The organism is Chelatococcus sp. CO-6 (assembly GCF_001271345.1).
Lineage (GTDB): Bacteria > Pseudomonadota > Alphaproteobacteria > Rhizobiales > Beijerinckiaceae > Chelatococcus_A > Chelatococcus_A caeni.
In genome coordinates this window covers 562025-676926 of record NZ_CP012399.1, presented here as the reverse complement: position 1 = coordinate 676926, position 114902 = coordinate 562025, and the positions used below count along the sequence as shown (strand labels likewise).

Genomic DNA, 114902 nt, shown 5'->3' with positions numbered 1-114902 from the left:
CCGGCGAAGATGCCGCCGTTCTTCTTCCATTCCGCGATGAGCTTGGGATGGGTCAGCCCGAGCTCGGTATAGGCGAAGGCCGAGGCGAAATCGTCGTCGGAGACGAAGACGAGGTCGTTGACGACGTTGTTCAGCGGCAGTTCGGACGGCGTATAGCCGGGATAGACGACGCCGACCGCGGCCACGCCGTCACGGATGCCCTGCATCGTTGTGCGCGCCGGCACCAGCGAGCCGTTGGAATAGACCTCGAAGGTGATGCCGCCGCCGGTGGCCGCCTTCACGTCCTCGGCGAACTTCTGGTAGGTGAACTCGTTCAGGATGTGCACCGGGGCCATCCAGTTGGTGGCCTGGTAGGTCTCGGCACTGGCCGGCGGGGCGAGCCCGCCCATCAGGGCCCCGACGGCAACGGATGCAAGAAGGCGCTTCATCTGTCTACTCCCTAGAACTGGCGCTTCGTTTTTTGGCGCCTGGTTGGCGGCCGCGGCGCGGCCATCTGCTAGCGGACCATCATGCTCGGCAGCCAGAGGCTGAGCGCCGGGAAGCCGATGAGCAGCGCAAGGGTGATCACGTCGGTCAGGATGAACCATCCGGCGCCGGCGAAGATCGTCCCGAGCGGCACCGTGCCCCCGAGGCTCGAGCGGATGACATAGACGTTCATGCCGACCGGCGGCGTGATGAGGCCGATCTCGAGCAGCTTCACCGTGATGACGGCGAACCAGACGAGGTCGATGCCGAGCGCCGACAGGAGCGGCGCCAGCACCGGCAGGGTCAGCAGCATGATCGAGATGCTCTCGAGAAAGCAGCCGAGCACGAGATAGAGCGCACTGACGAAGACGATGACCGTGACGGCGCTGTAGCCGTCGAAGAAGGTCATCAGCCAGTTCGGCAGGGTCGACAGCGCCACGAAGCGGGCGAACAGCGCCGCCCCGACGACGATGATGAAGATGGTCGAGGTGCCGACCGCCGTGTCGAACAGCGCCTGGCGCATGACCTCGACCGACAGTCGCCGGCGCAGGAGCGCGATCATACAGGCGAGGAAGGCGCCGACCGCCCCCGCCTCGGTCGCCGTGAAGATGCCGGCGAAGATGCCGCCCATGACGCCGGCGATGAGCACGGGCAGGGGCCAGGTGTCGCGCAGCAGCGCCATGCGCTCGGCGCGGCTGTGGTGCTCCACGACGCGCGGCGCCAGCGCGGGATTGCGCCAGGCGCGCCAGGTGATCATGCCGACGAACATCAGCGCCGAGATGACGCCCGGCACGATGCCGGCGACGAAGAGTGTGCTGATGGACACGTCCATCATCAGGCCGAAGACGATGAAGAGGACGCTCGGCGGGATGAGCGAGCCGAGCGTACCGGCCGCCGCCACGCTGCCGGTGGCGAGGGAGGGGGAATAGCCGGCCTTCAGCATCTCCGGCACGGCGATGCGCGAGAAGGCGGCGGCGGTCGCGACGCTCGAGCCGCTCGCCGAGGCGAAGAGGGCGCTCGCCGCGACGGTCGAGGAGGCGAGCCCGCCGGGGATGGGGTTGAGGAAGATGCGCGCCGCGCCGAACAGCCCGTTCGTCAGACCGGCGCGGGAGGCGACATAGCCCATGAGCAGGAACATCGGCACGGCGGAGAGATTCCAGTCGCCGATGAGCTCGTAGGGGATCGCCTTGGCGATGCCGATGGCCGGACGCGTCCCCATCATCGCCGTGATGCCGGCGAAGGCGACGCTGCCCATGGCGACCCCGATCGGCACCCGGAGGCCGATCATGAGGAGCGTGGCGGCGATGCCGATGAAGCCGATGTCGATGCGGTCCATCGCCTTGCCTCACGCGGGCTCGGTGCGCGTGCCGGGATCCCGGCCGAGCATGAGGTCGGCGAGGCGCAGCATGAGCACGATGCACGCGATGGCGAGGCCGAGCGGCAGGAGGAACTTCGCCGGCCAGACCACCACCTTCCAGGTGCCCTCGACGATCTCGCCGATGCGCCAGGCCGCCATCGCCGAGCCCCAGGAGAGCCAGGCCAGCACGCCGTAGAAGGCGATGGTGAGAGCTGTGCCGAGCATGTCCATGGCCCGCCGCCCGGCGGCCGGTGCCATGGTGTAGAAGAGGTCGACCACGATGGGCTGGCTGCGGGCCTCGACCCACGCCAGCGGCAGGAAGACGGCGGCGATCATGTAGTAGTTCGCGACCACCTCGGCCGTGCCGGGGATCGGCGCGCGCAGGAGGTACTTGCCGGCGACGTCGGCGGTGACGTGCAGCATCATCAGCGCCATGGCGAGGGCGGAGAGGACCGCGAGCGTGGTGGTCAGGACGTCGACGAGCCGGCGCATGTCATTGCATCCTGTAGCCGCCGTTGACGTCGATGGTGGCGCCGGTGACGTAGCCGCCGTCGGGGCCGACGAGGAAGGCGACGGCCCCCGCCACGTCCTGCGGCGTGCCGATGCGCTCGAGCGGGATGTTGCGCGCCGCCGTCGCGTCATCCTCCGGCGGCAGCGACAGCCGCAGCATCGGGGCATCGATGAGGCCCGGCGCCACCGCATTGACGGTGATGCCGAGCGCCGCCGCCTCGCGCGCCGCCGCCTTGGTCAGGCCGAGGACGGCCGCCTTGCTCGCGATATAGGCCGAGCTCGAGCGATAGCCGCCGAGCTGGGCGGCGACGGAGGAGAAGGTGACGAAGCGTCCGCCGGGCGCCGGGCGGCGCGTGCGGGCGCGCAGGAAGGCGCGCAGCAGCAGGAAGGTGCCGGTGCTGTTGACGCGCTGCGTCAATTCCCATTCCTGGAGCGAGATCTCGGTGAGCGGCGGCCGCTCGCCGCCTTCGCGCAGGAGGAGGATACCGGCCGCCGCCACGACGACGGCGATCCGGTCACCCGCCGCCTCGACCGTCTCGAACAGGCCCTCGACCATCGTCTCGCTGGTGACGTCGAGCGCGAGACCGCGATGGCCCGCGCCGGGCAGTGCTCCGGCGACCGCCTCGGCGCGCTCCTTGTCCATGTCGGTCGCGATCACCGCAAAGCCGTCGGCGGCCAGCCGCTCCGCCACCGCGCGACCGATCCCGCCGGCAGCCCCCGTGACGAGGGCGAAGGTTGCCATCAGATGCCTCCCCGAGTGCGTTCTTGTCTGTGCGTTGGCCGGAAAAGTGGATCCAATATTGCGCTATGTCAATGATCAAAGTTCAAAACTGCGCGTTATTGGATCCATTTTTTGCCAAGCGGGCTTGTGCGCCGCGCCGGCCGTGCTAGGGTTGAAAGCCATGAGCGATATGTCTTCATCCGCCGACATCACCAGCGTGGACCTCGTCGTCCGCGCCATCCGCGAGAAGATCCTCGAGGGGGAACTGGAGCCGGGCAGCCGGCTGCAGCAGGACCACCTGTCGGAGATGCTCGGGGTGTCGCGCACGCCGCTGCGCACGGCTCTTGCCATGATCGCGCAGCAGGGGCTCATCGAATACGAGGCCAACCGCGGCTATCGCGTGCGCAGCTTCTCGCTGGCCGATGTGCAGGCGGCCTTTGCCGTGCGCGCCGAGCTCGAGGGGCTCGCCTGCCGCTATGCCGCCTGCCGGCGCCTGCCGGATGAGACGCTGGCGCGCTTCGGCGAGCTCGTGGCCGAGGGCGACCGCATCCTCGCCAGCGGCGTGCTCGATCCCGCGCTGCTGCCGGCCTACCGGCGCATGAACGTCGCCTTCCACGAGCTCATCATGGCGGCGGCCGGCAACCCGTGGATCCACAGTTTCGTCCACCAGACGCACAACGTGCCGCTGGCGTCCGACCGTATCTTCCTGTGGGACAATTTCGACATCATCTACCGCTCGCACGACGATCATCACCGCATCGCCGACGCCATCGCCCAAGGCGAGGCCGTGCGCGCCGAGCACCTTATGATCGAGCACGTGACCTTCGCCGGGAAGCTGCTCATGAAGCGGCTCGAGGCCGACCCGCGCGGTGTTTTCGTCTCGCAGCCGCAAAGGCGCGCCAGATCCCGCAACCGATCAGCCAGAAACGGAACAGCCGCATGACCGCCTTCCAGCTTTTCCACTCCACGGCCTCGCCCTATGTGCGCAAGGTGCTCGTCAGCGCGCACGAGAAGGGCGTCGCCGACGCGATCGCGCTGCTGCCTTCCGCGGCAGGGCCGGTGAAGCGCGACGCCACGATCGTCGCCCACAACCCCTCCGGCAAGGTGCCGACGGCCCTCCTGCCGGACGGCTCCGCGCTCTACGACAGCCGCGTCATCTGCGCCTATGTGGACAGCCTCGCCGAGGCGCCGCGCCTCCTGCCGGCCGAGGGGGCGGAGCGGTTCCGCGTTTTGACGCTGGAGGCGCTGGCCGATTCGATGCTCGATGCGGCTCTCCTCTGCCGCTACGAGACGGTGCTGCGCCCCGAAGCGTTGCGCTGGGATGCGTGGTACGCGGGCCAGATGGAGAAGATCGACAGCGGGCTCGCCGAACTGTCGCAGCACTGGCTGCCGCTGCTGGAAGGGCCGATCAATGCCGGCAGCATCGCCGCCGCCTGCGCCCTCGGCTATCTCGACTTCCGCTTCGCCGACAAGGACTGGCGCGGCCCGCATCCCGCGCTCGCCAGATGGTATGCGACCTTCGCCGAGCGCCCCTCGATGCAGGCGACCCGGCCGCACTGACGAGCCCGCGGGCACGATCTCGCGACTGGCCTTCCGGCGAAGGGCGGTCGGGCTCAGAATCGGTCGCGTCGCTCCTCCAGGACCCGCACGGCCCGGCTGACATGTCTCGTGCGGACCGGGGCGGCGGCCGCCGGAGATGAGGGCCGCGCAAGTGACCAGACAGGAGGTTCCGCTCATGAATGACCAGCATTCATCCCCTGATGCCGGCCGTGCGGAGCGGCCCGAGAGCGCCATCCAGCGCGGCTACATGTCGGGCTTCGGCAACGGCTTCGAGACCGAGGCGCTGCCCGGGGCGCTGCCGCTCGGCCGCAACTCCCCGCAGAAATGCGCCTATGGCCTCTATGCCGAGCAGCTCAGCGGCTCCCCCTTCACGGCGCCGCGCACGACGAACGAGCGCTCCTGGCTCTACCGCATCCGGCCGACGGTGGCCCATTGGGGCGAGTTCCGGCAGGTCGACATCGGGCTGTGGCGCACGGCACCGGCGGCCGAGGCGGAAGTGCCGATCGCGCCGATGCGCTGGGATCCGATACCGATCCCGGACGAAGAGATGTCCTTCCTGGAAGGGATCCGCACCATCACCACGGCGGGCGATGCCGGCGCGCAGGCCGGCATGGGCGCGCATGTCTATCTCGTCACCCGCTCGATGGCGGACGAATATTTCTACAACGCCGATGGCGAGATGCTGTTCGTGCCGCAGCAAGGCGAGCTGCGCCTGTGGACCGAGTTCGGCATCATCGACATCGAGCCGGGCGAGATCGCCGTCATCCCGCGCGGCGTGAAGATCCGCGTCGAGCTGCGGGGCGGGCCGGCGCGCGGCTATCTGTGCGAGAACTACGGCGGGGCCTTCTCCTTGCCGGAGCGGGGTCCCATCGGCGCCAACTGCCTCGCCAATCCGCGCGACTTCCTGACGCCGGTCGCCGCCTATGAGGACCGCGAGGCGGCCTCGACGATGTATGTGAAATGGGGCGGCATGCTCTGGGCCGCGGACATCGACCGCTCGCCGCTCGATGTCGTCGCCTGGCACGGCAATTACGCGCCGTACAAATATGACCTGCGCCGCTACTCGCCTGTGGGGCCGGTCCTCTACGACCATGCCGACCCGTCGATCTTCACCGTGCTGACCTCACCGTCGGAGACGCCCGGCACGGCCAATGTCGACTTCGTCATCTTCCCGGATCGCTGGCTCGTCGCCGAGAACACCTTCCGCCCGCCCTGGTACCACATGAACGTGATGAGCGAGTTCATGGGGCTCGTCTACGGCGTCTATGACGCCAAGACCGGCGGCGGCTTCGTGCCCGGCGGCATCTCGCTGCACAACACGATGCTGCCGCACGGGCCCGACGTGGACGCCTTCGAGAGGGCGAGCAACGTCGAGCTGAAGCCGCACAGGCTCGAGGGCACGCTCGCCTTCATGTTCGAGACGCGCTTCCCGCAGAAGGTGAGCGCCTTCGCCGCCGGGACCGAGGCGCTGCAGAAGGACTACCGGGCCTACGGACGCAAGCTGAAGATCCATTTCGATCCGCAGAGACCATGAGCCCCATGCTGAAAAGCCGGGAGGCCGCGGCCGGCGGCCTCCCGATCCCCAACGGCTTCGGCGCGTGCCGTGCCACGATCCTGCCCGCGCCGCCGGAGGCCTGACATGAAGCTCTACACCTATTGGCGATCGACCTCGTCCTATCGCGTCCGCATCGCCCTGGCGCTGAAGAACATTGCGGTGGAGCAGGCCTTCGTCCACCTCGTGCGCGACGGCGGCGAGCAGAACGGGCCGGCCTACAGGGCGATCAACCCGCAGGGGCGCGTGCCGGCGCTCGCGCTCGACGACGGCACGGTGCTCATCCAGTCGCCCGCGATCCTCGAATATCTGGAGGAGGTCCATCCGACGCCGGCGCTGCTGCCGGCCGATCCGGTGGCGCGCGCCAGGGTGAGGGCGGTCGCGGCGATCATCGGCTGCGACATCCATGCCCTGCACAATGTCGGGCCGCTCAACCACCTGAGGAAAGCGCTGGGCTGTTCGGATGCGCAGGTGAGCGACTGGATCGCGACCTGGATGGGCAGGGGGCTCGCGGCGGTCGAGGCTCTCATCGGCGACGAGGGCTTCTGCTTCGGGCCCGAGCCGTCGCTCGCCGACGTCTATCTCATCCCGCAGCTCTATGCCGCCCGGCGGTTCGACGTGCCGCTCGATGCCTGCCCGCGCATCCTGCGTGTCGAGGAACGCGCAGCCGGCCATGCGGCCTTCCGCAGCGCGCATCCATCGGTGCAGCCCGACGCGGAATAGCGCCGGGCGCCGGCCTCAGAACGCAGCCTCGTAGATGGCCAGGATGTCCGCTTCGCTGAGGTCGCGGGGGTTGAAGTCGAGCAGCCGGCGGATGGCGTGGGCCTCGCGCGCCATGGCCGGCAGGTCGTCGCGCGGCACGCCGTGGCCGCAGAGGGACATGTCGAGCCCGAGGTCGGCACAGAACCCGTAGGCCGCCTCGAAGACCACGCCGTCGGGCCGGCCGAGCGCCCGGCACACGGCGGCCGTCTTGTCCGGCACCGCGGCGGCATTGGCCGCGAGCACATGGGGGAAGATCAGCGCATTGGCGATGCCGTGGGGGATCTTGTGCCGGGTGCCGAGCGGATAGGCGATGGCGTGTCCCGCCGTCGTGTTGACCGGCCCGAGGCAGACGCCGCCGTAGAACGCCGCGAGCGCCAGGCCCGTGCGGGCCTCCACGTCCGCGCCGTTCTCCACCGCGCGCCGCAGGTAGCGGCCGACGAGCTCGATGCCCTGCAGCGCATAGGCATCGATGAGCGGATGCGCGCGCTTGCTGGTGAAGGCTTCCACGCAATGGGCGAGGGCGTCGACACCCGTCGCCGCCGTGACGGCGGGAGGCACCGTCAGCGTCAGCGCGGGGTCGATGATGACGAGATCCGCGAGCATGCCGCGGCTCTCGGTCGCCACCTTGTTCATCGTCGCCGGGTCGGTCACGAGCGCGCGGGTGCCGGCCTCGCTGCCCGTGCCGGCGGTCGTCGGGATCTGCACGAGGCCGACCTTGCGGGACGGCGCGCGGTCCGGTCCGCTGATGTCGGCGAAGGCGCGGCCGGAGCCCAGCATGACGGCGACGAGCTTGGCGATGTCCATGGCGCTGCCGCCGCCGAAGCCGATGATGACGTCGGGGCTGCAGCCTTCCGCTGCCGCGAGCGCCGCCTCGAGGTCGGTGATGGCCGGCTCCGGCTGCACGTCGCCGAAGACGGCGGCCTCGTCGAGGCCGAGCATGTCCACGCGCCCCGCATTGAACGCGTCGGCGATCACGAAGGCCCTGCCGCCGCGCTGCGCCACCCACGGCGCCAGCGTGTCGAGCTGGCCCGGGCCGAAGCGAACGGCGGGCGGGCGCAGGATCTCGATGGGACGGTCGAACATGCTCATGTGATGCCTCCCTGCCGGGCCGCAGGACGTGCCCGACGACGCCGAAGAACCGGCCGTGATATCCGCGCAGGCAGAGCCCGGGATTGGTCACGGCGCAGCGGACAAACCGCCGCATACCCGTTGATAGAGGCGCCTGCTTTCACTTGTCAACTTATGACAGAGGCGGCCTCCTCAGCGCCTCGATTGCCGTCGAATTTGTTCAAAAACAAAGACTTAAATGCAGGGCGGTGCGATGGGTCAACCAACTGGCGAATGACCGAGAAATCAGACTGATTGGAAGATTTATCATATAAAACAACGGAGTGGCTCGTGTGAGAGACGGAAACGCATGTGCCGTTGCCTTGCGAAGTTGACAACTTGAGGGATTGCGGCGATGAATCGGGCGGCGCCGAAAGAGCGCGAATGGAGGAAGCATGATCGGACGGCGGGCGGACGTGTGGCTGGGCCTGGTGCTCCTCGCCTTCTGCGGCGTCGCCGGCTGGTGGACGCTGCGCATCCCCTCCGTGGGGACCGGCACGGCGGCTGGCCCGAGCTTCGTTCCCTGGATCATGATCGCCGGCATCGCCATCCTGTCCGTCGCGATGATGCTGCGCGCGCTGCTGCAGGCCGCGCCTGCCGCGGCGGAAGGGCAGGGGGCGACCAGCCGGGCGACGCTGCTGCGGCTCGGCGTCTTCGTGGTGCTCCTTGTCGCCTATGCCGGCCTTTTCCTGAGCGTCGGCTATCTCACCACCACCATCGTCGTCTTCATCGCCGGCATGTTCGTCCTCGGTGAGCGGAACTGGCTTTTCCTCGTCGTCCTGCCCGCGGTGCTGACCGGCGCGATCTACTTCGTCTTCACGCAATTTCTCGGCGTCTGGCTGCCCTAGGGCGCCGCCTGCCGTCGATCATAAGGACATCAAGGAGGAGCCCATGTTGAGACCCGTTTCCGCCATCCTCGGCGCCTGCGCGCTATTGGCCGCCGGCGCCGCTGCCGCGCAGGACTTCCCGGCCCGCCCGGTCCAGGTCATCGTGCCCTATGCGGCCGGCGGCGGCACGGATCTGTCCGCCCGCATCATGGCGGACGTCTTCCAGAAGCACCTCAAGGGCCCGCCGATGGTGATCCGCAATCAGCCGGGCGGCGGCGGCGCCATCGGCACCTCGGCCGCCCTGCATGCGCGGCCGGACGGCTATACGCTCGGCATGGGCGCCCAGGGCCCGCTCGCCCTGCTGCCGCACTACGGCGGCACCGACTACAAGCTCGACGATGTCCAGTTCATCGCCCTGATGGGCCGCAACCTCCAGCTCGTCGTCGCCTGCGCCAAGGCTCCCTTCTCCGATTTCAAGGCGTTCATGGCCTATGCGAAGGCGAACCCGAAGGGCATCCAGGTCGGCAATTCGGGCGCCGGCGGCGCCAATCACATCGCGATGGAGGCCTTCGGCCGTGTCGCCGAGGTGAGCTTCGAGAACGTGCCGTTCGGCGGCGCGTCGGAGGCGATGACGGCCTGCGTCGGCGGCCACGTGCACGCCATGGTGGCGACCCCGGCCGAGGCTTTGCCGCATGCCAAGTCCGGCGCCATCAAGCCGCTCTTCATCATGGAGGAGAAGCGGATCGACACCTTCCCCGACACGCCGACGGCGATCGAGGGCGGGGTCAAGTTCACCTGGTCGTCGTGGAAGGGTGTCATCGGCCCCAAGGGCATGCCGGCCGACGTCGTCGCCAAGCTGCAGGAGGCGCTGAAGGCGACCTTCACGGACGAGGACTTCGTGCGGCGGATGCAGGATCTCGGCGAGTTCGTCGATTACCGCGACGGTGCCGCCTATGAGGAGCTGGCACGCAACGACAGTCAGACGGCCGAGGCCATCATCCGCGACCTCGGCATGTATCAGATGAACAAGTAGGCCGGCCGGGCGGGCGGAACGGTTCCGCCCGCCCGTCTTTCCGTGACCGCGTGCGCGGCGCCGCGCGCCTGAAACGTTCGCGAGCCGATGGACATTCTGCAGCATCTTTCCGCCGTCCTTTCCCTCGAGGTGATGTGGTTCATCGCCCTCGGGACGCTCGGCGGCCTCGTCATAGGCGCCCTGCCGGGGCTGACGGCCACCATGGGCGTCGCCCTGCTCATTCCGCTGACCTTCGGCATGGCGCCCGTCGCCGGGCTCAACATGCTCATCGGCATCTATATCGGCGGCATCTACGGCGGCTGCATCTCGGCCATCCTGCTGCGCACGCCCGGCACGCCGTCCTCCGCCGCGACCGTGCTCGACGGCTATCCGCTGGCGCAGAAGGGCGAGGCCGGCAAGGCGCTGGGGATGGCGACGATCGCCTCCTTCGTCGGCGGCCTGTTCGCCGCCATCGTCCTTGCGACGCTCGCGCCGCAGCTCGCGTCGATCGCGCTCAAGTTCGGCGCGCCGGAATATTTCGCTCTTGCCCTGTTCGGGCTCACGATCATCGCCTCCTTGTCCGGCGACCTCCTGAAGGGGGCGATCGCCGGCCTTCTCGGCGTGCTCATCTCGACGGTCGGAGCCGACCCGATCTCGGGCGTGTCACGCTACACCTTCGGCCTGCCGGGCTTTGCCGCGGGCCTGTCCTTCACCCCGGCGCTGATCGGGCTCTTCGCCTTGTCCGAGGTCTTCGTGCAGCTGGAGAAGATCGTCGGCGACAAGATCGTGACGCTCAAGGTCTCCGGCCGCTGGCCGAACCGCGCCGAGATGCGGGAATCGGTGCCCGCCCTCCTGCGCGGGTCGCTCATCGGCACGGTCATCGGCATCGTGCCCGGCGTCGGCTCCGGCACCGCGTCCTGGATCGCCTACAACGAGGCGCGCCGGGCCTCGAAGACGCCGGAGAAGTTCGGCACGGGCCATGTGCCGGGCGTCGCGGCGACGGAGAGCGCCAACAACGCGGTCTGCGCGGCGGCGCTCATCCCGCTGCTGGCGCTCGGCATCCCCGGCGACGTCGTCACCGCCGTGCTGATGGGCGGGCTGATGATCCAGGGGCTGGCGCCCGGGCCGATGCTGTTCGAGAGCCGGCCGGACATCATCGTTGGCATCTTCGGCGGCACCTTCCTCGCCACCGTCTTCATGTTCATCTTCGGCATGCTGGGCATCGGGCTGTTCTCGCGCATCCTGCTGATCCCGAAGCGGCTCCTGACGATGAGCATCGTGACCTTCTGCTTCATCGGGGCCTTTTCCATCAATCTCAACCCGGTCGACCTCTACACGATGGTGGCCTTCGGGGTGCTCGGCTACGTCATGCAGAAGTTCGGCTTCAGCCAGGCGGCGCTGTGCATCGCCATGATCCTCGGCCCGATGGCGGAGGCCAACCTGCGCCGCGGCCTGCTGCAGACCCGTGACAACGTGCTCGAATTCGTGTCGGGCCCGATCACCATCACCTTCCTCGTTCTCACCGTCCTCTCGCTCCTGTGGCCGCTGCTGCGCGATCTCAGGGCGCGCAGGCGGATGGCGGAACAGCCGAACTGAAGGTTCATCCATGACAGCCAAGGAAAGCTTCGTTGCCCTCGTCACCTGCTTCGACGGGGACGAGAGCCTCAACTATGCGGCCACGCGGGCCCAGGCACACCGGCAGGTCGAAGCCGGCAACAACATCCTGTGCGCCGGGACCAACGGCGACTTCACGGCCCTGACCTTCGCGGAGAAGGTGCGCCTGTGCGCCGAGGTGGTGGACGAGGTCGCCGGGCGCGCCAAGGTCATCGTCAACGCCGGCATGCCGGCGACCTACGAGACCGTGCTCCTCGCGAAGGAATTCGACCGGATCGGCGTCGACGGCATCGCCGTCATCACGCCCTATTTCATCTCCTGCACCCAGGAGGGGCTCATCCGCCATTTCACGGCGGTGGCCGATGCGGTCGCAACGCCGGTCTATCTCTACGACATCCCGGCGCGCACGCAGAACCACATCGAGCCGGAGACGGCCCGCCTGCTCGCCCGTCACGGCAATATCGCCGGCATCAAGGATTCGGGCGGCGCCCAGGAGACGCTCGAGGCCTATCTCGCCGTCTCGCGTGACAGCAACGGGTCCTTCGACGTCTATTCCGGGCCGGACTCGCTCGTCTACTGGGCTTTCAGCAATGGGGCCCGCGGCTGCATCTCCGGTCTCGGCAACGTCATGCCCGAGACGCTCGCGGCCCTCACCCGCGCCTTCAACGCGGGCGACCTTGCCGAGGCCGAGCGCCAGCAGGAGACGTTCACGGCCCTGCGCAAGGACCTCTACGCCCTCGGCTACCCGCCGGCGATGGTCAAGCGCGCGCTCTACCTGATGGACAGGTCCGTCGGCGCCAGCCGGCAGCCGGCCCTCGCGCCCGATCCGGCGCAGGATGCGAAGATCGCCGCCATCCTCGCGGCCCACGGCCTCGCCCCGGAGCACGCATGACCGTCATCGCAACCACCTCTCCCGGCTTCGGCCGGCACGGGCGCGTGCCGGACAAGCTCGCCGAGAACGGCTGGGAACTCGTCCGCTGCATCGACACGAGCCGCCCCGACGGCGGCCTCGGCCAGCACCTGCCGCGCGTCGACTATCTCGTCGTCGGCCTCGTGCCCGTCACGGCGGCGACGCTTAAGGCGGCGCCGCGGCTGAAGGCGGTGCTGAAGCACGGCGTCGGCACCGACAACATCGATATCCCCGCCTGCACCGCCCGCGGCATCCCCGTCCTCAACACGCCCGGCGCCAATGCCAACGCGGTCGCAGAACTCGCGCTCGGCATGATGTTCTCCTTCGCGCGCCGCATTCCCCAGGGCCATGCGAGCGTGATCGCCGGCGGCTGGGACCGCAAGGTCGGCATCGAGATCGCCGGGCGCACGCTCGGCATCGTCGGCCTCGGCAACATCGGCAAGATGCTGGCACTGAAGGCGCTCGCCCTCGGCATGAAGGTGGTCGCGTCGGACCTCTATCCGGACAAGGCCTTCATGGTGGAGCACGGCATCGAACTGATGGACCTCGATGCGCTCCTCGCGGTGAGCGACTTCGTTTCGCTGCACGTCTTCGGCGGCAAGGACAATGCCGCGCTCATCGGGGCCGAACGCCTCGTCCGCATGAAGCCGACGGCGTGCCTCCTCAATCTCGCCCGCGGCGAGGTGGTGGATGCCGACGCGCTCCATGCCGCGCTTGCGGACGGCCGGCTCGGGGGCGCCGCCCTCGACGCCTATGTGTCGGAGCCGCCGGACGTTTCGCATCCGCTCTTCTCGCTGCCGAACGTGATCTTCTCGCCGCATACCGGGGCTGATACCGTCGAGGCGGTGGAGCGCGTCGGCCTGATGAACATCGCCGACATCGAGGCGCTGATGGCCGGCGGCCGTCCCGCCCGCGTCCTCAACCCGGAGGTCTTCGAGCGATGACGAGCGAAGAGGAACATTCCCGCTACGACGCCGCGGCCCTGCGGGAGGTGGCGCAGGCGCTCTTTGCCGCGGCCGGCCTCGAGGAGGAGAAGGCGGTCGCCGTGGCGCGCTATCTCGTCGAGGCCGATCTCATGGGCCACACGACGCACGGCCTCGCGCTCGCCGGCTGGTATCTGCAGGGCATCGAGGACGGCGTGATGGCGAAGGCCGGCGCACCGGAGGTGCTGTCCGACCGCGGAGCGGTCGTCTGCTGGCGCGGACGTCGCCTGCCTGGCGCCTGGCTGACCGCGCAGGCGGTGGAGCTCGCCGCGACGCGGGCCGCCGTCCACGGGGCAGCGACCGTCGTCATCGGCGACAGCCATCACATCGGCTGCCTGGCGGCCTATCTGCCGATCGCGACCGAGCGGGGCATGATGGTGACGGTGGCGAGTTCCTCGCCATCGGGCGCGCAGGTCGCGCCCTTCGGCGGCCTCAAGGGGCTCTACACGCCCGACCCGGTGGCGCACGGCATCCCGACGCCCGGCGATCCCATCCTGATCGACATCTCCGCCTCCATCACCACCGTGAACATGAGCCAACGCCTGATCCGCGAAGGCGGCCGCTTCCCGCACGACTGGCTGATGGATGCCGAGGGCAACCCGACGAACGACCCGACCGTCATCAACCGCGGCGGCACGCTTTTGCCGACGGGCGGCCTCGACCACGGGCAGAAGGGCTATGGCATGGCCCTTCACGCCGAGGCGCTGACGCAAGGGCTCGCCGGCTACGGCCGTGCGGACGCGCCCAAGGGCACGAATGCGGCGGTGACGGTGCAGGTCTACGACCCGGAAGCTTTCGGCGGGCGCGAGGCCTTCCTGCGCCAGACCGGCTGGCTGGCCGACGCCTGCCGCGCCAACCCGCCGCGTCCCGGGGTCGAGCGGGTGCGGCTGCCGGGCGAGGCGGCGCTGAGGCGCAAGCGCGAGGCGCTCGCGCAGGGCGTCGTGCTCCATCCCGGCATCGTGGAGACGCTCGCGCCCTACGCCGAGCGATACGGCGTATCCCTGCCGCCGGCGCTCTGACGGGCGCCGGCCCCTCACATCGACAGGTCGATGAGGCTGCCGCCGAAGAGGCGGTCGCGGGAGTTGACGATGTGTTCGCGCATGACGTCGCGGGCCCGGTCGCCGTCGCGGTCGCGGATGGCCTCATAGATGGCGTTGTGCTCCGCCAGCACCTCCTCGAGGCCCTTCGGCCCGTCGGACATCAGCGACTGGCCGTGCATCTTCATGCCGACATGGATGTGCTGGCGCAGGGCGCGCATGGAGGCTTCGAAATACTGGTTGTTGGACGCGCGCGTCACGGCGAGATGAAAGGCGAAATCCGCATCCTCGCGGTGGATGTGCGAGCCCGTGGCGGCGCTCAGCAGCTTCAGCGCCTCCTCCATCTCCGCAAGGGCGGCGGCGTTGCGCCGCTGGGCGGCGAGGCGCGCCGCATCGGGCTCGATCGTCAGGCGGAACTCGTAGCAGCGCTGGATGTCGGCGATCGTCTCCACGCGGGCGAAACCCAGCGGCGCCTCCTGCTGCGGCGCCCGCACGAAATTGCCCGCGCCCTGGCGCGAATAGATCAGCCCCTCGCTGCGCAGCCGCTCCAGCGCCGCGCGCAGCACGGGACGCGAGACGTCGAATTCCTGCGACAGCTGCTTTTCGGGCGGCAGCTTCTGGTTGGCGGGATAGTCGCCGCTCGATATGCGGCTGAACAGGGAATGATAGACGCGATCGGCAAGCGTTGCCCGCGGCTTCTGACGTTGTTGCTGCACCAGGGCTCCTTGCGCCATCACACGCGATTCCGACCGCCCGATAATAGGTCAAGTTGTCGGCCGGACTCAATCATGGCCACCAGCGAGAGCAGGAGCTCGGACGGGCCGAAGCCGCCGGACTTGGTGACGAGCCGCATGTCCGCCCCGCCGAAGGAGAAGTGCGAGACGGGCACGCCGGCAAGGACCTCGCCCTCGAGCGCGAGGACGCCCACGCCGAGTTCGCCGAGGAGGGCGTCTGCCGTCTCCCCGCCGCAGGCGAAGAGGGTGCGCGGCGCGAAGCTGCTGACCGCCGTGCGCAGGCCTTGCGCGAACCGCTCGCCCGCGGCACCCGGCGAGGCGCCCGGGCCCGGCACCATGCGCACGAGCACCGTGCTTTCACGGGGCAGGACGGCTGGCGGCACGGCACCGTCCGGCGCGTCGATGCAGGGAATACCGCAGGTGTCGAGGAGGACGGCGACCTGCGCCAGCGAGATCGGGTCGCGCGAGCCGACGGCGAGCAGCAGCGGGCCTTCAACGCGCGGGCGGCTTGGCACAGCAGCATTCGGCGCCAGGCGGCGTGCCAGGGCGCCGGCCAGGCCGCGGGCTCCGGCAAGGAGCGCGCGCGGCCCCATGCCGGCAACCGCCGCATCGAGCTCGCCCTCGCTCTCGCAATCGGGCATGACAAGGCGCGCCGGCAGGCCCGCCATCACGTCGGCGAGCGCGATGGGCTTCGCGATGCCCATTCCGCTGAGCTGCCCCGCGCGCACGATGCGGCCCATGTCAGGAATCGCGGGGCAGAACAGGATCTCTTCCGCCCCCGCTGCCTGCAGGACGATCGCCGTCTCCGCGGCGACATGACCCTTGAGGCGGGAATCGACCTTCTTGAAGACGATCGGGGGCAGTTGCGCTCCGAAGGGCGCCAGGGCTGCTGCGACCGACTGCTCGGCCTCTGCGGCCGTGCCCTCGCGCGAGGCGGTGCTGACGGCGACCACGTCCGGCTCGCGCGCAAGCGCCTCCGGCAGGTCGGAGGGCCGGCGCGCAACCACTGTCGACAGGCCGCGGGCGGCAAGGGCGACGGCGGAATCGAGCGCGCCCGTCAGGTCGTCCGCCACCATCAGCACCTGTGTCGACATGGTTCCCGCCCCATCGTTGTGGAACTATATAGGTAAACCTGTCAGGTCGACCTGTCCACGGTCGGACAACAACAGTGACCTTCCGGATGGCATCAATGCCGCAACGGTAGCCTGACCGGCATTGCGTCGGGAGGCGATGGCGCGATATACCACTTAACAAATGCCAGCATGCGCTGCGGCGCCCAACGAAGGAACACCCCGACATGACCTCTTCCTTGCCGCCTATCGCCATCACGATGGGAGACCCTTCGGGCGTCGGTGCCGAGGTCATCGTCAAGGCGCTCGCGGAGCGGGACGCCGAGAGCCGGGCGCGCTTCGTCGTCATCGGCGACCGGGAGACGCTCGAACGCGCGCTTAAGGTCTGCGGCCTGTCGCTCGCGCTCGCCGATTTCGATGGCTCGCCCGTCGCCGACGGCATCGCCCTCGTCCATGTGCCGGTCGCCGGCCTGCCGGGCCGGTTCAGCGTGCTGAGCCCCGCCTGTGGCGAGGCGAGCTACCAGTATATCCGCCGCGCGGTCGAGATGGCGCTGAAGGGCGAGGCCGCGGGCATCGTCACGGCGCCCATCAGCAAGGAGGCGCTCAATGCGGCCGGCCACCACTACGACGGCCACACGGGGCTGCTCGCAGCCCTGACGCAATCGGCCTCGTCCTGGATGCTGCTCGCGTCGGAGCGTCTCAAGGTCATCCATGTCTCGACCCATGTCGCCCTGCGCGACGCCATCGGCCGGGCGACGACCGAGCGGGTGCTCGCCACGATCCGCACCGGCCACGCGCATCTGCGCCGCATGGGCTACGAGCGCCCGCGCATCGCCGTCGCCGGCATGAACCCGCACTGCGGCGAGAACGGCCTGTTCGGCACCGAGGACGACGACGCGCTGCGGCCCGCCGTGGTGGCGGCGAAGGCCGAGGGCATCGATGTCGAGGGCCCGATCTCGGCCGATACGCTCTACTATCGCGCCTATCAGGGCGCCTTCGATCTCGTCGTCGCGCAATACCACGACCAGGGTCACATCCCGATCAAGCTCGTCGCCTTCGACAGCGCCGTGAACGTCTCGCTCGGCCTGCCGATCGACCGCACCTCCGTCGACCACGGCACCGCCTTCGACATCGCCGGCACGGGCAAGGCCAAGCACGTCAACATGCTCGCCGCGCTCGCCTATGCCGAGCGGCTCGCCGCGAGCCGCGACAAGGCCGCCGGCTGACGTTCCCGCCAGCCATGGGCGGCCCTCGAGAGAAGGCCGCCCATGCGATCCGTTACACGGGCTGCGGGCGCGAGCGCCGCCGGCCGAGCCGCAGCAGCGCCGTGAGGGTGAGCGCCGCCATGCCGGCCGAATAGCCGATCAGGGGCCAGGCCGTGTCGCCGCCGAGCGCGATCACGAAGCCGGTGCCGACGAGGCCGGTGATGAGGCTCTGCACGCAGAAATGCAGGGCGACGGCCGTGCCGGCAATGGCGCCGAACTCCTGCAGCGCGCCATTGGCCGTGACGGAGGTGATGAACACGATCCCGACAGCCATGACCCACATGGGCGCGACGAAGGACCAGAATGAAGGGGTGGCCAGAAACTGACCGGGCAGCAGCAGCCCGGCGCCCAGGATGAGCAGCGTGAGGCCGCGCATGGCAGTGCCGGCAGTGCCCCACCGTTTGACGACACGCCCGGCGAGACGCGCGGTACCGATCATGACTACGGCCACGCTCGCGAAGGCGAGGCTGAAGCCGAGCTCGGAGAAGCCGGCGCCGTCGATGAGGACCCGCGGAGCCGCCGAGAAGAACACGAAGAAGGTGCCCATCGCCGTCCCGAAGCCGGCCGTATAGGTCCAGAAGGCCGGGCTCCTCAGCACCGGGCCGAAGGCGGGCCGCTCGCGTTCATGCCGCTGTGGCCGTGTCTCGTGCCAGGCGGGCAGCGCCACGGTCAGCATGGCGATGGCCGGGGCGCCGAGGGCGACGAAGATGGCCGGCCAGCCGAACGTGGTGGCGATGAGCGCCCCGGCGATGGGCCCCAGCGCCGGCACGAAGGCGAGCATGGCGTTCATCAGGCTGTAGACGACGGCGCTCTCCGGCTTCTCGGCATAGACGTCGCGCACCGTGGCGAAGACGGCGACGAGCGCGGCCGACGCCCCGACCGCCTGGAGGACGCGCAGCGACACGAAAAGTGGCGCCGATGTCGTCGCGGCGAGCGCGAAGGACGCGAGCGCGAACAGGACGGCGCCGCCGATCAGTACCGGCCGGCGGCCGAGGTGGTCGGAGAGGGGACCGAAGACGATCTGCCCGACGCCGAGCATGATCATGTAGAGGGTGAGCGTCATCTGGACCACAGCCGGCGTGGTCCCGAGGATGCCGGGCATGGCGGGGATCACCGGCAGATAGATGTCCATTCCCAGCGAGGCGAGAATGTTGAAGGGAGCCAGCAGCATGAGGGCCGCCGGCAGGCCGTAGGCCCACGGCCGTGTGTTTTGACGAGGCATGGCGAAGCGTCCGCGCAAATGGGTGACATTCGGCGGCGGCCTGCGCTGTCTTCTTGTGAAAGGTGAACCGAGCAGACTGCCGCAACAACGAGGCTGGTTGTTGCGGCTCAGCGGTCTGACTGCTTCGATTCCATGGCTCGTGTCCGGGTGATCAGGTGATCGCGGGAGATGCCCTGCTTAGCAGCCATCTCGCACGCGGACAACCGGAGCGTTCTGTCCCCGGGGCCGAGGAACATTTGCCGTCGATGACGGTTCGCTGGCGGACCAATGCGAAGTTCTGCCACGGAGTTCTGCCATGACCGACCCCAAGGACCATCTGCTTTCCTGGCTGAGAGACGCCCACGCCGCCGAGGAGCAGGCGATCACCATGCTCAGCAATCTCGCCGGGCGCATCGAGAACTATCCCGAGCTCAAGGCGCGCATGGAGCAGCATGTCACGGAGACCGAGAGACAGGCGGAGCGTGTGCGGGCGTGTCTGCAGCGGCTCGGCAGCGATACCTCCACCATCAAGGACACCGGCACGAAGCTGTTGGGGCTCGGCCAGGCCCTGAGCGGCGTTTTCACCAGCGACGAGGTGATGAAGGGCGTGCTGGCGAGCTATGCCTTCGAGCATATGGAAATCGCGAGCTACCGGATCCTCATGGCGGCGGCCCGCGAGCTGGGCGATGCCGAGACGGAGCGCGTCTGCGGCGAGATCCTGCAGGAGGAACTCGCCATGGCGAAGTGGCTGGAGAACCATTTCGACAGCATCACGTCCCGGTTCTTCCTGTTGGAGAAGGACCCCTCCGCCACTGCCAAGCACTGAGACGTCCCGATGGGGTGAACAGGCCGCCGCCGCGACCGGCGGCGGCATCGTTGTCGGGTGCGCCCGCTAGCGCACCCTCACGTCCCGTCCGAGCGCTTCTTGTTGTGCTTGCTCTCCTGGTTCATGCCCCTGTGGCTGACCGGAAACTCGCTCTGGCGCGCCTTGTCCTTGCGGTCCCTTGCGGCGATGCCCGGCTCGCGCTCCGGCATGGAGGCGGGGTTGCGCGGATCCGGCATGTCCGGCTTTCGCTCGAATGTGCGGATCTGCTGCTCGTGCGTCTTGCGGCCTTGTCCCATCTTCGGATCGTTCATGTCGTCCTCCGTTTGCTGCGGGCGTCGATCGGGCCTGCCTTCGTCAGCGGCTCCGGTCCGCGCCGGCGTGGTGTGATCGCCGCCCGCCCAGGAGCAGTCCCGCCGCGGCGCCCGCGACGAGCGCCGCGGCAAGAACCGCGGTATAGCGGGCCGTCGGGCTGCGCAGACCCCCGTCGATGCCGCCGGGCTTCCGCGGCGGCGCGAACAGGTTTCCATCGGTCACGGGCACGCGCTCGGCGCGGCGGAAATAGGCCTCAATGATCATGGCGAGCAACCGGGTGCCGAGCTCCGGCGCAAGCGCATGTCCCAGCCGGGCAAGATGCGCGAAGGAGCCGACGACGGTCGTCGGCCGCGGGCGATCCGCGAGGCGGACGACAGCCCGCGCCACCCGGCGTGCATCATAGACGGGCGGCGGCGCCGTCAGCGCCCGGCCGACGTAGTTGGCGCTGTGGCTGAGGCCCGGCGTGTCGATGAAGGACGGATAGACATCGCAGATATGGATGTCCGGATGGCCGCGCAGTTCCCCCCGCAGCGCCGCCGAGAAGCCGCTCAGCCCGTATTTGCTGGCCGAATAGGCCGTCGCGAAGGGAGCGGGGGCGAAGGCGCCGAGCGAGATCATGTTGATGAAGATGCCGTGCCCCTGCCGCAGGAAGATCGGCAGCGCCGCATAGGCATCGTGCATGTGGCCGACGAGGTTGGTCTGGATCACCTGCTGGTGGGCGGCCATCGGCGTCTCGTGGAAGGCGCCGACCGCGCCGACGCCGGCATTGCTGAACCACACGTCGATGCCCCGGCCGATCGCGCGGGCGCGGGCAGCCAGCTCCATGACGGAATCGATGCTTGTCACGTCCGTCGGCACCGCCAGCGCATCGCGCGCCCCGAGCGAGCGGCAGCGCCGGACGATAGGATCGAGCGCATCGCCGTCCCGCGCCGCGAGCACGAGGCGCGCCCCCTGCCGGGCGAAGGCATAGGCGGTCGCCTCGCCGATGCCGCTCGTTGCGCCGGTGATGACGACGGTCCTGGGGGCTTCTTGCCTGCGCATGGCGGTCCTGCCTCTCGGGGGCGGCTCACGGGTGGCGGTTCACGATCCGGGGCGGACGCCGAGATCCTCGGCCTTCGCCTCGAACGCCTCCTTGATGTCCTCGATGGTCGGAAGGTTGAGGGCCCTGAGTTCGCTGTGCACCTTCTTCGCGGCCCGCGAGCTCAGATCGCGGCGGAAATTGACGACGACGTCCCCGGCCGAGCCGTAATTGCGGTAGCGCTCGATCTCCGCCCGCGTTGCGTCCTGCACGTCCTCCAGCTTGCGCCGGTCGGCCGGCGAGCGGCCGTCGGGCCGCGCCCGCATGACGGGCTCGAGCGCGCGGTCGATCACGAAGTCGACGAGCTGCTTTCTGGCGTTCGCTGCCATGATGCGTGCTCCTGCATCTCTCGGTCAGGGCCGGGTGAGCGGGCGGCTGCCGCGTGCGACGTCCTTGTCGATGCCGCCCTGCCGGTTCACGTCATTGGCGACATCGCCCTCGATCGTGTTCTCGCCCTTCATCTCCTCGAGTTCGTCCGGGGTCACCCCGGCGCGATCGGCGCCCTTCGTCCCGCCCATCATGGGGTTGGACTTCAGGTCGCGGTCCGTCGGCTTGCCAGTCTTGGCGTGCTTGCTCATGGCGTTCTCCTCGCGGGTCCTGCCCTCCTGCCGAGGGGGCGCCGCCGCGAGCCGCAGTGGCGCTGAAGCATGCCGCGGCGGCGGTTCGCTCATGCGACCGGAACTGCCTGATCGCCGGACCGTTCCCGAAAAATGCGCCTTTTACGGTGTGTCGGCTGACGCCGGCGCCGGCGTGAGCCCGAGCCGCCGGGCCACCGCGTCGACGTCGAGCTCGGCGGGTGCCTCGCTCAGCAGCCGGCGCATGCCGTGGCCGCGCAGGGCGTTGAGGAAGAACGCAACGTCGGGGTCGCCCGGCGCGCGGCCGACGGGAACTAATAGGTGAGGTGCGACTGGCGCACGCCCGCCGCAACGATCTTCCTGCTTCGGCGATAACATTGGAATTGCAATAAGTTGCATGTGCCGGCATCCGCCGGGGAGGCCTCCGCGCGGCCGGCTGGCGAAATGCCCTATGCCGCGGGGGCTGTGATCGTGAAGAGCTCTTCGTGCCTGTCGAAGCCGCGCAGGGGATGGTGGCCGACAGAGACGATGTTGGTGCAAAGCTGCTCGGGCGTTGCCGCGAGGAAGGCGGACGACAGCAGCACTTTTCGCTCGAGCAGCCGGCACATTGCGGAGATGCGGCTCGCCATGTTGACCGCCGGGCCGATGACCGTGAAGTCGAGGCGATCCTGGCTGCCGATGTTGCCGAAGAAGACATCGCCGAGGTGCAGGCCGACATAGGCCCCCGTCACCGGCAGGCCTTCGGCGACGCGCCTCTGGTTGAGCTCGGCCACGCGACGGCGCAGGAGTGCCTCGGCGTCGAGCGCGGCCCGGCAGGCCTCGCCCGGCTCCTCCGCGGGGAAGATCGCGAGGATGCCGTCGCCCATCAGTTTCAGGACGTCGCCGCCCTTCTCGTGGATCGTCGAGATGGTGGCGTCGGCATAGTCGTTGAGGAAGGGGATGATCTGGTCGGGCGCGGCGGTGTTGGTGATCTGCGTGAAGCTGCGCAGGTCGCTGTACCAGAGGACCGAGCGCACCTGGTCGGCGACCCCGCGCATGATGCGGCCTTCGAGGACCCTGCGGCCGGCATCGCGGCCGAGATAGGTCTCGACCAGGGTGCCGGTGATGCGCAGGAGCGAGGAGCACTTCACGGCAAGGGCGAGCTGCGGCACGAGGCGGCAGAGAAGATCGGCCTCCTCGTCCGCGAAGCCTGCCGGTGCATCGCTCGCCCAGGAGGAATAGAAGCAGTCCATCTCGCCGAGCGAGCCCGCATCGGCGAAGCGGTTGATGCAGGCGACATAGTCCGTGTGCCCCCGTTCGCGCAGTTCCACGAGGACGGGAAAATCCACCGGGTCGCCCTTGGCGAGATTGCGGCGCAGCGTGGTGCTGCCGTTTTCCAGCATGTGGAAGAAGGGGCTGCGGCGCCAGTTCTCCTGGGCATCCGTGTTCGCGGCGAGCCGGCCGTATTCGATCACCTCCCGCTCTTCATCCCGCCACCACGGAAAGACGCGGCCCTCGTGAATGGGGTGCAGCGTGTCGATGATCACCGTCGCCCGCGTGAGCGGCAGGCCGGCGGCGACGAGCCGCTCGCAGAACCCGCGCACGAGATCCGGCTCGGAGGTTCCGACGAGGCCCGCCTCGGTCACCCAGGCGCCGACATCGTTGAAGCGTTGATCGGTCAATGGCCAGATCCTGCTGATGGCATCGTGCAGCGCATGTTCAAGCGAACCGGCGCCATCTTGCCGCCGGGACCCGAACCGCCTGCCAGTTCTAACCGCAAGCTGCCGGGTCTCCTAGCCAGGGGCGACGCGGCGGACGATCACAATCGGTCGCGCGGTCCTCTCACTCCAGAGGCACGGTCGCGCCGCGTTTCAGCGTGCCGAGCGTGACCCTGGTGCGGAAGCGGCGGATGTTGGGGTTCTCGCTGACGAGGCGCTGCATGAGCGCGTCGTAGTCCTCGACGTCACGGGCCGCGACGACGAGCACGAAATCGCTGTCGCCGGTGACGTACCAGGCTTCCTGGATGGCGCCTTCGCGCGCGATCCAGCGCTTGAAGGCGGTGAGCAGCTCCGGTCGCTCGCGCTCGACCTCGATGTCGACGATCATCGTCAAGGGAAAGCCGGCGGCCTTGGCATCGAGCACGGCGACCTCCGCCGTGATGAAGCCGCCGTCGCGCAGCCGCGCCAGACGGCGCTGCACGGCCGAGGGCGAGAGGCCGATGGCCGCCCCGATCTTCTCGGCGGGAAGCCGTGCATTCTCCTGCACGATCTGCAGGAGCTTGCGGTCGATGCGATCGAGATCGTGCGGCATTTAAGTACCGTGTCCAGCGAACATGCGGAAATTTCCGAACCGGAGCCAAACTACGGGGAAATTCCCCGCCTTCGCAGCTTACCCTGAAAGCCGGACATAGAAAGGTCACGGCCCTGATGACAAGCGCTTCCGCCCATTCATCTGCCTCTGCGTTCGCCTCATCGAGGCCCATCGCGCTCGACGAGATCGAGGCGGCGCGCCGCCACATCGATGCATGCTTCCTCGGCACGCCGCTTACGGGCCATGCCGGGCTTGATGCCGCGCTCGGCTGCCGCCTCGCCGTCAAGGTCGAGACGCTCAATCCGGTCCGTTCCTTCAAGGGACGCGGCACGGAGGCCTTCGCCGCGCTGGCTCTCGGTGCAGGCGAGCGCTGCGTCACGGCTTCGGCCGGCAATTTCGGGCAGGGCCTTGCGCGCGCGCTCCTGCGCCGCGGCCACGCCTGCGTGGTCTTCGCGGCGACGACCGCCAATCCGGCGAAGATCGAGACGCTCCGGCAGATGGGAGCCGAGGTCCACCTTGCGGGGGACGATTTCGATGCGGCCAAGGACGCGGCGCGCGCCTATGCGACGGAGCGCGGCCTTCGCTTCGTCGAGGACGGATCCGAGCGGACGATCGCCGCCGGTGCCGGGACGATCGGCGTCGAGCTTGTGCGGAGCCTCGCCGAATTCGACGCCCTCGTCGTTCCGCTCGGCAACGGCGCGCTGCTCGCCGGCGTCGGCGCGGCCGTGCGGGCGCTGGCCCCGCAGGTCGAGATCGTCGCCGTCGTCGCCCATGAGGCGCCCTCCATGAAGCTCTCGCTGGAGACGGGGCGGGTGGTCGAGACGCGATCGGCCGCGACGATCGCGGACGGCATCGCCGTGCGCCGCCCCATCCCGGAGGCGCTCCGCATGCTGGAGGGCTGCTTCGACGCAATCGCGGCCGTCGGCGAGGACGACCTCGAACGCGCCATGCGGCTGACGATGCTGCATCTCGGGCTCGTCGCGGAGCCGGCGGGCGCGGCCGGCCTCGCGGCCGTCATGGCGGGGCGGGAACGGTTCGCCGGCCGGCGGGTCGCGACCATCCTCACCGGCAGCAATGCCGCCCCGCCCCTTCTGTCCCGCCTCTTCGCGGGCGGCAACCCGGTGGCCAGGTGATGCAGCTTCTCTACCAGACGCATTCGCCCTACGCCCGCAAGGTGCTGGTCCTCGCCCATGAGACGGGGCTCCTGCCGCGGCTCGATGTCGTACACCACGAGACCAGCCCCACCCGCCGTAACGACGCGGTGTACCACCTCAATCCGCTCGGCAAGGTGCCGATCCTCATCCTCGACGACGGCACGGCGCTGTTCGATTCCGCCGTCATCTGCGACTATCTTGATGGCCTCCACGACGGCCCGAGGCTCATTCCGACTGAGGGGCCGGCGCGCTGGCAGGCCCTTCGCCTTGCGGCGCTGGCCGGGGGCATTGCAGACGCCGGCATCCTGCTGCGCTGGGAGACGGAACGGCGGCCGCCGGAGCTGCGCTATCCCGCGCTCGCCGAGGGCCAGGCGGGAAAGCTCCGCGCGGCCTATGCCTTCCTCGAGGAGAGCGCCGCCCTCGATGGCCCGACGACCATCGGGCATATCGCGATCGCCACCGCGCTCGACTGGATCGTCTTCCGCGGCCTGCCGGGCTTCGACCGGCACGAACGGCTCCGGGACTGGTATCGCGGCTTCATCGCGCGCCCGTCGATGCAGGCGACGGCCTACACCGGCCGGACGCACGATTAAGGCGGCAGCGAGCGGCCTCAGTCGAGCCCGTGCGCGAGGTCGCGCGGGCTCACCACCTTCTTCTGGTAGAGGAGCACGCCGGCGCCGATCGCGAGGCCGACGAGGTCCGAGATAAGGCCGCCCTTGATCATGGCGAGTGCGCCGATGAGCAGGACAACCCGCACGAGCGGGTGCAGCAGCCCGAAGAACCAGCCCTGCACGGCGGCAGCCAGCATGAAGATGCCGACGGACGCAGTGACGAAGACATGCGCGATCTCGAGCCACTCGCCCTGCATGAGCAGCGCCTGCGAGTAGAAGAACATGAACGGCACCACGAAGGCGGCCAGGCCGATCTTGAAGCTTTCCACCGAGGTGCGCATGGGATCCGACCCCGATAGCGCCGCGCCGGCATAGGCGGCGAGGGCGACCGGCGGCGTGATGGCGGACATGACGGCGAAGTAGAAGACGAAGAAATGCGCCGTCAGCACCGGGATGCCGAGGCTGATGAGGCCCGGCGCCACCACCGCCGCGGCCACCGCATAGGCGGCCGTCGTCGGCATGCCCATGCCGAGCACGATGGCGATGCACATGGCGAAGAACAGGGCGAGCAGCTGGTTCTGCGCCGCGAGCGCCAGGAGGAGGGCGGAGAAGCGCGCGCCGACGCCGGTGAGCGCGATGACGCCGACGATGATGCCGGCGCAGGCGCAGACCGCGACGAGCTGGATCGACATCTTGGCCGCGAGCTCGAAGGCGCGCAGCACGGCCGTGACCCCCATCCGGTACGGCGTCAGCCAGCTGACCACCGCGGCCGCAACCATGGCGAGGGTGCCCGCCCGGATGACCGAATAGCCCGCGAACAGCGCGTAGATGAGGATGATGACCGGGATGAACAGGTAGACCTGCCTCACCAGCTTGGCGAAGACCGGCAGCTCGTCGCGCGGCAGGCCCTTCATGCCGAGCTTCAGCGCCTGCAGGTCGACCATGAAGTAGACCGAGGCGAAATAGAGCACCGAGGGGATGATCGCCGCGACGACGATCTCGGTGTAGGGGATGCCGGTGACCTCGGCCATGATGAAGGCGCCGGCGCCCATGATGGGCGGCATGATCTGCCCGCCCGATGACGCGGCCGCCTCGATGGCGCCGGACGAACGCGCCGGATAGCCGACCCGCTTCATGAGCGGGATAGTGAGCGAGCCGGTGGCGACGACGTTGCCGGCTGACGTGCCGTTGATCATGCCCATGAGGCCGGAGGCGAAGACGGCGACCTTGGCCGGGCCGCCGCGGGCGTGGCCGGCGGCGGCGAAGGCGAAGTTGACGAAGTAGTCGCCGACCTTCGAGGCCTGCAGGAAGGCCGCGAAGGTGATGAAGAGGATGATGTAGGTCGAGGAGACCGCCGTCGTGTCGCCGAGGATGCCCTGGTCCGTGTAGATGTAGGTGAAGAAGCGCGTGGGCGTGTAGCCGCGGTGGGCGAGGAAGCCCGGCAGGTAGGGTCCGGCGAAGGAATAGAGGATGAAGATCGCGGCGATGACGACGAGGGCGAGGCCGGCGAGGCGCCGCGTCGCCTCGAGGATGAGGATGACGCCGACGAGCGCGGCATAGAAGTCCGCCGTCTGGGCAAGGGCCGTGCCGGCGCGCAGGCGCAGCGCCCCGACGTTGAACAGGATGTAGCCGAGCACCGTAACGGCCGCGACGGCGAGCAGCACGTCGGCCCAGTGCAGGCGACCGCGCGCCCGCTCGGGGAAGAACCAGGCGCCCGCAAGCGCCGCCACCATGCCGGCGGTGAGGGGAAGGCCGTAGGTCTCGAAGACGAAGGCCGGCGGGCGCGCCGCGCCGGTCAGCCACCAGCCGCCCCAGGCGAAGGCGATCATGGCGGCGGCATAGCCGATGCCGCCTGCCCCGACGATGAGGAGCGGCCACTCGAGCGGAGCGACACGCAGCGGCCGGCCGGCTTCCGTGGGCGCCGCCGAGATGCCGGCCGCCGAGAACAGGAGGAAGCCGAGGACGAGGCCGCCCGCGACGTGGATGAGGCGATAGGTCCAGGTCTCCAGCGGGTAGAAGTTCATCACCCCGATATGGAAGGCGGTGTAGAGGATGCAGAGCGCGACCATCAGGCCGGCGCCGACACCGCCGGTGAAATCGCGCTGGTTGCCGGCAAGCGGCTCGTCGTCGACGCCATGCGCCAGCACGGCCCCCTCGACACCTTCCCGAGGAAGATCAGCCGGGGACGTCGTTGCGGAAAGGGGCGTCTGGGGGGTGCTGGTCATCGCAAGCCCTCGCCTCGAACATGCGTTGGATCATCGTCCAGCCGCCGGGCGGCCGGCATATGGTAGCCGAACCGGCCTGCCATTGCAGGCGGTGCATCACGTTTCGCCTTGGTGCGCGGCGTGCAGCGCCGGGGCGGCCGACGGAGGGCGTCGGCCCGCCTGCGATACGGGTCTGCGGTCAGCCGGTGCGCGGCCGGACGTGGCGCGGGGAGGAGCGTGCCGCCCCGCGCCGCCAGGGCTCAGCCCTTGAGGTTGTCCGGGATCTGGATGCCCTTTTCCTCGAAGTAGCGCACGGCGCCCGGGTGGTAGGGCAGGAAGCTGTTGCGGTCGACGTGGCCGGGCACGGTCTCGGACGCCGTCGAGTGGATCTGCTTCATGCGATCGTTGTTCTCCATCACGAGCTTCACGATCTCATAGGCCAGGCTCTCGGGCATGTCCTTGTGGGCCACCGCGAAGTTCCACAGGCTCACCGTGTCCTGCGGGTCGGGGAAGCCCTGGTAGAGGCCGCCGGGGATCTGGAACTCGGCGAGCTCGGGCATCTTGTCGAGGATGGCCTTCTGCTGCTCCTTGGTGAAGGAGAAGATGTTGACCGGGTTCTCCGCCGCGATCTGGGCGAAGGCCGAGATCGGCACGCCGGCCGCGAAGGCGAAGGCGTCGATCAGCCCGTCCTTGACCTGGCTGGTGGCGTCGTTGGCGCCGGCATAGCTGATGACCGGCTTGACCTCGAGGACCTCGAAGAAACGCGGCCAGTAGGTGGCGGCGGTGCCGCCGGCCGGGCCCACGGCCACGCGCTTGCCGGCGAGATCCTTGACGTCCTTGATGCCCGACGATTTCAGCGCCACGACCTGGAACGGCGTCTGGTACATGGGGAAGAGGGCGCGCAGGTCCTTGTGCTCGACGCCCGGGGCGAGCTCGCTCTTGCCGGTCCAGGCCTCATAGGCCGGGCCCATGGTGACGAGGCCGATCTGGTGGTCGCCGGTCTGCACGAGCGTGGCGTTCTGCACCGGGCCGCCGGTCACCTCGGCCGAGGCGTTGACGCCCAGCTTCTCGCTGATGAAGTTCGCGAGGCCGTTACCGTAGATGAAGTAGGTGCCGCCCTGGCTGGCGGTGCCGATGGTCAGGCTCTGCGGCCAGCCGGTCTTGTCCTGCGCGACGGCCGGAGCGGCCAGGAAAAGCGCGGCGGCGCCGAGCGCCGCAAGCGTGATCTTGCGCATCGTTTCCTCCCTTGCGAATGCGGGTTGCCGGTGCGGGTTCCCATCCACACTTCGGCTCCGATCGCATCAACACGCAGCCGTGCCTGCGAGACAATCATTCATGGGCGGCAAATGCATCTTTTTGCGTCAAGGCAACGGCAATGGGTGGAAATCGTAACATTTCGCCGGCACTCGTGGGTGGAATTCCACCCGAGCGCCCCCGACGGCCCGGTCAATCCTGGCCGACGGCGGCCTGGCGGGTGAGGCCGTATTTCTGCATCTTCTCGTAGAGCGTCTTGCGCGAGATGCCGAAGCCCTCGTAGACGGGCTTGAGCGCGCCGCCGCTCGCCGCGAGCGCCGAGGCGATGAGGCGCTTCTCGTAATCCGCCACCCGGCTGGCGAGGCTCGCCGGTTCGCCCGGGTCATCATCGGCGCCCTCCTCGTCGGCGACGCCGAGACCGAGGACGAAGCGGTCGGCCGCGTTGCGCAGTTCGCGCACGTTCCCGGGCCAGGCCCGCTGGCTGACGGCGGCGATGACATGGGCCGGCACCTCGATGTCGTCGCGCCTGTAGCGCGCCCGGGCCTCGGCCACGAGCTGCAGGAACAGCAGCGGTATGTCCTCCGGCCGGGCGGCGAGGGCGGGCATGCGCAGGCTGACGACGTTGAGGCAGTAATAGAGGTCGGCGCGGAAGCGCCCCGCCGCCACTTCCTTGTCGAGATCGGACTTGCTGAGGGCGATGAAGCGCACGTCGAGCGGCACCGGCTCGTTGGAGCCGAGGCGGGTGATGACCCGCTCCTGGATGACGCGCAGCAGCTTGGCCTGCAGCTCCAGCGGCATGGAGCCGATCTCGTCGAGCAGGATGGTGCCGCCACGCGCGTGCTCGAACTTGCCGTAGCGCGGCCGCAAGGCGCCGGGGAAGGCGCCCGCCTCGTGGCCGAAAAGCTCGCTCTCCATCAGCGCCGCCGGCATCGCGGCGCAGTTGATGGCGACGACCGGCCGTCCCGCGCGGGCGCTGATGTCGTGCAGGGCGCGGGCGGCGACCTCCTTGCCCGTCCCCGTGTCGCCGACGATCAGCACGTCCGCGTCGGTCGCGGCGATGGCGCGCAACCGGTAGCGCAGGTCGACCATCAGCGCGCTGCGCCCGGGCAGGCGCGTCTCGATGTCGTCCCGCTTGCCCGCCAGCGCCCTGAGGCGGCGGTTCTCGAGAACGAGGGCGCGCCGGTCGAGCGCCCGCCGGGCGATGTCGCCGAGGTTCTGCACCGTGAAGGGCTTCTCGACGAAGTCGTAGGCGCCTTCGCGCATGGCGCGGACCGCGAGCTGCACGTCCGCATGGCCGGTGAGCAGGACGACGGGAATGTCCGGGTCGATCTCGTGGATGCGGTTCATCAGCGACATGCCGTCCATGCCGGGCATGCGGATGTCCGTCATCACGAGGCCGTCGAAGTCGTAGCCGACGCGGCTCAGCACCTCCTCGGCGCTGGCGAAGCCGCGCACGGCAAAGCCGGCGAGTTCCAGCCCCTGGACCGAGGCGATGCGCAGGTCGTCCTCGTCGTCGGCGAGCAGGATCTGCGGCCCGCTCATTCGGCCGCCTCCCGGGGCGCGCTGAGATCCGTCGCCTCGAGCTCGATGGTGAAGACCGCGCCGCTCCCCGGCGCGTTGGCGACGAGGAGATTGCCGCCGAAATCCTGGATGATGTTGTAGGAGATCGACAGGCCGAGGCCGAGGCCCTTGCCGACGCCCTTGGTCGTGAAGAAGGGATCGAAGATGCGCCCGGCGATGGCGTCCGGCACGCCGGGGCCCGGGTCGCTCACGCTGATGAGCACGTGTCCGCCCTGCCGCTCGGCGCGGAGCGTGATGGTGCGCTCTGGCCGGCCCTCCACGGCATCGGCGGCATTGGTGATGAGATTGACCAGCACCTGCTGCAGGCGCACGGCGCCGCCGCGCACCATGAGCGGGCCTTCGCCGAGGTCGATCACGAGCTCGGCCTGAGCGGCCTTGAGCCGCCACGCCACGATCTCGAGCGTGTCGCGCACCACCTCGTGTACGTCGACGGGGCCCAGCTTCTGGTTGGGCTTGCGGGCGAAATTGCGCAGGTGGCGGCTGATGGTGGCGAGCCGGTCCGTAAGGGCGGCGATGCGCGTGACATTCTCGCGTGCATCCGCGATGCGCTCATGGTCGATGAGCACGGCCGTGTTATCGGCATAGGTGCGCAGCGCCGCGAGCGGCTGGTTGAACTCGTGCGACAGCGCCGCCGACATCTGGCCGAGGGCTGCGAGCTTGCCGGCCTGGATGAGGTCGTCCTGCGTCTGGCGCAGCCGCTGCTCCGTGGCGCGGCGCTCGGCCACCTCCGTCTCGAGCCGGCTGTTGACCGCGGCGAGGTCGCGCGTGCGCTCGGCGACCCGCCGCTCCAGCGTCTCGCGGGCCTCCTGCTGCAGGGCCATGCGCTCGGCCATGCGCGCCCGCCGCTGCAGGACGACCGCCGCGACCATGCCGGCAAGGGCGAGGCACAGGAAGATGGCGACGAGCGCGGTGAAGGCCTGGGCCCTGGCCGAGGCCGTGTCGAGCAGCACCTTCACCGTCCATCCGGCCTCCGGCATCGGCTCGGTCAGGACGAGATATTCGCGCGGTTCGCCATTGGCCTCGCCGATCGTCATCAAGGCGTGGCCGGCCTCGCTGCCACGGCTCTCGATGGGCAGCGGATAGAGCCGGGCATCGGCATAGCGGCGCGAGGCATTGGTGCGCGCCAGCCGCTCCGGCGTCAGCGGCTCGAGCCCGGCATAGCGCCACTCGTCGCGACCGGTGAGGAAGATGATGCCCTCGGGATCAGTGACGATGATGACGTGGTCGCTGCCGCGCCAGGACAGTTCGATGACGTCGACGTCGACCTTGAAGACGACGACCCCGCGGATCGCCTCCCCGTCGCGGATGGGCGCGGAATAATAGTAGCCGCGCTTGAGCGAGGTGGTGCCGAGCGCGAAGAAGCGGCCGCGCTCGCCCTTCATCGCATCCTGGAAATAGGGCCGGTAGCTGAAGTTCTCGCCGACGAAGCTCAGCGGCTCGTCGTGGTTGCTGGCTGCGATGGTGACGCCGTCCGGGGCCATGACATAGATGTCGGACGATTCGAGCAGTCCGTTGATTTCCTTGAGATAGCGGTTGGCCGCGGCCCTGAGGCCTGGATCCTCCGGCCGGCGCGCCAGCTCGCGGATGTCGTCATGGTCGGCGATGAGCGAGGGCAGCGGCTCGTAGCGGCGCATGTGGCCGTGGAGGGCGGCGACCGCGAGGCGCAGCGTGGTCTGCCCGCGCGCGGCCGTCTCGGTGAGGTAAATGCGCGTTGCCGCCGTGCCGCCCCAGACGGCGGCGGCACATGCAAGAACGACGAGCACCCCGAGGCGGGCCCATGTGAGCCAGGTTTTCTGCAAGTCGCCGCCTGTCGCAGCCCTTTTCGAGCGCGGCTCCGCGCTCCTCCCTGTCGCACACATCTAGCACAGGCCAGCCGGCGATGACCACTGCCCGGCAGGGCACAGGCACGTGCTCAGGCCCGCAATTCCCTGACCCCGTCGGCGAGAAGACGCGCACCGACGGCGCCAAACACGGCGCCGAAGGCCCCTTCGATGGCCCTGAAGAACCGCTGGTACGCGCGCACCGCAACCCCGGTCGAGAACAGCACCGCATAGGTTCCGTAGACCAGCATGGCCGATGCCGATGCTCCGGCCCCGATGAGGAGGAAATGCGCCGCAGAGAGGCCGGTCGAGGCCAGGAACATGGCGATCGCCACCCACATCAGGGCGGCCTTCGGGTTCGTCATCACCACGGCGAGCCCCAGCCGATAGGCGGCACGGACGCGAAGGGCACCGCCGCCCGCGGCCGGCATCCCTGCCGCCGGCGTGAAGGCACTGCGCAGCGCCTTCACGCCAAGGAAGAGGAGATAGCCGCCGCCGATGAACTTCATCGCGGTGACGGTTTCGGGGAAGGCCTGCAGCAGGGCGCCGACCCCGAAGGCGAACAGGATCGCCCAGACGAAGACCCCCGTCGCAATCCCCGCCGCCGTCGCAAGGCCTGCCCGGCGGCTCGTGCCGAGAGAGGCGGAGGCAACCGCCATCATGTTCGGCCCCGGCGAGACCTGAGCCAGGAAGACGCCCAGGAACACACTCGCTATACCGATCATGCCTCGACCCTCCGCAGATGGCGCGAGCATAGCGGCCGCCGGGAGCGTCCAGCAATCGCCCGTGACGGGCGGAACATTGCACAGCGCCGGCATGTGATATAAGCGTGCCGCCAAGCCATCCACGTCGATTGTCCGTCGCAGCCCGCACCGGACCGGCAGATGGGAACGATCTTGAAAGCGAGGCAGGCGTGGCCGACGACAACGACGAATATGTCTACGACGAGACAACCGGTGAATGGCGCCCGGCGGCGGAGATGGCCGCGGCGGCTGCCGACGCGGCCGCGGTGCGCGATGCCGCCGGCAACATCCTGGCCGACGGCGACTCGGTGACCCTCATCAAGGACCTCAAGGTCAAGGGCGCCAACCAGACCCTGAAGCAGGGCACGGTCATCAAGTCGATCCGCCTCACCGACAATGTCGAGGAGATCGACTGCCGCTACGACGGCATCAAGGGCCTCGTCCTGCGCACCGAATTCGTCCGCAAGCGCGGCTGAGCGCAAGCGGGCGCTGCACGATCGCCCGCTCCACCTTCGCAAAATCCCGATTGGCCCCGGCACAGGCCTCCAATACCGTGGTGGAGCCCGCTGCTCTGCCCGGAAGCCGGCGGCAGCGATCTGGTTTCAGCGTCGTGGGGCTGGCATGAACTTCGAAATCTCCCCGAGGATCGAGGACTACCGCGCGCGCATCGCCGATTTCGTGGCGCGCGAGATCCTGCCGCTGGAGGCCGACTCCCGGTCCTTCGACGAGCATGGCAACATCACGCTCGATCTGCTCGGGCCCCTGCGCGAAAAGGCGAGGGCGGCCGGGCTCTGGTGCCTGCAGCTCAAGGAGGAGACGGGGGGCGCCGGGCTCGGCAAGGTCGGCATGGCGGTCTGCTACGAGGAGATGAACCGCTCCATCTTCGGCCCCGTCGTCTTCAACGCGGCGGCTCCGGACGACGGCAACATGATGCTGCTGGAGGCGGTGGGAACGCCGGAGCAGCAGGAGCGGTGGCTCGCCCCGGTCGCCGCGGGCAAGGTCCGCTCCGCCTTCGCCATGACCGAGCCCCATCCGGGCGGCGGCTCCGACCCGTCGATGATGCTCACGCGCGCCGAAAAACGCGGCGACACCTATGTCGTCACCGGCCGCAAATGGTTCATCACCGGGGCCGGGGAGGCGAGCCATTTCATCCTCGTCGCGCGCACGTCCGACGATCCCCGCCACGGCCTTACCGCCTTTCTCTTCCACAAGGACCAGCCGGGATGGCGCATAGAGCGGCGCATTCCCATCATGGGGCCGGAGGAGCACGGCGGGCATTGCGAGCTCGTGTTCGACGGCCTCGAGATCCCGGCGAGTGACATTCTCCTCGGCGAGGGGCGGGGCATGAAGGTGACGCAGGTGCGGCTCGGTCCGGCGCGCCTGACCCATTGCATGCGCTGGCTCGGCCTCGCCAAGCGCTCAGTCGAGATCGCGCGCGCCTATGCCGGCGAGCGCCACGGCTTCGGCCAGCGGCTGGCGGACCGGGAGAGCATCCAGCTCATGCTCGGCGGGCTCGCCATGCGCATCGAGATCGGCCGGCTCCTCGTCATGCGCGCGGCGTGGGAGCTCGACCGCGGCGGCTTCGCCCGCAAGGAAGTCTCGATGGCCAAGATCCACGTGGCGAACCTCCTCCACGAGGCCGCCGACGTCGCCATCCAGATCAACGGCGCGCGCGGCTATTCCAAGGATACGGTGCTGGAGTGGATCTATCGCTACGCCCGGCAGGCGCGGCTGGTCGACGGCGCCGACGAGGTCCACAAGATGGTTCTGAACCGGTTCCTGAACGAGGAGGGAACGGGCTTCTGGCGCTGGGACGTCGCAGCCCCGCCGATGTGAGGGTGAACGCCCGAGACGATCAGGCAGCAAGGGGCCCATCCAAGAGGCCTCCGCCAGAAAAATGAACGGAGGGAGGACAGCAATCCATGCGTCTTGATGCCCATCTCGCGCCACGGCCGGCGAACCACGTTCCCCTGACGCCGCTCGACCTGCTCGACCGCACGGTCGAGGCCCATCCCGAGCGCCCGGCCGTGGTCTGGCGGGAGCGGACCCTGACCTATCGCGCCTTCGGCCGAATGGTCACGCGCTTCGCGGCCTTTCTCCTCGGCCGCGGCATCGAACCCGGCGACGTGGTCTCCATCATCGCCCCGAACCGGCCGGAGATGCTCGCCGCGCACTACGCCGTGCCGATGATCGGCGCCGTGCTCAACACCATCAACACGCGGCTCGAGCCGGACACCGTCGGCTATATCCTCGAACACGCGCAGTCGCGCCTGCTGATCGCGGACCCTTTCTGCCTGGGCGTGGCACAGACGGCGGCGACGGAGGCGCGCGTGCCTCTCGTCGTCCTCGACGCCGACGGGGAGCCTGCGGGTCCTGATGCCCTCGACCTTTTCGGCGAGGGCGAGGTGTCCGACGACATCGATTACCGGCGCTTCGTGAAGGACGAGTGGCAGCCGATCTGCCTCAACTACACCTCGGGTACGACGGGGCGGCCGAAGGGCGTCGTCTATCACCACCGCGGAGCCTATCTCAACGCCCTCGGCAACGTGCTGGCGCTCGGGCTCGACCAGCGCAGCGTCTATCTCTGGACCCTGCCGATGTTCCACTGCAACGGCTGGTGCCACACCTGGGCCGTAACGGCGGCGGGTGGCCTCCACGTCTGCCTCGATCGCGTCGATCCGGCCCTCATCTTCGCGGCCATCGAGCAGCACGGCGTCACGCATCTCAGCTGCGCGCCGGTGGTGCTCTACATGCTGCTGAACCATCCGGACCGGGAGAAGAAGGACGTCTCCCGCATGGTGCGGGTCGCAACGGGCGGCGCGGCGCCGACGAGCGCGCTCATCGCTCAGATGGAGGCGCTGGGCTTCGACCTCATCCATCTCTACGGACTGACGGAATCCTACGGGCCCGCCACCTTGTGCGAGCTCGACGAGGCGGCGGACCTCGATGTGGAGGCGAAGGCGCAGCTCCTGGCGCGGCAGGGTTTTCGGCACGTCACCGGCAGCAGGGTGCGCGTCGTGGACGGTGAGGGAAGGGATGTCGCCCGCGACGGTACGACGACGGGCGAGATCGTGCTCGCCGGCAACACGCTGATGGCCGGCTATTACCGCGACGAGGCGGCGACCGCGAGCGCCTTCGCGGGCGACGTCTTCCACACGGGCGACCTTGCGGTCGTGCACGGCGACGGCCGCATCGAGATCAGGGACCGCGCCAAGGACGTCATCATCTCGGGCGGCGAGAATATCTCGAGCCTCGAGGTGGAGAACGTGCTGCACCAGCACCCCGCCGTCCTTATCGCCGCCGTGGTGGCGGCCCCCGATCCCAAGTGGGGCGAGGTGCCCTGCGCCTTCATCGAGCTCAAGGGTACAGGCACGGCGACGGCCGAAGAGCTCACGGCCTTCTGCCGGGAGCGGCTCGCAGGCTTCAAGGTGCCGAAGCGCTTCGTCTTCGGCGAAGTCCCGAAGACGGCGACGGGCAAGATCCAGAAGTTCCGGCTCCGCTCCGAGGCGGCTGCGGCCGCAGGCGCCGCCTGATAACGGGAGACCCCGGCGATGACAACGACGGGTCCGGCCCGCACGCCCGATACCGATACCGATTTCGATCCCGCCGCCCTCGGGCGCTTTCTTGCGCAGCGCTTCGGCGGGAGCGCCGATCACTTCAGCTGGAGCAGGATCGGCGGCGGGCAGTCGAACCCCACCTATTTCGTCGACGTCGGCGGCCGCCGCATGGTCCTGCGCAAGCAGCCGAACGGGGAGATCCTGCGCGGGGCGCATGCGATCGACAGGGAATACCGCGTGCTCGACGCGCTCATCGCGACCGACGTGCCGGTGCCGCGACCGATCCTCTACCATGCCGATGCAGGCCTCCTCGGCACGCCCTTCTACCTGATGGAGCGGCTCGAAGGCCGCGTCTTCCACGATTGCTCGCTGCCGGAACTCGCACCCGCAGAAAGGCGCGGCATCTATCTCGGCATGGCCGAGGCGCTGGCGAAGCTGCACGCCATCCGCCCGCAGGATGTCGGCCTTGCCGACTTCGGCCGGCCCGGCAGCTATTTCGAGCGGCAGATCGCGCGCTGGTCGAAGCAGCTCCACGCCTCGCCGGGCGATCCCGTTCCCGCCCTCGCCCGCGTCGAAGCCTGGCTCAGGGAGAACCTGCCCGCGGATGACGGGATGGTCGCGATCGCGCATGGGGATTTCCGCCTCGGCAACCTGCTCTTCCACCCTGAGGAGCCGCGCGTCGTCGGCATTCTCGACTGGGAGCTGTCGACCCTCGGCCATCCCCTTGCCGATCTCGGCTTCTGCTGCATGCCGTGGCACACGGCGCCGGACGAATACGGCGGCATTCTCGGCCTCGACCATGCCGGGCTCGGCATCCCCACCCGGCGGGAGTTCGTCGCCCATTATCAGGCCCATGCGGTGCCGACCGCTCCGCTCGCGCGGTTCCATGTCGCCTTCGCGCTCTTCCGCTTCGCGGTCATCTTCGTCGGCATCGCCGACCGGGCACGGGCAGGCAATGCCGCATCGGCCGATGCGGCAAGGCTCGGGCCGCTGGCGGGCCGCTTCGCCGAGAGGGCGCTCGAGGTCATCGGGACGAGGGATTGGTGAGGGCGCGGGGCGGACGCTCAGCCCAGCTCCAGCGTCGTGATGCCGAAGACGCCGCCAAGGTCGACCGCCGGCGCCGCGCCGCGGTACATGCGCGCGGTCTCGAAGCCCGGCGACAGCCCCGCCGCGGCCAGGAAGGCCGGGAAGCTCCCGGCTGTCTCCGGAACGTCGATATGGATGGGGCCGCCGCAGACGCCGGCGAGCGCCGAGAGCAGCAATCCCGCGGTCCCGCCGTTCCGCGCGAAGAGCGGGCCGATCTTGAAGCCCTCGCGGCAGGGCCGGGCGACGCCGTAGCCGGCGAGACCGTCCTGGCCCATCGCCACGAGGGCGGCATGCGGCGGGCGCAGCCATTGCTCCAGGAAGGCCCGGCGCGGTGCCGGGAAGAAGGCGCCATCGAAGGCGGCCACGGCCTCGACGAGATCGGGCGTCACCGGCCGGACCGCGCCGGACGGGGTGTCGGCCGGCGCGAAGCGCCCGCTGTAGCGGATGGTGCGATAGGCCGCGACGAAGCCCATGCTGCGGTAGTTGGCCTGCTGTGCGGGCACGCCGTCGAGACCGATGGTGCGGCCGGCGAGCCGCGCCATGCCGGCATCCCACACGGCCTTCCCGTGGCCCCTGCCGCGCCGATCCGGCCGGCAGATGTAGAGCCCGATGAAGCCGAACGTCTCCCCGTAGGCGACGGCCGAGATGCCGGCGACCATCTCGCCGTCGGCGAAGGCGCCGAGGAAGCCGTCCGGATCCGCGGCATGGAAGGCGGCGGCATCGGCGAGACCGGGGTTCCAGCCTTCGCCCGCCGCCCAGTCGACCAGCGTCTCGACCTCGGCGAGCGTCAGCAGGCGTATCGTCGGTGTTTGCGGCATCAGGCGACGGCCTTGTCCTCGATCCCGAAGCCGGCGAGGAGGCCAGTGTAGGGCTTCGCGGCAGGCCGAGCATAGGCCCCGCGCTTGCCGGTGGACAAGCCGAGCGTCACGAGCGCCTCGGCCTGCTTGACCGCCGCCCCGACGCCATCGACGACGGGAATGCCGAACTCGCCTTGCAGCGCGGCGGCAAGGTCCGCCATGCCGGCGCAGCCGAGCACGACCGCTTCGGCATGATCCTCCTTGAGGGTGCGGGCGATCTCGCCGCGCAGCGCTGCTACGGCGTCGGATGACGGGTCTTCAAGGTCGAGCACGGGAACGCCGAGCGCCCGGACGCGGGCGCGCGGCTCCATGCCGTAGCGGCGGACGAGCTCGGTGATCGGCACGAGCGAACGCTCCGACATCGTCACCACGCTGAAGCGTCGGGCGAGGAAAGAGGCGAGGCTCAGCGCGGCCTCGCAGAGGCCGATCACGGGGATGGCGGCCATGGCGCGGGCCGCGTCGAGGCCGGTGTCGTCGAAACAGGCGATGACCGCCGCCGCGGCGCCCGCCCGCTCGCCCCGCGCGATCTCGGCGAGGAGGCCCGGCACCGCCAGCGCCTCGTCGTAATAGCCCTCGATGGAGGCGGGGCCCATGGCGGAGGTCACGGCCTCGATGACGGTCGACGGACCGGCGGCGGCGCGCGCGGCCGCCGCGATCGTCTCGGTCATCGAGGCGGTGGTGTTGGGATTGACGACGAGGATATGCATGGGAGGTTCCGTGCGCGGGCTTTCGTTCAGCCCCGCGCCCTGCGCCGGCCGAGCCAGACGATGACGCCGAGCGTGAGCGAGATGACGAGGAAGGAGAAGAGCGTCGTCACCGTACCGAGCGCGTAGAGCACCGGCGTGGTGACGTTAGTCGTCATGCCGTAGATCTCGAGCGGCAGGGTGTTGTAGGTGCCGGCCGTCATCAGCGAGCGGGCGAATTCGTCATAGGACAGCGTGAAGCCGAAGAGGCCGACGCCGACCAGCATCGGCGCGATCATCGGCAGGAGGACATGGCGGAAGGTCTGCCACGGCGAGGCGCCGAGATCGCGCGCCGCCTCCTCGTAGGCCGGCGAGAAGCGGTTGAAGACGGCGAACATGATGAGTACGCCGAAGGGCAGCGTCCAGGTGAGGTGCGCACCGAAGGCCGAGCCGTACCAGGACGGGCGGATGCCGACCTGCTGGAACATCACGCCGATGCCGAGCGAGATGATGATCGACGGCACCACGAGGCTGGCGACCGCGAGGTAGAACAGCGGCGTCGCCCCGACGAACCGGCGCCGGAAGGCGAGGCCGGCGAGCAGCGAGATGACGACGGTCACCACCATCACCATGAGGCCGAGCGTGAAGGAGCGGCGGAAGGAGCCGCCGAAATCGCCCACCGCCTGCTGCTCGGTGAGATTGCGGAACCAGTGCAGCGAGACCCCGTTGAGCGGAAAGGTGAGGCCGCCGCTCGGCCCCTGGAAGGACAGGATCAGGATCGCCGACAGCGGGCCGTAGAGGAAGAGGACGAACAGGGCAAAGAAGGCCGCAAGGATCCAGAAGGTGACGGAGCGTCTTTCGCCGGCCATGTCACAGCTCCTTGCGGATGTCGACGACGCGCAGGATGCCCGCCACCATCAGGAGGACGAGGACGAGCAGCACGACTGCATTGGCCGCCGCCGCCGGATATTGCAGCAGCGACATCTGGTTGCGCATCATCAGCGCGACCGACGCGCTCTGGCCGCCGGACATGACCTGCACGGTGATGAAATCGGCCATCACCAGCGTGACCACGAAGATGGTGCCGATCGCCATCCCCGGCTTGGCGAGCGGCAGGACGACGTTCGACAGCACCTGCCAGCCGTTCGCCCCGGCGTCGCGCGCGGCCTCGATGAGCGCGCGGTCGATGCGCATCAGCGTGTTGAAGATCGGCGTCACCATGAACAGCGTGTAGAGATGCACCATGGCGAGCACGACGGCGAAATCGGAATAGAGCAGCCATTCGACCGGCGTCGAGACGAGCCCCATCTCGATGAGCGTGGCGTTGACGAGCCCGTTCCGCCCCAGCACCGGGATCCAGGAGATCATGCGGATGATGTTGGAGGTCAGGAACGGCACCGTGCAGACAAGGAACAGCACCATCTGCATGGTCGCGGTACGGACGTGGAAGGCGAGGAAATAGGCGACCCAGAAGCCGATGAAGAGCGTCAGCGCCCAGACGATGGCGGCATATTTCAGCGTGTTGAGATAGGTGCGCCACGTCACCCATGAGCCGAGCGTCTCGGCGTAGTTGGTGAGGATGAAGTCCGGATAGAGCCGCGCGAAATCGTAGTCCCAGAAGCTGACCGCCACGATCATCAGGATCGGCGCGAGGAGGAAGACGCCGAGGATGAGCGCGAGCGGCGCCGCCTGCAGGTAGGCGGCGAGGCGGCCGAGCACCGAGACAAGGCGTGCGCCGGCCGGGCGGGCCGGGGAAGCGGCAGGTTGTTCGACGGCGATGGCCATGCGGCCTTTCCTCGGTGGAAACGCTGCTCTGACGGAGGCCCGCGTGGCGGGCCGCCCCCTCCCTGTCAGGGGAGAGGGCGGGAAGGCGCGGGATCAGGCGGCGATGAACTCGTTCCAGCGGCGGACCATGTAGCGGTCCTCGTCCATCACCGAGTTCCAGCAGGCGACCTTGCCCATGCGCTCCTCGAAGGAGCCGCCGTCGCGCACGGCGCCTGCCTTCTCCATCACCTTGCCGTCGGGCGCGAGAATGTCGCCCTTGGCCGGCTTGCCTTCGACCCAGAAGCCCCATTCGTCGTCGGACATGTGCTTCTTCGCGGTCTCCATGGCGGCGGAATAATAGCCCTGGCGGTTGAGATAGGCGCCGACCCAGCCCGACAGGTACCAGTTGATGTATTCGTAGGCCGCGTCGAGCTTGGCGCCGCTGAGGTGCTTGGCGAGGCCGATGCCCCCGCCCCAGGCGCGGTAGCCTTCCTTGAGCGGCTGGTAGACGCAGGGGATGCCGCGCGAGCGCACGGCCGCCACGGCGGGCGACCACATGGACTGGATGATGACCTCGCCCGAGGCCATCAGGTTGACGCTCTCGTCGAAGGACTTCCAGAAGGCGCGGAACTGGCCGGCGCGCTTGGCGGCGATGAGGAAATCGATGGTCTTGTCGATCTCCGCCCGCGTCATGTTGCCCTTGTCGGCATAGGTGAGCTCGCCCGAGGCCTCCATGATCATGGCCGCGTCCATGATGCCGATGGAGGGGATGTTGAGGATCGAGGCCTTGCCACGGAAGGCCGGGTCCATGATGTCGGCCCAGGTGGTGATCGGGCGGCCGACGAGATCGGGCCGGATGCCGAGGGTGTCGGCGTTGTAGATGGTCGGCACCATCGTCAGCCAGCCCGTCGGCGCCTTGGCGAAGGTGGTCGAATCCGGCCCCTCGACGAAGCCGACCGTGTGCGGCGCGGTGCCCTGGGCGATGACGCTGTCCGGCGTCAGCTTGCCGGTGATGAACAGCGGCACGATCTTGTCGAAATAGGTGAGCCGCGACACGTCCATCGGCTGCAGGACGCCGGCCGGGAAGACCTTCTTGGCGATCCAGTATTCGACGTCGGCGATGTCGTAGGAATCGGGCTGGGTGACGGCGCGCTGCGCGGCGGCGTCCGAATCCGTCGCCGTCATCTCCAGCGTGATACCGAGGTCCTCCTTGCACTTCTCGGCGATGGCGTTGAGGTTCGACACGCCGGTGCCGAACTGGCGCAGGGTGATCGGGTTCTGCGCCCAGATGGTCGGAAAGCCCGTGATCGCGCCCGAGCCGGCGGCAAGGCCCGCGGCGGCTGCGCCGGTCTTCAGGAGCGAGCGGCGCGAGATGCCGCCCGATATGCCGCGCTTGTCCTTCGTTGTCCTGGTCATGGCCTCTTCCCCTCTTGTGATTGTTGCTGCTTGATCGTCGCTCGGCTCAGGAATCGAGCCGGCCGAGGACGATCGCGTCCTCGGCACCCCAGGCGAACGGAACCGCCTCGCCCACCGTGACCGGCCTGGCGAAGAAGGCGCCATCGCCGACGATTGCCGTGAAATCCTCGATGCCGGCGCCGCTCGCCGTCAGCTTCACCGAAGCGCCGCGATATTCGACATTGGTGACGATGCCGGTGAAGCCGAGCCCGGGCGCCGGCGCCTCGCCGAGGCGCACGCGGTCGGTGCGCACGGCGATGTCCGCCTGCCCGCCCTCGGGCGGCCGGCCAAGCGCATCGAAGCGGCCGCCACCGGCGACCTCGACCGTGACGGCGCCGTCGCGCACATCGGCCACCCGGCCGGAGATGACGTTGTGGTCGCCCATGAAGCGGGCGACGAAGGCGGTGGCCGGCCGCTCGAAGATCGTGCGCGGATGGGCCGCCTGCTCGATGCGGCCCTCGTTCATCACCACGATGAGGTCGGCGAGCGCCATCGCCTCCTCCTGGCTGTGGGTGACGTGGACGAAGGTGATGCCGAGCTCGTTCTGCAGCTTCTTGAGCTCGGCCCGCACCCTGACCTTCAGGAAGGGATCGAGCGCGGAGAGCGGCTCGTCGAGCAGCAGCGCCTCCGGATCGGTGATCAGCGCACGCGCCAGCGCCACGCGCTGCTGCTGGCCGCCGGAGAGCTGCGCCGGCCGCCGGCCGGCATAGGCATCCATCTGCACCAGCTTCAACATATCGAGCGCCCGCGTGCGGCGCTCCTCCTTCGCCACGCCCTTCATCTTCAGGCTGAAGGCTACGTTGTCGGCGACGTCGAGATGGGGAAAGAGCGCGTAGGACTGGAACATCATCGCCGTGCCGCGCCGTGCCGGCGGCAGGTCGGTGACGACGGTGTTGCCGAGCCGGATATCGCCCGAGGAGATGCGCTCATGGCCGGCGATCATCCTGAGCGTCGTCGACTTGCCGCAGCCCGACGGCCCGAGCAGGCAACAATAGCTCCCCGCCGGGATCTTGAGGCTGATGGCGTGGACGGCGGTCATCGTCCCGTAGACCTTGGATACGGAGGCGATGTCGATCGCGGCGGCCTTGCTCATGCGGCATTCCCCTGTCTGCCGGGGATGAAGCATCCCGCGTGCCAGTTGCCGGGAGTGGACCCAAGGCGCTGGTAGGGCTCAGGTTTTCTGCCGAGCTCGGCGAGCATGGGAGGGCACGGTCATGCGCCTGCACAAATTCCAGGCAATCGTCGCCGATCCGGTGGCAAAATTGTATGCAATCTCGACGCTCATTGCCGGCAATCTCGGCTTTCCTCCGCCGCTTTTCCCGCTAGAAGGGGAGACCCCATGCGGGTGAGACGGGCATGAACCTCATCGATTCGACACCTGCCGACGGGCAGCAGACAGCCGAGGACCGCACGCAGGCGATCCATGACCGGCTGCGCGACGCCATCGTCGACCGCCGGCTGGCGCCCGGCACGAAGCTCTCGGAGAGCGAGGTCGGCGCGCTGTTCGACGTGAGCCGCACGGTGGTGCGCGCGGCGCTGCAGATGCTCGCCTTCGAGGGGCTGGTGCGCATCGAGCGCAACCGCGGCGCCTTCGTCGCCAATCCCTCGCCGGAGGAGGCCCGCCAGGTCTTCGCCTCCCGCCGGCTGATCGAGCCCGGCATCGTCGCCGCCGCGGCCGAGCGGGTGACGGCCGACGACATCGCCCGCCTGCGGGCCCATCTCGCCGCCGAGCGCCGGCACATGCACGAGCGCGGGCCGGACGCGCGGCGCGCCGAGATCAAGGCCTCGGGCGAATTTCACCTGCTGCTCGCCGCCATGGGCGGCAATGCCATCCTGCAGCGCTTCATGGAGGAACTGGTCGCCCGCTCCTCCCTGGTCATCGCGCTCTATGGCCGCTCCGGCGCCTCGAGCTGCGGCCACGACGAGCACGACACCATCGTCGATGCGCTCGAAAGGCGCGATGCGGCGGCCGCGGTCGCGCTCGTCGTCAGCCACATCGACCATATCGAGGCCGATCTCGACCTGCGCGCCCGCACCGGCCCCACGCTGAAGGCGGCGCTGGCGCCGTAGGTCCGGCGGCAGCCGGCCTCACCGCGCCGCGGCAAGCGGGCGGGGCGCCGGCAGCCGGCTCCGGAGGCTCGCGTCGAGCTGTTCGGCGAAGCTCGCGTGGAAGGCCGCGGCCGTGACGATGTCGAGATGGTCGGTGTCCGGCACCAGCGTCACAGCCTCGACGCGGCTGGAATAATCCCGCCAGTCGACGAGCCTGAAGCCCCGCTCGATGGACTTTTCCGCGATCCAGGCACGGATGGGCAGGTCGCTCGGCTCGAGGCGATAGTTGCGGAAGATCATCGCGTTCTCGATGAGCGTCCAGAAGATGTGCTCGCGGCTGCCGATGTCCGGACCGTCGAGCGGCAGGTCCTCGGGGCTGTTCAGCACATAGGCGAGGAAGCGGGTGTAGACCTCCGCGTCCATGCGGGCGATGAGACCCTCCCAGTCGGCGCGCATGCGCGTGCGCGGCAACCAGGCCGCGATGCGCCGCTCGATTCCAGTCCTCTCGTCTTCCGTGAGGCTCACCTCGGCATCGATGGCGAATTCCGCGTCGAGGGCGCAGACGTCGAGCATGCCGACGAAGGTGAGGTCGACCTCGCCCGCGAGCCGCCGCGCCGTCTCATAGGCGAGGATGCCGCCCCACGACCAGCCGAGCAGCGTGCAGGCCCCGCCGCTGGTGCGGCGGATATAGTCGGCATAGCGGCCGGCGAGTTCCTCGACGCTCACCGTGCGCGCCTTGTCCTCGGTCAGCGAGTAGCAGATGAAGGCGGTCGCCGGCTGGTCCGGCCCCAGATGCTCGACGAGCCCGGCATATTCGCGCGTGCTGACGAGGAGGCCCGGGAAGCAGTAGAGCATCGGCCGGCTGCCAGTGCGCCGCATGTGGACGACCGCATGCTCCTCGGCCGTTCCGCTCGCCAGCGCCACGGCGAGCGCCTCGACCGTCTGGTGGTTGAAGAGCTGGGCGATCGTGACGGGCCGGCCGGGCAGGAGCCGCGACAGGCGCGCGAGCACCCTGAGCGCCGAGAGCGAATTGCCGCCGAGCTCGAAGAAGTTCTCGTCGATGCCGACGGCGGCGAGCCCCAGCACCTCGCGCCAGATGCCGGCGATATCCGCCTCGAGCGGCGTGCGCGGCGGGCGGATCGGCACGACATGCGCCTGCGGTTGGGGAAGGGCGTCGCGGTCGAGCTTGCCGTTGGGCATGAACGGCAGCCGGTCGATGATGAGGATGCGCGAGGGCACCATGTAGCCGGGCAGGCGCGCGGCCAGCGTCGCCCGCAGGGCCGCCGGGTCGATCGTCGCGCCGGCCGCCGGTACGACATAGCCGACGAGCATGGTGCCGCCCGGCGCCTCGCGCAAAGCCGCGGCGGCGGCGCTGACGCCGTCGAGCTCGGCAAGCTGCGCCTCCACCTCGCCGAGCTCGATGCGGAAGCCGCGCAGCTTCACCTGCTGGTCGCGTCGGCCGAGATAGTCAATGACGCCGTCGGCGCGCCGGCGCACGACGTCGCCCGTGCGGTACATGCGTCCGCCGCCGCCGGTGAAGGGATCGGGCAGGAAGCGCTCGGCCGTGCCGCCCGGCCGGCCATGATAGCCGCGCGCGAGGCCTTCACCGCCGATGAACAGCTCGCCCGCCTCGCCGTCGGCCACTGGCATGAGATCATCGTCGAGCACATAGGTGCTGCGCGGACCGACACCCTGGCCGATGGGCGCATAGGCCCCCGAAAAGGTCGCGCTCGCCGGCACTTTCCAGGCGAGCGGCGAGATCACCGCTTCTGTCGGACCATAGCCGTTGATGAGGCATTGCGGCTTCAGCGCCCGCTTGACGAGTTCGAAGGTCGCCGGCGACATGCCCTCGCCGCCGAAGGAATAGAGGCGGACCGGCGGGGCTTCGCCCGTTTCAAGCGCCCATTCCGCCACCTGGTGCAGGTAGCGCGGCGGAAAGCCGGCATTGGTGACGCCGTGGCGCGCCATGGCACCAAGCGTCTCGGCCGCGCTCCACAACGCCTGGTCGCGCAGCACGATGGCGCCGCCGAAGGCGAGCGGCACCATCCAGCGCTCGTGCGCGCCGTCGAAGCTGACGGACAGGAAGTGCAATTCGCGCGACTGCGGCGTCATGTCGTAGAGCTCGCCCGTGGCGAGGCAATGGGCGGCGAGCGGCCCGTGCGCCACGGCGACGCCTTTCGGCCGCCCGGTGGAGCCCGAGGTATAGACGAGATAGGCGAGCTGGTCGGGATGGACGGCGATGCCCGGATCGCTGTCGTCGAGCCCCGACAGGGGAAGCCCGTCGCAGGCGACGATGCTCGCGCCGGGCAGGGGCGGCAGCCGCGCAGCGAGGTCGCGGGTCGTCAGCAGGATGCCGACGCCCGCATCGCTCAGCACATGGGCGATGCGCTCGGCCGGATGGTCGGGATCGACCGGCACGAAGGCCCCGCCGGCCTTCAGCACGGCGAGGAAGGCGGCGATCATCTCGGCCGAACGGGGCAGCGCGACCCCGACGCGGTCCTCGGCGGCGAGGCCGAGGCCGAGGGCGAGGAGATGGCGGGCGAGCCGGTTCGCCCGGCTCTCGAGGGCGGCAAAGCTCGTCTCGCCGCTGTTCTGGATGACAGCGGGCGCGTCCGGCCGGGCGCGGGCATGGCCGGCGATGAGGCTGTGCACCGGCGCGCCGGCGCCGTGGCACCCGCCCCAGGCAAGCGTCGCCTGTGCCTCGTCCCCGCCCATGGCGAGGAAGCCGGCGAGCCGGGCCGGGCGCATGTCGCGCCAAATGGTGTCGACATGGGCGAGGCATGCGGCGCGGGGGCCCGAGAAGCCTGCCGTGTGCCAGCCGTCCGGCAGCGCGCGGCCGGCGGGCCAGAGCGAGAACTGTCCCTCGCCGTTCACCACGACGTCGAAAATGGTGCCCTCGTCGTCGATCGCCATGCGCCCGATCCGTCCGTTGTTGTCGCTGCCTTCAAGACGGACGGAGACGGAAAAAATTTCGCGTTTTTCCCCATTTCCGCACCGGCTGCTGGCCGGAACGCTGAAAAAACGCCCTCCGCATTCGTCGTTTCAGCGACATGTGCGGCAGGAGAGGGCCATGGGCATCGCGGAGATGAGACCGGGCGAGACCGTCTACACCTCGTTCAATGCCGGAGACGGACAAAGGCTTGCGGTGCGGGCAACCGGCCAGGGCTTCGCCGTCGAGCGTGACGGCATGGTGCTCGCCACGCTCCTGCCCGGGGGCGAAGGCCGGCGCCTGACGTTGCGGCCGGGTGCTGCGGAGCCCGCGGCGCTGGCGCGCGCCGCCCTCGCCGGGCTCGAAGCCTTCTTCGCCCTGCGTCCGGATCAGGCCACGGCCCGGCTCGATCCGGTGAGCTGGGCGCCCGTCGCCGATGCACTCCTCGGCCGCGGGGCCGCGCTTGCCGGGCCCGGCGGCACGCTGACGGCCCACGCCTCCCTCCTGTGGCAACTGCCCGAGCTGTGGCTGCCGTCCCCAACCGCGCCCTATCCGCAGCATTTCGTGATGACGGGCGGGCGCCGCCATCCGCTGCGGCCGATGAAGCCGACGGGCATGGTCTATGCCCGCTTCATCCCCTGGCTGGGCGGCGTTCTGTCCCTGCGCGCCGCGACGGTGGAGGCCGACGCCGCGCGCCTCAACCGCTGGATGAACGACCCCCGCGTCGCCGCCGTCTGGGCCGAGGAGGGCGATCTCGACAAGCACCGGGCCTATCTCGGCGGGCTCATCGCCGATCCGCACATGCTGCCGCTCATCGGCTCCTTCGACGGCGAGCCCTTCGGCTATTTCGAGGTCTACTGGGCGAAGGAGAACCGCCTCGGCCCCTTCTACGACGCGCAGGACTACGACCGCGGCTGGCACGTGCTGATCGGCGAGGACGGGTTCCGCGGCCGGCCGTGGGTCACGGCCTGGCTGCCGTCGCTGATGCACTACATCTTCCTCGACGACTGCCGCACCGAGCGCATCGTCGGCGAGCCGCGGGCCGACCACCAACAGCAGATCCGCAACCTCGACAAGGCCGGCTTCGCCAAGATCAAGGAATTCGACTTCCCGCACAAACGGGCCTTGCTCGTGATGCTGCTGCGCGAGCGCTTCTTCGGCGACCGGCTCTGGCAGCCGGCGGTGGCGCCCGAGGCAGCGCGGCAGGGCATGCGCGTGCCCGAGCCCGTCGAGGCATGACCGTCACACGACCAGCGGCAGGTGATCCCCATGACCATGCATGACCGGACCTTCGACGTGATCGGCGTCGGCTTCGGCCCCTCGAACCTCGCCCTCGCCATCGCGCTCGACGAGGCGGCCCGCCGCGAGCGGCCGGGCCTCGCCTTCCACTTCGTCGAGAAGCAGCCGCATTTCACCTGGCACGGCGGCATGCTGCTGCCGGACAGCGACATGCAGATCTCCTTTCTCAAGGACCTCGTCTCGCTGCGCGACCCGACGAGCCCCTTCACCTTCGTCAACTACCTGCACGAGAAGGGACGTCTCACCGCCTTCATCAACCGCAAGACGTTCTTCCCGAGCCGTGTCGAGTTCAACGACTACCTGCGCTGGGCGGCATCCTGCTTCGCCGAGCGCTGCAGCTATGGCGAGGAGGTCGTCGCCCTCGAGCCGGCGGCGGAGCGCGACGGCACGGTAACCGCCTTCGCCGTGCGCTCGCGCGCCGCCGACGGCACCGAGCGCCTGCGCCGGGCGCGCAACGTCGTCATCGCCGCCGGCGGCGCGCCGCAGCTTCCCGAGTGCTTCGCGCCATTCGCCGGCGATACGCGCATCATGCATTCCTCGCGCTATCTCGATCGCATCGCGGGGCTGGGCCTTACCGACGCGCCCACCACCCGCATCGCCGTCGTCGGCGGCGGGCAGAGCGCGGCCGAGATCTTCTGCGATCTCGCCGGCCGCTTCGGCAGGGCGGCGATCGATCTTCTCGTGCGCGGGCGGGCCCTGAAGCCGGCCGACGACAGCCCCTTCGTCAACGAGATCTTCGATCCGGAGGGCACCGGCACCTTCTTCGGCCAGCCGCCGGCGGCGCGCCACGCCTTTCTCGACGAGTTCCGCAACACCAACTACGCGGTGGTCGACCACGACCTGATCCAGCGCATCTACGACATGCTCTACGAGCAGCGGGTGGCCGACGGCTCGCGGCTCGCGCTCTCGAGCGGGCGCGCAGTGGTGGCCGCTGCGACCGACCGCGACGGCATCACGCTGACGCTCGCCGACAGCAGGGGCGGGGCGGCCGAGGAGCGGCGCTACGACGCCGTCGTGCTCGCCACCGGCTATCGCCGTGGCCTCGACCGTCGGCTTCTCGCACCGCTCGCGCCGTATCTTGCCGATGCAACGGTGGACCGGGACTATCGCCTGCCGATGGCGGAGGCCTGCGAGGCGGGGCTCTTCATGCAGGGGCAGTCGGAGACGACGCACGGGCTGAGCGATACCCTGCTCTCCGTCGTCGCCGTGCGGTCCCGCGAGATCGCGACGGCGATCGTCGAGCGGCTGCCGCCTCCACCTCTCCCGGCGGAGCAGTTCATGCGGCCCGTGCGCCTGGCGGCTTCCTCGTGACCGCCGCGGCGACAAGAACAGCGGCCGAGCCGGATGTCGAGGCGCTCGTCTCGGCGCATCTTGCCATGCTCGCCGGCAGCTATCTCACCGAGGTCATCGCAGGGCCGGGCCGCGCCCGCTACGCCTTTTCGGCCGGCATCCCGGACGTGACCATGAACTTCGCCGTCGGCCTCGGCACCGGCGGCATCGGCTGGCTTGAGGAGACGGCCCGAGCGCGTGGGCGCGCCCCGGCCTTCCTGGCCGAGGGGGAGGCGGCGCTCGGCTGGCTCCCCGGCGCCCGCGCCTATGCGGCGCGCTGGATGGTGGCCGAAGCCGCGCCCGTCGCACGGGACGACCTCGCTCTCGCCGGGCTTGCCTTGCGCCTGACCGACGGCCCTGCGCCGGATGCCTCCTTCCTCGCCGTCTTCGGCGCCTGTCACGACGGCGGGCCGATCGATGCGCATGTCGCGCGCTATTATGTGCCGGTGCTCGCCGCCGCGCAGCCGGTGGCCGGCGTCGCGACGCGCCACGCGGTCGTGTTCGACGGGCAGGATCCCGTCGCCTGCGCCACGCTGCATGTCGCCGGTCCGCTCGCCGGGCTCTACAATGTCGGCACGCGGCACACGCGCCAGCGCGGCGGCATCGGCCTCAAGCTCACGCGGCGCCTCATCGCCGAGGCGGCCCGGCTCGGCGCAAGCCACGTCTTCCTGCAATGCGCGGCAGGCACGCATCTCGAGCGGCTCTACGGGCGGGCGGGCTTCCGCACCACGTTCTCACCTCTGCTCGTTTGCCGGGAAGGCGCGCGGGATGACCATTGATGAACCGTCCGCCACTGGCCCGGCGCTTTCCGCCGTCATGGCCGGGCTTGTCCCGGCCATCCACGCCTCAGGCGTCGCCTGCCGCTGCAAGCCGTGGATGCCCGCGACGCGCGCGGGCATGACGGTAGGAGCCCGTTGCGCCTCACCGCAGCGCGGACGCTCCATGACACCCCGTCGGCGCCGAGAACAGGAAGGCGCAGACGGCGTCTCTGCCACTGGCCCAGCCCTTTCCGCCGTCATGGCCGGGCTTGTCCCGGCCATCCACGCCTCTAGCGTTGCCTCGAGCTGCAAGGCGTGGATGCCCGCGACGAGCGCGGGCATGACGGAGGGGGGCGTTGCGCTTCACCACCATGCGGGCGCGTTGCCCGGGCAGGGCGACCGAAAGACGGGCGCGGCAGAACGGGCAGGACGCAACCGATGAGGCCGCGGATGCGCCTCTTCCTCTCCGCGCCGCTCGATCTCGGCGCGCCGGACCTGCGGCGCCTCATCGTGCGCCTGGCGCTGCCGGCCGTGGCGGGGCTGTCCATCAACGCCCTGCATCACCTCGCCAATGCCGCCTTCCTCGGCATGCTGGGGGCGGAGGCGGTGGCGGCGGTGAGCTTCGTCTTTCCGCTCGCCATCCTGCTCGCAGCGCTCGGCGAGGGCATCGGCGTCGGCACGGCGGCGCTCGTCTCGCGCCTTCTCGGCGCCGGGCGAGAGGAAGCGGCCGGCCGCGCGGCGACCGCGGCCATGGTGGTGGCGCTCGTGACCGGCCTCGGCGCCGGCGGGCTCGTGCTCCTGTTTCTCGATCCGATCCTCCATGCCTTCGGCACGACGCCGGGAGCCTTCGGCGCGGCGCGGGCCTATGCGCTCATCCTCGCCCTCGGCACGGTGCTGACGCTGACGCAGATCCTCGCCGACTTCATCGCCATCGCCGAGGGCAACACGCGCTTCAGCATGTGGACGCTCGTCGGCTGCTTTGCCGTCAATATCGCGCTCGATCCCCTCTTCATCTTCGTCTTCGGCTGGGGCGTGCCCGGCGCGGCGGCGGCGACGCTCGTGGCGCAGCTCCTCGTCATGGCCGTCTGGGCCGTCTATTTCGCCGGCGGCTACGGGCGGGTGCGGCTGCGCCTTGGCCTGTTGCGCGGCCGGCTCGGCGCGCTCTGGCGGGAGATGCTGCGCCCGGTCCTCGCCGTCGGCGCGCCGGCGGGGCTCGCCAGCGTCGTCTCGGCCGCCGCCTTCACGCTCGTCTACCGCACGGCCGGGCCCTATGGCGAGGCGAGCGTCGCCGGCCTCGGCATCGCCCTCAGGCTGCTCGCGGCGGGGGTGCTGCCCGTCGCCGGTTTCTGCATCGGTGCCCAGGCGGTGCTCGGCTATGCGCTCGGCGACGGCGACACGGCGCGCGTGCGCGCGGCGCTCGGCTTCATGCTGCGCGTCACCGGCGTCTTCGCGCTCGTCCATGCCGTGGTCATGATCACCTTCGCCGATGCCGTCGTATCGGTGTTCTCGGCGGATGCGGCGGTGCGCGCGGTGGCGGCGCGGGCGCTCGTCGCCGTCCATCTCTTCTTCGCCCTCTTCGGCCTGCAGATGGTGCTCGTCGTGCTGCTGCGGGCGAGCGGGCGGGCGCGGCTCGCGGCCCTCGTGACGCTGGCGCCGCAGGGCTATCTGCTGGTGCCGCTCGTTCTCGTGCTGCCGCGCGTCTGGGGGCTCGACGGGCTCATCGCCGCGCCGGCCGTCGCCGCAGGCTTTGCCGGCTTTGCCGCTGCCGTGCTGCTGGCGCGCGAGATGCGCGCCCTCGGCCGCGCCGCGCGGCCGGCGCTCAGCGCCTTCGCAGCAGCCAGATGAGGCAGGGCGTGCCGACGAGCGTCGCCATCAGCCCGGCGGGGATGGCGCTCGTCGGTGACACGAGCCGGCCGAGCCAGTCGGCCATGGCCATGACCGTGCCGCCGAGAAGCGCGGCGCCGAGCGCCTGCGGCAGGCCCTGCGCGAGCCCGGCGAGCCGCGCCAGATGCGGCGCCATGAGCCCGACGAAGCTGAGAGGGCCGACGACGAGCGTCGCGGTGGCCGTCGCGACCGCCGAAAAGAGAAGAACGGCGAGGCGGCTTGCGCCGAGCGGCAGCCCGAGCGTGCGGATTGTGGCCGTGCCGAGGGGCAGGATGTCGAGCCAGCGCGCCATCGGCGGCAACAGGGCGATGAGCGCCACGGCGACGCCCGCGGTGACGAGCGCATCGCCCGCGCCCACTCGATAGGTCGAGCCAACGAGCCAGGCGAGCAGCATCTGGGCGCGTGGATCGCCCGCGGCCATCAGCGCGACGACGAGGGCGTCGAAGAAGGCACCGAGGGCGATGCCGGCGATCAGCACCCGCTCGGGTGAGAAACTGCTGCCGCGGGCGAGCGACAGGATGGCGAAAAGGGCGAGGAAGGCGCCGGCCGCGCCCGCCGCGAGGCTCTCGGACCGGCCGGCCGCCGGCACGAGGATGAGCAGGAGCACGAGGCCGAGCGCCGCGCCGGTCGAGATGCCGAGCACCTCCGGGCTCGCCATCGGGTTGCCGGTGAGGCGCTGCATCAGCACGCCGGCCGCCGCGAGCATGGCGCCGGCGGCGAAGGCAGCCGCAATGCGCGGCAGGCGCCACGGCAGCAGAGCCGACAGGTTATCCGGCCCGGCGACGGCGATCCCGTCCGGCCCGCGGCCGATGACGAGCGTTGCCGCAATGACAACGAGCGCGAGGAGAGCGAAGAACCCGACGCTGCGCCACGGCCGCCGGCTACGGCGGGCTGCGGGCAGAGCGGCGCTGCGCGGCGGCGTGGCCGTCATCGCGAGACGCCGCAGCAGGACGAGGAGGAGCGGCGCCCCGAGGAGGGCCGTCACGGCCCCGGTCGGCACCATCTCGCCGAAGGGCCCGGCCCAGCGCTGCAGGAGTTGGTCGGTCAGCCACAGGAGGGCGGCACCGGTGAGCGGTGCCCAGAGAAGGCGCTGCCGCAGCGTCCGCGCGCCCATGAGGCCGGCGAGCGTCGGGGCGGCGAGATCGACGAAGCCGATGACGCCGACGGCGCTGACGACGGAAGCGGCGAGCGCCACGGCCAGCCCCAGCAGGACGAGGCGGGCGCCGCCGAGCGCGAGCCCCAGGCTGCGCGCCTGCCCGTCGTCGAGGCCGGCGAGCGTCAGCGGGCGCACCATCAGCGCGACGAGCAGCGCAACGGCGGCGAGCCGCGGGGCGAGGAACCACACGGTGCCCCAGCCCTGCTGGCTGAGCGAGCCGCCGCCCCAGAGGAAAAGGGCGGTGAGATAATGCTCGTTGAACAGGACGAGCGCCGCTGCCGCCGTGCCGGCGGCAAGGCTCACCGCCATGCCGGCGATGACCACGGCGAGCGGCGACAGCGCCCGGCCCCAGGCGATGGAAAGGACGAGGAGGAGCGCGGCCGCGGCGCCGCCGAAGGCGACGATCTCGCTTCCTTCCGTCAGCACTCCCGGCAGCCACAGCCCGGCAACGGCGAGGGCAAGACGAGCTCCGGCCGCGACCCCGAGCGTCGTGGAGGAGGCGAGGGGATTGCGCAGCACCTGCTGGAACACGGCGCCCGCGAGACCCAGCGCCGCTCCGGCGAGGATGCTGACGACGAGCCGGGGCAGAAAGCTCTCCCGCGCCACGAGCTGGCGCATGTCTGCGAGGTCCGGAGCGGTCAAAGCGGTAAGCCACAGCTCCGGCGGCAGCCGTGCCGCAAGCGCATCGACGCTGAGGAGTGCCGCGACGGCGACCATGGCCGCGACGCCCCAGGCCGGGTGGAGGCGCGCGCGCGACAAGTCCCTCTCCCCGCAATGGAGCTCGGGCTTGCCCGAGCTCCTATTCGTCTCGCGCAAGTCGGGTGAACCCGACTTGCCTTCGGGGCGAGGGTCGGGGTGAGGGGGAAGACGCATCCGCCGATGCGGCGCCGTCGCCTCCGGTCCAGGCCCTTGCCCTTCATCCTGCCCTCTCCCCGCAGGCGGGGAGAGGGTTCCTGCGGCCGGCGTCGATCTTTCCGGCTCGGCGGCCGCATGCTCACGAGCGCGCTCAGCCATGACCGTTCTCCCCCGTGAGCGCATCGGTGAGGAGGGTGCAGAAGCGCATGGCGGCGGGCAGGGTGCCGAACATCAGGACGGGCGGCAGGCGCAGCACACGGCCGTCCCGCGCCATGGGCAGGTTGTTCCACAGGGGGCTGTCGCGGAAGGTGCGCGCCGTCTCGCGCGGCAGGGGCTCCAGGAGCACGAGCCGCGCCTCGGGCATTTCGGCGAGGGCCTCGAGGCCGACCGTGGCGAAACCCCAGGCGTTCGTCGGCCCCTGCCAGGCATTGGCGAGGCCGATGCGCGCGAGCACGGCATCGAAGAGGCCGTGACGGGCATAGATGCGCACATGCCGCCCGTCGAGGAAGGAGGCGACGATGACAGGCCGCGCGTCAGCGGAAGTCGTGAGCCGCGCCCGGGCCGACGCCATCGTTTCCTCGGCGCGGAGGGTGAGCGCCTCGGCCTCCGCCGTCCGGCCCGTGACGGCGCCTAGGCGACGGGTGGCCGCCTGCGCGACGGTATAGGGCGTGCCTTCCGGGCCGTAGATGGGCAGGGACAGCACGGGAGCGATGCGCTCGAGCAGGGGGCGGACCGTCTCGTGCTCGGCGATGGCGAGGATGAGGTCGGGCGCCAGCTGCTGCAGGATCTCGAGGTTGGGCTCGACCCTGAGGCCGACGTCCGCCGTCCCCGGCGGCAGCGCCGGGGAAACGACCCAGTCGGCATAGGTGCGCGTCTCGGGCACGCCGACGGGCGGCGCGCCGATCGCGATCAGCGTCTCGGCCAGCCCCCAGTCGAGCGCGACGATGCGCCGGGCGGGGATCGGCGCCGCCGCCGGCAGGAGCGCCAGGCCGGCGAGCGCCGCGAGGACCTGCCGCCGCCTCACCAGCGATAGCGCAGCGAGGCGATGACGCTGCGGCCCGGGCCGTAGACGCAGGAAAGGTCGCCGCCGTTGCAGATGACGTAGGTCTTGTCGAACAGGTTCTTGGCGTTGACCGCGAAGCGCCAGTTGTCCCGCTCGTAGTGCACGGCGGCGTCGACGAGCGTGAAGGCCTGGTTCTGGAAGGTATTGGCGTTGTCGGCGTAGCTAGCGCCGACATAGCGCACGCCGCCGCCGAGCCCGAGGCCCTTCAGCACGCCCTCCTGCAACGTGTAGTCGAGCCACAGCGAGGCCATGTGACGCGGGGTGACCGCCGGCGTGTTGCCGACGAGGGCCGCGTCGGTGTCCTTGCTGATCTCGGCGTCCGTATAGGTATAGCTGGCGACGAGATCGAGCCCGTCCATGAGGCTCGCCAGCGCCTCCACCTCGAGGCCGCGCGTGTGGATCTCGCCGGTCTGGACGCTGAAGAAGGGATTGAGCGGGTCCGTGGTCAGCACGTTCTGCTGCTTGAGGTCGAAGAGTGCGAGGGTGACCATCGAGCGCATGCCGGGCGGCTGGTACTTCAGGCCGACCTCGAACTGCTCGCCGGTCGTCGGCTTGTAGGCGGCGCCGAGCCGGTCGGTCCCGACGACGGGCTCGAAGGAGGTGGCATAGGCGGCATAGGGCACGAGGCCGAAGTCGAACTCGTAGCCGAGGCCGACGCGCCAGGTGAGCTCGTTGTCGTCCTGCGTGCGCGAGGAATTGGCGATGTAGTTGTTCAGCTTGCTGGTGGCCCAGTCCTGCCGCAGGCCGGCCGTGAGGATGAAGCCGCCGAACTTGATCTGGTCCTGGGCATAGAGGCCGAGCTGCGACAGCGTCTGCTCGTTGTTCTGGTAGATCGGGGGCAGCGCCACCGCCTGGCCGTAGCTGGGCTGGAACAGGTCGATCGGCGGCACGCCCGGATCATAGGTGCTGTCGGAATAGCCCTGCACCGAACGCGCGGAGAGATTGAGGTAATCGAGGCCGAAGAGCAGGGTGTGCTGCAGGGGCCCGGTCTCGAACTTGCCCTCGACCTGGTTGTCGACCGTGAAGGAGCGCAGCTTGCCGTCGACGGTGAAGGCGGCGCGGTCGAGCGTGCGCAGGTCGGCGCGCAGGCCGGCGCCGTAGAGCACGTTCTGGTCCGCCTCGAGATGACCCCAGCGCAGGTTCTGCCGCACCGTCCAGGCTTCGTTGAAGCGGTGCTCGAAGGCGTAGCCCAGCGAATAGGCGGTGCGGTCGACGCGGTCGAAGTTCGGGTCGCCGATGAAGAAGCTGCGCGCGATGCGGCCGTTGGGATTGGCGAAGCGCGTGCCGAGCGCCGGCAAGGTGCCGTAGGCGGAGGCCTCGTCGTGCTGGTAGCTGCCGAAGAGGGTGAGCGAGGTGTCGGCGCTCGGCCGCCAGGTCAGCGCCGGGGCGATGAAGCGCCGGTCGTTGCGCGTGTAGTCGACCTGCGTCTCGGAATCGCGCAGGAGGCCGGTGACGCGGTAGGACCAGATGCCGTCCTTGTCGATGGGGCCGCCGAGGTCGGCGTTGATCTGCTTGTTCGCGTAGCTGCCGCCGGAGACTTCCACCTCGTGGAAGGGGGTCGACGGCGGGCGCTTGGTGACGAGGTTGACGATGCCGCCCGGGGATGCCGCGCCGTAGAGCACGGAGGAGGGCCCCCGCAGCACATCGATGCGCTCGACACCGTAAGGGTCGTAGGCCCAACTCATCATGCCCACCGTCGGCATGCGCATGCCGTCGCGGTAGGCGCCCACGGAAGTGATCTCGAAGCCGCGCACCTTGAACTGGTCGAAGCGCGGGTCGAGGCCCCACGGCTGGGCGAGGACGCCGGGCGTGTAGCGCAGCGCTTCCGGCAGCGTCTCCGCCTTCTGCGCCTCGATGCGGTCGCGGGTGATGACGGAGATGGACTGCGGCACCTCGATGATGGGCGTATCGGTCTTGGCGCCCGTGCCGGTGCGTGTAGCGACATAGCCGTCGACCGGGCCGTAGGCCGTCTCGGCGCTGCCTTCGATATTGATGGTGTCGAGCAGGATGGAGCCGTCGGCGGTCGGCGCCGCACCACTGGCGGCACCGCGCGCCACAGTCACCGTGCCGCCGGCGATGCGGAAGCTCGCGCCGGTGTCGGCGAGCAGGCGGCGCAACGCGGCCTCGGCGCTCATGGTGCCGCGCACGGCCGGCGCGTTGAAGCCGGCCACGGCATCGGCCGCGGCGCTCACCTGCAGGCCCGCCTGGCGGCCGAAGGCGGCGAGGGCGCGTGACAGCGGCTGCGCCGGTATGTCGAACGCGCGTGCGGCGCCCGCCTGGCGCGCGTTGCTCGTCTGCCCGGCGGGTGCAGCCGTCTGCGCCATTGCCGGACCGGCGATGATCAGCGCCATCGCCGTCGCGGCAAGCCATGCCCCCTGTCCGCGCGGCCGCGCAACGCCCCGCACCTCGGCACCCGATACCCTACGCCCCATCGATCGTCTTCCTTCGCTTGCGGCCACGCCGCCGTTATTCCGCCGGCGATCGCACCAGCCCCGTGGGTCATGACGAATGGGAGCGAAGGATTTTTCAGAAGGGACGCTTTTTTCGGCAGCTTTCAGCGGCCGCCGACGAGCACGAGATAGGGCGTGATCCGGTGCACGGAGCCGCCGTAGGGCCGCACGGCGGCGCCGAGCGCCTCGACGGGCCGCGACAGGTCGTAGATGCCGGTGACGCGCTGCTCGGCGAGCGTGCCGTCGAGCGTCAGGATCAGCCCGCGGTGGTGATCGGCGAGCCTCGCCACAACATCGGCGATCATCTCGTTGTCGGCGACAAGGCGCCGCTCGCGCCAGCCGGCAACGTCCCCCGGCTCGCGCTGGCGCCGCCGTTCGCTGCCGGACGCGCGGTCGACGGCAACCTCCTCGCCAGCCGCGATCTCGCTCGCGCCACCCGGCCGGTCGAGGCGCACGCGGCCTTCGGCGACGGCAGCGCTCAGCCAGCGTGGGCCGATCTCCACCGAGAAGGCGGTGCCGACGGCCGTCACGTGAACATCCTCGGCCGCCACGACGAAGGGCCGGGCGGCATCCGGGCGCACGTCGAAGAAGGCGGCGCCGGCCAAGAGGCGGATGTGTCGCTCCTGCCCCGAGAAATCGACGTCGACGGCGCTGCGGGCGTCGAGGACGAGGCGGGAGCCGTCCGGCAGCGCGACATCCCGGATCTCGGCCGTACCGGTGGCGTAGTCCGCATCGCTCCGGCTCAGGAGCTCGTGGCCGGCGACGAGGAGGAATCCGGCGACGATCGCGGCTGCGACTGCGGCCGCCCAGCGCGGGACCGCGCGGCGGCGTGGTTGCGGGCGCTGGCCCGCGGGTGCGGCGGCGACAATCCCTTGCCGCGGGTTCGGTCTCGGGACCGCGCTGTCGAGGGGCGTCTCGCGCAAGCCGGCGAGCGCGCCGGTGAGCTGCCACGTGCGCTCGGCCCGGCGCCAGGCGCGGGCATTCTCGTCGCTCTCGGCGATCCAGGCATCGCGTGCCCGGCGCAGCGCCTGATCGGCGGGGGCATTCTCGATGGCAAGGAGCCAGTCGAGCGCCTCGTTGAGAACCGGATCTTCCCCCTTGTCGCGCGCTCCCGCCATGTCCCGTCGCTTCCTGCGGCGCCCGGCCGTCCCGGCCCTGCTTATCTCCTTAGAGACGTTCCGAGGAGGGGATTTTTTCAGGCGAAGGCCGGATTTCGCTAATCGTCGTCGCCGAGCCGGCGGGCACAATGGGCGAGCGCGTCGCGCACGAGGCGATGGGCCCCGGCGACGGAGATGCCGAGCCTGTCGGCGATGACCTGCAGCGTCAGGCCGTCGAAGCGATGCATGGTGAAGGCGCGCTGCGTCGTCTCGGGCAGTTCCGCCAGCGCTTCGGCGAGCAAGCGCAGTTCGTCGCGGTAGAGCACCTCGTCCTCGGGCGAGGGCGTGTCGGCCACGAGCGGCTCGGCGGTGCCGGCGTCCTCCCGCACCTCGGCGCCGAGGCGCCGCACCCAGTCCACGGCGAGGTTGCGCACGATGCGATAGAGATAGGCCACGGGCTGCAACACCTTTTCGTCCCGTGCGACCTGGACGAAGCGCAAATAGGCCTCCTGCACCACATCCTCCGCCCGCGCCCGGCAGCCGACGATCGGCGCGGCATAGTTGATGAGCGCCGGGCGGTGCGTGAGATAGAGGACGAGTGTGTCGGAATCGGGCCGCATGCCGCTTTTCGCCACCTCTTGCAAGTAGTGGCCCGTGTATAAACATGGTGCGCAGCGCGCTCAACGGAAATTTATTGGAACGGTTCTATGGAGTGACCTCGGTGGATTGAGTTAAAACAGTTATAAACTGCGATGGGGAATTTCTTCACGATAGCGGCCGTGGCCGCCGCGGGTTCAACCCCGTCGCATTCCCCGGCCGGATCACACCCGCTGCCGCAGCTGTTCGAGAAAGCCGGTCAGCGCCTCCTCGGGATCGGCTCCTTCCTGGCTGAGGAAGGTTATCCCCCAGCGCGCCAGCACCGCTTCCTCCACCTCGTCGCGGTGCGGCATGAAGACGAAGGATGGCGGCCGGTCGTCCTCATAGCCGGAGCGATGCCATGTCTGCCACAAGCGGTGCAGCAGCAGCCGGATGTTCATGTCGGTGAGGCTGTAGCCGATGAAGAGCACGGTCCTGCCGAGCGCATCGGACCGGAACTTCACGTCGAGGGGAGAATCGAACGACAGCCGCTCGTAATAGTCGGTTTCCGTCAGCACCAGCGAAGCGTCGTCGTCGAAATCACCATGGTACTTGACGATCTGCGTGGCGGCGTTCGCGGCCGTGCTGACGTCGCGGGCATTGGCGATCTTCACGTAGGGGCGGCCATGGGCTTCGTAGGCGACCTCGAGATTGCGATCGTAATTCGTCGTGTAGATGATGGGGAAGTCGAGTTCCACCAGCACGCGGTGCAGGCGCGAGCGGCGAACCTGCTCGGCCGTGACGCGCCAGTTGCGGTCCATCCAGCTGCGCAGCGGACCGATGCTGCCCTGCTTCAGCCGGTAATATTCGGCGAGCGTCTGGTAGCGGTCGCGTGACTGACCCGGTTCCTCCTCGTCGAGGCCGAGTTCCGCGCGCATGTGGCGGATCAGGGCGTCCCAGGAGGGCAGCCCGAGGCTCATCGACACGCCGGCGCCGACGAAGAGGATCGCGTTGCGGCGCCGGATGGCATCGGCCAGACGCTCGATCGGATCCTCCGCGGCCGACGAGCAGCGCTGACGATCGGGAGCCATTACGCGACCTCGTCAATGCTTCGCCCGGCGCGGCCGGGGGGCCGCCGCTGTCCCTCGGTCATCTCCGGACGGCCCGGGAGGCCTTGGCTCGGAGCGCTCAGATTGCTGCTTCCGGCGCCGCAACTCGCGCTCGATCACGTCGCGCGAACCCTCCGGCGGATCGGCCTGCGGCGTCCTTGTCTCGTCTGCCATCTCGTGCCTCCGGTCCGGCTGGCGGGGGTGAGTTGTTCGAACCGCCGGGACGGAATGATGTTCCCGCGAGCCCTTCTGCGCATCGCTATGCCCTTTTGTCTCCAGTTGGGGATTGTGTCCTGTTCCGGTGCTCGCTAGCCTCCCCAAGCTCTGCACGGCGCGAACCCCTCGGATCGGGGCCTGACACGCGTAAGCAGTCAATGCACATCAAGAAGAACCGCGCGCTCATCGCAGGCTCGTCCTGAACGATGGAGTATCACCATGGCTGTTATCGTTGGAACGCTTGGAAACGACAACGGCATCGACAATCCTATTCTCATCGGGACAGCTTTGGCCGATACGATCAGCGGCCTCTCCGGTGATGATGTCCTGTTGGGCCTCGCTGGCGACGACATCCTGAACGGCGGCCCGGGCGATGACCTGCTCGACGGCGGCGACGGCAACGACACGCTCAACGGCGGTGCCGGCAATGACGTGATCGATGGCGGCGCCGGTGACGACATCGCCTTCGGAGGCGCCGGCGACGACTGGATCGACGGTGGCGACGGCAACGATGTTCTCAGCGGCGGGGCAGGCGCGGATACGATCTTCGGCGGCGCGGGCACCGACACGCTGAACGGCGGCGCCGGCGACGACTGGCTGGACGGCGGCGATGACAACGACGTCCTCAACGGCGGTGCCGGCAACGATACGCTGTGGGGCGGGGCCGGTGACGACACACTGAATGGCGGTGCTGGCGACGACGTCATGGATGGCGGCGACGGCAACGACCTGCTGAACGGCGGGCTCGGTGACGACACGCTCAGCGGCGGCGCCGGTGACGACACGCTCAATGGCGGCAACGACAACGACACGCTGGACGGCGGCGACGGCAATGACGTGCTCAACGGCGGCAACGGTGACGACACGCTCGACGGTGGCGCCGGGGACGACACGCTGGACGGTGGAGCCGGCAATGACGCCCTCAGCGGCGGCGACGGCAACGACACCATGAACGGCGGCGACGGCAGCGATCTCATGGATGGCGGCGCCGGTAACGACACCATGTTCGGGGATGCCGGTGACGACGTGATGGACGGCGGCGACGGCGACGACACGATGAGTGGCGGCGACGGTGATGACGAGCTCAACGGCGGGGCCGGTGTCGACGTACTCAATGGCGATGCGGGTGACGACACGCTCATCGGCGGTGACGGCGCCGACACGATAAACGGCGGCGACGGGGCGGATGACCTCGCCGGCGGCGCGGGCAACGACGAGCTCTACGGCGAGGCCGGCGACGACACCCTCGACGGCGGCAACGGCGCCGACTTCCTCGACGGCGGTGAAGGCGACGACACGCTGACCGGCGGAGCCGGGACCGACACCTTCAGCTTCGGCGACGATACCGACACCGGGTTCGGCGACGACGAGGTGACGGACATGAGCTTCGCCGATGGGGATGAAGTGGTCGTCGACGCTCCGGACGATTTCGACCCGGAGACCGTGGTCGTCACCGACGACGGCACCAACACGACGCTCGACTTCGGCTTCGGTAGCATCCAGCTCGATGGCGTGACCGGGGGTGCCACGCCCTATACCTCGATCGCCGACATCAACGACGATGCGGGCTACACCGCCATATCGATCGTCTGACCGGCGGCGGCCAACGGCCACGAGGAGCGGCGGCTCGCGCTGCCGCTCCTTTTTTGCTGCCAGGCCGCTGCGGGATCATTTCCCGCCGGCGACGCGTGGACGCTTTTTCATCCCCAATTGGGGATTTTTATCCGAGGCGCTCTTCCGTAACCTCGGCAGGTATCAAGACGGCGGTGGACGGGGCGGCGGAGGGTGTTTTTCTCCGAAACCCCGGAGGGGTGGCCGGTACGCAGAGCGCGGCGGCGGTGGGGCTGTCGGTCGCGAAGGACGTCTATGCTGTCCGCTGTCGGAGGGCGCATGCCGCGAGTATCGGCAAGGCTGGCGACTGGCAAGGACCGCCCGGAGAGCCTGGTGTCGCTGCTCGGCGCGATACCGGGCCGCGGCGTCTTCGTCTGGGTTGTCGTCTTCAGCGTCGCGATCAACACGCTCCTTCTGATCCTGCCCCTCTTCGCGATCCTGGTCTTCGACAGGGTGCTCACCAGCGGCAGCATCGAGACGCTCGTCGCCCTGACGGCGCTCGCCTTCGGCGCCCTGGGCTTCGGCGCGGCCTTCGACGTGCTGCGCGACCGCCTTCTCGGTCGCCTGGCGGTGCGGTTCGAGCAGCATGTCGCCCCGCTCGTGCTGAAGGCCTCCATCGCCGATCCGGCGCGGAGAACCGAGGGCGGCATCCACGACATCGTGCGGGTGCGCGAGCTCAGGGGCCTCCTGTCGAGCGGCACGATCCCGATGCTGATCGATGCCCCCTTCCTGCCCGGGTTCATCGTCGTGCTCTACCTGATCCACCCCTACTATGGTCACATCGCGCTCGGCGGCGCCGCGATCCTCGCGGTCCTCGCGGTCGTCAGCCAGCGCATCGCACGGGCGGAAAGGGAGGGCGCCGCCGCCGCGGCAGGCCGGGCGCAAGGCACCCTCGACGGCATGATCCGGCATGCGCATCTCATCCGGGTGATGGGCTGGAGGACCGGGGCGGTCCGCGAATTCCTCCGCCTCAACGACGAGGCGCTGGCGCCGGTCGTCAGGGCGAGCGAGCGGGTCGCGGCCGTCGCCTCCATCGCCCGCATGCTCAGGATGGCGCTGCAGGTCGCCGCCATTGCCGTCGGCGCATGGCTCGTGCTGCAGAACGAGGCGCTGCCCGGCAGCATGATCGCCTCCTCGATCATCATCAGCCGCACGCTCGCCCCGATGGAACATCTGGTGGCGGCCTGGCGGCCCCTGATGGCGGCGCGCGATGCCTGGACGCATGTCCGGGCCGCCATCGCCGCCGTTCTCGCCGAGCGGCGCAAGACCCTGCTGCCGCCCCCCTCCGGGGCAATCGACGTGCAGGGCCTCGTCTTCCGCACCGGCGAGGCCCGGCGCCCGATCCTCGCCGGCGTCACCTTCGCCTGCCCGCCGGCGAGCGTCGTCGTCGTCATCGGGCCGACGGGGGCGGGCAAGTCCACGCTGCTGCGCATGATCGCGGGTCTCGCCCGGCCGACGACCGGCATCATCCGGCTCGACGGGGCCTCGCTCGACAACTGGGACGCGGACCAGCTCGGGCGATATGTCGGATACCTGCCCCAGGAGGCCGAGCTGATGGGCGGCACGGTCGCCGAGGCGATCGCCGGCTTCGACGAGAATGCGACGGATGACGACGTGGTCAGGGCGGCCCTGCTCGCCAACGCCCACGACATGATCCTGTCCCTGCCGCGCGGCTACCAGACCGAGATCGGCCGCGACGGCAGCAAGCTGTCCGGCGGCCAGCGCCAGCGCATCGGGCTGGCGCGGGCGTTCTTCGGCGACAGGCGCCTCGTCCTGCTCGACGAACCCAACTCGAACCTCGACCACGATGGCGAGGAGGCGCTCTGCGACGCGATCCGGGAGGCCAGGATCCGCGGCGCCACCGTGCTCGTCGCCTCGCACCGGCCGCGGCTGCTGACCGTTGCCGACTTCATCCTGTTCCTGCGCGACGGCGCCCAGGTCGCCTTCGGCGTGCCGGGCGAGGTGATGCCGCGGTCCATGGCGAGACCCGCTTCCGTCCGGCCCATGAAGCCGGCGCACAGCGGGGTCGGTCCGTGATCGCCGGGAGGAAGCGCTGATGCATCCGGAGCGCGACGGTTCCGACGGACGATGGACGCCGACGCTGGTCGGCGAGAGACGGCCGACGCTGGCAGGCGAGGTCGTGGGCATCCGGCCGGCGGTCGCCCTCGACCAGCCCCGCTCGGAGACACGTCGCCTCGTCGCCTGGGGCTGCGTGCTGTGCATCCTGCTGTTCGGCGGCTTCGGCGCCTGGAGTGCCACCGTGCCCCTGAGCAGCGCCGTCATCGCCCCCGGCGTCGTCAAGGTTCTGTCGAAACGGCGTCCGGTGCAGCACCTGCAGGGCGGCATCGTCAAGGAGGTCCTCGTGCACGAGGGCGACCAGGTGGAGCGCGGCCAGCTCGTCGCAAGGCTCGACACGACGCAGATCGAGGCCAATCTCGGCGTGCTCGAGACCAAGCTCTTCGCCGATCTGGCGATGGAGGCCCGGCTCGCGGCCGAGGGGGCGGGCGCGGGCATGATTTCCTTCCCCGAGGAGCTCAACGCCGCGGCCGCGCGCCCCGAGGCGCAGGCGGCCATCCAGGCCCAGCTCGCCGAGTTCGCGGCGCGGGCGGCTTCGCTCGAGGGGCAGCGCAAGGTGCTCGACGAGCAGGTGCGCCAGCTCGAGGACGCGATCCGCGGCCTCGAGACGAGTTCGGACGGGCTGCGGCAGCAGCTCGATTATCTGCGGGACGAGATCAAGGATTCGGAGGTGCTGCTCGCCAAGGGCCTCGCCAGGAAACCGCGCGTCCTGGCCCTGAGGCGCGCCGAGGTGGAAGCTTCGACACAGATCCAGGCGAATGCCGCGTCGATCGCCCAGTCCAGGAGCAAGATCGCCGAGGTGAACGAGAGGCGCCGCCAGCTGCTCTACGACTGGCTTGAGAACATCGCCAAGCAGCGTCACATTGTGCGGGAGGAGATCGCCGATGTGAGGCACCGCATTGCGGCCGCGCGCGACATGCTCGTTCAAAGCGAACTCAGGGCGCCCGAGAGTGGCATCGTCGTCGGTCTCAACACCAGGGACCTGAACGCGACGCTCGGTCCGCGCGAGACGCTTCTCGACATCGTGCCGGTGGCCGACCGCCTCAGCGTCGAGGGCGAGGTGCGCCCGGCCGACCGCGACGAGGTGAGCGTGGGGCAGCACGCCCGCATCCGCATCCTCGCCTTCAACTCCCGGCGTGCGCCGATGCTCACCGGGGCGGTGACGACCGTATCGGCCGACGCGCTGCTCGAGCCGAAGTCGGGCATCCTGTTCTACAAGGTGGAGGTGGAGCTCCACGCCGGCCCCGATGCCACGCCCTATCTCGGCCAGCTGCAGCCGGGCATGCCGGTCGAGGTGTTCATCGAGACGGGGCAGAGGACGTTCGTGGACTATCTTCTGACACCGCTGATGCTGCGCGTCGAGCGCGCTTTCAGGGAAAGTTGAACGGTTCTTTGGGGGGCCCAGGTAGCGTCGGAGGGCGCCCATGCGCGAAGCAGCGAATGAATCCGGAGGCCAGAACGGAAGCGATTTCATCCTCTACAGGGCCGAATTGCTCCTCGACGAGACGTCCGGGGCCCGTCGGACAGGCCGTCAGCCGCTGTCGAGCGAGATCGTTCGGATGACACGCGCCTCGGCCGAGGTCTTCGGCCGGGCCATTCTCGATCTGCTCGGTTGCGAGCGCTGCTGCGTGGCCATGGTGGCCCGGGCGGCGGGTTTCGTGATCGACGTGGTCGAACTCGGACCGGCCGCCGGCAATCCCGCCGCCGTCGAGGCCATGACGCAGCTCGCCCTCGGGGAAGACCCCGACGGCGCCGCGATCCGCCTCGTCGGCCCGGAGAATGCCCCGGCGGTCGCTGCCCTCGGCCGCCCTCCCGCCGGCCAGCTGCGGGGGCTCGCGGGAAGCGTGCGGGCGGAAGACGGCATCGATCTCGTCTTTCTCGCCGGCTGGCATCCGGCGCCACTCTCGTCGCTCGAACTCGACCGCATCGCCCGCGCCGTGCGCGCCATCTGGACGGCTGCGCGACATGCGCCGCCGAGCAGGCAAGAGGGCAGCGTGGGTGCCTTCCTCAACGAACTGATCTTCCCGGCCTTCATCGTCGACGGGGGCTTGCGCCTCCTCAAGACCAACGACGCCGGACGGGACTATCTGCTCAAGGGCGGCCCGCTGCAGCTCAGCGCCGGGGTGCTCACCGGCGCGAACGACTCGGTGACGCGGCAGCTGCAGCAGGCGCTCGGCGAGGCCGCGGCGGCGCAGCCCGAGCGCATGCCGCCGACGATGGTCGTTCCCCTGTCGACCGAGCGGGGCGCTTTCGCCTTCGCCTGGATCGGCCCGGCTTGGATGGAGGACGAGGCTGACCGCTTCCTGCTCGTCGTTCCCCAGGTCGATCCAGCCGCAGGCGCCAAGCGCATCGCATCGGCCTTCGGTCTCAAATGGGCGGAGGAGCGGATCGTGGCCTGCGTGCTGTGCGGCCAGCCGCCTTCGCGGATGGGCAGCGTCCTCGGCCTCACCGAGGCGACCGTCAGAACCTACACGAAACGCATCATGCTCAAGCTCGGCATCAATCGACAGGTCGAGTTCTTTCTGCTCTACATCCTCACCATGTCGCCCTTCAGGCGGGGAGCCCGGGAACCTGCCCGCGCCCCGGAAGGAAGCCTTTCCGCGACCGGAGGCACAGGCGATGAGCGACCGCACGACGCGTAACCCGCGGACCCTCGTCGCGGCGGCGCTGCTGGTTTTCGGGTGGACGGCCGGTGCCGTCGCCGCCGACCGCCCTGTCTTCCAGCTGCCCATCGCCTGCGACATCGGCCGCGACTGCTTCATCCAGACCTATGTCGATGCCGACCCATCTCCCTCCGCCCGTGACTACATGTGCGGCACCCGCGCGCAGGACGGTCACAACGGCACCGATTTCCGCCTGCCGAGCATGGCCGCGCAGCGCGCCGGCGTTGACGTGCTCGCCGCTGCCGACGGACGCGTCCTGCGGCAGCGCGACGGCATGGCCGACGTGCTGGTCGCGGGCAGCGACCATTCGGCCGTGCAGAACACGGAATGCGGCAACGGCCTCGTCATCGACCACGGCGGGGGGTGGGAGACGCAATATTGCCACCTCGCCAAGGGGAGCCTGCGGCTGAAGCCGGGCGAGATGGTGAAGGCGGGGCAGCCGGTCGGGCGCGTCGGCCTTTCCGGCCTCAGCCAGTATCCGCACGTCCATTTCACGGTGCGCCATGGCGGCCGGATCATCGATCCCTTCGCCCACGATGCCCCGCCCGGTTCCTGCGGCGCGGGCGCGAGCCTGTGGGCGCCGGCACTGCAGCCGGGCCTCGCCTATCGACCGCGCGCGATCATCAACCACGGATTTGCCTCGAGCCCGGTGACGATGCAGATGGTCGAGGAAGCCGGCGCCGGGCAGGCCCCGGACGGCGCCGATGCCGCCGCGCTCGTGGCCTATATCCGCGCGATCGGCCTTCAGGCCGGCGACATCCAGCTTCTGACCGTCAAGGACCCATCCGGGCGCGTCATCGCCGAAAACCGGGCGAAGCCGATGGAGCGCAACCAGGCGCAGACGCTGCTCTATTCCGGCAGGAAACGGCCCCAGGACGGGTGGCGGCCGGGGCTCTACCAGGCGAGCTACCGCGTGACGCGCGACGGCGCCGTGGTGCTTGAGCAGGATTTTTCAGTGGAGCTGCGCGAGCAGCCCTGAAACCTGCCGGCGATGCCCGGCCGCGGCCGGCGAGCGTCAGGACATCTTGTTCTTGAGCATGAAGCGCAGGATCAGCTCGACCACGTGCCGGCGCATGGTCTCCTGGCCTTCGGAACCGTAGAGCCGGCCGCCGAAGATCCGCGAGAAGGTCGCGCGGTTGGACACATTGAAGAAGCTGAGCGCGCTGATCTGCCAGTGCAGCTCCAGCGGCTCGACGTCATCGCGGAACAGCCCGGCCTCGCGCCCGCGACGGCAGATCGTCTCGAGCTTCTCGATGGCGCCGGCGTTCAGGCGCCCGATGAGGTCCGAGCGCTCGAGATAGGCGCCGTGATGGATGTTCTCGATCATCACCAGCCGGATGAAGTCGGGGTTGCGGCTGTGGTGGTCGAAGGTGAACTCGACGAGCCGCGTAAGCGCCTCGACCGGCGGCAGATGGTCGAGATCGAGCTTGCGCTCCCCTTCACGGACCTTCCGGTAGGCCTCCTCCAGCACGCGGCGGTAGAGACCCTCCTTGTCGCCGAAATAGTAGTAGATCATGCGCTTGGAGGTGCGGGTCTTGGCGGCGATCTCGTCGATGCGCGCGCCTGACAGGCCGTTGTCGGCAAATTCCGACATGGCGACCGCGAGGATGTTCGACTGCACGCCGGCGGGGTCCTGCTTCCAGCCGCCGCGGCCGATGGCCTTCTCCGTGTCCACTCCTGGCTCGTCCATCGCTTAAATCGCCCCCGCGTCCGCTCCGTCCTACTATATGAATTATCCGGATTGTTCAAAGTGCTTGCCAGAATTAACCAGGTGGTTCAAAGTCGGTCCCATGGACATGGAGCGCTGGACGGACAGCGCTCCGGCAGGGGAGGCGATCGTCTTGGACGGAACGGCAATCACGGCCGAAGCCCCGGCGGCACGGGAGCGATCCCGCCGCGGCGTACTGGTGGGTCTGCTCGGCCGCGGCATCCAGCTGTCCCGGACGCCGGCCATGCACGAGGCCGAGGGGCGCGAGCAGGGGCTCGCCTATGTCTATCGCCTGCTCGACACCGAGTTGATGGGCGATCCCGCTCCGCCGATCGCCGAGATCATCCGCTTCGCCGAGTTCTTCGGCTTCTCCGGCTTCAACGTCACCTTTCCCTACAAGCAGGAGATCTTGCCGCTGCTCGACGAGCTGTCGCAGGCGGCGCGCCAGGTCGGCGCGGTCAACACCGTCGTGTTCAGGGACGGGCGGCGCTTCGGGCACAACACGGATGTCTGGGGCTTCCGCGAGAGCTTCCGCGCGGGCATGGCCGGCGCCGCATGCGATCACGTGCTGCTGCTCGGAGCGGGAGGAGCCGGCGCGGCCGTGGCGCATGCGCTGCTCGACTGCGGCGTCAGCCGGCTCGCCATTGCCGACGTCGAACCAGACAGGGCGGGGGCGCTCGTCCGCAACCTCGCCGCCAGTTTCGGCGCCGGCCGCGCGGAGATCGTCGACGACGTGCGCAAGGCCGCGAAGGCGGCGCAGGGGATCGTCAATGCCACTCCGGTCGGCATGGCGAAACTGCCGGGCATGCCGATTGCGGCCGACTGCATCGAGGCGCGCCACTGGGTCGCCGACGTCGTCTATTTCCCGCTCGAGACGGAGCTGCTGCGCGAGGCGCGCCGCAAGGGCTGCCGGACGCTCTCGGGCGAAGGCATGGCGGTCTTCCAAGCCGTGCGTGCCTTCGAGCTGTTCACGGGCATCGCGCCCGACGCCAACCGGATGAAGGCCGCCTTCGCGGCATTCACGCACGAGCCTGCCGGATAGCAGGCCAGTTTCGAGAAGAAAGAACAGGGAGGAATTCAAATGAAATTACATGCCACACGCCGCCAGTTCCTCGTCGGGAGCAGCATTCTCGCAGCCTCCTCGGCCGTCCCGGCGCTCGCGCAGGACAAGCCGAAGCTGCGCTTCTCGGCCGTCTTTTCCGAGCAGGACATCCGCGCCGAGATGATGAAGAAGTTCGCCGACGCGATTGCCGGCGACTTCAACTTCGAGGGCTATTACGGCGGCAACCTGTTCAAGCAGGGCACCGAGCTCGTGGCGCTGCAGCGTGGCAACCTCGAGATGGGCAATATCGCGCCTCAGGACATCTCCAACCAGATCCCCGCCTGGTCGATCCTGACCGCCGGCTACCTCTTCCGCGACGCCGCGCATCTCAAGGCCTTCTTCGCCAGCGATGCCGGCGCCGAGATGAAGAAGATGACCGAGGACCAGCTCGGCGTGAAGGTGCTGGGCCCGACCTATTTCGGCGTGCGCCAGGTCGGCCTCAGGGTCGACAAGGAGATCAAGACGCCGGCCGACATGGCGGGCATCAAGCTGCGCATGCCCGGCGGCGACGCCTGGCAGTTCCTGGGCCGCGCGCTCGGCGCCAACCCGACGCCGATGGCCTATGCCGAGGTCTATACGGGCCTGCAGACCGGCGCCATCGACGGCCAGGACAATCCGCTGCCGAACGTGGAGAACATGAAGTTCTACGAGGTGATGAAGCAGATCGTGCTGACCTCACACCTCGTCGGCTTCGATCTCCTGACCGTGTCCAAGAAGGTCTGGGACGGGATGGATGCCGACAGGCAGGCGCGCTTCCAGGCGGCGGCGGACGCGGCGATCGACTTCTCGACCGAGAAGCACCTCGCCCGCGAAACCGAGCTCGCCGAACGGTTCAAGGCGGCCGGGCTGAAGATCTACGAGCCCGACGTCGAGGCCTTCCGCAGCCATGTGCAGCAGCAGTATCTTGCGTCGGACCTCGCGGCGAGCTGGCCCGCGGGCATGGTCGACAAGATCAACGCCCTCTGAGAACGTCACGCGGCGTACCGCCGCCCGCGAGGGCCGGCGGTACGTCCACGGGAGACAAGCCGATGCGGCACGGTGCGCGGCTCCTGGCGGGCTGGCTCTATCGACGCGGCGAGAACCTCGTCGTCGTCATGATCGGCGTGATGTTCGCCGCCTTTCTGCTCCAGGTGATCTTTCGCTATCTCCTGCAATGGCCGACCGGCTGGAGCAACGAACTCACCGTGGTCCTCTGGATCTGGGTCGTCCTGTTCGGGGCCGCCTTCGTGGTGCGCGAGGAGGAGGAGATCCGGTTCGACCTCATCTACGGCGCGGTCCGCCCCCGCGTGCGCCGCGTGATGACGGTGATCGCGGCGGCCGCGCTCCTCGTGCTCTACGGCGGCTCGCTTCCCGCCGTCTACGACTACGTGACCTTCATGAAGGTGCAGAAGACCGCCTATCTGAAGATCCGTTTCGACTGGCTGTTCTCGATCTATGTCATCTTCGTCGTCGCCGTCCTCGCCCGCTACCTGTGGCTCGGCTGGCATGCTCTCACGGGTCGGGAGCCGGACGAAACCGATCCCGCCAAGGCGAGCCCCACCACATGATCGTCATCGACCCGTTCTGGCTGGCGCTGGTCTCCATCTGCGCGCTGGCACTCATCGGCCTGCCGATCGGCCACGCGATGATCGCATCCTCGATCCTCTATCTGTGGCTCGCCGGGCTCGACATGGGCACCGCGGCAGAGCAGATCCTCAACGGCCTCTATACCGGATACCTCCTGCTCGCCGTGCCCATGTTCATCCTCGCCGCCGAGATCATGAACGCGGGGACGATGACGCAGCGGCTGCTCCATTTCTGCAATGCCGTCGTCGGCCGCTTCCGCGGCGGCCTCGCACAGGTCAACGTGTTGCAGTCCCTCATCTTTGCGGGCATGTCCGGCTCGGCGATCGCCGATGCGGCCGGCACGGGCAAGATGATGCAGCAGCTCATGACGAAGGACGGCAGGTATCCTGCGAGCTATGCCGCCGCGCTGACGGCGGCCACGGCCGTGATCGCGCCGATCATCCCGCCCTCCATTCCGCTCGTCATCTACGCGCTCGTCTCGGACGCCTCGGTCGGCTTCCTGTTCCTCGCGGGGATCACGCCGGGGGTGATGCTGGCGCTCGCCCAGATGTCGATCGTGGCCATCGATGCCCGCCGCAAGAACTTCCCCGTGGAAAAACCCGTTCCGCTGCGCCTGCTGCCGGGCCTCACCCTGCGGGCCCTGCCGGCACTCATGCTGCCGGTGGTCCTGCTCGTCGGCATCAGGGGCGGCGTGATGACGCCGACAGAGGCGGCTGCCGTGGCGGCGGGCTATGCGCTCCTCATCTCCATCGTCATCTACCGGAGCGTCACGCCCGGGCAGCTCTATCGCGCGCTCCTCAGCAGCGGGCGCACCACCGCCTCGATCGGCATGCTGCTGGCCGGCGCGATGGTGTTCAACTACGTCGTCACCGTCGAGAACATCCCGCAATCGCTGTCTGCCCTGCTGCTCGGCTGGAATCTCACGCCGACGCAGTTCCTCCTCCTCGTCAACGTGCTCCTCCTCCTCCTGGGCTGCGTGCTCGAGGGCACCACGATCCTGCTCGTCATCGTGCCGGTGCTGATCCCCACGGCGCGGGCCCTCGGCATCGACATGGTGCATTTCGGCGTGGTGGTCGTCCTCAACATCATGCTCGGGCTGATCACGCCGCCCTACGGGCTGCTGCTCTTCATCATGACCCGCATCGCCGAGGTGCCGCTGCGCGACATCGTCCTCAACGTCCTGCCTTTCCTGTTCGCCATGCTCGGCGCGCTCGCCATCGTCACGCTGGTGCCGGGCACCGTTCTGTGGCTGCCGCGCCTGCTCGGATACGGGGGATGACCATGAAGCCGATCTTCGTTCTCAACGGGCCCAACCTCAACCGGCTCGGCACGCGCGAGCCGCACGTCTACGGCACGACGACACTGGCCGAGGTCGAGGCGATGTGCCGGCAGGCGGCCGGCGACACGCCCGTGCGCTTCCACCAGACGAATGCCGAGTACCAGCTCGTCGACTGGGTGCACGAGGCGATCGACGAGGGCGCGGGCATCCTCATCAATCCGGCGGGGCTGAGCTTCCGCTCCATTCCGCTGCTCGACGCCCTGAAGATGTTCCCCGGGCCGATCGTCGAAATCCACATCTCGAACATCCATCGGCGCGAGGAGATCTATCACCACTCGCTGGTGTCCAGGGCCGCCACGGCCGTCATCGCCGGGCTCGGCCCGCGCGGCTACGTCCACGGCATCCGTGCCCTGATCGAGATGATCGATGGAGGATCGCCATGAAGACATCCATCGCCACGGTCTCGATCAGCGGCGACCTGCGCGAGAAGCTGGCGGCGATCGCCGCGGCCGGGTTCGACGGGGTCGAGATCTTCGAGCAGGACTTTCTCGCCTTCGACGGCACCCCGGCGGAGGTCGGCCGCATGGTGCGCGACCACGGGCTCGAGATCACGCTCTTTCAGCCCTTCCGCGACTTCGAGGGCCTGCCCGAGCCGCAGCGCAGCCGCGCCTTCGACCGGGCCGAGCGCAAGTTCGACCTGATGCAGGAGCTCGGCACGGATCTGATGCTCGTCTGCTCCAATGTCTCGCCGGCCGCGCTTGGCGGCATCGACCGGGCCGCCGCCGATTTCCGCGAGCTCGGCGAGCGGGCGGGCAAGCGCGGCCTGCGCGTCGGCTACGAGGCGCTCGCCTGGGGGCGCCACATCAGCGACCACCGCGACGCGTGGGAGATCGTGCGCCGCGTGGACCACCCGGCGATCGGCCTCATCCTCGATTCCTTCCACACGCTCGCCCGCGGGATCGACGCCGACACCATCCGCGCCATTCCCGGCGACCGCATCTTCATCGTGCAGCTCGCCGACGCGCCGAAGATGACGATGGACCTGCTCTCCTGGAGCCGGCACTACCGCAACATGCCCGGCCAGGGCGACCTCCCGGTCGTCGATTTCATGCGCGCGGTAGCGGCGACGGGCTATGTCGGGCCGCTCTCGCTGGAGATCTTCAACGACCAGTTCCGCGGCGGCTCGCCCCGGTCGATCGCGGTCGACGGCCGGCGCTCGCTCGTCAACCTCATGGACCAAGTGCGCCGGTCCGAGCCGGCCATCGCGATCGACGTGCCGGCGATGCCGAAGCCGGTGCAGGTGGAAGGCGTCGCCTTCGTCGAATTCGCGGCGAACGAAGAGGAAGCGGGCGCCCTCGGTTCCCTGCTCATGACGATGGGTTTTGCCCCGCACGCCAGGCACCGCAACAAGGAGGTCGTGCTGTGGCGGCAGGGCACGGCCGCCGATGGCATCAACATCGTCATCAACACCGAGCACGAGGGCTTTGCCCACTCGTCCTACCTGGTGCACGGCACCAACGCCTATGCCTTCGGCATCAAGGTGGGGGACGCCGAGGCCACGGTGGCCCGCGCCCGTGCGCTCGGCGCGGAGCCCTTCGAGCAGAAGCACGGGCCCGGCGAACTGGCGATCCCGGCCATCCGGGGTGTCGGCGGCGGCGTCATCTACTTCATCGACGGCCGCACCACCCACGTCTGGGACATCGAGTTCGAGCCGCTGCCGCAGGCTGCACAGGCGGGGCAGGCGGCGGGACTCGTCGGGATCGATCACGTCGCCCAGACGATGAACTACGAGGAGATGCTGACCTGGATCCTCTTCTACACGGCGATCTTCCGCATGGAGAAATCGCCGATGGTGGACGTGGTCGATCCGGGCGGCCTCGTGCGCAGCCAGGTGGTGGAGAGCGCCGACGGGGCCGTCCGGCTCACGCTCAACGGCGCCGAGAACCACAAGACCCTCGCCGGTCACTTCATCGCCGAGAGCTTCGGCTCATCCGTGCAACACCTCGCCTTCCGCACGAACGACATTTTCGCGACCGCGGCGGCGATGGCGGGACGCGGCTTCCGCACGCTGGAGATCTCGCCCAACTACTACGACGATCTCGCGGCCCGCTTCGGCATCCAGCCGGAGCTGCTCGACCAGCTGCGCACCCACAACATTCTCTACGACCGCGACGACGGTGGAGAATATTTCCAGGTCTACAGCACCAACTACAGCGAGGGCTTCTTCTTCGAGATCGTCGAGCGCCGCGGCGGCTATCGTGGCTACGGCGCCGCCAACGCACCATTCCGCATCGCGGCGCAGAAGCGCCAGCTCCGGCCGACGGGGCTGCCCAGAAGCTGAAGCGCCGCAAGCGGCGCATCCTGCGTCAGACGACGTAAAGTGCGCGGCGGCCGGGGGCGAACCTCGCGCAGGCGCAAGCGTCCTCCTCGCCTGCAAACCTGCGCGATCTTGCGGCCCGCCCTCCGCCATAACAAACTTGGCGGGGCCGAAAGGCCGCTCTGCCGGAGGAACGCAAGCCCAGAAAGGCGGATGACGTCGCATGATCACGAAGGATCCGCTGCCGAACTGGTCCGAGCCTGCAGCCTATGCGGCGTGGGGCAGGGAATGGATGCCGCCGCTCGAATGCGCCTGGCTTTCATGGATCGCCCACAATGTTCATCCCGACGAAGTCGTCGCCGTGGGCCGGCTCCTGTTCCCCCGCTTTGTCGAGTTCAACGGCGGCGTTTTCCTGGAGATGAAGTTCAAGGAAGCCTCCTTCTTCGAATGGATGGCCAAGCTGAAGCGCCTGCCGGACGTCGAAAGAATTCTCAATCACGTTCACATCCATGATCTGTTTTCAAACTCCACGGACGCGCCCGAAGAATCATACATGGCCGTCGCCGAATTGCTCGCGGCGACGTGGAGACAGGCACTGGGCACATGTTTTCCTGACCAGAGCTTTGTGGTGGAGGTCTCCGCGGATCCCGACGGTGATCCGGTCGTCACCTTTGCGCAATCCGGCCAGACGGCTTCCACATAGGAGCGTTGCGGGCGGGGGCTCCAGGAGCCGGAACCGAACGGGCCGGCCGAAGTTGGTGCGGGTGCAGGCCGACGCCCATCCCCACGACCGGCCGCACTCCCGGCAGAAACTGGAGGCGATGGAGCTTGCCGAGGGTTCGACGATCTCATCGCCGAAGAGCGGGCGGAGCAAAGGCCAAGCGAATGAGCATCGGCGAGCCAGCGGCAGGCGGCGCGTGGTGGCAGGCGGCCGTCATCTACCAGATCTACCCGCGTTCGTTCCAGGACACGAACGAGGACGGCATCGGCGATATTCCCGGCATCATCAGCCGGCTCGATCATCTCGTGGAGCTCGGGGTCGACGCCATCTGGCTGTCGCCGATCTTCCCTTCGCCCATGGCCGATTTCGGCTACGACATCTCGGATTATGCGGCCATTCACCCGCTGTTCGGCGACCTCGGCGATTTCGACCTTCTGCTCGCGGAGGCGCATGCACGGGGCCTGAAGGTGCTGCTCGACCTGGTGCCCAACCACACCTCCGACCGGCATCCCTGGTTTCGGGAAAGCCGTTCGTCACGTCGCAGCGACAAGCGTGACTGGTATATCTGGCGTGATCCGGCGGCGCGGGGCGGGCCGCCCAACAACTGGCTCTCCGAGTTCGGCGGCAGTGCCTGGGCGTATGACGAGCCGACCGGCCAGTATTATTACCATGCATTTCTCGCCGCACAGCCCGACCTCAACTGGCGCAATCCGCAGGTCCGGGCGGCGATCTACGAGGTGATGCGCTTCTGGATGCAGCGTGGCGTCGACGGCTTTCGTGTCGACGTCATCTGGCACCTGATGAAGGACGACCGCTTCAGGGACAACCCGCTCAACCCGGATCACCGGGAAGGGGACCCCGAGCCGCATCGGCTGGTGCCGCTCTATACGACCGACCTGCCCGAGGTGCACCAGGTCATCGAGGAAATGCGCTCGGTGGTGGAGGAATTCGAGGACCGGCTGCTGATCGGCGAAATCTACCTCCCGCTCGAAAAGCTGGTCGCCTACTACGGCCGCGATCTGCGCGGCGTCCATCTGCCGTTCAATTTCTCGCTCCTTCTCGTCAATTGGCATGCTCCGACGATCGCGCGCCTGATCGAGGACTATGAAGCGCTGCTGCCGCGCGGCGGCTGGCCCAACTGGGTGCTCGGCAACCATGATCGCCCGCGCGTCGCAGGCCGGGTCGGCGAGGACCAGGCGCGCATAGCGGCCATGCTGCTCCTGACCCTGAGGGGAACCCCGACCATCTATTACGGCGACGAGCTCGGCATGCCGCAGGTTCCAATCCCGCCGGAGCGCGTCCACGATCCGGTGGAACGGAACATGCCCGGCAAGGGTCTCGGCCGCGACGGCGCGCGCACGCCGATGCAGTGGGACGGAGGGCGCTTCGCCGGCTTTTCCGAGGTGGAGCCCTGGCTGCCGCTGGCGGCGGACCACGCAAGCCGCAATGTCGCGCACATGCGCGAGGACGCCGGGTCGATCCTCAACCTCCACCGGAGGCTCATCGCCCTGCGCCGGCGGCATCCGGCGCTGACGACCGGCAGCTATCATCCGGTTCACGCGAGGGACGATCTGCTCCTTTTTGCCCGGCGGAGCGGCGGGGAACGGCTCCTCGTGGCGCTCAATCTCGGGCGGGATCCCGTATCGCTTGGTTTCCGCGAGCCGCTGCGCGGGACGGTGATCTTGTCCTGCTTCGCCGATCGGGACGGTGAGGCCGTCCGAGGGTCTATCGACCTTGCCGGCGACGACGGCCTCGTGATCGAACTCGAGCCCGAAAGCGCCATGCCGGCTGCATCCTTCTGAGCCGGCGGAACTTCGTGCGGCCACCGGCGTTCGTCAGCATGAGCATGGGGCTCCAAGGGCGGCACGCATCATGTCCTCCGCTATCCGCGCGGTCGAGCAACCGGAATGGTGGAAGCGGCATGCGATCTACCAGATCTATCCGCTCTCGTTTCAGGACAGCGACGGTGACGGGATCGGGGATCTCGCCGGCCTTGCCACCCGCGTCGATTATCTCGCCTGGCTCGGCGTCCACGCCGTCTGGCTGTCGCCGGTCTACCGCTCGCCGATGCTCGATTTCGGCTACGACATCTCGGATTACACCGACATCGACCCGGTCTTCGGCTCCCTCGACCAGTTCGACCAGCTGCTCGAGGCGTTGCATCGCCGCGACATCAGGCTGATCCTCGATGTGGTGCCCAACCACACGTCCGATCGCCATGCCTGGTTTCGCGAGAGCCGCTCGTCCCGCCACAACCCGAAACGGGACTGGTATGTATGGAGCGATCCCCGACCGGACGGAGGACCTCCGAACAACTGGCTGAGCCGCTTCGGCGGCAGCGCCTGGGAATGGGATCCACAGACGGGACAATATTACTATCACGCCTTCCTGCGGGAGCAGCCGGATCTCAACTGGCACAATCCGCAGGTGCGGGCGGCGTTTGCCGACGTTTTGCGGTTCTGGCTGAAGCGAGGGGTCGACGGTTTCCGCATCGACGCCAGCGCGGTGCTGGCCGAGGATCCTCTCCTTCGCGACGATCCGCCTAATCCCGAATTCGACGACAAGATGCCGCCGCCGGAGAAGTTCAGGCGCGTGTTCACGGACGCGCGGCCGGAGACGATGCGGTATCTCGAAGAGATGCGGGCGGTGGTGGACGAATTCCCCGATCGGGTCGTTCTCGGCGAGGTGCAGGGCGGCACGGGCCGCATCGGCCAGTTCTATGCGGGTGAGCGACCGCGGTTTCACCTGCCGCTCAACTTTCTGCTGCTGGACACGCAGTGGGACGCCGCCTCGCTCAGTGGCGGCATCGACCAATATCTCAACGCCGTCCCCGAGGGCGCCTGGCCCGTGTGGATCCTGGGCAGCCACGACAAGCCGCGGATCGCGTCGCTGGTCGGCGAAGACCGCGTCCGGCTCGCCGCCATGCTCCTCTTCACGCTGCCGGGGACGCCGATCCTCTTCGCCGGCGATGAAATCGGCACGCCGAACCTGGACATGTCGGGGCGGGAACCCCGCGACCCCTTCGAGAAGCGGGTCCCCGGCTATGGCCTCAACCGCGACAAGTCGCGCAGCCCCATGCGCTGGAACGCCGAGCCGGGCGCCGGCTTCACGCAGGGCATCCCCTGGCTGCCCGTCGGGGACGGGCTCGAGGAGCACAACGTGGCGAAGCAGCGGGACGACGAGCACTCCCTGCTGTCTCTCTACCGCCGTCTCATTGCGCTGCGCCAGAGCGATCCGGCCCTGCTCGAGGGGTCCTACGAACCCATGCGCTGCCAGGACGAGGTCCTGATGTTCAGGCGCTGCCATAAGGCACGGCAGCTGTTCGTCGCTCTCAACCTGGCGGGCGAAGAGAGAGAGGTCCGGCAGGAGATCTCCGGCACCATCCTGGTCTCGACCCACCTCGACCGGTGCGAGGCGATCGTAGCGGGCTTTCATCTGCGCCCCGGCGAAGGGATCGTGCTGGCCGTCGCCGAGCAGGGGCAGTGACACCGCCTTGTGCGAGCCGCGGCGTTCACGAGCCGCGAGCCGCGCCGCGTCGCATGGCCGCTGCCATCACGGCCGGATCCGGCGAAGGAAAAGCGTCGCGAGCGGCGGCAGTGTCAGCGACAGGTGGTAGGGCCGGCTCTGCGCCGCACCTTCCCGGGCCTCCACGGCGCCGAGGTTGCCCATGCCCGAGCCGCCGTAGGCGCTGGCATCGGTGTTGATGATCTCGCGGTAGATCCCCGGCCGCGGCACGCCGACGGCATAGCCCTCCCGCGGCACCGGCGTGAGGTTGCAGACGACGATCACGATGTCCTCGGCGTCGCTCCCCTGGCGCAGGAAGGCGAGGACGCTGTTGGCGGCATCGTCCGAGACGATCCACTCGAACCCCTCCGGCTCGCAGTCGCGCTCGTGCAGCGCCGGCACGGTGCGATGCGCGCCATTGAGATCGCGCACGAGGCGCTGCACGCCGGCGTGGAAGGGATCCCTGGTCAAGTGCCAGTCGAGGCTGGTGTCGTGATCCCACTCGCGCTCCTGCGCGAACTCGCCGCCCATGAACAGCAGCTTCTTGCCCGGATGCCCCCACATGAAGCCGTAGTAGGCCCGCAGGTTGGCGAAGCGCTGCCAGCGGTCGCCCGGCATGCGGCCGAGGAGCGAGCCCTTGCCGTGCACGACCTCGTCGTGACTGAGCGGCAGGATGTAGTTTTCCGAAAAGGCGTAGAGCATCCCGAAGGTCAGGTCGTGATGGTGGAAGCGGCGGTGCACGGGGTCGTACTGCATGTAGCGCAGCGTGTCGTGCATCCAGCCCATGTTCCATTTGAACCCGAAGCCGAGGCCGCCGTGGTCGGGCGGTCGCGATACGCCGGGCCAGGCGGTCGATTCCTCGGCGATGGTGACGATGCCCGGCGCCGCCGTGTAGGCGGCGTGGTTCATCTGGCGCAGGAAGGCGATGGCTTCGAGGTTCTCGTTGCCGCCGTAGCGGTTGGGCACCCATTCGCCCGTCTGCCGGCTGTAGTCGAGATAGAGCATGGAGGCCACGGCATCGACGCGCAGCCCATCGAGATGGTAGCGCTCCAGCCAGAAACGGGCGCTTGCCGTGAGGAATGTCCGGACTTCGTCGCGACCGTAGTTGTAGATGTAGGTGCCCCAGTCGAGGTGGAAGCCCTGGCGCGGATCGGCATGTTCGTAGAGCTCGGTGCCGTCGAAATCGGCGAGACCGTGCGGATCGTTGGGGAAATGGCCCGGCACCCAATCGAGGATGAGGCCTATGCCATTCGCGTGCGCCGCGGCGACGAAATCGGCGAAGTCTTCCGGCGTGCCGAAGCGGCGCGTGGGCGCGAACAGCGACACGGGCTGGTAGCCCCACGAGCCGTCGAAGGGATATTCGGTGATCGGCAGCAGCTCGATATGGGTGAAGCCGAGATCGCGCACGTAGGGCAGGAGGCGCTCGGACAACTCGCGATAGGTGAGATAGCGGTTGCCCTCCTCGGGCACGCGCGCCCAGGAGCCGAGATGGCATTCGTAGATCGCCATGGGCCGGCGGCGCGGATCGCCCGCCTGCCCGCGCTCATCGAGCCACGCGTCGTCACCGGCGGGCCGGCGCAGGGGCCCGTGCAGCACCGAGGCGGTCGCCGGCGGCGCTTCCGCGGCCAGGGCGAGCGGGTCGGCCTTGAAGTGAAGATTGCCGTGCGCGTCCCTGATCTCGTACTTGTAGCGCATGCCGGGCGACAGGCCGGGAACGAACAGTTCCCACACGCCCACGTCGTGCCGCAGCCGCATGGGGTGGCAGCGGCCGTCCCAGTCGTTGAAATCGGCGATGACGCTGACACGCCGGGCATTCGGCGCCCAGACGGCGAAGCGGAAGCCGTCGATCTCGCCGAGCCGCGTCGGCCTCGCCCCGAGAATATCGGGATACGCCGCCGTGTCGCCCGTCTTGAGAGCCGCGATCTCGTCGTCCGTGATCGCCGCGAAGAACGCATAGGGGTCGTGCCGCACCTCGGTCCCGGCCGCCCGCTCCACCTGCAGGCGGTAGTCGGGCCTGTCGGCCTGGCCAAGGCGCGCGACGAAAAGCCCGGCCGTATGGACGCGGACCATCGGCGCGAGCACCGTCTCGCCGTCGGCGCCGAGAAGCCGGGCTGCGTCGGCTTCCGGCAGCATCGCGCGCACCTCCCATGTGCCGACCGAGACCCGGTGCGGCCCGAGCACCGCGAACGGGTCGCCGTGATCGGCACCGACAAGTGCCGTGATCTCGGCCTGCGAGAGGGTCGTCGGGACGACTTTCTGCGTTGCCCCCGGCTTGTTCTCTGTGGGTCTCATGTCCCCACTCCTTGGCGCAACAGGTCGAGGACGCCGCGCACCGGCGTGCCGATCCACGCCGGACGGTGCGCCGCCTCGTAGCAGATCTCGTAGAAGGCCTTGGCGAGAAGGAAGAGGCGCAGCAGCCCGAGGCGCCGTTCCTCCTCGGCGATCCACAGGGGATGGCCGGCCGCCGCAGCGGCATAGGCCTCGAGGAACACGTCCTGCGTCAGCCGGCGCTTGTGCTCCGCCACGTCCGCGATGCGCCGATCCGCATCGGGGAAACGCTGGCGGACCTCCTCGGCGGCCGTGTCCGCGAGATAGGCGAACGACCGCAGCATGCCGGCCACGTCGCGCAGGGGCGAGGTCTTGGCACGCCGCTCGTCGGCCGGCCGCGCGGGCTCGCCCTCGAAGTCGACGATCACGACGTCGTTCTCCGAGATGAGCACCTGGCCGAGATGGAAATCACCGTGCACGCGCATGCACAGCCCGGCCGGCCGGATGCGGGCGCTGCGCTGCAGCAGTGCTTCCGCCTGGCCGCGGCGGGCGAGCAGGTCCGCGATCGCTTCCCGCGCCCGTTCGGGGGCCTGCGAACGGAGTTCCTGCAGGGCGCTGAAAGCCCGTCCTGCCAGCGCGAGCGCGTCGTCGGCGACGGCCGCAACGTCTTCGGCCGCCAGCGGCGCGGTGCGGAAGGCGGGATCCTCCGTCGGCGTGGCGAGGGCAAGGTGCAGTTCGGCGGTGCGGCGCCCGAGCAGGTCGAGGTAGCCCCGCAGGTCGCGGGCCGAGATCCCGGCCGCGATCGCTTCGGGATGGCCGTTCAGCGGCTTGTTGAGGGCGACATGCTCGAGGTCCCGCTTCAGGGCTTCCAGCGACCAGGACCAGGCATCGCCCTGGTTGGCGACGAAGAGCTGCAGGACGGCGAGCGCCGTCGGTGTGCCGTCCTGTTCGACATATTCCAGCGTGCCGAGGAGCCCGGGCGTATTGCGGTAGCCGACCTCGGTCAGAAAGCGCCCCACTTCGAGCTCGGGATGAATGCCCGGCTGCAGCTGCCGATAGAACTTCATGACCAGCTTGTCGTCGAGCGCGATGGACGTGTTCGATTGCTCGAGCCCGAGGCGCCGGGGCGTGAGCTGGTCCTCAGGGGGAAGGCGCGCGAGGAACTCCGCCAGCTGCGGCATGGGCGTGAAGCGCATTTCCCCCTTTCTGGCCGGGATCCGTTCGCCCCGTTCGATGGCGGCGAGCATGGCGGCCGGGAATTCCGCCGTGGCCGTCGCGTCGACGAGCAGTCCGACGCGGGCGCCCCGCCGCACGCGCGCGAGCGCATAGGGCATGAGCGGCTCCGCCTCGTGATCCTCGATCGAGAGCGGTGCGAAATAGCGTTTGGGCGGCTGACCGCGCCCACTCGTCGACAGGAGGGCGAGCGGGAAGGCCTCGCGCCCCGTGCCGTCCTGCAGGATGGCCATGTCGTCGAGGGAGACGTGCGGCCGCCCGCCGACCGACGCGAACCAGCGCTGGCCCGCGAGGAAGGGCGGCGCGATGTTGGTCTCGAAGGCGCTGCACTCGCGCCCGTCGAAGAGGGAGGCCGCCGCGCCGCGCATGACGAGCGTGAACAATTCGTGCATCGGCCGCGGCCCGAAGCGCGCCTCCTCCGCCGGCACGGTCACGATCTTGAACCAGAAGAAGCTGTGCGCCGGCAGCGTCAGGAGATAGGGCAGCTCGCCGAAGGGTGGAAACTGCTCGCCGGTCGTCATCTCGCAGGGCGCGTAGCCGACGAATTCCGACAACTCCAGCTCCACCGCCTGCGGTGCGCGCGAGAGATTGGCGACGCACAAGATGCGCTCGTCGTCGAGCTCGCGCAGATAGGCGAGCACGCGGCGATTGGCCGGGAACAGGAAGCGCAGCGAACCGCGCCCGAAGGCCTGGGAGGTGCGGCGCACCGACAGAAGGGTCCTGAGCCAGTGCAGCAGGCTCGGGAGGCTGCGGTACTGGGCCTCCACATTGACGGCGGTGAAGCCGTAGATCGGGTCCTGGATCGGCGGAAGGAACAGCCTCGCCGGATCGGCGCGGCTGAAGCCGCCGTTGCGGTCGGGTGACCATTGCATCGGCGTGCGCACCCCGTCGCGGTCGCCGAGATAGATGTTGTCACCCATGCCGATCTCGTCGCCATAGTAGATGACCGGCGTGCCCGGCATCGACAGCAGGAGGCTGTTCAGGAGCTCGATCTTGCGCCGGTCGTTGCCGAGAAGGGGCGCGAGCCGGCGCCGGATGCCGAGATTGATGCGTGCCTGCCTGTCGGAGGCGTAGAACGACCAGAGATAGTCACGCTCCTGGTCGGTGACCATCTCGAGCGTCAGCTCGTCGTGATTGCGCAGGAAGATGGCCCATTGGGCGCCCTCGGGGATCTCGGGCGTCTGGCGCACGATGTCGGTGATGGGATGACGATCCTCCTGCGCCACGCCCATGTACATGCGCGGCATGAGCGGGAAGTGAAAGGCCATGTGGCATTCGTCGCCCTCACCGAAATAGGGGGCGGTGTCCTCCGGCCACTGGTTCGCCTCGGCGAGCAGCATGCGGCCGGGGAATTCGGCATCGAGCGCGGCGCGGATGCGCTTGAGGACGGCGTGGGTCTCCGGCAGGTTCTCGCAGTTCGTTCCCTCGCGCTCGATGAGATAGGGAATGGCGTCGAGCCTGAGGCCGTCGACACCCGTGCGCAGCCAGAAGCGCATGATGTCGATGACCGCCTCGACCACCCGGGGATTGTCGAAGTTGAGATCCGGCTGGTGGCTGAAGAAGCGGTGCCAGTAATAGGCCTTCGCGACCGGATCCCACGACCAGTTCGACGGCTCCGTGTCGAGAAAGATGATGCGGGCGTCGCGATATTTCCGGTCGGTGTCGGACCAGACATAGAAATCGCGCCAGGCCGAGCCGGGCCGCGCCCGCCGCGCCCGCTGGAACCACGGATGCTGGTCCGAGGTGTGGTTGATGACGAGTTCGGTGATGACCCTGAGCTCGCGCTCGTGCGCCTCGCGCACGAAGCGGCGGAAGTCGCGCATGGTGCCATAGGCCGGGTTGATGCCGCGATAGTCGGCGATGTCGTAGCCGTCGTCGCGCAGCGGGGAGGGATAGAACGGCAGCAGCCAGATGGCGGTGACGCCGAGATCCTTGATGTAGTCCAGCTTCTGGATGGCCCCTTCGAAGTCGCCGATGCCGTCGTTGTTGGCGTCGAAGAACGACTTGATGTGCAGCTGGTAGATGATGGCGTCGCGGTACCAGTACGGATCGCTGCGGTCGATCATGGCCGTGCCTCCGCGGGTGGCACGAGGCGCCAGACGACGACCGGGTTGTGGGCCGGATCGAGCGCGATGCGGTGCACCTTGCCGTGCAGCGTGAAGCGGCCGCCGAAGATGAGGTCCTCCGCGTCGATTGCGGCGTCGTCCGGCAGGCCGAACTCCCACAGCGGCACCTCGTAGTCGCATTCCTGCCGGTTGTGCGGATCGAGGTTGGCCAGCACCATGACCGCGTTGTCCCGGGCGGGAGTGATGCGGGCGTAGGCCAGCACCTGGTCGTTCCAGGCGTTGAGGACGAGGATGTTGCGAAAATCCTGCAGCGCGCGGTTGTCGCGCCGGGCGAGGTTGAGCTTGCGGATGTGGTCGCGGATGTTGCCCGGCGCATCCCAGTCGCGCGCCCTGAGCTCGTATTTCTCGGAATCGAGATATTCCTCACGCCCGGGCAGCGGCGCCGCCTCGCACAGCTCGAAGCCGGAATAGAGGCCCCAGCTGCTCGACAGAGTGGCGGCGAGCGTCGCCCGGACGACGAAGCCCGGGCGCCCGCTGCTCTGCAGGTAGTAGGGATTGATGTCGGGCGTGTTGACGAAGAAGTTCGGCCGGTAGCATTCGGCCATGTCGCCGCTCGTCAGCTCGCGCATATAGGTCGTGAGCTCGGCCTTGGTGTTGCGCCAGGTGAAGTAGGTGTAGGACTGCTGAAAGCCGACCTTGGCCAGCGCCCGCATCATCTTCGGCCGGGTGAAGGCCTCGGAGAGGAAGATCACGTCCGGATGCCGGCCGTTCACCTCGGCGATGAACCATCGCCAGAAGGGCAGCGGCTTGGTGTGCGGATTGTCGACGCGGAAGATGGTGACGCCCTGCTCGACCCAGAACAGCACCACGTCGCGCAGCGCCTGCCAGAGGGAGATCTGGCCGTGGCCGTAGAAGTCGACGTTGACGATGTCCTCGTACTTCTTGGGCGGGTTCTCGGCATGTTTGAGCGAACCGTCCGGCCGCCAGTCGAACCATTCGGGATGTTGCTTGATCCACGGATGGTCGGGCGAGCACTGGATGGCGAAGTCGAGCGCGATCTCGAGGCCGTGGTCGCGCGCGGCAGCGACGAGGCGCCGGAAATCCGCGATCGTGCCCAGTTGCGGATGCACGGCATCGTGCCCGCCCTCGGGCGAGCCGATGGCATAGACGCTGCCGACATCGTCCGGCGCAGCCGTGAGGCTGTTGTTGCGGCCCTTACGGTTGGTGGTGCCGATGGGATGGATCGGCGGGAAGTAGAGGACGTCGAAGCCGAGGTCGCGCACATAGGGCAGGCGGGCGATGACGTCGTCGAAGGTGCCGTGGCGCTGGCCGTCGTTGGCGGCGGAACGCGGAAAGAGCTCGTACCAGGCTGAGAAGCGCGCCTTCGGCCTTTCGACGACGACCGTCCGCTCGCCGGCAAAGCGCGTAAGGTCGAGCCGCTCACCCCAGCGGCCGATGAGCTCGGCATTGGCGGGATCGAGCAGCATGGCAAGATGCTGGTCGGCGTGGGCGGCCTGCACCGCCGTCAGCAGCTGCGACAGGTCCACCGCCTCGGGCCCTTGCGCAAGACCGACGGCCGCCCTTGCGATTTCGACGCCCTCGATGGTCTCCAGCGTCAGGTCGCGCCCCGCGGCCTGCTTGACCTTGACCTCCTTGAGCCAGCTCGCGAAGGGATCGCGCCAGGCCTCGATGGTGAAGACGTAGCGGCCTGTCTCGGTGACGGTGAAGGAGCCGCTCCAGCGGTCGTTGTCGCGCGGGCGCATCGGTGCATGGCGCCAGCCCTCCTCGTCCGCCTTGCGATAGAGCAGGGCGGCAGCGATGACGTCATGGCCGTCACAGAAGATGTCGGCAAAGACCTCGACCGTGTCGCCGATGATGCGCTTGACCGGCGTGGCGCCGCAGTCGACCTCCGGCCATACGTGCTCGATGGCGATACGGTCGGCCGCCGGCGGCCAGGGGAACGGGGTCTCATCCGCCATCTCGCGTCTCCAGGAGCACTGCAACCGGCAAACGAGCGAAGAGTTCCCGCAAGGCTCCGCGCTGCGCCCGGCGCCCCGTCAGCACGTCCGTCCAGGTGCCGGGCGGCAGGTCCACGGCGGTGTCGTGCCAGATCTCCGCAGGCGGCAGCAGGCCTTCATCCTCGTCGAGGAGAGCCGCGAAAAGGCGGCCGACCACCACGACGAGCCGCGCCCCTTCCGCGCCACGCATGAAGGCGAGCCCGTGCCTTTCACGCGCGCCGCTGACGGCGAGGGGGCGATAGTCCCCCTGGGCGAAGAGTGCCGGATGGGCGGCCCGCAGCTGCAGAAGGCGGGCGAGCAGCGCCTGCTTGACGGCGCCGCTGCGCCAGTCGCGCAGCAGGTCGGCGGGACCGGCGCGCGCGGCGACGTCGAGCGCCGCCCGACGCGCCGCATAGTCGACGGCACGGCGGTTGTCGGGATCCACCAGCGACAGATCCCAGAATTCGCAGCCCTGGTAGATGTCCGGGACGCCCGGCACGGTGCACTTCAGCACCGTCCGCGAGAGGCTTGCCGCCGCTCCGAGCCGGGCGAGGCGCCGGGCGAGGGGGGCGAACGCGTCGAGGAAGGGCGAGCCCGGCACGATGAGCCCCGCGAGAAGCTGTTTCGCCGCCGCCTCGTAGCCGGTGTTGACGTTGAGCCAGCTCGAATGGCGCTTGGCCTCGCGCAGCGCCTTCTCCGCATAGGCCTGGAGGCGGGCGAGAAAGTCCGTGCAATCCGCCGCACCGGCGTCGTCCAGCATGGCGATGGGCCAGGCGCCGAGGATCGTCTGCAGCAGGAGATATTGATCGTTCGCATCCGGCGCCGGCCGGTCGTCGATCTCCGTCAGCAGCGGCCGCACGACGCGCCGCCAGCGCTGCCAGGCGCGCGACCATTGTGCCGGCATTTCCGACAGGGCGGCGATGCGCAGGCGGGTGTCCTCGCCGCGCTTGGTATCATGCGTCGCCGTGGCGGTGAGCGCATGCGGCCAGTCGGCCGCCCGCGTGGCCATGGCGCCGTGGAAGGCCTGGCGCGGAACGCCGAAGCGGCCGGGATCGCTACCGACCTCGTTGAGCGGGACGAGCCGCACCCAGCGATAGAACAGGGTGTCTTCCAGGCTCTTGGCCATCACGGGGCCGGTGAGCTGCTGAAAGCGCGTGCGCAGATCCGCCTCGGTTTCCGCGCCACCGGCAAGCAGGCGCGCGGCGATGAAGTCGTGGGCCGAACCGTCGGGCAGCCGCGTCCTGCCCTTGGCGGCCGCGACGGTGGCGGCGATGATGCGCCGATCCTCCGGCGACACCGCCTGCCCGTCGAGATAGGTGCGATAGACCGGCAGCGCGGCGACGATCTCCGTCAAGGCCCGCCGCAGCGTGTTGAGCGAGAAGTCCCGCGTGTGCCGGTCGGCATCGGCAACGTCCTTCAGCCGCGCGGCGAGCGCGTCGCGTTCTCCGGCGAAGAGCGTGTCGAGGATCATCGCCTTGACCGTGCGCAGGTCCTCCTCGACATCTCCCGCGATGCCGGCGGCACGGCGGTAGATCCCGTCCATCGACCGTTCACGTGCGCTGTCCACGAAGACGCCGTCCAGCAGGCCGAGCACGTCGTAGCCGGTGGTGCCGGCGATGGGCCAGCGGCGCAGCTCCTCGCCGGGCTCGAGGATCTTCTCGGCGACGATATAGACCTCCGGTCCGACCTTCCGGCGAAGGGCCGCCAGATAGCCGGCGGGATCGGCGAGGCCGTCGATGTGGTCGATCCGCAGGCCCGCAACGACGCCGTCCCGTACGAGACGGGCGATCAGGGCGTGGGTGCGCTCGAAGACCGCCGGCTCCTCGACGCGCAATCCCGCAAGGTCACCGATGTCGAAGAACCGGCGGTAGTTGATGGCATCGGCGCCGACGCGCCAATGCACCAGCCGGAAGTGCTGCGCCTCGAGCAGCCGGTGCAGGCACGCGGGCTCGCCATTCACGGCCTCGACCCGGGCGGCGATGGCCGCTGCCACTTTCGCGTCCCGGGCGATGGCGGCGATGTCGGCCTTGACCTCCTGCGCCAGCTCCAGCGCGTGGGTCCCGTCCGTGGCCGCGAGGCTCCGGAGCGTGTCGACGGCCGCCGCGAGGGCAGGGTGCCCGCCGAGGACCGGGTCGAGGATCATCGGATAGGTCGGCGGCGAGAGCGGGAAACGATGCTCCCAGTACCAGACGCTGAAACACCCCTCGGCCGCCTCGAAGGCGAGCTTCAGCTCGCCCTTGTCGAGGGCTTCCCCGTAAGGCGAACCGAGGGAGGCGACGACGAGCTTGCCGTCTGCCCCGGGCCGGCGCCAGTCGATGTCGAAGGCCTGGGCCGCCGGCGACCGGGGCCCCCATTCGAGCACCGACAGCCAGTCGCGGTTGTCGGCGCCGCCGATGCCCATGTGGTTCGGCACGATGTCGAGGATGAGGCCGAGGCCGTGCTTGGCGAGCGCCCCGCCGAGCCGTCGCAGGCCTTCCTCGCCGCCGAGCTCCGCGCTGACCGCCGCGTGGTCGACGATGTCGTAGCCGTGGGTGGAGCCGGCCCGGGCCTGGTGGATCGGCGAGGCATAGGCGTGGCTGATGCCCAGTTCCGACAGGTAGGGCACGATCGCGCCGGCACCGTCGAAGGTGAAGTCCCGGTTGAACTGCAGGCGGTATGTCGCGCGCGGAACGGCGGAACGGCGCGGCACGGCGGCGGGAGACCGCCCTTCCTCCGCGATCGCCGCTGCCGTGCGCGCGAGCGTCCCGCCTGCGGCAAACAGCGCTTCGTTCGTCATCGACAGGCGCCGCCGCCAGTTCGGATATTCGTCGACCGTGCCGGGAAGGTTGGCCTGGTCCATCTCGCCCGCCATGTCCTCGAGCTGTACGGCGACGAGGGCGCTCGCCGTACGCGCCAGAAAGCGCGTCGCCGCCTCGAGCGGCGGGGCCTGCGATGGCTCCGGGGGTGCGAGCCCTTCCTCGGCGAGCGCGGCGGCGAGGGCGGCGCGGTCGCGCGCCCGCCTGCGCCGCTCGTCCTGGGCGCGGCGGCGGCTGAAGATGCCGAGCCTTTCGCGCGCATCGACATCGGCGGCCGCCCACCAGCCGCGGAAGGTCGGCAGATCGTGCGTGCTCATCGCCGCGAGCGCCGAGGAGGGATAGTTCCGGGGCGAGCGGAAGCCGCCGTCCCCCGTGCGCTCGAAGGGCAGGAGCCGATAGCTCAACAGGCCGGAGGCGATGATGGCGTCGGAAAAACCTTCGGGCGCCGTGCCGAGGTCCTCGGCGATGACGAGGCAGCGGGCCCGATGGCTCTCGATGCGCAGCACCGCGAGCAGCGCATCGAAGGGATAGGTGACATAGGCGCCGTCGGCAGCCGTTGCGCCGGCCGGGATGACGAACAGGCGCTGCAGCTGGAAGGCATGGTCGATGCGGATGGCGCCGGCATGGCGCAGGTTGGCGGCGACGAGGGCGCGAAAGGCGGCAAAGCCGTCCATGGCCATCGTCAAGGGGTTCGGCGGCGGCAAGCCCCAGTTCTGCCCCTGAGGGCCGAGCAGGTCGGGCGGGGCGCCGGTCGTGAGGCCCTGCGCGAAGGCGGCGGGCTGGGCCCAGACCTCGGAGCCGGCCCCGTCCGGCCCCACCGCAAGGTCGCGATAAAGGCCGACGGGCATGGCCCGCGCCCGCTCCGCCGCCGCGGCGAGCTGCCTGTCCGCCTCATACTGAAGCCAGGCGTGGAAACGCACACGCTCGGCCTGCGCCGCGGCAAAATCACGGACCTCCCGTGCGTGGCAGTCGCGGAACGGCGCCGGCCAGTCGCCGCTCCAGCGGCATCCCTGGTCGCGGAAATGCTCCGACAGCGCCTCGAAGATCGCATGCAGCGTCAGCGGCTGCCCGCGCTTCTCGACGAATTGCGCGAAGGCGGGATCGTCCCCGCCGCGGCGCTCTCGCCACAGGCTCTCCAGCACGGCGGAGCGATGCCGCCAGGCGGCTTCGTAGTCCACCAGAAGGCTGTCAGCGGAGGGCCCGGCGCCAGGCGCTGGCGGCGTCCGGCCGTCGACCGCCGCCGGGTCGATGTAGAGCGGATCGAGGAACAGGCGCGACGATGGCGAATAGGGCGAGATCTTGCTCCGGTCCGACGGAAAGAGCGCATGCAGCGGGCTGAGGCCAACGAAAGCAGCGCCGAGATCCGCTGCCCGGGCAGCGACATCGCCGATGTCGCTCAGGTCTCCTATGTCCTCCCCGGGGGGCGAGCGCAGGCCGTAGACCTGGGCCGTGATGCCCCAGAGCCGCTCGCCCCGCTCCAGGGCCTCCGGCTGCCAGCACCGTGGGGGCGCAACGAGGAGCCAGGTAGCGGCATCTTCAGGCGCGTCGGCAAGTTGCAGGCGATAATAGCCGGCGCCCAGCGGCGGCAGGGCCAGCGCCGCGCCCGCCTCCGTCACGACGACGTCGACGGTCCTGTCGATCGCGGCGCCGCCCTCGTCGGTGATCCGCACCCTGCGCCTGCCCGGCTGGGACGGACCCTGCCAGGGCAGGTGGCTCGGCTCCTTGGCGCGAGCGACGAAATAGGGCGGCAGGGATAGCCGCTTCTGCGCCTCCATGACCTCCAGGCTGTCGGCATCAAGGCCGAATGCGGCGAGGATCGCCCGGCGCGTCGCGATGGAGGGGCGGCGCAGGCGCCCGAACCCGTCGACATGGCGCGGCGCGATGCCGACCGCATCGGCCACCTTGGCGAGGCGGGCGTCGAGCCCGGCGACACGACGCGCCGTCATGGCCGGGGGCTGGCGAAAAAAGCCGCGCACCAGGCCGGCAGGATGCACTCGTCTCCTTCCAGCCGGGCAGGTTCGCTCATGGAGATCGCGGTGGATTGGTCAACGCCCGAGAGCGTCAGCGGCGCGTCGCCCACATTGAGGATGAAGCGCAAGGTGCCGGCCTCGAAATGCCAGGAGACGTCCAGGCAATAGGGCGTCGGTAGATCCCAGCGGGCGTCGCGAAAGCCGGAACGCAGCAGGGGCAGCACGTGCGCCTCGCGCAAGGCGAGAAGGCGCCGCACCTGCCCGAGGATGGGCGCATGCGGCGGGTGCTCCCGCTCGTTCCAGTCGATGCGGGAGCGGACGAACGTGTCTTGCGCATTCGGATCGGGGATGGTCTCGGCGCGCGCCGGATCGGAGAAGCCGGCGCCTTCCGCGAATTCACGCCGCCGCCCCTCGCGCACCGCCCGGGCGATATCCGGCTCCTCCGCATAGTCGACGAAATAGAGGAAGGGGCTCGTGCTGGCCCATTCCTCGCCCATGAACAGCATCGGCACCTGGGGTGACAGCAGCAGCGCGGCCCGTGCGGCGGCGAGGCGCTGCTCCGGCACGAGTGTCGTCAGCCGCTCGCCGAAGGCACGGTTGCCGATCTGGTCGTGGTTCTGCAGGAAGGCCACGAAGGCAACCGGCGGCAGATGGCGCGACGGCTCGCCGCGTGGCGCGCCCTTGCGGAAGCGCGAGGGTTCGCCCTGGTAGACGAAGCCCTCGACCAGGGCCCGGCCGAGGGCCCGAAGCGGGGCGTCGCCATAATCCGCGTAGTAGCCCGAGCTTTCGCCGGTGAGCACGACATGCCAGGCATGGTGCAGGTCGTCGTCCCATTGGGCCGTGTAGCGCCGCGCCACTCCCCCCGAGCGCTCGAGATAACGGGCTTCGTTGGCATCGTTCTCGAGCACCAGATGCACGTGCCGGTCCGGGAAGCTCTCCCGCACCGCCCTGGCGATGTCGTCGAGAATGTGCGGGTCGCTGTCGTCGGCGATGGCATGGACGGCATCGAGCCGCAGGCCGTCGAGATGGAACTCCTCAAGCCAGTAGAGCGCGTTGTGGATGAAGAAATCGCGCACCGGCGCGTTGCCGCCCTCGAAGTCGATGGCCTGGCCCCAGGGCGTCGCATGGCGGTCCGTGAAGAACGGCGCGGCATAGGCGTGGAGATAGTTCCCCGAAGGACCGAAGTGGTTGTAGACGACGTCGAGCAGCACCATGAGCCCGAGGCTGTGCGCAGTTTCGACGAGGCGCTTCAGGTCGTCCGGCGTGCCATAGGCATGATGCGGCGCAAACGGCAGGACGCCGTCATAGCCCCAGTTGCGCAGGCCCGGACATTGCGCGACCGGCATCAGCTCGACGGCGGTGATGCCGAGGCCGGCAAGGTCCGGCAGCTGGCCGGCGAGCGCCGCGAAGGTCCCGTCGGGCGTCGCCGTGCCGACGTGCGCCTCGTAGAGGACAGCCTCTTCCCACGGCCGCCCGCGCCAGCCGCCATCGCGCCAGTCGAAGGCCTGCGGGTCGACGACGAGGCTGGAGCCGTGAACGCCGTCCGGCTGGCGGCGCGAGGCCGGATCGGGCACGACCAGCGTGCCATCGATGAAATAGCGGTAGCGGGTGCCGGCCCGCGCCTCCGGCACGAGCAGGCGGCGCCAGCCGTCGCCCGCCTCCGGCAGGTCGACGCGCCGACCCTGGAGATCGAGCGCGACGGAGCGGGCCGTCGGCGCCCAGAGCGAGAAGGTCGTGCCCTCGTCGGAGAGCTCAGTGCCGAAGGGCATCGGGTGCCGGCGGCGCATCCTCGTCCTCCTCCGCGGGCGCGTGTTGAAACAGCAGCAGCGAGCGGGCGCCGAGCACGAGTGGATCCGCGGGCGTCAGGGGGGCTGCGTCGGCGGCCGGGCTCCCGTCCGGCGTGGCGCTGTCGAGGACCGGGATCCAGCGCCCGTCCCCGAACTCCTCCGGCAGGCTGAAGGAAACCTCCTCCGGCGCGGCGTTGAGCAGCAGGAGGAAGCGGACCGCGTCCGGCGCATCGTTGCCGAACTGCACGCCGAGCGTGCGGCGAAGATCCTCGTCCCAGTCGCTCTCCGTCATCTCCCGGCCTTCCGGGGCCAGCCAGTAGACGTCCTTGAGCCCGTTCGTGGCGCGGCCCGAGTAGAAATTGCGCCGCCGGAAGGCTTCGAAGCGCTTTCGCAGCGCGATCGTGCGGCGCATGAAGTCGATCATGGCCCGGTCGCCGCCGTCGTCATCCCAGGCGAGCCAGCTCGTCTCGTTGTCCTGGGCATAGGCATTGTTGTTGCCGTTCTGCGTGCGCGACAGCTCGTCGCCCATGAGCAGCATGGGCGTGCCCTGCGAGAGCAGCACCGTCGCAATCATGTTGCGCTTCTGGCGCGCGCGCAGGGCGATGATGTCCGGATCGTCGCTGGGGCCCTCGACGCCGCAGTTCCAGGACAGGTTGTGGCTGTGCCCGTCCTGATTGTTCTCGCCGTTGGCCCCATTGTGCCGCCGGTCGTAGCTGACAAGGTCCTGCAGGGTGAAGCCGTCGTGCGAGCAGACGTAGTTGATGGACGCCCAGGGGTGTCGTCCGGACGGCCGAAAGCACAGGGCCGAGCCGGCCAGCGCATCGCCGAGCGCCGGGAGCTTGCCGGGGTCGCCCCGCCAGAAGCTGCGGACGGTATCGCGGAAACGGTCGTTCCATTCGCTGAACCCGGGCGGAAAGCCGCCGAGGCGGTAGCCCTCGTGGCCGACGTCCCATGGTTCCGCGATGAGCTTGACCTTGCTCAGCGTCGGATCCTGCCGGATGGCCTGCAGGAAGCCGGCATGGTCGGAAACGTCGTAGGGATCGCGCAGGAGGGTCGCGGCGAGATCGAAGCGGAAGCCGTCGACATGGTACGAATTGACCCAGTGCCGCAGCGAATCCATGACGAGCTGCAGGACGCGCGGGTGGCTGAGGTTGAGGCTGTTGCCGGTACCGGTGGCGTCCCAGCAGTGTCGCCGGTCGTGCGGTGACAGCTTGTAGTAGACGGCGTTGTCGATGCCGCGCAGCGACAGGGTCGGCCCGAGCTCGTTGCCTTCGGCCGTATGGTTGTAGACGACGTCGAGGATGACCTCGATACCCGCATCGTGGAGGGCATGGATCGCCGCGCGCAGGCCGTCGGTGCCGGCGCTGCCGTGATAGCGCGGCTCGGGCGCGAAATAGGCGAGGGTGGAATAGCCCCAGTAGTTGCGCAGGCCCTTTTCCGTGACGAAACGATCGTCGACGAAGGCCTGGATCGGCATCAGCTCGACCGTGGTGATGCCCAGGCGGACGAGATGCTCGAGAATCAATGGATGCCCCAGCGCCTCATAGGTGCCGCGCAGCGGCTGGGGAAGCTCCGTGCGCAGCTGGGTGAGCCCCTTGACGTGGGCCTCGTAGATCACCGTGTCCTTCCACCGGGTGCCCGGCGGCGCATCCGCCCCCCAGTGGTGGGCGGGGTTTCCAACCACGGCCTTCGGCATCAGGCGGGCACTGTCGCGCCGGTCGAAGGTGAGGTCGGCACGGGCGGAACCGAAGCGATAGCCGAAGAGCGCGTCGTGCCAGCGCACGCGGCCGGACAGCTGGCGCGCATAGGGGTCGATCAGCAGCTTGTTCGGGTTGAAGCGATGGCCGTTGTGCGGTTCGTAGGGCCCATGGACGCGATAGCCGTAGAGCTGGCCCGGATAGACCCCCTCGAGATAGCCGTGCCAGACCTGCTCGGTGAGGCAGGGCAGGGGGATGCGATGAATCTCGCGCAGGCCCGTCGCCTCGAAGAGGCACAGCTCGACCTTGCTGGCGTGGGCGGAAAAAAGGGCGAAGTTGACGCCCTTCCCATCCCAGGTGGCGCCCAGCGGAAAGGGGGAGCCGTCGTCGATGGCGAACATTATCCAGCCCCAGTTGCCGACGTTGCTGCATCAGCTCTGCCGTCGGCGCCCCTTGGGCTTGCCGATGGAGGAGAGCGGTTCCGCCTTCGCGCGCCGCCGGCCGGGCGGCGCGGGCGGCGGGAGATCACCGGTCTCGCCGGCAGATCCAGCGGCTTCCGCCGGTGTCTCGCCCGATCGCGCGCTGCCGGCCGGGTCGGGCGCGAGGGCTCCGCCGGTCTCCTCCTCCTCGCCCGCGCTGCCCTCGCTGGCGATGATCTGCCGGGCCATCTCCCAGTGACGCTCCTCCTGGCCGGTCGGGCATCCTTCCTCCTGCCAGATCTGATAGGCGCGCCTGCGGATCCGTTCTTCTAGGCTGGCCATGGTTCAGGGCTCCCGCACGGTGCTGTCCGGAAGCTCCGAACCGGAGCGGCGTTTTTTTGTTCCGTGTTCGTCCGCCGCATCCGCTGCCGCGTGACAGCGCGAGCGGCAGCAGCGCGCCGACCGGACCGGCGGACCCGGACACCCTGCCGGAACGAAATGCCGGGCTGGGCGTTTCTTTCCAGCCGAAGAGGCGAAAAGCTGCACGGGAAAGGACCACGCTCGCGAATGACAGCGTACAGGCGGGGCCATGAAAGCCGACACGGCAGCGTGCAGCCGGAAACCGTATAAATATGAATATTATGATCGTATAGTCTGAATTATTATTTCTGTTTACTGATCGAGGCCATAAATCCGGGGCTGGCGGCGACAAGGAATAAAGTGACATGCTTCGCCGGACCCTGTTTCTGATCATCATGGCCAGCGCCCTCATCATGGGCGCAGGAACCTCCTTCGCGCAGCAGGAGCGCTTCGCGCTCGTCATCGGCCAGGCCGACTATCCGAGCGGCAGCTTGCCGACCACCCTCAACGACGCCGGCCTCGTGGCCCAGACCCTGCGGACGGCGGGGTTTGACGTATCGGGCGGAGCCGACCTTGGAGGCGACGATCTGCGCCATGCCGTACGCGAGTTCCTGGGCAAGGTCCAAGGCGCCGGCCGGGATGCGACTGTCGTCGTCTATCTGGCGGGCCAGGCGTTGCAGATCGAGGGGGAGAACTATTTCCTACCGATCGACGCCCGGCTGGACAACGACAGCGATGTTCCGCTGGAAGGCTTCAGGATTTCGGACATGCTCCGGTCGCTGGCCGGAACGCCGGTCGGCATCAACATCGTCATCCTTGACGCCGCGCGCGACTATCCGAAGCTGGGTGGGCAGCCGATCGCGCCGGGCCTCGCCATCATGGATGCCCCGCAGGGATTCGCCATCGCGTTCTCGGCGGCGCCGAACACGGTCGCGCCGGAAGAGCAGGGGCCCTATGGCCCATATGCCACGGCGCTCGCCGAGATGATGCAGCAGCCGGGACTGCCGCTCGAGGTGCTTTTCGACCGCGTGCGCCTGCGCGTGCACGAGGCGACCGCGGGCCGGCAGACCCCCTGGGACAGCCTCAATCTCGGCGGCGCCGACTTCTTCTTCTTCGAGCCCGAGCCTGGGTCCGCGCCCGTGGCCGGCCCGCCGCCGCGCCGCTCGATCGAGCAGCTGCCGGCTCCGGAAGCCTATGTCTATGCGATCGAGGAAGACACCATTCCGGTCTACCAGGAGTTCCTGCGCGTCTATCCGCAGGATCCGATGGCCCGGCGCGTGCGGGTCATCCTCGCCGAGCGGCGCGAAGCGCTGATCTGGCGCCGCACCCTCGTCATGGATTCGCCGGAAGCATACTGGACCTACCTGCGCCGCTATCCGCGCGGCCCGCATGCCGAGGACAGCCGCCGCCGCCTCTCGAGGCTGTCGGTCGCGCTCGAGCCGCCGCGCCAGTTCGACATCATCGAATACGACGACCTGCCGCCGCGGCTGCCGGACGAGTTCGAGGATTATGCCGAGATCTACGAGATCCGCGACCTGCCGCCGCCGCCACCGCCCCCCGTCGCCATCCTGCCGCCGCGGCCGGCCGAATTCGAGCGCCTGCCGCCGCCTCCGCCACCGCCGACAGCCGGCTTCCTGCCGATCCCCACCGACCTGCCCGTGCCGAGCGCAGCGCGGCGGCGGCCGGAAGGCGTTTTCCGTCCGGCGCTGGATCCGCAGAGGGTCATCGACGTTCAGGCGCCGCAAACCGCGCCCTCGCCGGCAGCGCCCGAAGGCGCGCGCCCGGGCACCGATCAGCCACCGCCCCCGACCGCGCCTGCCCCGCAGCGCACGGCGCCGCAGGGCGACCGGGCGCCGCAGCCGGCCGACGATGCCCGGCCCGGCTCACCCGCGCCCGCTCAGCCGGGCGAGGCGCCCCGCCAGCGCCGCGCACCGGGTGAACCGCCCGTGCCAGACCGGGACGCGGCGCCGCCCGCATCCGCCCCCGGCCGCCTGCGCGACCAGGAAAGGGCTCCTGCCGATCAGGTCCGGCCGCGGCGAGAGCGGACACCTCGACCGGCAGATCGCGAAGCCCCGCGGCAGCGCCGCGCCCCGGGCGAACTGCCCGTGCCCGGAGAAGGCGCGGCGCCATCGGCGCCAGCGCCGGCGCCCGGCCGGCTTCGCGACCGGCGGACAGCCCCGAGCGACGAGGTCCGGCCGCAGCGGAGAACCCGGCCCGCCGAGCGCGAAGCCCCGCGGCAGCGCCGCACACCGGGTGAGCCTTCGACGCCGAGGCGCGACGCCGCACCGCCGGAGCGTCCGCCCGCCGCGCGCCTTCCCGGCCGCCAGACGGCGCCGGACGAGGTCCGGCCGCGGCAACCGGCAAGGCAGGCGCCGGCCGACGCCAGGCCCCGGCGCGAGCCCAGGCCTCCGGCAGCCGCTCCCCCTCCTGCACGCATGCAGCAGCCGTCCGTCCGCGAGGCGCCGCCGCGAAGCGAAAGGCCGAGGCCGGCGCGGCCGGAACGCCCGTCCGGGTTCGAGGGGGGCGCCCCGGCAATGCCCGGAGCGCGGCCGGGCAGGGCGGAACAGCCCCGCGCGCCCGCCGCCATGCCGCGGCCCGAACGGCCCGCGCCGGAACAGCCCCGCATGCAGGCCCCCCGTCAGCAGCCGTCCGGTCCACCGGCGGAGCGCGGCCCGCGCGGGCCTGGCCGGCGCGGCTGCCCAGAAGGCGCAGACTGCCCGCAGCCATAGATGCGTGGTGAATGGACGACCGGTCCAGTGATCATCGCCTGCGGGCCACGATGTAGGGGCGCCGGTCCTTGCCTCTGCTGGCGTGGGTCTCCCGGGCAAGAATGTCGAACCCCGCGCCGTTGATCAGCCGTTCCAACGCGGATGTGTTGAACGAACTGACATGTGGCGCTTGTCCGACAGCGCGCATCGCGGGCAGCAGGAGCAGCCGGATCAGCGGATTCATGTCTCCGAGGCAAGGGGTCTTCGAGATGAACAGGCCCGCGGGCTTCAGCAGCGTGTGAATGCCCCGCAGGGTGCCCGGCACGTCACGCACCAGGTGCAGGTAGTTGAAACCCAGGACGACGTCGAACCGGCTTTCGTCGCGGACCAGCTCCTCGGCCGTCGCCGTGCGAAACGAGAGCGCCGGGACCGGCTCCGCCGCCAGCTTCTCTTCGGCGATCGCGATCATGCCGCGGGAAATGTCCGTCGCGAGATAGCTCTGGACGCCACCTGCAAGTCGCAGTGCCGTCGTCCCCGTGCCGCAACCCAGTTCCAGCACGTCATCGGCGGGCCGCAGACGGGCGCGCGTGCGGTCGAGGGTGCGCTCGTACCCATCCCGATCCGCGATGGCGGAGCGGGCATATCTGCGGGAAGACCTGTCCCAGAAGCGGGCGTCGCTGGCGGTGCTCATAATGCCGTTCTCCCTGGGCAGGAAAGCTTGCCCTGATATGCGGCGGGTTAGACATGGGCCGGCCCCGCTCCGCAACACCGGCAGTTTCTCCATCTGCACCGCGTCCGGCAACGGGGCAGATCCGCGCCACCTGAGCGGCACCTTGGCAACGCTGGCCTGCCCAGCAACCGACGATCTCCTCGGCAACCATCCCGCGACGCCACTCATCGGCAGGTCTTGCCGCCGTGCGTCCCGAGCCGGGAACTTTATGCGCCGCGATCGCGTCCTTGCCTTCCGATCGGCCGGTCGCCGCACCTGCGCAGCGGCGCGGAAAGGGGCCCGTGCCGGCAAGGAAGGAGAAGTCCCATGAGAGAGAGCATCATCAGGAGCCTCTTCATCGCCACGGCAATGGGATTGGCGCTGCCGGTCCCTGTATCCGCCCAGGACGACGCTTTGCCGGCCGGGTTCACCGCCGAACCGCTCATCAAGACGGGAGTGACCCGCGACGAGGAGCCGATCGTCTATCCGACGGGGAAGCCGGAGATCATCTCGGTCATCGGCACGCTGGACAAGGACGGGCGCACCGCCCTCCACGAGCATCCGGTGCCGGTCTACGTCTACGTGATGGATGGCGAGATCGAGCTGAAATCCGAAGGCGGCAACCCGCAGCGGTACAAGGCCGGCGAAGCCTTCATCGAGGCGCAGAACCGCAAGCACCAGGCTTTCAACGTCGCTGACGGTCCGAGCAAGATCCTCGTCGTCTTTGTCGGCGAGGAAGGCAAGCCGACCACCGTGACCGCAACCAAGTAACGCCAAGGCGGTGACGCAATGGACCTCCGGCACGGCTGGAGGTCCTGCCCGCGCAATCGGGCCGGCGCCGCCCCCGACAAGGCCAGGGTGTTCAGGGAAGCGGCACGTCTCCTGAAATCGGGCGGGCGGCTTGCTCTGTCGGACATCGTCGACGAAGAGCAGCTGCCCGAGAGCATCGTCTGCAATTCGACGCTCCGGGCGGCTTGCATCGGGGGCGCGGCGCAGCAGGACGGCTACCGCTCTCTCATCGAGACCGCCGGGCTGCGGGTCAAAGCCGTGGAAGACAACCCGGCCTACGCGTTCATTTTCGACAACGCGAAGGGGGCGAGCCGGAAATACGGCGTCAAGAGCGTTTCGCTCCTGGCGGTGAAGGCCTGATCGGGCCGCGAGACGAAACGGCCTCGCCGACCGGCGAGGCCCTCGTTGCGAGCCGCCGTGCAGGCTGGCAGAATGCGACATGGGCGAAGACCCTGATCGCGCATTCTTCCGTGCCGAAATCGAGAGGCTGATGGACAGCCTTTACGGCACGGCGTTGCGCCTGACGCGCAATCCCGCCGATGCCGAGGATCTGGTCGCCGAGACGGTCATGAAGGCGTGGGCGCATTTCGGCCAGCTCGCCGACCGCCGCTGCTTTCATAAATGGCTGCTTCGCATCCTGGCCAACACCTTCGTCTCGAGCCGGCGCCACATGCGGCCGGAGACCGAGGCACTCAACATCGACGACGAGGAGTCCTGCTTCTCGCTGTTCGAGAAGATGCATCAGCCCTTCCTGCTCTGGTGGAGCAATCCGGAACAGGAACTGATCCGCAAGATGCTCCGCAAGGACATCGAGGCGGCCATCGATGCCATCCCCACGGCATTCCGGACCGTGCTGATCCTGGTCGAGATCAACGGCCAGTCCTACGCGGAGGCGGCCGAGACGCTGGGCCTGCCGATCGGGACGGTGCGCTCGCGGCTCAGCCGGGCACGCTGCCTCCTGCAGCGGGCGCTGTGGGAACAGGCCCGGGATGCGGGATTGAACACCGCGAAATCGAAGGTTTCCGATGCCTGAGAGCAAGAACATACGCTGCGAAGAAGTCGTGGAACACCTTCTGACCTTTCTCGACGGAGAAGAGGTCGGAGAAGGGCGGCGAAGTCTCATTGAACAGCATCTGGAGGAATGCCGGAGTTGCTGCTCGCGAGCGGATTTCGAGCTTGCCCTGCGCCACCGCGTGCGCGAGGTGGCGGCGAAGCGACCGACAGCCATCCTGCGGAACAGGATCCGTCAGCTTATCGACCAGTTCTAGGGGAGCTCGGAGGAGGAACGCATGGTTGCGGTGCTGGGCTTCAACAGGGAGCAGATCCTGGGTGCAGTGCGCAACATGTACACGGACGTGGCGCTGCGGCCGGAAAGGGTCTTCCATTTCCCGACCGGACGGGCTGCCTGCCTCTTCGTCGGCTATCCCGAATCCTGGCTCGACGCCCTGCCGCCGACGGCGGTGGAGTCCTTCGCCGGCGTGGGCTTCCCGTTCCACGCCGACGTGATCCGTCGGGGAGATCGCATTCTCGACATCGGCTCGGGCTCGGGCACGGACGTGCTGAGCGCCGCCCGGCTCGCAGGCCCCGCGGGCAAGGTCTATGCCCTCGACATGACCCCTGCCATGCTCGACAAGCTGCGGGGCAACCTCGAGCGCACCGGGACTGAAAACGTCGTCGTCCTGGAGGGCAACGCCGAGGCGATTCCGCTTCCCGACGCCAGCATCGACGTGGTCACCAGCAACGGCGTGCTGAACCTGGTGCCGGACAAGCCGCGCGCCTTCGCCGAGATATTCCGCGTGCTGCGTCCGGGCGGCTCGGTCCAGATCGCCGACATCGTCGTGGCCAAGCCGGTCAGCGAGACCTCGCGCGCCAATCCGAAGCTCTGGGCCGAATGCGTCGTCGGCGCCTCGATCGAGGACGATTACCTCGACATGTTCCACGCCGCCGGCTTCGCGGACGCATGCGTCCTGCGCGGCTTCGACTACTTTGCCGCCAGCTCCAGCCCCGACACGCGCCGCGTCGCCGGTGCACTCGGCGCCAGGGCAGTCGAGATCCGGATGTCGAAGCCGGATCGTGCCATCCCGCGCCCGATCGGCCGGACCTGAGAAGGAACCGAGCAGGTTCGACCGCCGGAGCAGGGCGCTTCCCGGAATTTCGACGGGCCTCTTGCGCCGGCCCGGAGACGCGACGAGGGGGCCGGCATGGCCGATCCCCCTCGCTCGATGGTTCGTGAACGCGACGCCCTGCAGGCGTCAGGCGCCTTGCGCCAACGGCAGGACGTTGACGGCGCGCCCGGCTGCCGCGAGCGCATTGGCGACGGCCGGGCCGATCGGCGGCACCCCGGGCTCGCCGGCGCCCGTCGGCGGGGCGGTCGAGGGAACGATGTGCACCTCGACGCGCGGCATCTCGGAAAAGCGCAGCACCTCGTAGGTGTCGAAATTGCCCTGGTCGACCTCGCCCTCGGTCAGGGTGATCTGCGAATGCAGGACCGCCCCGAGGCCGAAGCCGATGCCGCCCTCCATCTGGGCGCGGATCTGGTCGGGGTTGATGGCAATGCCGCAGTCGACCGCGCAGACGACGCGCTCGACCCGGAAGCCGCCCTTGTCGTCTACCGCGATCTCCGCCACCTCCGCGACGACGGTCGAGAAGGATTCGTGCACCGCGACACCGCGGAAGCGGCCTTGAGTCAGGGGCTCGCTCCAGCCCGCCTTCTCGGCCGCGAGATCGAGGACGCGCAGGTGGCGGGGATGGTCCTTCAGCAGCGCGCGGCGATACTCGACCGGATCACGCTCCGCTGCCCTGGCCAGCGCGTCGATCATGGTCTCCATGGTATAGGCCGTATGCGTATGGCCGACCGAGCGCCACCACAGCACGGGTACGCCGTTCGACGTCGTCGTCAGCTCCGCCGTGAAGTTGGGAATGGCGTAGGGGGTACCCGACACGCCCTCGACGGAGGTCACATCGACGCCATCCTTGATCAAGGCGGCGAAAGGCGTGTTCGCCACGATGGACTGGCCGACGATGCGGTGCTGCCAGGCGAGCGGATTGCCGTCCGCGTCGATGGCCGCCCTGACCGCATGAAGGTACATCGGCCGGTAGCGGCCACCCGCCATGTCGTCCTCGCGCGTCCACAGCACCTTGACCGGGGCCCGCCAGCCGATCGCCTTGGCGCATTCGACGGCCTCGACGATGACGTCGGCATCGGGCGTCGCACGCCGGCCGAAGCCGCCGCCCGTCATCATGACGTGAAGGCGCACGTTCTCCGGCGATACGCCGGCGATCTCGGCGGCCATGGCCTGGTAGAGGTCCGGCATCTGGTGGCCGCCCCAGACCTCCAGCACGTCGCCATCCCGGCGGGCGACCGCATCGAGCGGCTCCAGCGCGGCATGGGCGAGATAGGGGAACTCGTAGGTCGCCTCGACCACCCTCGCGGCGCCGGCGAAAGCCGCCCCGGCATCGCCGCGGCGATCGGCGACGGCGGTCGGCGGTTCTGTGGCGAGGCGCTTGTACTCGGCCATCAGCTCGGCCGAGCCGCGGCCTTCCGCAGCCTCGAGGTTCCACTCCACGGTAAGGGCCTCGCGCCCCTTCATGGCGGCCCAGGTGTGCTCCGCGATGACGGCGACGCCGCGGGAGATCTGAACCACGTCGACGACGCCCTTGACGGCCTTCGCCGCCGTCGCGTCGAAGGAGCGGACCGTGCCACCGAAGCGGGGAGGGTGCGCCACCACGGCCGTCAGCATGCCGGGCAGCCTGACGTCGATGGTATAGGCCTGCCGGCCGGTCGACTTGTCGGCGCTGTCGACACGGCGGAACGTCTCGCTGCCGATCAGCGTCCAGTCCTTCGGGTCCTTGAGCGCCACCTCGCCGGGCACCGGCAAGCGGGCGGCGCTCTCTGCCAGTTCGCCGAAGGTGGCGCGACGCCCCGAGGCGTGGGAGATGACGCCGCCCTCGACCGTGATCTCGCCGGCCGGCACGCCCCATTGGTCTGCCGCGGCTGCGACGAGCATGGCACGCGCAGTGGCGCCGGCGCGCCGGTAGCGCTCGAAGGAGGATGTCATGGCCGTCGATCCGCCGGTGCCCTGCATGGCCCCGCCCCAGGCGAGATTGCCGTAGAGCTTCGGATTGCCGGCGGCGCCGTCGACGCGGATCTGGGCAGGGGCGGCGCCGAGTTCCTCGGCCACCAGGGTGGCGACGCCGGAATAGGCCCCCTGGCCCATTTCCAGATGCGCCGACAGCACGGTGACGGTGTTGTCCGGGGCGATGCGCAGATAGGCGGAAAAGGGGGCTTCGCCTGCAGCCGCCGCCGGCTGCGCAGCGGCCCGCACGGCCGGCAGACCGAGCGTGAGACCGGCGCCCGCGGCGCCGGACAGGACGAGGAAGCGGCGGCGGCTCAGCGCCGGAGAAGGAACGGGAGGAGCGAAGAAACGCATCGGGTCAGCCCTCCAGGGTGCGGGCAGCTTCGTGGATGCCGGCGCGGATGCGCTGGTAGGTGGCGCAACGGCACAGGTTGCCGTCCATGGCAGCGTCGATGTCCGCGTCGCTCGGCTTCGGCGTCTCCGTCAGCAGCGCCACGGCGGCCATGACCTGTCCCGACTGGCAATAGCCGCACTGAGGCACGTCGAGTGCCGTCCAGGCCGTGATCACCGCGTCGGCGACCTTGTTGCCGCCGAGGCCTTCGATGGTCACGACCTTCTGCCCCTCGACGGCACTCACCGGCGTCACGCAGGAGCGGATGGGCTGGCCGTCGACATGTACCGTACAGGCGCCGCACTGGGCTGCGCCGCAACCGAACTTCGTGCCCGTCAGCCCGATGACGTCGCGCAGCACCCACAGCAGCGGCATCTCGGGATCGGCATCGATCGTGAATTCGCGGTCATTCACTGTCAGTTTCATGCAACCGCTCCTTGCGGGCCGTTCAAGCGGAAAAGCCACCGGCGGGACGGCGGGAGCCCCGGAGAGGCGGGCAAATGTCCCTGGTGGTGCGGCAGGCGGCCGAGGTCGCGCCTGCCGGTGAGGTTTAGATTTAGAGCGAATACAAGCGACGATTAGATGCGGTTTCCCGATAAGGCTTATGAACCGGCTTCATGAATGAGAGCGGCAGCCCTGTAGAGGAGCAGGGCGCCTGACGGCCCGTGTCGCCGCAATTGCCCTTGGGAAGAGCGGGAGCGGCGCCTGCTATGCGCGATAGCGGAGCGCTTCCACCAGCAACGCGAAGGCTGCCGAGGGCTGCCGCCGCGAGGGATAATAGAGATGATAGCCGGCGAACGGCGGGCACCAGTCCTCCAGCACCCGCACGAGGCGCCCGTCCGCCAGATGGGCGGTGACCTGATCCTCCATGACGATGGCGAGCCCGAAGCCGGCGAGGGCGGCGCGCACGATCATGTTGCCATTGTTGAAGGTCAGCTGCCCGTCGACGCGGACGCGCAGCTCGCGGCCGTCCTTCTCCAGCTCCCAGGCATAGAGACCGCCGCCGGTCGAGAAGCGCATGTTGATGCAGCGGTGCTCGGCCAGCTCGTGCGGCATGCAGGGAACCGGATGCCTGGCGAAATAGGCGGGCGAGCCGACGACGGCCAGGCGCAGATCCGGGCCGATCCGCACCGCCACCATGTCCTTGGCAAGCGCCTCGCCGAGCCTGACCCCGGCGTCGAAGCGCTCGCTCACGATGTCGGTCAAGCGGGAATCGATGCTGAGTTCGACGTTAATGTCCGGATAATTGGGGAGGAGCCTTTCGAGGCCAGGCCACAGGATGGTCTCCGCCGCATGTTCGGAGGCCGTGATGCGGATGGTCCCCGCCGGCTTCTCCCGCAATTCGCCGAGCAGGGTGAGCTGGGTCGCGATGCTGTCGAGGGCCGGCCGCAACGTGCCGAGCAGCCGCTCGCCCGCCTCGGTCGGCGCGACATTTCGCGTGGTGCGGGTCAGCAGCCGCACGCCGAGGCGCGCCTCCAGCCGCCGGATCGTGTGGCTCAGCGATGACTGCGACGTGCCGAGCCTGGCCGCGGCCCGCGTGAAGCTGTGCTCCTCGGCCACGGCGAGAAAAACATTGAGGTCGACGAGATCCTCACGGCGCATTCATGAACTCCGAACATGACTGAGGGCAATTTCTGACAGTCGATCCGCATGATGTAGGTCATGAGAATGCGTCGGCGGCAGGCCACGGGCCGGCGCGACAGTCACCATCGTCGCAACACCCGTGCTGGCGTCATCTAGGAGCTGCGGCGCGCTTTGCCAGTGGCGGCGAGCCAGTTATGGGCCGCGGCGCGGTCGCCTGCGGAATCCGGCGGCGATTGTCCGCTCCGCCGGTGCGGGGATTCGGCCGGCAATTTCGCCGCTACGTTGCTGCCGTGACGATGGGATAGAGGGACGCGAGCAGCAGCAGTGCCATGGCGATATTGAAGACACGCCGAGAGGCAGGATTACTCAGAAATCCTCGCAATATGGTTCCGAATGCCGCCCAGGCGCTGACGCAGGGAGCATTGATCACCATGAACAGGGCCGCCACCGTCACGACGTTCAGCAGGAAACCGTCCTGAGGCGTATAGGTCGCAACGGCCCCGACGGCCATGATCCACGCCTTGGGATTGACCCACTGGAAAGCCGCTGCCTGCAGGAAGCTGAGCGGCCTGGCGTCCGAACCATCCGCGCTCGTCGCCGCTGAGCCGCCGATGCGCCAGGCGAGGTAGATGAGGTAAGCCGCGCCGCCGTAGCGAAGCGCATCGTGCAGGATCGGGAAGGCGAGGAACACGCTTCCCATCCCCAGCCCGACCGCCAGCACCATGGCCGTGAAGCCAATGCTGATGCCGAAGATCATCGGCACCGTCGGGCCAAACCCGTGGTTGGCTCCTGATGCGAGCAACATCGTGTTGTTGGGCCCGGGCGTGATGGAGGTCACAAAGGCATAGGCGGTGAAGGCGAGAAGAAGATCTGAAGTCACAAGGGGAGCCAAAGAGACTGACGGGTGCTCGGCGGCACTATAGAAACGTGACGCTTTCCGATAAATCGATAAAGCGTCACGTGACACTTTTCTGGACCCTCGATGCGCCTTGCCTCTCCCTGGACGCCCCGCCTGACCGAAACGAAGGGGCCGCCCTGCCAACGCCTGGTGGCCGCGCTCGCGGAAGATATTGCCTCAGGGGCCCTGCCCGGCGGCGCCCGCTTGCCGCCGCATCGCGATCTCGCCTATCGCCTCGGGATCGGCCTCGGCACCGTCACCAAAGCCTATGGCATTCTGGAACGGCGCGGTCTGGTGCATAGCGTCCGCGGGCGGGGAATGTTCGTCACCGGACTGCCGCCCAGGCCGGCGGGCATCATCGACCTGAGCATCAATACCCCGCCGCAGGTGCTGAGCGATCGCCTCCTGGCGGCGACGCTCACCAGGCTCGCCAGGCGCCTCGACGCCGGAACCTTCGGCGCCTATGCGTCCGCCGCCGGCAGCCACGCACACCGGGCCCGGATGACGCACTGGCTGGGCCTGCAACGGCTGGAGGTCACGCCGGATCGTGTCCTGCTCTGCAATGGTGCGCAGCACGCCCTGGCCGTCGCCTTCGCCGTGGCCTGCCCACGAGACGCCGCCATCCTGACCGAATCCATCACCTATCCGGGAGCGATCGCACTGGCGCGGCAGAATGGTCACGCCCTGACCGGCCTTGCGATGGACGATCAAGGCCTGTTGCCGGAGGCGCTGGAGCGGGCCGTGCGGTCCCGCGCCGCCGAAATGTCCGCACGCGTTCTTTACGTCACGCCGACCCTGCAGAACCCGACCGCCGCGACGATGGGGCTCGCCCGGCGGCAGGACATCGTTCGACTGTGCCGGGCTCATGACGTCCTCATCATCGAGGATGACGTCTATTCCATCTTCGCGCCGCCGGACCTGCCGCCGCTGGCGACGCTCGCTCCCGAACGCACGCTCTATGTGGGCGGCCTGTCGAAGACGCTGAGCCCCGGCCTGCGGATCGGGGTGCTGGCCGTCCCCGAGGCACTGGTCGGCAGCGCCTTGTCCGCCCTGCAAGCCACATCCTCCATGGCCTCGCCGGTAACCAGCATGATGATGGAAGAATGGCTGACGGACGGGACCGCGGGCTCGGTTGCGGCGTCGATTTGCCTGGAGGCGCGGAAGCGCTGCGATCTTGCCCGCACCTTGCTGCCCTCCGGCCGGGTGTCGGCTTCGGCGGCAGGATTTCATCTCTGGCTGCCCATGCCGGTGACCGAGGCCGAAAATGTGGCGCGACGGGCGGCGGAGAGGGGCGTGATCGTGCCGTCTCCAACCATGTTTCTCGTCGATCCGGACGCCACGCAGTCCGGTGTTCGGCTCAGCCTCGGAGGACCGCCGATCGGCGCGTTGGAGCGGGCGTTGCCCCTTGTCGGACAGCTTCTCGCCCCGGCGACGTGCAGGAGCAGTCCGGGTTCGCCAGACTTTGATCCGATCAGGGATCGGGGACACGCCCGTGCGCTCGCCGAAAATCGCATAAGCCTTCTTATGGAACCAGGCGGCAGCAGCAGTCGAATCACCTCATAGAGGCGTGCCGGTCCTGGTTTCCTGTCGATCTCCGCCAGTGGACCCGCTTTCCCGCGGAACAGTCTGTTGACCCGCCACGGCTGCCGCGATCCGCCGCTGCGGCCGGGCGATCGCGGTTCTCTCCATGCGCTCACTTCAGTGTTTCGCCGATAGCGCTAGCCCGAAGCACGCAGGTTCAGCATGCAAGGAAGGCTGATCGTCCGTCAGCCTGTTCCCCATCATCACGAACAACAGGAACACTCGTGCCGGGACCAACCACGTTCAACCCGATCCTGACCGCAACGAGAGCGGCCACCGATCGTCACAACGAGTGGATGGAGAAGCACCCGCGGCTGCAGCGCCGCAGCAAGGCGGCGCATTTGCCCACCCCTGGCGCGCCGCGCACGGGGGCCTTTCTGGCCCTGATGGCCCTGCTCGCGCATGCGCATGAAGCTGATGCAGCCATCGCTGCCTCCCTCCGCCGGCCGCACGCGCCGCAGCGACCTCAAGCAACAGGAACGGGAAACGGACGGCCGCCGGCCGCCGACGCCGTGGCGTCGAGCAGTGCTGCATCCGGCCATTCTGTGCAGCCCGGCTTCGCCAAGGCTCCTCCGGGCGCAGACCGCGCATCGTCTGACAGGCCGGTCGACATCTCGCACGCCGATCGGCCTTCCCAGCGTGTGCTGCGACAGACCCCGCCGGGCGCTCATCACCATCGGACGGGTGTCGTCAAGAAGGGGCACGACACCGGGACGATTGCGCTTGCCGAGACAGGCCATGCAAACGGAATGAAGCGCGCGGACAACGGGCTCCATGGCGACCTGCCGGTCCGGCACGGCGGCGTCCTCGCGGCACGCATCCTGGCGGCGAAGCGTCTGTTGGGGAAACAAGCCGCGGACCACGAGGACGAAGCCTTTCTCGAGCTCGCCAATATCGCGCATCGCAAGGCAGCCGAGCATCCCGACGATCAGGCTGCCCGGAACCTGTCGCTCGCCCTCCTCGCGGAAGAATGCGCCATCTGGAGCGAGCAAAATGGCGGCAGGCTCATCCACGTGCCGGCGGAGACGCGTATCGCCGCGTTCCAGGAAGCGTGGTCGTTCACCCTCGAAGCCTCTCCCCCACCCGTTTTCAAGACACGGGAACAGCTGGCCGAAGACTATGTCGCCGCCAACGAGGCCGAGCTCACGGCGCGATACAGGCAAGAGCTTCTCGGGCTCGTCGCGAAGTCCCTCGCCCCGCTCGTCAGAAATGCCGACAGCCCTCGGTCGGCACTCGACCCGAAGTTACCGTTCATCGAGGTCGACATTTCACGACCGAAACTCGTCGAACGATACAAGGAGGAGCCGGAAGTCGTCCGAGCCTACTATTCCCAATTCCATGCATACATCAAAGAGAACCTCGCGCGTTTCACCGCGGCGAAAGCCCTGTCTCTTGCCACCGATGCGGGGCTTGGCAGGCTGACGCTCGAGTACAGACCCGAAAAGGCGTGGATCATCTCGCGCGCCGACCGGGTCATCCGAAGACATCACCTCCTGCAGGTGCCAAATATCGTGCCCCGCGTGCACGCCTCGCATACGACCTCCCTCCTCCCCAAGGGCGCCAGCGCCGCCATCGTCGTGCGCATGCCGCGGGGCGAGTTTGGCCTCATAGGCCCCGACGGGTCCTTCAAACGTCTCGAGGGGCCGGTCGTGGGCGCCAACGGGCAGCTCCTGAAATCCGCCGTCCTGCGGGCCTTCGGCATCGGCTTCGGACGGGACAGGCACACCAGCGAGAGGTCGGGGAGATGCCTTCCGACCGATGGCGTGCCCTGCCACATGTCGGACTTCATCGTGAAAAGCGAGCGGGTCGACGCTTCCCGGGGCACCGCCTCGCTGAAGCAGATCATGGAGGGACAGGTCAGAAAGGCCGCCCTCGCGTCCTTCGACGCCTGGAAACAGCAGAACTACAGTCCTTCGGCCCTGGAATCCGCGCTGAGAGCGATCGTTCCATTCTACGAGGCCACTCATAAAGTCCGCAACGACCCCGGATATCGGCTCAATCTCGGAGACGTTGCCTGGGATCTGGCGACCCTCGGCGTCACGGTCGCAACGATCGGCGCCTCCGCCTTGAGCGTCAGCGCCATCCGGTCCGGCATCGCTGCGGCCAGGGCGATGCAGGGCGCCAGTGCCGTCGCCCGGGCCTCCGCGGTCATCCGCTCGGCCATGGAAGGCTTCAAGACCAGTTCGTTCCTGCTGATGGCCGGCCGCGAACTGACCGATTTCGTCGTTCCGGTGTTCTCGGCCCGGGACCTCGTCATGGCAACGGCGCGCGGTGGCAAGGCCCTCGCCTCCCGCAGCCTGGCCGCTGCCATGCGTCAGCTGGACGCCGTCGTGGCCAAGGCCAGCGACCCGGCGGGCCTGCTCGATCGGCTCTACGAGAGCCTCTACAAGGTGCATCATTTCAGCTGGGCGCATTCGCCGGCGGAAATCAAGGCGATCATCGACAAGGGAGCGGCCCGCCCCATCCCGGGCACCCTTTACCGGGGCCAGTCGGTCACGGGCGCGCAGGACTTTCTCAAGAGCCCGTGGACGATCGACAGCCCCGCCGCCAGGGACGACTATCTCGCCGCCATCATCCGGCATTCCTCCCGCACCGGCGGCAGCCGGGGCGAGGTGCTGTCGCTGAGCGCAGACGAAGCCGTCGCGAAGCGTTTCGCACGCGGAAGGCAGAACGGGCGTGTCCTTGCGATCGATACCACCGCGGCGCCGAGCCAGTTTCGGACGATAGAGCACATCATCAAACATGACGGACCGCGACTTGTCGCGGACGGGAAGATTACCGCCGCCACGCTGGCGGGCGCCATCAAGCATGCCGGGCGACAGGAGGAAAAGGAAATCTTCTTCATGCTCGGAAGCATTCCGGATCGAATGGTTAGGTTCATCTGATAGCCATCTGCACAAGATCATCGCACCGCCTTCGCCCCACCAAATCTCTTGCGCAGTTGACCAGCTGCCTTGCCGTATCATTGACGAACGGAGCCTCCGATGCCGCAACAGATGAGCTTCAATCCCCTCCTGAGCACAACGAGAGCGGCCATCGATCGTCACAATGAATGGATGGAGAAGCACCCACGGCCGCAGCGCCGCAGCAAGTCGGCGCCGCGGTCGTCGACCGGCGATCAGCGCACGGGCGTCGCGCTGATCGGGATGGTCGTGCTGGCGCAACTCAGCGAGACGAGCGCGGCCATCTCGGGCGGGGGGCGCGGGTTGGACGGGCGTGGCGGCCATGCCGGGGAGCCGGGCCCGCCCCGGCCGAGCGACGGCGCACCCGCCGGCAAGGCGCCCGGCGCCTCGCGTGGATTCAACGAAACCGCTCTGGCGCCCGGTGCCGCCGGCCTCTCGACAAGCAGAAATGCGGCTGCCATGTCCGCCGCAAGCACCTCTCCCATCGGCAGCCTGCGGGCGCGGGAGGCCCCGCCCCCACAGCGTCATCAGGCCCAGCGGGCGGGCGTGCCGTGACGCGTTCGCAGAGCCGCCCCGCCCGCACCGTTAGGGCCCCGCGGGCAGCCGCCGCCGAGCCGGTGCGCGCAGGCGTACAGTTCAAGTCCTTCGCGGAGATCAGAAACGAAATATTGTCCGCCATGCCGTTGGACCGAAGGGTGAAGTTCGAGCTTCCCTTCAACGGCAAAATAGCTGGAGGTCGCGCCCTCCTGCTCGAGAAGGCCGCGAAGAAGCTGTTTCACAAGCAGTTTGACGAATACATCAGGACAAAAGTGCCCGCCATATCGTCAGTTCTCGCCCAGCGCTACGCAGGTGCAGCCGGAATAACTGACGCACATATGAACCACATTCCAAATAGTATATGGCAAATAAACAAGATTTCGCAGTATCATTTCGGACCGCTCATGCTCCACCGGAACGTCGACCTGACGCGGCACATGAACATGCCCGCATATATCGTCGATGCGCCGAACGGCAAGTTCCTGTTCGTCTCGCCGGACGGGAAGCCGAGTATCGTGGGCGGGCAGCTCGCATGGAGACAGAGCAACAGGGCCCTGCTTCGGCTCCTTGCCGTCAAGCCGGGGGATTTTCACCTGGGCCGAAGCTATCTGCGGCGCGATGTGGAGGCGAGAGCCAACACGCAGAGACAGGCGATCAGGCAGCTCGTCGAGGAGAAGATCACGGGGGCTATCGTTCGCCACATCCGGGAGCTGGAGCAGAAGAGCGAGCCCAGCGAGTGGAAGGCGAAGCTCGAGGTGGTGGAGGAAATACTGGAAGGAGCCGCCCTGGCTGCGACCCTCCTGGCCGCCCCGGTCCTGATGCCGGAGGGCCTGGCGGCAGACGCGGTGATCGAAGCGGCGGAGGCGATGGAGGCCGAAGGAGCCCTGGCGGAGGGCGCGGGCGCTTCCGCCATCGCGTCGGAGGTGGACATGGCGGAGGCAGGCGCCCCCGAGATCATCGGAGGCGATGCCGCGCAGGTGCCAGAGGAGGCGGGAGAACTGACGGAAACGGAGACGCTGCTCCGCTGCCGCAGGGGCAATGGCTGCGCCAAGACGAGCGCGGTGGCGGCCCCCGATCCCGCACACATCCTGAACGGCGCTTATGCGGATGTCGCCGCGCGGCACGGCCTGACGACGGAGGCCGTTTCAAATATCATCGACAGCGAAGCCGCGGAGACCATCCCCAAATTCCTTTACAGGGGGCAGTCCGGCAGCACCATTCGCTGCTCGGCGACCGTCGCCAAGGGTGACCTCGACGACTATCTCGTCGCCCTCCTGAAACACACGTGAAACGCCGAGGGCGGCGAAGGGGCGTCGTTGTCCATGCACCGGTGGGTCGCCAACGAATTCGCGAACGCGCGGCCGGGAGGAAGAGTTCTCCGGATCGAGACCCGGTTTGACCGGGCCAATTTCCGCACCGCTGCAGACCTCATCAAGAACGAGGGGCCGCGTCTGGTCGCGGAGGGAAAGCTGGAGAAGGCGATACTGGCGGAAGCCATAGATCACCTGATCATATCGGCAAGAACCGGCATGCCCGAAAAGGAAGTGTTCTATGTCGGCGGCACCATCCCGGAGGAATGGGTTCACGCCGCAGGTGTTCCCGTCTGAGGCCCCCATCGCGCCCGGCATGACCGGCGCGCAAGAGGAACAAAAGCTCAGAAGGTGAAGACGCCGCGCGCGCCGAGATCGTCGTCGAGATGCACGATCTCGGCGACGGCACCGCGGCGCAGCCGTCCGCGCCGCGTGTCGCCGATGAGCTCGGCCGGATAGAGGCAGGCCATGCGCAGCGCCTCCTCCGTGCCGAGGCCGAGGTCCCGCGCCGCATAGCGCACCGCGCTCGCCATGTCGATGTCGGCTCCGGCCAGGGTGCCGTCCGCGAGCGTGAGCCGGCCGCCGCGGCGATAGACCGTGCGCCCGCCCAGTGTGAAGCTGTCGCCGCTCCAGCCGACCGAGGCCATCGCATCGGTGACGAGATAGAGCCGTCCCGGCCCGCGCTTGGCCGCCAGCGCCACGCGCAGGCTCTCCGGATGCACATGGTGGCCGTCGGCGATGATCCCACAGAACACGGCGCCGGCGGCCAGGGCGGCGCCGACCATGCCCGGGTCGCGGTTGCCCAGCTGGCTCATGGCATTGAAGAGATGGGTGACCGCGCGCGCGCCGGCATCGATGGCCGCCCGCGCCGCGTCATAGCCGGCATCGGTGTGGCCGAGGCTCACGATGACGCCGGCATCGGCCAGGCGACGGATGAGCCGCGGCGGCGCCTGTTCGACCGCCACGGTCAC

At 69.1% G+C, this 114902-nt stretch carries 95 protein-coding genes and 1 pseudogene (2 of these 96 running past the window's edge); 49 read left to right on the top strand and 47 right to left on the bottom strand.

Annotated features, from left to right (window positions below; translation table 11 throughout):
- From AL346_RS23595 to AL346_RS23580, 4 genes are all read right to left on the bottom strand, one after another.
- Positions 1-428, bottom strand: the 5' portion of a protein-coding gene (locus AL346_RS23595) for a C4-dicarboxylate TRAP transporter substrate-binding protein (protein WP_019402657.1). Its footprint begins 700 nt before the window's first position; the window shows 428 of its 1128 coding nt (coding positions 1-428); it begins with the start codon at positions 426-428; its stop codon lies beyond the left edge, outside the window.
- A 68-nt stretch (positions 429-496) separates the two neighbouring features.
- A complete protein-coding gene (locus AL346_RS23590) occupies positions 497-1801 on the bottom strand; it encodes a TRAP transporter large permease (RefSeq protein WP_019402658.1) in 1305 nt (434 codons plus the stop codon).
- A gap of 9 nt (positions 1802-1810) precedes the next feature.
- On the bottom strand, positions 1811-2314 hold the full coding sequence (locus AL346_RS23585) for a TRAP transporter small permease subunit (protein ID WP_019402659.1): 504 nt from the start codon (positions 2312-2314) through the stop codon (positions 1811-1813).
- Position 2315: 1 nt separating this feature from the next.
- Positions 2316-3074, bottom strand: a complete 759-nt coding sequence (locus AL346_RS23580; protein ID WP_019402660.1) for an SDR family NAD(P)-dependent oxidoreductase — start codon at positions 3072-3074, stop codon at positions 2316-2318.
- A gap of 160 nt (positions 3075-3234) precedes the next feature.
- On the opposite strand from AL346_RS23580, the gene AL346_RS23575 reads away from it, so the two are divergent.
- From AL346_RS23575 to maiA, 4 genes are all read left to right on the top strand, one after another.
- Complete coding sequence (locus AL346_RS23575) at positions 3235-3996, top strand: GntR family transcriptional regulator (RefSeq protein WP_019402661.1); 762 nt, start codon at positions 3235-3237, stop codon at positions 3994-3996.
- A complete protein-coding gene (locus AL346_RS23570) occupies positions 3993-4613 on the top strand; it encodes a glutathione S-transferase (protein WP_019402662.1) in 621 nt (206 codons plus the stop codon). The genes AL346_RS23575 and AL346_RS23570 overlap by 4 nt, the downstream gene beginning before the upstream one ends.
- A 175-nt stretch (positions 4614-4788) precedes the next feature.
- Positions 4789-6147, top strand: a complete 1359-nt coding sequence (gene hmgA, locus AL346_RS23565; protein WP_019402663.1) for a homogentisate 1,2-dioxygenase — start codon at positions 4789-4791, stop codon at positions 6145-6147.
- Between the two features lie 105 nt (positions 6148-6252).
- A complete protein-coding gene (gene maiA / locus AL346_RS23560; protein ID WP_019402665.1) occupies positions 6253-6888 on the top strand; it encodes a maleylacetoacetate isomerase in 636 nt (211 codons plus the stop codon).
- Positions 6889-6903: 15 nt separating this feature from the next.
- On the opposite strand, the gene AL346_RS23555 is transcribed toward maiA, so the two are convergent.
- Positions 6904-8016, bottom strand: coding sequence for an iron-containing alcohol dehydrogenase (locus AL346_RS23555; protein ID WP_019402666.1), 1113 nt, complete (start codon positions 8014-8016; stop codon positions 6904-6906).
- A gap of 413 nt (positions 8017-8429) precedes the next feature.
- Here AL346_RS23555 and AL346_RS23550 point away from each other — a divergent pair, with 413 nt between their 5' ends.
- The 6 genes from AL346_RS23550 (at position 8430) to AL346_RS23525 (ending at position 14399) form a co-directional block, all read left to right on the top strand.
- Positions 8430-8882, top strand: coding sequence for a tripartite tricarboxylate transporter TctB family protein (locus AL346_RS23550; protein ID WP_019402667.1), 453 nt, complete (start codon positions 8430-8432; stop codon positions 8880-8882).
- Between the two features lie 43 nt (positions 8883-8925).
- Positions 8926-9894 carry a tripartite tricarboxylate transporter substrate binding protein gene (locus AL346_RS23545; RefSeq protein ID WP_019402668.1) on the top strand — a complete coding sequence of 323 codons (969 nt, stop codon included), beginning with the start codon at positions 8926-8928 and terminating at the stop codon, positions 9892-9894.
- Positions 9895-9981: 87 nt separating this feature from the next.
- Positions 9982-11469 carry a tripartite tricarboxylate transporter permease gene (locus AL346_RS23540; RefSeq protein WP_019402669.1) on the top strand — a complete coding sequence of 496 codons (1488 nt, stop codon included), beginning with the start codon at positions 9982-9984 and terminating at the stop codon, positions 11467-11469.
- 10 nt (positions 11470-11479) lie between these two features.
- Positions 11480-12379: a dihydrodipicolinate synthase family protein gene (locus AL346_RS23535; protein WP_019402670.1), complete on the top strand. Its 900-nt coding sequence runs from the start codon at positions 11480-11482 to the stop codon at positions 12377-12379.
- A complete protein-coding gene (locus AL346_RS23530; protein WP_019402671.1) occupies positions 12376-13341 on the top strand; it encodes a phosphoglycerate dehydrogenase in 966 nt (321 codons plus the stop codon). The genes AL346_RS23535 and AL346_RS23530 overlap by 4 nt, the downstream gene beginning before the upstream one ends.
- Positions 13338-14399, top strand: coding sequence for an Ldh family oxidoreductase (locus AL346_RS23525; RefSeq protein WP_019402672.1), 1062 nt, complete (start codon positions 13338-13340; stop codon positions 14397-14399). The genes AL346_RS23530 and AL346_RS23525 overlap by 4 nt, the downstream gene beginning before the upstream one ends.
- Positions 14400-14413: 14 nt before the next feature.
- Here AL346_RS23525 and AL346_RS23520 read toward each other — a convergent pair whose 3' ends face one another.
- Positions 14414-15151, bottom strand: coding sequence for a FadR/GntR family transcriptional regulator (locus AL346_RS23520; RefSeq protein ID WP_040404659.1), 738 nt, complete (start codon positions 15149-15151; stop codon positions 14414-14416).
- Complete coding sequence (locus tag AL346_RS23515; protein WP_019402674.1) at positions 15151-16245, bottom strand: four-carbon acid sugar kinase family protein; 1095 nt, start codon at positions 16243-16245, stop codon at positions 15151-15153. Before AL346_RS23515 ends, AL346_RS23520 begins: the two co-directional genes overlap by 1 nt.
- 203 nt (positions 16246-16448) lie before the next feature.
- Here AL346_RS23515 and pdxA point away from each other — a divergent pair, with 203 nt between their 5' ends.
- Positions 16449-17447, top strand: a complete 999-nt coding sequence (gene pdxA / locus AL346_RS23510; RefSeq protein ID WP_019402675.1) for a 4-hydroxythreonine-4-phosphate dehydrogenase PdxA — start codon at positions 16449-16451, stop codon at positions 17445-17447.
- Positions 17448-17499: 52 nt separating this feature from the next.
- Here pdxA and cml read toward each other — a convergent pair whose 3' ends face one another.
- Positions 17500-18708 carry a CmlA/FloR family chloramphenicol efflux MFS transporter gene (gene cml, locus AL346_RS23505; RefSeq protein ID WP_026015221.1) on the bottom strand — a complete coding sequence of 403 codons (1209 nt, stop codon included), beginning with the start codon at positions 18706-18708 and terminating at the stop codon, positions 17500-17502.
- A gap of 295 nt (positions 18709-19003) precedes the next feature.
- On the opposite strand from cml, the gene AL346_RS23500 reads away from it, so the two are divergent.
- Entirely contained in the window at positions 19004-19513 is a 510-nt protein-coding gene (locus tag AL346_RS23500) for a ferritin-like domain-containing protein (RefSeq protein ID WP_019402678.1), read from the top strand.
- 77 nt (positions 19514-19590) lie between these two features.
- On the opposite strand, the gene AL346_RS23495 is transcribed toward AL346_RS23500, so the two are convergent.
- The 7 genes from AL346_RS23495 to AL346_RS23470 form a co-directional block, all read right to left on the bottom strand.
- A complete protein-coding gene (locus AL346_RS23495) occupies positions 19591-19824 on the bottom strand; it encodes a hypothetical protein (protein WP_053194209.1) in 234 nt (77 codons plus the stop codon).
- Positions 19825-19867: 43 nt separating this feature from the next.
- A complete protein-coding gene (locus AL346_RS23490) occupies positions 19868-20866 on the bottom strand; it encodes an SDR family oxidoreductase (protein WP_019402680.1) in 999 nt (332 codons plus the stop codon).
- A gap of 39 nt (positions 20867-20905) precedes the next feature.
- The gene (locus AL346_RS23485; RefSeq protein WP_053194207.1) at positions 20906-21232 is read right to left on the bottom strand and encodes a hypothetical protein; all 327 of its coding nucleotides are present in this window, start codon (positions 21230-21232) and stop codon (positions 20906-20908) included.
- A 24-nt stretch (positions 21233-21256) separates the two neighbouring features.
- Positions 21257-21481, bottom strand: coding sequence for a hypothetical protein (locus AL346_RS23480; protein WP_053194205.1), 225 nt, complete (start codon positions 21479-21481; stop codon positions 21257-21259).
- A gap of 141 nt (positions 21482-21622) precedes the next feature.
- Positions 21623-21856: a hypothetical protein gene (locus tag AL346_RS25255; protein ID WP_156332931.1), complete on the bottom strand. Its 234-nt coding sequence runs from the start codon at positions 21854-21856 to the stop codon at positions 21623-21625.
- A 71-nt stretch (positions 21857-21927) separates the two neighbouring features.
- On the bottom strand, positions 21928-23139 hold the full coding sequence (locus AL346_RS23475; RefSeq protein ID WP_082312705.1) for an adenylate/guanylate cyclase domain-containing protein: 1212 nt from the start codon (positions 23137-23139) through the stop codon (positions 21928-21930).
- Positions 23140-23299: 160 nt separating this feature from the next.
- Complete coding sequence (locus tag AL346_RS23470; protein ID WP_019404909.1) at positions 23300-23767, bottom strand: Lrp/AsnC family transcriptional regulator; 468 nt, start codon at positions 23765-23767, stop codon at positions 23300-23302.
- A gap of 116 nt (positions 23768-23883) precedes the next feature.
- Between AL346_RS23470 and AL346_RS23465 the strand changes: the two genes are divergently transcribed.
- Positions 23884-24900, top strand: a complete 1017-nt coding sequence (locus AL346_RS23465; RefSeq protein ID WP_019404908.1) for a threonine/serine dehydratase — start codon at positions 23884-23886, stop codon at positions 24898-24900.
- The gene (locus AL346_RS23460; protein ID WP_019404907.1) at positions 24900-25514 is read left to right on the top strand and encodes a glutathione S-transferase family protein; all 615 of its coding nucleotides are present in this window, start codon (positions 24900-24902) and stop codon (positions 25512-25514) included. The genes AL346_RS23465 and AL346_RS23460 overlap by 1 nt, the downstream gene beginning before the upstream one ends.
- A 17-nt stretch (positions 25515-25531) precedes the next feature.
- Here AL346_RS23460 and AL346_RS23455 read toward each other — a convergent pair whose 3' ends face one another.
- From AL346_RS23455 to AL346_RS23435, 5 genes are all read right to left on the bottom strand, one after another.
- Complete coding sequence (locus AL346_RS23455; protein WP_082312704.1) at positions 25532-27757, bottom strand: TRAP transporter permease; 2226 nt, start codon at positions 27755-27757, stop codon at positions 25532-25534.
- A 239-nt stretch (positions 27758-27996) separates the two neighbouring features.
- Complete coding sequence (locus tag AL346_RS23450) at positions 27997-28971, bottom strand: TAXI family TRAP transporter solute-binding subunit (RefSeq protein ID WP_019404905.1); 975 nt, start codon at positions 28969-28971, stop codon at positions 27997-27999.
- Between the two features lie 211 nt (positions 28972-29182).
- The gene (locus AL346_RS23445; protein ID WP_019404904.1) at positions 29183-30532 is read right to left on the bottom strand and encodes a sigma-54 dependent transcriptional regulator; all 1350 of its coding nucleotides are present in this window, start codon (positions 30530-30532) and stop codon (positions 29183-29185) included.
- Positions 30529-32430: a sensor histidine kinase gene (locus AL346_RS23440; protein ID WP_082312703.1), complete on the bottom strand. Its 1902-nt coding sequence runs from the start codon at positions 32428-32430 to the stop codon at positions 30529-30531. Before AL346_RS23440 ends, AL346_RS23445 begins: the two co-directional genes overlap by 4 nt.
- Before the next feature lie 53 nt (positions 32431-32483).
- Complete coding sequence (locus tag AL346_RS23435; protein WP_026015614.1) at positions 32484-33116, bottom strand: LysE family translocator; 633 nt, start codon at positions 33114-33116, stop codon at positions 32484-32486.
- 188 nt (positions 33117-33304) lie between these two features.
- Here AL346_RS23435 and AL346_RS23430 point away from each other — a divergent pair, with 188 nt between their 5' ends.
- The 4 genes from AL346_RS23430 (at position 33305) to AL346_RS23415 (ending at position 37738) form a co-directional block, all read left to right on the top strand.
- Positions 33305-33610, top strand: a complete 306-nt coding sequence (locus AL346_RS23430; protein ID WP_053194201.1) for a zinc ribbon domain-containing protein YjdM — start codon at positions 33305-33307, stop codon at positions 33608-33610.
- Positions 33611-33755: 145 nt separating this feature from the next.
- On the top strand, positions 33756-34970 hold the full coding sequence (locus AL346_RS23425) for an acyl-CoA dehydrogenase family protein (RefSeq protein WP_019404900.1): 1215 nt from the start codon (positions 33756-33758) through the stop codon (positions 34968-34970).
- Between the two features lie 86 nt (positions 34971-35056).
- The gene (locus AL346_RS23420) at positions 35057-36667 is read left to right on the top strand and encodes an AMP-binding protein (protein ID WP_053194198.1); all 1611 of its coding nucleotides are present in this window, start codon (positions 35057-35059) and stop codon (positions 36665-36667) included.
- An 18-nt stretch (positions 36668-36685) separates the two neighbouring features.
- Complete coding sequence (locus AL346_RS23415; RefSeq protein ID WP_019404898.1) at positions 36686-37738, top strand: phosphotransferase family protein; 1053 nt, start codon at positions 36686-36688, stop codon at positions 37736-37738.
- 17 nt (positions 37739-37755) lie between these two features.
- Here the strand turns inward: AL346_RS23415 and AL346_RS23410 are convergent, their stop codons facing one another.
- The 6 genes from AL346_RS23410 to AL346_RS23385 all read right to left on the bottom strand — a co-directional run bounded on the left by AL346_RS23410 (position 37756) and on the right by AL346_RS23385 (position 43629).
- The gene (locus AL346_RS23410) at positions 37756-38595 is read right to left on the bottom strand and encodes a GNAT family N-acetyltransferase (protein ID WP_019404897.1); all 840 of its coding nucleotides are present in this window, start codon (positions 38593-38595) and stop codon (positions 37756-37758) included.
- On the bottom strand, positions 38595-39341 hold the full coding sequence (locus AL346_RS23405) for an aspartate/glutamate racemase family protein (RefSeq protein WP_019404896.1): 747 nt from the start codon (positions 39339-39341) through the stop codon (positions 38595-38597). The genes AL346_RS23410 and AL346_RS23405 overlap by 1 nt, the downstream gene beginning before the upstream one ends.
- 26 nt (positions 39342-39367) lie before the next feature.
- A complete protein-coding gene (locus AL346_RS23400; RefSeq protein WP_019404895.1) occupies positions 39368-40186 on the bottom strand; it encodes an ABC transporter permease in 819 nt (272 codons plus the stop codon).
- Position 40187: 1 nt separating this feature from the next.
- The gene (locus tag AL346_RS23395) at positions 40188-41102 is read right to left on the bottom strand and encodes an ABC transporter permease (protein WP_019404894.1); all 915 of its coding nucleotides are present in this window, start codon (positions 41100-41102) and stop codon (positions 40188-40190) included.
- 93 nt (positions 41103-41195) lie between these two features.
- On the bottom strand, positions 41196-42497 hold the full coding sequence (locus AL346_RS23390; RefSeq protein WP_019404893.1) for a PotD/PotF family extracellular solute-binding protein: 1302 nt from the start codon (positions 42495-42497) through the stop codon (positions 41196-41198).
- A gap of 46 nt (positions 42498-42543) precedes the next feature.
- Positions 42544-43629 (bottom strand): ABC transporter ATP-binding protein, encoded by a 1086-nt coding sequence (locus tag AL346_RS23385; RefSeq protein ID WP_019404892.1) that lies wholly within the window; start codon positions 43627-43629, stop codon positions 42544-42546.
- 121 nt (positions 43630-43750) lie between these two features.
- On the opposite strand from AL346_RS23385, the gene AL346_RS25870 reads away from it, so the two are divergent.
- Both AL346_RS25870 and AL346_RS23380 read left to right on the top strand, forming a co-directional pair.
- Complete coding sequence (locus AL346_RS25870) at positions 43751-43885, top strand: hypothetical protein (protein WP_256374274.1); 135 nt, start codon at positions 43751-43753, stop codon at positions 43883-43885.
- Positions 43886-43892: 7 nt separating this feature from the next.
- Positions 43893-44606, top strand: coding sequence for a GntR family transcriptional regulator (locus AL346_RS23380; protein ID WP_019404891.1), 714 nt, complete (start codon positions 43893-43895; stop codon positions 44604-44606).
- 18 nt (positions 44607-44624) lie between these two features.
- Here the strand turns inward: AL346_RS23380 and AL346_RS23375 are convergent, their stop codons facing one another.
- Positions 44625-47498 carry an amino acid adenylation domain-containing protein gene (locus AL346_RS23375; protein ID WP_053194197.1) on the bottom strand — a complete coding sequence of 958 codons (2874 nt, stop codon included), beginning with the start codon at positions 47496-47498 and terminating at the stop codon, positions 44625-44627.
- A gap of 157 nt (positions 47499-47655) precedes the next feature.
- Here AL346_RS23375 and AL346_RS23370 point away from each other — a divergent pair, with 157 nt between their 5' ends.
- The 4 genes from AL346_RS23370 (at position 47656) to AL346_RS23355 (ending at position 52745) form a co-directional block, all read left to right on the top strand.
- A complete protein-coding gene (locus AL346_RS23370; protein WP_019404889.1) occupies positions 47656-48753 on the top strand; it encodes a GNAT family N-acetyltransferase in 1098 nt (365 codons plus the stop codon).
- A 30-nt stretch (positions 48754-48783) separates the two neighbouring features.
- On the top strand, positions 48784-50124 hold the full coding sequence (locus AL346_RS23365; RefSeq protein WP_053194195.1) for a lysine N(6)-hydroxylase/L-ornithine N(5)-oxygenase family protein: 1341 nt from the start codon (positions 48784-48786) through the stop codon (positions 50122-50124).
- On the top strand, positions 50121-50921 hold the full coding sequence (locus tag AL346_RS23360; protein WP_019404887.1) for a GNAT family N-acetyltransferase: 801 nt from the start codon (positions 50121-50123) through the stop codon (positions 50919-50921). Before AL346_RS23365 ends, AL346_RS23360 begins: the two co-directional genes overlap by 4 nt.
- Before the next feature lie 417 nt (positions 50922-51338).
- Positions 51339-52745, top strand: coding sequence for an MATE family efflux transporter (locus tag AL346_RS23355; RefSeq protein ID WP_026015613.1), 1407 nt, complete (start codon positions 51339-51341; stop codon positions 52743-52745).
- On the opposite strand, the gene fhuB is transcribed toward AL346_RS23355, so the two are convergent.
- The 6 genes from fhuB to AL346_RS23325 form a co-directional block, all read right to left on the bottom strand.
- A complete protein-coding gene (fhuB, locus tag AL346_RS23350) occupies positions 52720-54699 on the bottom strand; it encodes a Fe(3+)-hydroxamate ABC transporter permease FhuB (protein ID WP_019404885.1) in 1980 nt (659 codons plus the stop codon). The two genes, AL346_RS23355 and fhuB, sit on opposite strands and share 26 nt — an antisense overlap.
- A gap of 247 nt (positions 54700-54946) precedes the next feature.
- Positions 54947-55819 carry an ABC transporter substrate-binding protein gene (locus tag AL346_RS23345; RefSeq protein WP_019404884.1) on the bottom strand — a complete coding sequence of 291 codons (873 nt, stop codon included), beginning with the start codon at positions 55817-55819 and terminating at the stop codon, positions 54947-54949.
- On the bottom strand, positions 55816-58290 hold the full coding sequence (locus AL346_RS23340) for a TonB-dependent siderophore receptor (RefSeq protein ID WP_156332929.1): 2475 nt from the start codon (positions 58288-58290) through the stop codon (positions 55816-55818). Before AL346_RS23340 ends, AL346_RS23345 begins: the two co-directional genes overlap by 4 nt.
- Positions 58291-58412: 122 nt before the next feature.
- Positions 58413-59426: a FecR domain-containing protein gene (locus AL346_RS23335; RefSeq protein ID WP_019404882.1), complete on the bottom strand. Its 1014-nt coding sequence runs from the start codon at positions 59424-59426 to the stop codon at positions 58413-58415.
- 98 nt (positions 59427-59524) lie between these two features.
- Complete coding sequence (locus tag AL346_RS23330) at positions 59525-60025, bottom strand: sigma-70 family RNA polymerase sigma factor (RefSeq protein WP_019404881.1); 501 nt, start codon at positions 60023-60025, stop codon at positions 59525-59527.
- Between the two features lie 201 nt (positions 60026-60226).
- Positions 60227-61072, bottom strand: coding sequence for an SIR2 family protein (locus AL346_RS23325; RefSeq protein ID WP_019404880.1), 846 nt, complete (start codon positions 61070-61072; stop codon positions 60227-60229).
- Between the two features lie 453 nt (positions 61073-61525).
- Between AL346_RS23325 and AL346_RS23320 the strand changes: the two genes are divergently transcribed.
- From AL346_RS23320 to AL346_RS23300, 5 genes are all read left to right on the top strand, one after another.
- Entirely contained in the window at positions 61526-62899 is a 1374-nt protein-coding gene (locus AL346_RS23320) for a calcium-binding protein (protein ID WP_082312701.1), read from the top strand.
- A gap of 297 nt (positions 62900-63196) precedes the next feature.
- A complete protein-coding gene (locus tag AL346_RS23315; RefSeq protein ID WP_210289601.1) occupies positions 63197-64954 on the top strand; it encodes a type I secretion system permease/ATPase in 1758 nt (585 codons plus the stop codon).
- Between the two features lie 19 nt (positions 64955-64973).
- Positions 64974-66377, top strand: a complete 1404-nt coding sequence (locus AL346_RS23310; RefSeq protein ID WP_019404876.1) for an HlyD family type I secretion periplasmic adaptor subunit — start codon at positions 64974-64976, stop codon at positions 66375-66377.
- Positions 66378-66417: 40 nt separating this feature from the next.
- Positions 66418-67635, top strand: a complete 1218-nt coding sequence (locus tag AL346_RS23305; RefSeq protein WP_019404875.1) for a helix-turn-helix transcriptional regulator — start codon at positions 66418-66420, stop codon at positions 67633-67635.
- Positions 67613-68635 (top strand): M23 family metallopeptidase, encoded by a 1023-nt coding sequence (locus tag AL346_RS23300; protein WP_019404874.1) that lies wholly within the window; start codon positions 67613-67615, stop codon positions 68633-68635. The genes AL346_RS23305 and AL346_RS23300 overlap by 23 nt, the downstream gene beginning before the upstream one ends.
- Positions 68636-68671: 36 nt before the next feature.
- On the opposite strand, the gene AL346_RS23295 is transcribed toward AL346_RS23300, so the two are convergent.
- Positions 68672-69346 carry a TetR/AcrR family transcriptional regulator gene (locus AL346_RS23295; RefSeq protein WP_050996780.1) on the bottom strand — a complete coding sequence of 225 codons (675 nt, stop codon included), beginning with the start codon at positions 69344-69346 and terminating at the stop codon, positions 68672-68674.
- A 151-nt stretch (positions 69347-69497) separates the two neighbouring features.
- Between AL346_RS23295 and AL346_RS23290 the strand changes: the two genes are divergently transcribed.
- From AL346_RS23290 to AL346_RS23250, 9 genes are all read left to right on the top strand, one after another.
- A complete protein-coding gene (locus AL346_RS23290) occupies positions 69498-70406 on the top strand; it encodes a shikimate dehydrogenase (protein WP_245303244.1) in 909 nt (302 codons plus the stop codon).
- Between the two features lie 39 nt (positions 70407-70445).
- The gene (gene dctP / locus AL346_RS23285) at positions 70446-71432 is read left to right on the top strand and encodes a TRAP transporter substrate-binding protein DctP (protein ID WP_019404871.1); all 987 of its coding nucleotides are present in this window, start codon (positions 70446-70448) and stop codon (positions 71430-71432) included.
- A 62-nt stretch (positions 71433-71494) separates the two neighbouring features.
- On the top strand, positions 71495-72013 hold the full coding sequence (locus AL346_RS23280) for a TRAP transporter small permease (RefSeq protein WP_053194188.1): 519 nt from the start codon (positions 71495-71497) through the stop codon (positions 72011-72013).
- Positions 72010-73311 carry a TRAP transporter large permease gene (locus tag AL346_RS23275; RefSeq protein WP_019404870.1) on the top strand — a complete coding sequence of 434 codons (1302 nt, stop codon included), beginning with the start codon at positions 72010-72012 and terminating at the stop codon, positions 73309-73311. The genes AL346_RS23280 and AL346_RS23275 overlap by 4 nt, the downstream gene beginning before the upstream one ends.
- Positions 73312-73313: 2 nt before the next feature.
- On the top strand, positions 73314-73754 hold the full coding sequence (locus AL346_RS23270; RefSeq protein ID WP_019404869.1) for a type II 3-dehydroquinate dehydratase: 441 nt from the start codon (positions 73314-73316) through the stop codon (positions 73752-73754).
- Positions 73751-75652 carry a bifunctional sugar phosphate isomerase/epimerase/4-hydroxyphenylpyruvate dioxygenase family protein gene (locus AL346_RS23265; RefSeq protein WP_019404868.1) on the top strand — a complete coding sequence of 634 codons (1902 nt, stop codon included), beginning with the start codon at positions 73751-73753 and terminating at the stop codon, positions 75650-75652. Before AL346_RS23270 ends, AL346_RS23265 begins: the two co-directional genes overlap by 4 nt.
- Before the next feature lie 199 nt (positions 75653-75851).
- Positions 75852-76331 carry a hypothetical protein gene (locus tag AL346_RS23260; protein WP_019404867.1) on the top strand — a complete coding sequence of 160 codons (480 nt, stop codon included), beginning with the start codon at positions 75852-75854 and terminating at the stop codon, positions 76329-76331.
- 182 nt (positions 76332-76513) lie between these two features.
- Positions 76514-78151, top strand: coding sequence for an alpha-amylase family glycosyl hydrolase (locus AL346_RS23255; protein WP_019404866.1), 1638 nt, complete (start codon positions 76514-76516; stop codon positions 78149-78151).
- 70 nt (positions 78152-78221) lie between these two features.
- Positions 78222-79835, top strand: coding sequence for an alpha-amylase family glycosyl hydrolase (locus AL346_RS23250; RefSeq protein WP_019404865.1), 1614 nt, complete (start codon positions 78222-78224; stop codon positions 79833-79835).
- Positions 79836-79901: 66 nt separating this feature from the next.
- On the opposite strand, the gene glgB is transcribed toward AL346_RS23250, so the two are convergent.
- From glgB to AL346_RS25765, 7 genes and pseudogenes are all read right to left on the bottom strand, one after another.
- Complete coding sequence (glgB, locus tag AL346_RS23245; RefSeq protein WP_019404864.1) at positions 79902-82145, bottom strand: 1,4-alpha-glucan branching protein GlgB; 2244 nt, start codon at positions 82143-82145, stop codon at positions 79902-79904.
- Positions 82142-85420 carry a maltose alpha-D-glucosyltransferase gene (treS, locus tag AL346_RS23240; protein WP_019404863.1) on the bottom strand — a complete coding sequence of 1093 codons (3279 nt, stop codon included), beginning with the start codon at positions 85418-85420 and terminating at the stop codon, positions 82142-82144. The genes glgB and treS overlap by 4 nt, the downstream gene beginning before the upstream one ends.
- Positions 85417-87426, bottom strand: a pseudogene (locus AL346_RS23235) (alpha-1,4-glucan--maltose-1-phosphate maltosyltransferase); the annotation flags it as partial. The pseudogene AL346_RS23235 and the gene treS, both read right to left, overlap by 4 nt.
- The gene (gene treY, locus AL346_RS23230; protein ID WP_053194246.1) at positions 87389-92158 is read right to left on the bottom strand and encodes a malto-oligosyltrehalose synthase; all 4770 of its coding nucleotides are present in this window, start codon (positions 92156-92158) and stop codon (positions 87389-87391) included. The pseudogene AL346_RS23235 and the gene treY, both read right to left, overlap by 38 nt.
- On the bottom strand, positions 92155-93969 hold the full coding sequence (treZ, locus tag AL346_RS23225; RefSeq protein ID WP_019401932.1) for a malto-oligosyltrehalose trehalohydrolase: 1815 nt from the start codon (positions 93967-93969) through the stop codon (positions 92155-92157). The genes treY and treZ overlap by 4 nt, the downstream gene beginning before the upstream one ends.
- Positions 93935-96067 (bottom strand): glycogen debranching protein GlgX, encoded by a 2133-nt coding sequence (gene glgX / locus AL346_RS23220; protein WP_019401931.1) that lies wholly within the window; start codon positions 96065-96067, stop codon positions 93935-93937. The genes treZ and glgX overlap by 35 nt, the downstream gene beginning before the upstream one ends.
- A gap of 30 nt (positions 96068-96097) precedes the next feature.
- Entirely contained in the window at positions 96098-96427 is a 330-nt protein-coding gene (locus AL346_RS25765; protein ID WP_082312700.1) for a DUF2934 domain-containing protein, read from the bottom strand.
- 383 nt (positions 96428-96810) lie between these two features.
- Here AL346_RS25765 and AL346_RS23210 point away from each other — a divergent pair, with 383 nt between their 5' ends.
- Entirely contained in the window at positions 96811-99174 is a 2364-nt protein-coding gene (locus AL346_RS23210) for a caspase family protein (RefSeq protein WP_053194184.1), read from the top strand.
- A 31-nt stretch (positions 99175-99205) separates the two neighbouring features.
- Here the strand turns inward: AL346_RS23210 and AL346_RS23205 are convergent, their stop codons facing one another.
- Positions 99206-99844 (bottom strand): bifunctional 2-polyprenyl-6-hydroxyphenol methylase/3-demethylubiquinol 3-O-methyltransferase UbiG, encoded by a 639-nt coding sequence (locus tag AL346_RS23205; protein WP_019402311.1) that lies wholly within the window; start codon positions 99842-99844, stop codon positions 99206-99208.
- 345 nt (positions 99845-100189) lie between these two features.
- Between AL346_RS23205 and AL346_RS23200 the strand changes: the two genes are divergently transcribed.
- The 5 genes from AL346_RS23200 (at position 100190) to AL346_RS23180 (ending at position 102756) form a co-directional block, all read left to right on the top strand.
- Positions 100190-100633: a cupin domain-containing protein gene (locus AL346_RS23200; RefSeq protein WP_019402312.1), complete on the top strand. Its 444-nt coding sequence runs from the start codon at positions 100190-100192 to the stop codon at positions 100631-100633.
- An 18-nt stretch (positions 100634-100651) separates the two neighbouring features.
- The gene (locus AL346_RS23195; RefSeq protein WP_019402313.1) at positions 100652-101011 is read left to right on the top strand and encodes a methyltransferase domain-containing protein; all 360 of its coding nucleotides are present in this window, start codon (positions 100652-100654) and stop codon (positions 101009-101011) included.
- A 79-nt stretch (positions 101012-101090) separates the two neighbouring features.
- Positions 101091-101684, top strand: a complete 594-nt coding sequence (locus tag AL346_RS23190; RefSeq protein WP_019402314.1) for an RNA polymerase sigma factor — start codon at positions 101091-101093, stop codon at positions 101682-101684.
- Positions 101677-101919: an anti-sigma factor gene (locus AL346_RS23185; protein ID WP_019402315.1), complete on the top strand. Its 243-nt coding sequence runs from the start codon at positions 101677-101679 to the stop codon at positions 101917-101919. The genes AL346_RS23190 and AL346_RS23185 overlap by 8 nt, the downstream gene beginning before the upstream one ends.
- A 21-nt stretch (positions 101920-101940) precedes the next feature.
- Positions 101941-102756 (top strand): methyltransferase domain-containing protein, encoded by an 816-nt coding sequence (locus tag AL346_RS23180; RefSeq protein WP_019402316.1) that lies wholly within the window; start codon positions 101941-101943, stop codon positions 102754-102756.
- Positions 102757-102903: 147 nt separating this feature from the next.
- On the opposite strand, the gene AL346_RS23175 is transcribed toward AL346_RS23180, so the two are convergent.
- From AL346_RS23175 to AL346_RS23160, 4 genes are all read right to left on the bottom strand, one after another.
- Positions 102904-105081, bottom strand: a complete 2178-nt coding sequence (locus tag AL346_RS23175) for a xanthine dehydrogenase family protein molybdopterin-binding subunit (protein ID WP_019402317.1) — start codon at positions 105079-105081, stop codon at positions 102904-102906.
- Positions 105082-105085: 4 nt separating this feature from the next.
- Positions 105086-105544: a (2Fe-2S)-binding protein gene (locus AL346_RS23170; protein ID WP_019402318.1), complete on the bottom strand. Its 459-nt coding sequence runs from the start codon at positions 105542-105544 to the stop codon at positions 105086-105088.
- A gap of 282 nt (positions 105545-105826) precedes the next feature.
- Positions 105827-106720 (bottom strand): LysR family transcriptional regulator, encoded by an 894-nt coding sequence (locus tag AL346_RS23165; protein WP_019402319.1) that lies wholly within the window; start codon positions 106718-106720, stop codon positions 105827-105829.
- A 259-nt stretch (positions 106721-106979) separates the two neighbouring features.
- Positions 106980-107582, bottom strand: a complete 603-nt coding sequence (locus AL346_RS23160) for a LysE family translocator (protein ID WP_026015158.1) — start codon at positions 107580-107582, stop codon at positions 106980-106982.
- 102 nt (positions 107583-107684) lie between these two features.
- On the opposite strand from AL346_RS23160, the gene AL346_RS23155 reads away from it, so the two are divergent.
- The 5 genes from AL346_RS23155 to AL346_RS23135 all read left to right on the top strand — a co-directional run bounded on the left by AL346_RS23155 (position 107685) and on the right by AL346_RS23135 (position 114228).
- On the top strand, positions 107685-109163 hold the full coding sequence (locus tag AL346_RS23155; RefSeq protein WP_082312698.1) for a PLP-dependent aminotransferase family protein: 1479 nt from the start codon (positions 107685-107687) through the stop codon (positions 109161-109163).
- 242 nt (positions 109164-109405) lie between these two features.
- On the top strand, positions 109406-112066 hold the full coding sequence (locus AL346_RS23150) for a hypothetical protein (RefSeq protein ID WP_156332928.1): 2661 nt from the start codon (positions 109406-109408) through the stop codon (positions 112064-112066).
- A 99-nt stretch (positions 112067-112165) separates the two neighbouring features.
- Positions 112166-112639: a hypothetical protein gene (locus tag AL346_RS23145; RefSeq protein ID WP_053194182.1), complete on the top strand. Its 474-nt coding sequence runs from the start codon at positions 112166-112168 to the stop codon at positions 112637-112639.
- 140 nt (positions 112640-112779) lie between these two features.
- Entirely contained in the window at positions 112780-113910 is a 1131-nt protein-coding gene (locus AL346_RS23140; RefSeq protein WP_156332927.1) for a hypothetical protein, read from the top strand.
- Between the two features lie 33 nt (positions 113911-113943).
- The gene (locus tag AL346_RS23135) at positions 113944-114228 is read left to right on the top strand and encodes a hypothetical protein (RefSeq protein ID WP_019402324.1); all 285 of its coding nucleotides are present in this window, start codon (positions 113944-113946) and stop codon (positions 114226-114228) included.
- 47 nt (positions 114229-114275) lie between these two features.
- Here the strand turns inward: AL346_RS23135 and nagA are convergent, their stop codons facing one another.
- Positions 114276-114902, bottom strand: partial view of an N-acetylglucosamine-6-phosphate deacetylase gene (nagA, locus tag AL346_RS23130; RefSeq protein ID WP_019402325.1) — the 3' portion only. Its footprint extends 504 nt past the window's final position; the window shows 627 of its 1131 coding nt (coding positions 505-1131); its start codon lies beyond the right edge, outside the window — the gene reads right to left on this strand; the stop codon is at positions 114276-114278.

Bases quoted from the DNA above. Each gene is read 5' to 3' on its own strand.
- AL346_RS23590 (WP_019402658.1), bottom strand. From the start codon at position 1,801: ATGGACCGCATCGACATCGGCTTCATCGGCATCGCCGCCACGCTCCTC.
- AL346_RS23585 (WP_019402659.1), bottom strand. From the start codon at position 2,314: ATGCGCCGGCTCGTCGACGTCCTGACCACCACGCTCGCGGTCCTCTCC.
- AL346_RS23580 (WP_019402660.1), bottom strand. From the start codon at position 3,074: ATGGCAACCTTCGCCCTCGTCACGGGGGCTGCCGGCGGGATCGGTCGC.
- AL346_RS23575 (WP_019402661.1), top strand. From the start codon at position 3,235: ATGAGCGATATGTCTTCATCCGCCGACATCACCAGCGTGGACCTCGTC.
- AL346_RS23570 (WP_019402662.1), top strand. From the start codon at position 3,993: ATGACCGCCTTCCAGCTTTTCCACTCCACGGCCTCGCCCTATGTGCGC.
- hmgA (WP_019402663.1), top strand. From the start codon at position 4,789: ATGAATGACCAGCATTCATCCCCTGATGCCGGCCGTGCGGAGCGGCCC.
- maiA (WP_019402665.1), top strand. From the start codon at position 6,253: ATGAAGCTCTACACCTATTGGCGATCGACCTCGTCCTATCGCGTCCGC.
- AL346_RS23555 (WP_019402666.1), bottom strand. From the start codon at position 8,016: ATGAGCATGTTCGACCGTCCCATCGAGATCCTGCGCCCGCCCGCCGTT.
- AL346_RS23550 (WP_019402667.1), top strand. From the start codon at position 8,430: ATGATCGGACGGCGGGCGGACGTGTGGCTGGGCCTGGTGCTCCTCGCC.
- AL346_RS23545 (WP_019402668.1), top strand. From the start codon at position 8,926: ATGTTGAGACCCGTTTCCGCCATCCTCGGCGCCTGCGCGCTATTGGCC.
- AL346_RS23540 (WP_019402669.1), top strand. From the start codon at position 9,982: ATGGACATTCTGCAGCATCTTTCCGCCGTCCTTTCCCTCGAGGTGATG.
- AL346_RS23535 (WP_019402670.1), top strand. From the start codon at position 11,480: ATGACAGCCAAGGAAAGCTTCGTTGCCCTCGTCACCTGCTTCGACGGG.
- AL346_RS23530 (WP_019402671.1), top strand. From the start codon at position 12,376: ATGACCGTCATCGCAACCACCTCTCCCGGCTTCGGCCGGCACGGGCGC.
- AL346_RS23525 (WP_019402672.1), top strand. From the start codon at position 13,338: ATGACGAGCGAAGAGGAACATTCCCGCTACGACGCCGCGGCCCTGCGG.
- AL346_RS23520 (WP_040404659.1), bottom strand. From the start codon at position 15,151: ATGGCGCAAGGAGCCCTGGTGCAGCAACAACGTCAGAAGCCGCGGGCA.
- AL346_RS23515 (WP_019402674.1), bottom strand. From the start codon at position 16,245: ATGTCGACACAGGTGCTGATGGTGGCGGACGACCTGACGGGCGCGCTC.
- pdxA (WP_019402675.1), top strand. From the start codon at position 16,449: ATGACCTCTTCCTTGCCGCCTATCGCCATCACGATGGGAGACCCTTCG.
- cml (WP_026015221.1), bottom strand. From the start codon at position 18,708: ATGCCTCGTCAAAACACACGGCCGTGGGCCTACGGCCTGCCGGCGGCC.
- AL346_RS23500 (WP_019402678.1), top strand. From the start codon at position 19,004: ATGACCGACCCCAAGGACCATCTGCTTTCCTGGCTGAGAGACGCCCAC.
- AL346_RS23495 (WP_053194209.1), bottom strand. From the start codon at position 19,824: ATGAACGATCCGAAGATGGGACAAGGCCGCAAGACGCACGAGCAGCAG.
- AL346_RS23490 (WP_019402680.1), bottom strand. From the start codon at position 20,866: ATGCGCAGGCAAGAAGCCCCCAGGACCGTCGTCATCACCGGCGCAACG.
- AL346_RS23485 (WP_053194207.1), bottom strand. From the start codon at position 21,232: ATGGCAGCGAACGCCAGAAAGCAGCTCGTCGACTTCGTGATCGACCGC.
- AL346_RS23480 (WP_053194205.1), bottom strand. From the start codon at position 21,481: ATGAGCAAGCACGCCAAGACTGGCAAGCCGACGGACCGCGACCTGAAG.
- AL346_RS25255 (WP_156332931.1), bottom strand. From the start codon at position 21,856: ATGTTATCGCCGAAGCAGGAAGATCGTTGCGGCGGGCGTGCGCCAGTC.
- AL346_RS23470 (WP_019404909.1), bottom strand. From the start codon at position 23,767: ATGCCGCACGATCTCGATCGCATCGACCGCAAGCTCCTGCAGATCGTG.
- AL346_RS23465 (WP_019404908.1), top strand. From the start codon at position 23,884: ATGACAAGCGCTTCCGCCCATTCATCTGCCTCTGCGTTCGCCTCATCG.
- AL346_RS23460 (WP_019404907.1), top strand. From the start codon at position 24,900: ATGCAGCTTCTCTACCAGACGCATTCGCCCTACGCCCGCAAGGTGCTG.
- AL346_RS23455 (WP_082312704.1), bottom strand. From the start codon at position 27,757: ATGACCAGCACCCCCCAGACGCCCCTTTCCGCAACGACGTCCCCGGCT.
- AL346_RS23450 (WP_019404905.1), bottom strand. From the start codon at position 28,971: ATGCGCAAGATCACGCTTGCGGCGCTCGGCGCCGCCGCGCTTTTCCTG.
- AL346_RS23445 (WP_019404904.1), bottom strand. From the start codon at position 30,532: ATGAGCGGGCCGCAGATCCTGCTCGCCGACGACGAGGACGACCTGCGC.
- AL346_RS23440 (WP_082312703.1), bottom strand. From the start codon at position 32,430: ATGTGTGCGACAGGGAGGAGCGCGGAGCCGCGCTCGAAAAGGGCTGCG.
- AL346_RS23435 (WP_026015614.1), bottom strand. From the start codon at position 33,116: ATGATCGGTATAGCGAGTGTGTTCCTGGGCGTCTTCCTGGCTCAGGTC.
- AL346_RS23425 (WP_019404900.1), top strand. From the start codon at position 33,756: ATGAACTTCGAAATCTCCCCGAGGATCGAGGACTACCGCGCGCGCATC.
- AL346_RS23420 (WP_053194198.1), top strand. From the start codon at position 35,057: ATGCGTCTTGATGCCCATCTCGCGCCACGGCCGGCGAACCACGTTCCC.
- AL346_RS23415 (WP_019404898.1), top strand. From the start codon at position 36,686: ATGACAACGACGGGTCCGGCCCGCACGCCCGATACCGATACCGATTTC.
- AL346_RS23410 (WP_019404897.1), bottom strand. From the start codon at position 38,595: ATGCCGCAAACACCGACGATACGCCTGCTGACGCTCGCCGAGGTCGAG.
- AL346_RS23405 (WP_019404896.1), bottom strand. From the start codon at position 39,341: ATGCATATCCTCGTCGTCAATCCCAACACCACCGCCTCGATGACCGAG.
- AL346_RS23400 (WP_019404895.1), bottom strand. From the start codon at position 40,186: ATGGCCGGCGAAAGACGCTCCGTCACCTTCTGGATCCTTGCGGCCTTC.
- AL346_RS23395 (WP_019404894.1), bottom strand. From the start codon at position 41,102: ATGGCCATCGCCGTCGAACAACCTGCCGCTTCCCCGGCCCGCCCGGCC.
- AL346_RS23390 (WP_019404893.1), bottom strand. From the start codon at position 42,497: ATGACCAGGACAACGAAGGACAAGCGCGGCATATCGGGCGGCATCTCG.
- AL346_RS23385 (WP_019404892.1), bottom strand. From the start codon at position 43,629: ATGAGCAAGGCCGCCGCGATCGACATCGCCTCCGTATCCAAGGTCTAC.
- AL346_RS25870 (WP_256374274.1), top strand. From the start codon at position 43,751: ATGCGCCTGCACAAATTCCAGGCAATCGTCGCCGATCCGGTGGCAAAA.
- AL346_RS23380 (WP_019404891.1), top strand. From the start codon at position 43,893: ATGAACCTCATCGATTCGACACCTGCCGACGGGCAGCAGACAGCCGAG.
- AL346_RS23375 (WP_053194197.1), bottom strand. From the start codon at position 47,498: ATGGCGATCGACGACGAGGGCACCATTTTCGACGTCGTGGTGAACGGC.
- AL346_RS23370 (WP_019404889.1), top strand. From the start codon at position 47,656: ATGGGCATCGCGGAGATGAGACCGGGCGAGACCGTCTACACCTCGTTC.
- AL346_RS23365 (WP_053194195.1), top strand. From the start codon at position 48,784: ATGACCATGCATGACCGGACCTTCGACGTGATCGGCGTCGGCTTCGGC.
- AL346_RS23355 (WP_026015613.1), top strand. From the start codon at position 51,339: ATGAGGCCGCGGATGCGCCTCTTCCTCTCCGCGCCGCTCGATCTCGGC.
- AL346_RS23340 (WP_156332929.1), bottom strand. From the start codon at position 58,290: ATGGGGCGTAGGGTATCGGGTGCCGAGGTGCGGGGCGTTGCGCGGCCG.
- AL346_RS23335 (WP_019404882.1), bottom strand. From the start codon at position 59,426: ATGGCGGGAGCGCGCGACAAGGGGGAAGATCCGGTTCTCAACGAGGCG.
- AL346_RS23330 (WP_019404881.1), bottom strand. From the start codon at position 60,025: ATGCGGCCCGATTCCGACACACTCGTCCTCTATCTCACGCACCGCCCG.
- AL346_RS23325 (WP_019404880.1), bottom strand. From the start codon at position 61,072: ATGGCTCCCGATCGTCAGCGCTGCTCGTCGGCCGCGGAGGATCCGATC.
- AL346_RS23320 (WP_082312701.1), top strand. From the start codon at position 61,526: ATGGCTGTTATCGTTGGAACGCTTGGAAACGACAACGGCATCGACAAT.
- AL346_RS23315 (WP_210289601.1), top strand. From the start codon at position 63,197: ATGCCGCGAGTATCGGCAAGGCTGGCGACTGGCAAGGACCGCCCGGAG.
- AL346_RS23310 (WP_019404876.1), top strand. From the start codon at position 64,974: ATGCATCCGGAGCGCGACGGTTCCGACGGACGATGGACGCCGACGCTG.
- AL346_RS23305 (WP_019404875.1), top strand. From the start codon at position 66,418: ATGCGCGAAGCAGCGAATGAATCCGGAGGCCAGAACGGAAGCGATTTC.
- AL346_RS23300 (WP_019404874.1), top strand. From the start codon at position 67,613: ATGAGCGACCGCACGACGCGTAACCCGCGGACCCTCGTCGCGGCGGCG.
- AL346_RS23295 (WP_050996780.1), bottom strand. From the start codon at position 69,346: ATGGACGAGCCAGGAGTGGACACGGAGAAGGCCATCGGCCGCGGCGGC.
- dctP (WP_019404871.1), top strand. From the start codon at position 70,446: ATGAAATTACATGCCACACGCCGCCAGTTCCTCGTCGGGAGCAGCATT.
- AL346_RS23280 (WP_053194188.1), top strand. From the start codon at position 71,495: ATGCGGCACGGTGCGCGGCTCCTGGCGGGCTGGCTCTATCGACGCGGC.
- AL346_RS23275 (WP_019404870.1), top strand. From the start codon at position 72,010: ATGATCGTCATCGACCCGTTCTGGCTGGCGCTGGTCTCCATCTGCGCG.
- AL346_RS23270 (WP_019404869.1), top strand. From the start codon at position 73,314: ATGAAGCCGATCTTCGTTCTCAACGGGCCCAACCTCAACCGGCTCGGC.
- AL346_RS23265 (WP_019404868.1), top strand. From the start codon at position 73,751: ATGAAGACATCCATCGCCACGGTCTCGATCAGCGGCGACCTGCGCGAG.
- AL346_RS23260 (WP_019404867.1), top strand. From the start codon at position 75,852: ATGATCACGAAGGATCCGCTGCCGAACTGGTCCGAGCCTGCAGCCTAT.
- AL346_RS23255 (WP_019404866.1), top strand. From the start codon at position 76,514: ATGAGCATCGGCGAGCCAGCGGCAGGCGGCGCGTGGTGGCAGGCGGCC.
- AL346_RS23250 (WP_019404865.1), top strand. From the start codon at position 78,222: ATGTCCTCCGCTATCCGCGCGGTCGAGCAACCGGAATGGTGGAAGCGG.
- glgB (WP_019404864.1), bottom strand. From the start codon at position 82,145: ATGAGACCCACAGAGAACAAGCCGGGGGCAACGCAGAAAGTCGTCCCG.
- treS (WP_019404863.1), bottom strand. From the start codon at position 85,420: ATGATCGACCGCAGCGATCCGTACTGGTACCGCGACGCCATCATCTAC.
- treY (WP_053194246.1), bottom strand. From the start codon at position 92,158: ATGACGGCGCGTCGTGTCGCCGGGCTCGACGCCCGCCTCGCCAAGGTG.
- treZ (WP_019401932.1), bottom strand. From the start codon at position 93,969: ATGCGCCGCCGGCACCCGATGCCCTTCGGCACTGAGCTCTCCGACGAG.
- glgX (WP_019401931.1), bottom strand. From the start codon at position 96,067: ATGTTCGCCATCGACGACGGCTCCCCCTTTCCGCTGGGCGCCACCTGG.
- AL346_RS25765 (WP_082312700.1), bottom strand. From the start codon at position 96,427: ATGGCCAGCCTAGAAGAACGGATCCGCAGGCGCGCCTATCAGATCTGG.
- AL346_RS23210 (WP_053194184.1), top strand. From the start codon at position 96,811: ATGCTTCGCCGGACCCTGTTTCTGATCATCATGGCCAGCGCCCTCATC.
- AL346_RS23205 (WP_019402311.1), bottom strand. From the start codon at position 99,844: ATGAGCACCGCCAGCGACGCCCGCTTCTGGGACAGGTCTTCCCGCAGA.
- AL346_RS23200 (WP_019402312.1), top strand. From the start codon at position 100,190: ATGAGAGAGAGCATCATCAGGAGCCTCTTCATCGCCACGGCAATGGGA.
- AL346_RS23195 (WP_019402313.1), top strand. From the start codon at position 100,652: ATGGACCTCCGGCACGGCTGGAGGTCCTGCCCGCGCAATCGGGCCGGC.
- AL346_RS23190 (WP_019402314.1), top strand. From the start codon at position 101,091: ATGGGCGAAGACCCTGATCGCGCATTCTTCCGTGCCGAAATCGAGAGG.
- AL346_RS23185 (WP_019402315.1), top strand. From the start codon at position 101,677: ATGCCTGAGAGCAAGAACATACGCTGCGAAGAAGTCGTGGAACACCTT.
- AL346_RS23180 (WP_019402316.1), top strand. From the start codon at position 101,941: ATGGTTGCGGTGCTGGGCTTCAACAGGGAGCAGATCCTGGGTGCAGTG.
- AL346_RS23175 (WP_019402317.1), bottom strand. From the start codon at position 105,081: ATGCGTTTCTTCGCTCCTCCCGTTCCTTCTCCGGCGCTGAGCCGCCGC.
- AL346_RS23170 (WP_019402318.1), bottom strand. From the start codon at position 105,544: ATGAAACTGACAGTGAATGACCGCGAATTCACGATCGATGCCGATCCC.
- AL346_RS23165 (WP_019402319.1), bottom strand. From the start codon at position 106,720: ATGCGCCGTGAGGATCTCGTCGACCTCAATGTTTTTCTCGCCGTGGCC.
- AL346_RS23155 (WP_082312698.1), top strand. From the start codon at position 107,685: ATGCGCCTTGCCTCTCCCTGGACGCCCCGCCTGACCGAAACGAAGGGG.
- AL346_RS23145 (WP_053194182.1), top strand. From the start codon at position 112,166: ATGCCGCAACAGATGAGCTTCAATCCCCTCCTGAGCACAACGAGAGCG.
- AL346_RS23135 (WP_019402324.1), top strand. From the start codon at position 113,944: ATGCACCGGTGGGTCGCCAACGAATTCGCGAACGCGCGGCCGGGAGGA.